Source organism: Methylobacterium sp. Leaf466 (assembly GCF_001425565.1).
Taxonomy (GTDB): Bacteria; Pseudomonadota; Alphaproteobacteria; order Rhizobiales; family Beijerinckiaceae; genus Methylobacterium.
Genome location: NZ_LMRC01000031.1, coordinates 112957 through 224903, shown reverse-complemented (window position 1 = coordinate 224903; position 111947 = coordinate 112957). Strand labels below are relative to the sequence as shown.

General features: G+C 69.2%; 107 protein-coding genes, 8 pseudogenes and 1 other annotated feature (2 of these 116 only partly in view). Of the genes and pseudogenes, 67 read left to right on the top strand and 48 right to left on the bottom strand.

Annotation, left to right across the window (positions count from 1 at the left end; translation table 11 throughout):
• A protein-coding gene (locus ASG59_RS12520) for a phosphoserine transaminase (RefSeq protein WP_055883065.1) crosses the window boundary here: on the bottom strand, positions 1-306 show its beginning. Its footprint begins 861 nt before the window's first position; only the first 306 of its 1167 coding nucleotides appear in the window; its start codon is at positions 304-306; its stop codon lies off the left edge, out of view.
• A gap of 240 nt (positions 307-546) precedes the next feature.
• On the opposite strand from ASG59_RS12520, the gene ASG59_RS20930 reads away from it, so the two are divergent.
• Positions 547-723: a hypothetical protein gene (locus ASG59_RS20930; RefSeq protein WP_200944214.1), complete on the top strand. Its 177-nt coding sequence runs from the start codon at positions 547-549 to the stop codon at positions 721-723.
• A 13-nt stretch (positions 724-736) separates the two neighbouring features.
• Here ASG59_RS20930 and flgH read toward each other — a convergent pair whose 3' ends face one another.
• The 4 genes from flgH to flgF are packed head-to-tail and all read right to left on the bottom strand — an operon-like array spanning position 737 to position 4139.
• Complete coding sequence (gene flgH, locus ASG59_RS12515) at positions 737-1486, bottom strand: flagellar basal body L-ring protein FlgH (protein ID WP_055883067.1); 750 nt, start codon at positions 1484-1486, stop codon at positions 737-739.
• Positions 1487-1527: 41 nt separating this feature from the next.
• The gene (gene flgA / locus ASG59_RS12510; RefSeq protein ID WP_056409175.1) at positions 1528-2568 is read right to left on the bottom strand and encodes a flagellar basal body P-ring formation chaperone FlgA; all 1041 of its coding nucleotides are present in this window, start codon (positions 2566-2568) and stop codon (positions 1528-1530) included.
• A 23-nt stretch (positions 2569-2591) separates the two neighbouring features.
• Positions 2592-3383: a flagellar basal-body rod protein FlgG gene (flgG, locus tag ASG59_RS12505; protein ID WP_055883072.1), complete on the bottom strand. Its 792-nt coding sequence runs from the start codon at positions 3381-3383 to the stop codon at positions 2592-2594.
• A gap of 15 nt (positions 3384-3398) precedes the next feature.
• Entirely contained in the window at positions 3399-4139 is a 741-nt protein-coding gene (flgF, locus tag ASG59_RS12500) for a flagellar basal-body rod protein FlgF (protein WP_056409173.1), read from the bottom strand.
• Between the two features lie 293 nt (positions 4140-4432).
• Between flgF and fliL the strand changes: the two genes are divergently transcribed.
• The 7 genes and pseudogenes from fliL to ASG59_RS19990 form a co-directional block, all read left to right on the top strand.
• Positions 4433-4936 (top strand): flagellar basal body-associated protein FliL, encoded by a 504-nt coding sequence (fliL, locus tag ASG59_RS12495; RefSeq protein ID WP_056409171.1) that lies wholly within the window; start codon positions 4433-4435, stop codon positions 4934-4936.
• A 96-nt stretch (positions 4937-5032) separates the two neighbouring features.
• Positions 5033-6250: a flagellar motor switch protein FliM gene (gene fliM / locus ASG59_RS12490; protein WP_055883078.1), complete on the top strand. Its 1218-nt coding sequence runs from the start codon at positions 5033-5035 to the stop codon at positions 6248-6250.
• A gap of 9 nt (positions 6251-6259) precedes the next feature.
• Positions 6260-6796 (top strand): DUF6468 domain-containing protein, encoded by a 537-nt coding sequence (locus tag ASG59_RS12485; RefSeq protein WP_056409169.1) that lies wholly within the window; start codon positions 6260-6262, stop codon positions 6794-6796.
• Positions 6793-7599: a hypothetical protein gene (locus ASG59_RS12480; RefSeq protein WP_056409167.1), complete on the top strand. Its 807-nt coding sequence runs from the start codon at positions 6793-6795 to the stop codon at positions 7597-7599. The genes ASG59_RS12485 and ASG59_RS12480 overlap by 4 nt, the downstream gene beginning before the upstream one ends.
• A 167-nt stretch (positions 7600-7766) precedes the next feature.
• Positions 7767-8024, top strand: coding sequence for a hypothetical protein (locus ASG59_RS12475; protein WP_156399229.1), 258 nt, complete (start codon positions 7767-7769; stop codon positions 8022-8024).
• A 259-nt stretch (positions 8025-8283) separates the two neighbouring features.
• Positions 8284-8868: an invasion associated locus B family protein gene (locus ASG59_RS12470; protein WP_244475711.1), complete on the top strand. Its 585-nt coding sequence runs from the start codon at positions 8284-8286 to the stop codon at positions 8866-8868.
• A gap of 276 nt (positions 8869-9144) precedes the next feature.
• Positions 9145-9834, top strand: a pseudogene (locus ASG59_RS19990) (transposase); the annotation flags it as partial.
• A 130-nt stretch (positions 9835-9964) separates the two neighbouring features.
• Here the strand turns inward: ASG59_RS19990 and ASG59_RS12455 are convergent.
• The 8 genes from ASG59_RS12455 to ASG59_RS12420 form a co-directional block, all read right to left on the bottom strand.
• Positions 9965-10450, bottom strand: a complete 486-nt coding sequence (locus ASG59_RS12455; RefSeq protein ID WP_200945960.1) for an ATP F0F1 synthase subunit B — start codon at positions 10448-10450, stop codon at positions 9965-9967.
• An 81-nt stretch (positions 10451-10531) separates the two neighbouring features.
• Positions 10532-11095: an ATP synthase subunit B gene (locus ASG59_RS12450; protein WP_055883087.1), complete on the bottom strand. Its 564-nt coding sequence runs from the start codon at positions 11093-11095 to the stop codon at positions 10532-10534.
• 140 nt (positions 11096-11235) lie between these two features.
• On the bottom strand, positions 11236-11463 hold the full coding sequence (locus ASG59_RS12445; RefSeq protein ID WP_018044493.1) for a F0F1 ATP synthase subunit C: 228 nt from the start codon (positions 11461-11463) through the stop codon (positions 11236-11238).
• 95 nt (positions 11464-11558) lie between these two features.
• Positions 11559-12314 (bottom strand): F0F1 ATP synthase subunit A, encoded by a 756-nt coding sequence (locus tag ASG59_RS12440; RefSeq protein WP_055883089.1) that lies wholly within the window; start codon positions 12312-12314, stop codon positions 11559-11561.
• A 110-nt stretch (positions 12315-12424) separates the two neighbouring features.
• Entirely contained in the window at positions 12425-12784 is a 360-nt protein-coding gene (locus ASG59_RS12435) for an AtpZ/AtpI family protein (protein WP_055883091.1), read from the bottom strand.
• A 287-nt stretch (positions 12785-13071) separates the two neighbouring features.
• A complete protein-coding gene (locus ASG59_RS12430) occupies positions 13072-13734 on the bottom strand; it encodes a DsbA family protein (RefSeq protein ID WP_056409155.1) in 663 nt (220 codons plus the stop codon).
• A gap of 89 nt (positions 13735-13823) precedes the next feature.
• The gene (locus ASG59_RS12425) at positions 13824-14309 is read right to left on the bottom strand and encodes a DciA family protein (RefSeq protein WP_056409153.1); all 486 of its coding nucleotides are present in this window, start codon (positions 14307-14309) and stop codon (positions 13824-13826) included.
• 69 nt (positions 14310-14378) lie between these two features.
• Positions 14379-14678: a TM2 domain-containing protein gene (locus tag ASG59_RS12420; RefSeq protein ID WP_056409151.1), complete on the bottom strand. Its 300-nt coding sequence runs from the start codon at positions 14676-14678 to the stop codon at positions 14379-14381.
• A gap of 151 nt (positions 14679-14829) precedes the next feature.
• Here ASG59_RS12420 and mutY point away from each other — a divergent pair, with 151 nt between their 5' ends.
• Complete coding sequence (mutY, locus tag ASG59_RS12415; protein WP_056409149.1) at positions 14830-16119, top strand: A/G-specific adenine glycosylase; 1290 nt, start codon at positions 14830-14832, stop codon at positions 16117-16119.
• A gap of 59 nt (positions 16120-16178) precedes the next feature.
• Here the strand turns inward: mutY and ASG59_RS12410 are convergent, their stop codons facing one another.
• Complete coding sequence (locus ASG59_RS12410) at positions 16179-17342, bottom strand: acetate kinase (protein ID WP_244475699.1); 1164 nt, start codon at positions 17340-17342, stop codon at positions 16179-16181.
• Between the two features lie 139 nt (positions 17343-17481).
• Between ASG59_RS12410 and ASG59_RS12405 the strand changes: the two genes are divergently transcribed.
• Entirely contained in the window at positions 17482-19986 is a 2505-nt protein-coding gene (locus ASG59_RS12405) for a phosphoketolase family protein (protein ID WP_056409145.1), read from the top strand.
• 103 nt (positions 19987-20089) lie between these two features.
• Positions 20090-20413 (top strand): cytochrome c, encoded by a 324-nt coding sequence (locus ASG59_RS12400; protein WP_056409143.1) that lies wholly within the window; start codon positions 20090-20092, stop codon positions 20411-20413.
• 204 nt (positions 20414-20617) lie between these two features.
• On the opposite strand, the gene ASG59_RS12395 is transcribed toward ASG59_RS12400, so the two are convergent.
• A complete protein-coding gene (locus ASG59_RS12395; protein ID WP_056409141.1) occupies positions 20618-21469 on the bottom strand; it encodes a universal stress protein in 852 nt (283 codons plus the stop codon).
• A 797-nt stretch (positions 21470-22266) separates the two neighbouring features.
• Between ASG59_RS12395 and ASG59_RS12390 the strand changes: the two genes are divergently transcribed.
• Both ASG59_RS12390 and ASG59_RS20585 read left to right on the top strand, forming a co-directional pair.
• Positions 22267-23457 (top strand): site-specific integrase, encoded by a 1191-nt coding sequence (locus tag ASG59_RS12390; protein ID WP_056409139.1) that lies wholly within the window; start codon positions 22267-22269, stop codon positions 23455-23457.
• Positions 23458-23546: 89 nt separating this feature from the next.
• Positions 23547-23990 carry a hypothetical protein gene (locus ASG59_RS20585; protein ID WP_156399227.1) on the top strand — a complete coding sequence of 148 codons (444 nt, stop codon included), beginning with the start codon at positions 23547-23549 and terminating at the stop codon, positions 23988-23990.
• A gap of 24 nt (positions 23991-24014) precedes the next feature.
• Here ASG59_RS20585 and ASG59_RS21290 read toward each other — a convergent pair whose 3' ends face one another.
• The gene (locus ASG59_RS21290; protein WP_244475698.1) at positions 24015-24746 is read right to left on the bottom strand and encodes a hypothetical protein; all 732 of its coding nucleotides are present in this window, start codon (positions 24744-24746) and stop codon (positions 24015-24017) included.
• A gap of 320 nt (positions 24747-25066) precedes the next feature.
• On the opposite strand from ASG59_RS21290, the pseudogene ASG59_RS19985 reads away from it, so the two are divergent.
• Both ASG59_RS19985 and ASG59_RS20580 read left to right on the top strand, forming a co-directional pair.
• A pseudogene (locus ASG59_RS19985) lies at positions 25067-26294 on the top strand (IS3 family transposase).
• Positions 25348-25464, top strand: a sequence feature (AL1L pseudoknot). It overlaps the preceding pseudogene by 117 nt.
• 333 nt (positions 26295-26627) lie before the next feature.
• Positions 26628-26864: a hypothetical protein gene (locus ASG59_RS20580; RefSeq protein WP_156399226.1), complete on the top strand. Its 237-nt coding sequence runs from the start codon at positions 26628-26630 to the stop codon at positions 26862-26864.
• Positions 26865-27499: 635 nt separating this feature from the next.
• Here ASG59_RS20580 and ASG59_RS12365 read toward each other — a convergent pair.
• From ASG59_RS12365 to ASG59_RS20570, 3 pseudogenes are all read right to left on the bottom strand, one after another.
• Positions 27500-28154 (bottom strand): annotated as a pseudogene (locus ASG59_RS12365) (integrase core domain-containing protein); the annotation flags it as partial.
• 1 nt (position 28155) lies between these two features.
• A pseudogene (locus ASG59_RS20925) lies at positions 28156-28564 on the bottom strand (IS3 family transposase); the annotation flags it as partial.
• Position 28565: 1 nt separating this feature from the next.
• A pseudogene (locus ASG59_RS20570) lies at positions 28566-28892 on the bottom strand (transposase); the annotation flags it as partial.
• A gap of 580 nt (positions 28893-29472) precedes the next feature.
• On the opposite strand from ASG59_RS20570, the gene ASG59_RS19975 reads away from it, so the two are divergent.
• The 4 genes and pseudogenes from ASG59_RS19975 to ASG59_RS12345 form a co-directional block, all read left to right on the top strand.
• Entirely contained in the window at positions 29473-30228 is a 756-nt protein-coding gene (locus ASG59_RS19975; RefSeq protein WP_082528742.1) for a methyltransferase domain-containing protein, read from the top strand.
• Between the two features lie 16 nt (positions 30229-30244).
• Positions 30245-30496, top strand: a complete 252-nt coding sequence (locus ASG59_RS20560; RefSeq protein ID WP_156399223.1) for a hypothetical protein — start codon at positions 30245-30247, stop codon at positions 30494-30496.
• Between the two features lie 71 nt (positions 30497-30567).
• Positions 30568-31098, top strand: coding sequence for a hypothetical protein (locus ASG59_RS12350; protein WP_156399222.1), 531 nt, complete (start codon positions 30568-30570; stop codon positions 31096-31098).
• A gap of 511 nt (positions 31099-31609) precedes the next feature.
• A pseudogene (locus ASG59_RS12345) lies at positions 31610-31891 on the top strand (transposase); the annotation flags it as partial.
• A gap of 35 nt (positions 31892-31926) precedes the next feature.
• Here ASG59_RS12345 and ASG59_RS21475 read toward each other — a convergent pair.
• Positions 31927-32337: pseudogene (locus ASG59_RS21475) on the bottom strand (IS5 family transposase).
• A 59-nt stretch (positions 32338-32396) separates the two neighbouring features.
• Between ASG59_RS21475 and ASG59_RS19970 the strand changes: the two are divergent.
• Positions 32397-33488: pseudogene (locus tag ASG59_RS19970) on the top strand (IS630 family transposase).
• A 343-nt stretch (positions 33489-33831) separates the two neighbouring features.
• The gene (locus ASG59_RS12320) at positions 33832-35163 is read left to right on the top strand and encodes a UDP-glucose/GDP-mannose dehydrogenase family protein (protein ID WP_055888283.1); all 1332 of its coding nucleotides are present in this window, start codon (positions 33832-33834) and stop codon (positions 35161-35163) included.
• Positions 35164-35237: 74 nt separating this feature from the next.
• On the opposite strand, the gene ASG59_RS12315 is transcribed toward ASG59_RS12320, so the two are convergent.
• Both ASG59_RS12315 and ASG59_RS12310 read right to left on the bottom strand, forming a co-directional pair.
• A complete protein-coding gene (locus ASG59_RS12315; RefSeq protein ID WP_055888285.1) occupies positions 35238-35690 on the bottom strand; it encodes a response regulator in 453 nt (150 codons plus the stop codon).
• Positions 35691-35763: 73 nt separating this feature from the next.
• Entirely contained in the window at positions 35764-36231 is a 468-nt protein-coding gene (locus tag ASG59_RS12310) for a BLUF domain-containing protein (protein ID WP_055888287.1), read from the bottom strand.
• A 254-nt stretch (positions 36232-36485) separates the two neighbouring features.
• Here ASG59_RS12310 and ASG59_RS12305 point away from each other — a divergent pair, with 254 nt between their 5' ends.
• The 3 genes from ASG59_RS12305 (at position 36486) to ASG59_RS12295 (ending at position 41834) form a co-directional block, all read left to right on the top strand.
• Positions 36486-37895, top strand: coding sequence for a flagellar hook-basal body complex protein (locus tag ASG59_RS12305; RefSeq protein ID WP_056286390.1), 1410 nt, complete (start codon positions 36486-36488; stop codon positions 37893-37895).
• Between the two features lie 148 nt (positions 37896-38043).
• Positions 38044-39927, top strand: a complete 1884-nt coding sequence (flgK, locus tag ASG59_RS12300; RefSeq protein WP_055888291.1) for a flagellar hook-associated protein FlgK — start codon at positions 38044-38046, stop codon at positions 39925-39927.
• Positions 39928-39992: 65 nt separating this feature from the next.
• Positions 39993-41834, top strand: a complete 1842-nt coding sequence (locus ASG59_RS12295; protein WP_056409119.1) for a hypothetical protein — start codon at positions 39993-39995, stop codon at positions 41832-41834.
• A 12-nt stretch (positions 41835-41846) separates the two neighbouring features.
• Here ASG59_RS12295 and ASG59_RS12290 read toward each other — a convergent pair whose 3' ends face one another.
• The 9 genes from ASG59_RS12290 to urtA all read right to left on the bottom strand — a co-directional run bounded on the left by ASG59_RS12290 (position 41847) and on the right by urtA (position 50936).
• Positions 41847-42875, bottom strand: a complete 1029-nt coding sequence (locus ASG59_RS12290; RefSeq protein ID WP_056409117.1) for an aliphatic amidase — start codon at positions 42873-42875, stop codon at positions 41847-41849.
• 170 nt (positions 42876-43045) lie between these two features.
• Positions 43046-43363, bottom strand: coding sequence for a zinc ribbon domain-containing protein (locus ASG59_RS12285; RefSeq protein WP_056409115.1), 318 nt, complete (start codon positions 43361-43363; stop codon positions 43046-43048).
• A gap of 62 nt (positions 43364-43425) precedes the next feature.
• Positions 43426-44655 (bottom strand): formamidase, encoded by a 1230-nt coding sequence (fmdA, locus tag ASG59_RS12280; RefSeq protein ID WP_055888298.1) that lies wholly within the window; start codon positions 44653-44655, stop codon positions 43426-43428.
• A 69-nt stretch (positions 44656-44724) separates the two neighbouring features.
• Complete coding sequence (locus ASG59_RS12275; RefSeq protein WP_056409113.1) at positions 44725-45741, bottom strand: alpha/beta fold hydrolase; 1017 nt, start codon at positions 45739-45741, stop codon at positions 44725-44727.
• 9 nt (positions 45742-45750) lie between these two features.
• Positions 45751-46512, bottom strand: a complete 762-nt coding sequence (gene urtE / locus ASG59_RS12270) for an urea ABC transporter ATP-binding subunit UrtE (RefSeq protein ID WP_056286372.1) — start codon at positions 46510-46512, stop codon at positions 45751-45753.
• A gap of 14 nt (positions 46513-46526) precedes the next feature.
• On the bottom strand, positions 46527-47312 hold the full coding sequence (gene urtD, locus ASG59_RS12265; protein ID WP_055888303.1) for an urea ABC transporter ATP-binding protein UrtD: 786 nt from the start codon (positions 47310-47312) through the stop codon (positions 46527-46529).
• Between the two features lie 12 nt (positions 47313-47324).
• On the bottom strand, positions 47325-48485 hold the full coding sequence (gene urtC, locus ASG59_RS12260; protein ID WP_056409111.1) for an urea ABC transporter permease subunit UrtC: 1161 nt from the start codon (positions 48483-48485) through the stop codon (positions 47325-47327).
• 25 nt (positions 48486-48510) lie between these two features.
• Positions 48511-49437 (bottom strand): urea ABC transporter permease subunit UrtB, encoded by a 927-nt coding sequence (gene urtB / locus ASG59_RS12255; protein ID WP_055888305.1) that lies wholly within the window; start codon positions 49435-49437, stop codon positions 48511-48513.
• Positions 49438-49676: 239 nt separating this feature from the next.
• Positions 49677-50936 carry an urea ABC transporter substrate-binding protein gene (urtA, locus tag ASG59_RS12250; RefSeq protein WP_056286365.1) on the bottom strand — a complete coding sequence of 420 codons (1260 nt, stop codon included), beginning with the start codon at positions 50934-50936 and terminating at the stop codon, positions 49677-49679.
• 178 nt (positions 50937-51114) lie between these two features.
• Between urtA and ASG59_RS12245 the strand changes: the two genes are divergently transcribed.
• The 6 genes from ASG59_RS12245 (at position 51115) to aat (ending at position 57602) form a co-directional block, all read left to right on the top strand.
• Positions 51115-51348 (top strand): AbrB/MazE/SpoVT family DNA-binding domain-containing protein, encoded by a 234-nt coding sequence (locus ASG59_RS12245; protein ID WP_055888309.1) that lies wholly within the window; start codon positions 51115-51117, stop codon positions 51346-51348.
• Positions 51345-51749, top strand: a complete 405-nt coding sequence (locus ASG59_RS12240) for a type II toxin-antitoxin system VapC family toxin (protein WP_056409109.1) — start codon at positions 51345-51347, stop codon at positions 51747-51749. Before ASG59_RS12245 ends, ASG59_RS12240 begins: the two co-directional genes overlap by 4 nt.
• 126 nt (positions 51750-51875) lie before the next feature.
• A complete protein-coding gene (locus tag ASG59_RS12235; protein ID WP_056409107.1) occupies positions 51876-55232 on the top strand; it encodes an ATP-binding protein in 3357 nt (1118 codons plus the stop codon).
• Complete coding sequence (locus ASG59_RS12230) at positions 55225-56133, top strand: DNA-binding response regulator (RefSeq protein ID WP_056409105.1); 909 nt, start codon at positions 55225-55227, stop codon at positions 56131-56133. Before ASG59_RS12235 ends, ASG59_RS12230 begins: the two co-directional genes overlap by 8 nt.
• Positions 56134-56471: 338 nt before the next feature.
• A complete protein-coding gene (locus tag ASG59_RS12225; RefSeq protein WP_156387784.1) occupies positions 56472-56810 on the top strand; it encodes a hypothetical protein in 339 nt (112 codons plus the stop codon).
• Positions 56811-56921: 111 nt separating this feature from the next.
• Positions 56922-57602, top strand: coding sequence for a leucyl/phenylalanyl-tRNA--protein transferase (aat, locus tag ASG59_RS12220; RefSeq protein WP_056409103.1), 681 nt, complete (start codon positions 56922-56924; stop codon positions 57600-57602).
• Between the two features lie 9 nt (positions 57603-57611).
• Here the strand turns inward: aat and ASG59_RS12215 are convergent, their stop codons facing one another.
• On the bottom strand, positions 57612-58244 hold the full coding sequence (locus tag ASG59_RS12215) for a LysE family translocator (RefSeq protein ID WP_056409101.1): 633 nt from the start codon (positions 58242-58244) through the stop codon (positions 57612-57614).
• A gap of 8 nt (positions 58245-58252) precedes the next feature.
• Positions 58253-58888 (bottom strand): DUF2155 domain-containing protein, encoded by a 636-nt coding sequence (locus ASG59_RS12210; RefSeq protein ID WP_200938245.1) that lies wholly within the window; start codon positions 58886-58888, stop codon positions 58253-58255.
• Positions 58889-59246: 358 nt separating this feature from the next.
• On the opposite strand from ASG59_RS12210, the gene ASG59_RS12205 reads away from it, so the two are divergent.
• The 8 genes from ASG59_RS12205 to ASG59_RS12175 all read left to right on the top strand — a co-directional run bounded on the left by ASG59_RS12205 (position 59247) and on the right by ASG59_RS12175 (position 64337).
• The gene (locus ASG59_RS12205) at positions 59247-59711 is read left to right on the top strand and encodes a hypothetical protein (RefSeq protein WP_056409099.1); all 465 of its coding nucleotides are present in this window, start codon (positions 59247-59249) and stop codon (positions 59709-59711) included.
• A gap of 235 nt (positions 59712-59946) precedes the next feature.
• Positions 59947-61950 carry an acetyl/propionyl/methylcrotonyl-CoA carboxylase subunit alpha gene (locus tag ASG59_RS12200; protein ID WP_055888325.1) on the top strand — a complete coding sequence of 668 codons (2004 nt, stop codon included), beginning with the start codon at positions 59947-59949 and terminating at the stop codon, positions 61948-61950.
• A 13-nt stretch (positions 61951-61963) separates the two neighbouring features.
• Positions 61964-62194, top strand: coding sequence for a hypothetical protein (locus tag ASG59_RS12195; RefSeq protein WP_056409097.1), 231 nt, complete (start codon positions 61964-61966; stop codon positions 62192-62194).
• On the top strand, positions 62191-62313 hold the full coding sequence (locus tag ASG59_RS21445; RefSeq protein WP_274533838.1) for a hypothetical protein: 123 nt from the start codon (positions 62191-62193) through the stop codon (positions 62311-62313). Before ASG59_RS12195 ends, ASG59_RS21445 begins: the two co-directional genes overlap by 4 nt.
• A 30-nt stretch (positions 62314-62343) precedes the next feature.
• Positions 62344-62772, top strand: coding sequence for a gamma-glutamylcyclotransferase family protein (locus tag ASG59_RS12190; RefSeq protein WP_056409095.1), 429 nt, complete (start codon positions 62344-62346; stop codon positions 62770-62772).
• Positions 62773-62800: 28 nt separating this feature from the next.
• Positions 62801-63085 carry an acylphosphatase gene (locus ASG59_RS12185; protein WP_056409093.1) on the top strand — a complete coding sequence of 95 codons (285 nt, stop codon included), beginning with the start codon at positions 62801-62803 and terminating at the stop codon, positions 63083-63085.
• A gap of 195 nt (positions 63086-63280) precedes the next feature.
• Entirely contained in the window at positions 63281-64015 is a 735-nt protein-coding gene (locus tag ASG59_RS12180; protein WP_055888333.1) for a DUF599 family protein, read from the top strand.
• Positions 64016-64025: 10 nt separating this feature from the next.
• Positions 64026-64337: a DUF3253 domain-containing protein gene (locus tag ASG59_RS12175; protein ID WP_056286343.1), complete on the top strand. Its 312-nt coding sequence runs from the start codon at positions 64026-64028 to the stop codon at positions 64335-64337.
• Here ASG59_RS12175 and ASG59_RS12170 read toward each other — a convergent pair.
• The 3 genes from ASG59_RS12170 to epmA are packed head-to-tail and all read right to left on the bottom strand — an operon-like array spanning position 64277 to position 67203.
• A complete protein-coding gene (locus ASG59_RS12170; protein WP_056409091.1) occupies positions 64277-65104 on the bottom strand; it encodes a YdcF family protein in 828 nt (275 codons plus the stop codon). The genes ASG59_RS12175 and ASG59_RS12170 overlap by 61 nt on opposite strands.
• Before the next feature lie 37 nt (positions 65105-65141).
• Positions 65142-66200, bottom strand: a complete 1059-nt coding sequence (locus tag ASG59_RS12165; RefSeq protein ID WP_056409089.1) for a lysine-2,3-aminomutase-like protein — start codon at positions 66198-66200, stop codon at positions 65142-65144.
• 10 nt (positions 66201-66210) lie between these two features.
• A complete protein-coding gene (gene epmA, locus ASG59_RS12160) occupies positions 66211-67203 on the bottom strand; it encodes an EF-P lysine aminoacylase EpmA (RefSeq protein ID WP_244475710.1) in 993 nt (330 codons plus the stop codon).
• 220 nt (positions 67204-67423) lie between these two features.
• Between epmA and efp the strand changes: the two genes are divergently transcribed.
• The gene (gene efp, locus ASG59_RS12155; RefSeq protein WP_055888343.1) at positions 67424-67990 is read left to right on the top strand and encodes an elongation factor P; all 567 of its coding nucleotides are present in this window, start codon (positions 67424-67426) and stop codon (positions 67988-67990) included.
• A gap of 66 nt (positions 67991-68056) precedes the next feature.
• Here efp and ASG59_RS12150 read toward each other — a convergent pair whose 3' ends face one another.
• Positions 68057-69079 carry a heparan-alpha-glucosaminide N-acetyltransferase gene (locus ASG59_RS12150; protein WP_056409087.1) on the bottom strand — a complete coding sequence of 341 codons (1023 nt, stop codon included), beginning with the start codon at positions 69077-69079 and terminating at the stop codon, positions 68057-68059.
• Between the two features lie 312 nt (positions 69080-69391).
• Between ASG59_RS12150 and ASG59_RS12145 the strand changes: the two genes are divergently transcribed.
• The 12 genes from ASG59_RS12145 to ASG59_RS12090 all read left to right on the top strand — a co-directional run bounded on the left by ASG59_RS12145 (position 69392) and on the right by ASG59_RS12090 (position 78035).
• Positions 69392-70009: a cold-shock protein gene (locus ASG59_RS12145; protein WP_055888347.1), complete on the top strand. Its 618-nt coding sequence runs from the start codon at positions 69392-69394 to the stop codon at positions 70007-70009.
• A gap of 24 nt (positions 70010-70033) precedes the next feature.
• Positions 70034-70504: a DUF192 domain-containing protein gene (locus ASG59_RS12140; RefSeq protein ID WP_056409085.1), complete on the top strand. Its 471-nt coding sequence runs from the start codon at positions 70034-70036 to the stop codon at positions 70502-70504.
• Between the two features lie 40 nt (positions 70505-70544).
• Positions 70545-71105 (top strand): hypothetical protein, encoded by a 561-nt coding sequence (locus tag ASG59_RS12135; RefSeq protein WP_210168510.1) that lies wholly within the window; start codon positions 70545-70547, stop codon positions 71103-71105.
• Between the two features lie 114 nt (positions 71106-71219).
• Complete coding sequence (locus ASG59_RS12130) at positions 71220-72113, top strand: dienelactone hydrolase family protein (protein WP_056409083.1); 894 nt, start codon at positions 71220-71222, stop codon at positions 72111-72113.
• Between the two features lie 146 nt (positions 72114-72259).
• The gene (locus ASG59_RS12125) at positions 72260-72697 is read left to right on the top strand and encodes a response regulator (protein ID WP_055888354.1); all 438 of its coding nucleotides are present in this window, start codon (positions 72260-72262) and stop codon (positions 72695-72697) included.
• A gap of 122 nt (positions 72698-72819) precedes the next feature.
• Positions 72820-73029 carry a hypothetical protein gene (locus tag ASG59_RS12120; protein WP_056409081.1) on the top strand — a complete coding sequence of 70 codons (210 nt, stop codon included), beginning with the start codon at positions 72820-72822 and terminating at the stop codon, positions 73027-73029.
• A gap of 159 nt (positions 73030-73188) precedes the next feature.
• Positions 73189-74361: an alpha/beta hydrolase fold domain-containing protein gene (locus ASG59_RS12115; protein WP_156399221.1), complete on the top strand. Its 1173-nt coding sequence runs from the start codon at positions 73189-73191 to the stop codon at positions 74359-74361.
• Positions 74362-74408: 47 nt separating this feature from the next.
• A complete protein-coding gene (locus ASG59_RS12110; protein WP_056286317.1) occupies positions 74409-75020 on the top strand; it encodes a glutathione S-transferase in 612 nt (203 codons plus the stop codon).
• Between the two features lie 94 nt (positions 75021-75114).
• Entirely contained in the window at positions 75115-75327 is a 213-nt protein-coding gene (locus ASG59_RS12105) for a hypothetical protein (protein ID WP_055888531.1), read from the top strand.
• 297 nt (positions 75328-75624) lie between these two features.
• Positions 75625-76311: a DUF6875 domain-containing protein gene (locus tag ASG59_RS12100; protein ID WP_056409077.1), complete on the top strand. Its 687-nt coding sequence runs from the start codon at positions 75625-75627 to the stop codon at positions 76309-76311.
• Between the two features lie 106 nt (positions 76312-76417).
• A complete protein-coding gene (locus tag ASG59_RS12095; protein WP_056409076.1) occupies positions 76418-77158 on the top strand; it encodes a methyltransferase domain-containing protein in 741 nt (246 codons plus the stop codon).
• Between the two features lie 79 nt (positions 77159-77237).
• A complete protein-coding gene (locus tag ASG59_RS12090; RefSeq protein WP_055888364.1) occupies positions 77238-78035 on the top strand; it encodes a DUF4239 domain-containing protein in 798 nt (265 codons plus the stop codon).
• Between the two features lie 9 nt (positions 78036-78044).
• On the opposite strand, the gene rimM is transcribed toward ASG59_RS12090, so the two are convergent.
• From rimM to ASG59_RS12065, 5 genes are all read right to left on the bottom strand, one after another.
• Positions 78045-78731, bottom strand: coding sequence for a ribosome maturation factor RimM (gene rimM, locus ASG59_RS12085; RefSeq protein ID WP_055888365.1), 687 nt, complete (start codon positions 78729-78731; stop codon positions 78045-78047).
• Between the two features lie 200 nt (positions 78732-78931).
• The gene (gene rpsP / locus ASG59_RS12080; RefSeq protein ID WP_018042769.1) at positions 78932-79294 is read right to left on the bottom strand and encodes a 30S ribosomal protein S16; all 363 of its coding nucleotides are present in this window, start codon (positions 79292-79294) and stop codon (positions 78932-78934) included.
• Positions 79295-79418: 124 nt separating this feature from the next.
• Positions 79419-80993, bottom strand: coding sequence for a signal recognition particle protein (gene ffh, locus ASG59_RS12075; protein ID WP_055888367.1), 1575 nt, complete (start codon positions 80991-80993; stop codon positions 79419-79421).
• Between the two features lie 24 nt (positions 80994-81017).
• Entirely contained in the window at positions 81018-81236 is a 219-nt protein-coding gene (locus ASG59_RS12070; protein ID WP_056286302.1) for a hypothetical protein, read from the bottom strand.
• A gap of 216 nt (positions 81237-81452) precedes the next feature.
• A complete protein-coding gene (locus ASG59_RS12065) occupies positions 81453-82466 on the bottom strand; it encodes a hypothetical protein (protein WP_056409074.1) in 1014 nt (337 codons plus the stop codon).
• 145 nt (positions 82467-82611) lie between these two features.
• On the opposite strand from ASG59_RS12065, the gene ASG59_RS12060 reads away from it, so the two are divergent.
• The 6 genes from ASG59_RS12060 (at position 82612) to ASG59_RS12035 (ending at position 88256) form a co-directional block, all read left to right on the top strand.
• Complete coding sequence (locus ASG59_RS12060) at positions 82612-83826, top strand: MFS transporter (RefSeq protein ID WP_056409369.1); 1215 nt, start codon at positions 82612-82614, stop codon at positions 83824-83826.
• A gap of 67 nt (positions 83827-83893) precedes the next feature.
• On the top strand, positions 83894-85039 hold the full coding sequence (locus ASG59_RS12055; RefSeq protein ID WP_055888372.1) for an MlaE family lipid ABC transporter permease subunit: 1146 nt from the start codon (positions 83894-83896) through the stop codon (positions 85037-85039).
• A gap of 197 nt (positions 85040-85236) precedes the next feature.
• Positions 85237-85956 (top strand): ABC transporter ATP-binding protein, encoded by a 720-nt coding sequence (locus ASG59_RS12050; protein ID WP_244472460.1) that lies wholly within the window; start codon positions 85237-85239, stop codon positions 85954-85956.
• A gap of 74 nt (positions 85957-86030) precedes the next feature.
• Complete coding sequence (locus ASG59_RS12045; protein WP_055888374.1) at positions 86031-87113, top strand: MlaD family protein; 1083 nt, start codon at positions 86031-86033, stop codon at positions 87111-87113.
• A 111-nt stretch (positions 87114-87224) separates the two neighbouring features.
• Positions 87225-87803, top strand: coding sequence for an ABC-type transport auxiliary lipoprotein family protein (locus ASG59_RS12040; RefSeq protein WP_055888376.1), 579 nt, complete (start codon positions 87225-87227; stop codon positions 87801-87803).
• Positions 87804-87815: 12 nt separating this feature from the next.
• Positions 87816-88256 carry a DUF1489 domain-containing protein gene (locus ASG59_RS12035; protein WP_056409073.1) on the top strand — a complete coding sequence of 147 codons (441 nt, stop codon included), beginning with the start codon at positions 87816-87818 and terminating at the stop codon, positions 88254-88256.
• 261 nt (positions 88257-88517) lie between these two features.
• On the opposite strand, the gene ASG59_RS12030 is transcribed toward ASG59_RS12035, so the two are convergent.
• A complete protein-coding gene (locus ASG59_RS12030; protein ID WP_056409071.1) occupies positions 88518-96200 on the bottom strand; it encodes a hypothetical protein in 7683 nt (2560 codons plus the stop codon).
• Positions 96201-96483: 283 nt separating this feature from the next.
• Here ASG59_RS12030 and ASG59_RS12025 point away from each other — a divergent pair, with 283 nt between their 5' ends.
• Together ASG59_RS12025 and ASG59_RS12020 are read left to right on the top strand one after the other, a co-directional pair.
• On the top strand, positions 96484-96825 hold the full coding sequence (locus tag ASG59_RS12025; RefSeq protein WP_056409068.1) for an Hpt domain-containing protein: 342 nt from the start codon (positions 96484-96486) through the stop codon (positions 96823-96825).
• Between the two features lie 179 nt (positions 96826-97004).
• Positions 97005-97325 (top strand): 2Fe-2S iron-sulfur cluster-binding protein, encoded by a 321-nt coding sequence (locus ASG59_RS12020; protein WP_055888384.1) that lies wholly within the window; start codon positions 97005-97007, stop codon positions 97323-97325.
• 7 nt (positions 97326-97332) lie between these two features.
• Here ASG59_RS12020 and ASG59_RS12015 read toward each other — a convergent pair whose 3' ends face one another.
• Complete coding sequence (locus ASG59_RS12015) at positions 97333-98508, bottom strand: VWA domain-containing protein (protein WP_056286288.1); 1176 nt, start codon at positions 98506-98508, stop codon at positions 97333-97335.
• 326 nt (positions 98509-98834) lie between these two features.
• Here ASG59_RS12015 and ASG59_RS12010 point away from each other — a divergent pair, with 326 nt between their 5' ends.
• Positions 98835-99299 (top strand): hypothetical protein, encoded by a 465-nt coding sequence (locus tag ASG59_RS12010; protein WP_056409066.1) that lies wholly within the window; start codon positions 98835-98837, stop codon positions 99297-99299.
• Positions 99300-99345: 46 nt separating this feature from the next.
• Here the strand turns inward: ASG59_RS12010 and ASG59_RS12005 are convergent, their stop codons facing one another.
• Positions 99346-101166 carry a cation:proton antiporter gene (locus ASG59_RS12005; protein ID WP_055888392.1) on the bottom strand — a complete coding sequence of 607 codons (1821 nt, stop codon included), beginning with the start codon at positions 101164-101166 and terminating at the stop codon, positions 99346-99348.
• A gap of 276 nt (positions 101167-101442) precedes the next feature.
• Here ASG59_RS12005 and ASG59_RS12000 point away from each other — a divergent pair, with 276 nt between their 5' ends.
• The 6 genes from ASG59_RS12000 to bchO all read left to right on the top strand — a co-directional run bounded on the left by ASG59_RS12000 (position 101443) and on the right by bchO (position 109080).
• A complete protein-coding gene (locus tag ASG59_RS12000) occupies positions 101443-102669 on the top strand; it encodes a hypothetical protein (protein WP_056409064.1) in 1227 nt (408 codons plus the stop codon).
• Complete coding sequence (locus ASG59_RS11995) at positions 102666-103316, top strand: hypothetical protein (RefSeq protein ID WP_055888396.1); 651 nt, start codon at positions 102666-102668, stop codon at positions 103314-103316. Before ASG59_RS12000 ends, ASG59_RS11995 begins: the two co-directional genes overlap by 4 nt.
• A gap of 507 nt (positions 103317-103823) precedes the next feature.
• On the top strand, positions 103824-105041 hold the full coding sequence (hemA, locus tag ASG59_RS11990; protein ID WP_056409062.1) for a 5-aminolevulinate synthase: 1218 nt from the start codon (positions 103824-103826) through the stop codon (positions 105039-105041).
• A 321-nt stretch (positions 105042-105362) separates the two neighbouring features.
• Positions 105363-106379, top strand: coding sequence for a magnesium chelatase ATPase subunit I (bchI, locus tag ASG59_RS21285; RefSeq protein WP_244472459.1), 1017 nt, complete (start codon positions 105363-105365; stop codon positions 106377-106379).
• Between the two features lie 5 nt (positions 106380-106384).
• The gene (locus ASG59_RS11980; RefSeq protein ID WP_056409367.1) at positions 106385-108169 is read left to right on the top strand and encodes a magnesium chelatase subunit D; all 1785 of its coding nucleotides are present in this window, start codon (positions 106385-106387) and stop codon (positions 108167-108169) included.
• Entirely contained in the window at positions 108166-109080 is a 915-nt protein-coding gene (gene bchO / locus ASG59_RS11975) for an alpha/beta fold hydrolase BchO (protein WP_056409060.1), read from the top strand. Before ASG59_RS11980 ends, bchO begins: the two co-directional genes overlap by 4 nt.
• A 9-nt stretch (positions 109081-109089) precedes the next feature.
• On the opposite strand, the gene ASG59_RS11970 is transcribed toward bchO, so the two are convergent.
• Genes ASG59_RS11970 through folE form a run of 3 tightly spaced genes read right to left on the bottom strand, consistent with a single transcriptional unit; the run spans position 109090 to position 111354 of the window.
• Positions 109090-110103 (bottom strand): patatin-like phospholipase family protein, encoded by a 1014-nt coding sequence (locus tag ASG59_RS11970; protein ID WP_055888538.1) that lies wholly within the window; start codon positions 110101-110103, stop codon positions 109090-109092.
• Positions 110104-110114: 11 nt separating this feature from the next.
• Positions 110115-110537 (bottom strand): phosphoribosyl-AMP cyclohydrolase, encoded by a 423-nt coding sequence (hisI, locus tag ASG59_RS11965; RefSeq protein ID WP_055888404.1) that lies wholly within the window; start codon positions 110535-110537, stop codon positions 110115-110117.
• A gap of 19 nt (positions 110538-110556) precedes the next feature.
• Complete coding sequence (gene folE / locus ASG59_RS11960) at positions 110557-111354, bottom strand: GTP cyclohydrolase I FolE (RefSeq protein WP_055888406.1); 798 nt, start codon at positions 111352-111354, stop codon at positions 110557-110559.
• Between the two features lie 248 nt (positions 111355-111602).
• On the opposite strand from folE, the gene ASG59_RS11955 reads away from it, so the two are divergent.
• On the top strand, positions 111603-111947 hold the 5' portion of the coding sequence (locus tag ASG59_RS11955) for an iron-sulfur cluster assembly scaffold protein (protein ID WP_056286256.1). It continues 102 nt past the right edge of the window; only the first 345 of its 447 coding nucleotides appear in the window; its start codon is at positions 111603-111605; the stop codon falls past the right edge of the window.

Here is a 111947-nt window from a genome sequence, read left to right as displayed (position 1 = left end):
CCACTCGGAACCGAAGGCTTCCCAGGCCGCGACCTCGACGGTCCGGGGGCCCAGCATCGACCACATCGCCATCTCGACGGCGCCGGTGTCGGAGGCCGGAACGATACCGATCCGGTAGTCGGCCGGCACGCGCAGCACCGTGCGGGTGAGGTCGATCGCCTGCTTGAGCTTGGCCTTGCCCACGGCGGAGCGGTGCGAGCGCCCGAGGGCGGCGTTCTCCAGGGCCTGCACCGTCCATCCGGGACGCTTGGTGCAGGGGCCGGAGGAGAAGTTCGGCACGCGGGGACGCTGATCGGGTCGGTTCATGATGCGTCATCCTTGCAGATGAAAGCTCCTCGTTGGGGAGGAGTGGCCCGTCGTCGCCAATGAACCCGCCCCGTCGAATAAGCAAGATGCGCATCGCCTCGCACCGTAGGGCGGCTCGTGCCTGCGCCAGTGGGCCGCCGCACGATCTCGGCCCAACCACGGCGTCACAAGCTCGGCCGGAGGAACATTGATTCCTCGTTCCGGCTTGCCCGTAGAGACAGTCTTTACAGGAAGCCCATCATGAACAGCGACGTCCTCATTCCAGTCCTGGCCATCGCGACATTGGCCATCGTCATCGCGGTCGCCCTGTGGCAGCGGGCCCGTGTCGCGCAATCCAAGAACGATCCCAAGCGGTCGGCCTTCACGCAAGCCCATGGCGAGGCCCCGCGTCCGAACCGTCCGGGCACCGAGCACTGAGCGCGGGCGTCGATCAGAACGGCAGCAGCACGTCCACGAGCTGCTGACCGTAGCGCGGCTGCTGCACGTCGGTGATCTGGCCGCGGCCGCCGTAGGCGATGCGTGCCTGGGCGATCTTGGTCGATTCGACCGTGTTGTCCGACTCGATGTCCTCGGGTCGGACGACGCCGGCCACCACGAGCTCGCGGACCTCGAAGTTGATCCGGATCTCCTGCTTGCCCTCCACCACGAGATTGCCGTTGGGGAGGATCTGCGTGACGATCGCCGCGATACTGGTGGTGACGGTCTCGTTGCGCTGGACCGATCCGGCGCCTTCGCTCGTCGTGTCGGAGGTGCCTCTCACGAGCGACGACGGGTCGATGCCGGCAGCGAGGACGGCCTTGTTGCTCTCCAGGCCGAAGGCGTTGGGAAGTCCGACGTTCTCGGAGTTGGTGCGCGACCGCTTGGTCTCGTTGTTGAGGTTGGCCCTGTCGGTGACGTTGACCTTGACGGTCACGAGGTCGCCGATCCGCGCCGCACGCTGGTCCTTGAAGAACGCCCTCGAGCCGGTGCGCCACAACGAGTTCGGCGCATAGGACACCGGCTGCACGTCCGGCATCGGCAGCCGCACCGGCTTGTAGCCGGCCTGGGCGGTGGGGTCCTCGATGGCGGAGAGCGGCGGCGTCGCCCCGATCTGCGACAGGCGGTCGACGGTGTTGCAGGCACCGAGGGCGGCGCAGGCGACGAGGATCGCGGCGGCGCGGATCGAACGGGATGCGGTCATCGGACTACCGGATGGGAGGACAGCGAAGGGCATCGGGACCGTCAGCGCGCCGGATCGAGGGCGGCACTGGCCTGGCGCACGGGGGCGGCCGACCCCACGGAGACACGGCCGGGACCGATCACGGTGCCCGTCACCACCTTCTTCGAGATCGGGTTGGTGACGCCGACCATGCCGCCGAGCTTGCCGCTCTCGTTGGCGAGGCCGCGCAGGGACAGGTTGAGGCCCGGGCTGTCGAAGACCAGGGTCACCGCCTCGCCGCGGGTGACGAGATCGGGCGGGGCCACGTCGCCCGAGCGCAGAACGGCACCGGCGCTGAGGGTCCGTAGCGCCACTTGCCCGAAGAGGTTCGCCGTTCCAGCCTGGGCGTCGGCGGGCGTCGCCTCGCGCGGACGCCGCTCGATGGCGACGTCGGCCGCGGTCACGGCTTCGCCCCGGTTGAGCGCGCGGCCGAGCACCACGACCTCGCGGATCTCCACGATCTGCCCGGACACCCGCAACGAGGCCTGGCGGTCGCCGAGCGTGATCAGCGCCGCCACCCGCTTCAGGCGTGGGTCGTAGGTGAGGTCCATGGCGGTCGCCTGCCCGTCGAGGTCGAGCGGCGCGAGCAGGACCGGCGATTCCCCGTCGAGGCGCAGGGCCAGGCTGCGGCTCTCCAGGCCGTAGCCGGATTCGAGGGCGCGCTTGATCGCGGCCTCGATCTCGGTGGCGCCGACGCGGCGGGCGGCCCTCTGGACCGCCACCTGGACGCGGCCGCCGGTCTCGATCTCGCCGAGCCCGAGCCGGGCCACGGCCTCGGCGATGCGCCGGGCCTGGATGGTGCCGAATGCGCCGAGCGCCGGTGCCCGGAACAGGGGGTGGCGCGCCGCCTCGGCACCCGCCCCCTCGAGGAGGTCGCCGAGCATCAACACGTCGCCCTTGGCGGTGACGTCGCCGCGCAGCCGCAGCCGGGCCGGCTCGGCCAGGACCGGCAGCGCGATGAACCCGAGGATCGCCAGCGCCAGCAAGGTGCGCAGCACGACGCCCGCCCCCAGGGGGATGACGCGGGGACGACGGACCTGCCGGACGGGCTTTAGGACGTACATGGCGGCAACCCTCAACAAAGCGATCAGCTACGGAACATCTGCGAGGTGGTGGAGAGCATCTGGTCGGCGGCGGTGACGACCTTGGAGTTCATCTCGTAGGCGCGCTGGGCCGCGATCAGCGACGAGATCTCGGTCACCGCGTTGACGTTGGCCTCTTCGAGGTAGCTCTGCTGCAGGTTGCCGAAGCCCTCCGCCCCGGGCAGGCCGGTGATGGCGGGGCCCGAGGCCGCGCTCTCGACGAACAGGTTGTCGCCGATGGATTCGAGGCCGACCTTGTTGACGAAGCGCGAGAGCTGGAACTGTCCGAGCGCCTGAGGCGCGGTCTGGCCCGGCACAGTCGCCTGGACCGCGCCCTGCGCGCTGATGGTCACGCTGGTGGCGTTGTTGGGCACCTGGATGCCGGGATCGACCAGATAGCCGTCGCGGGTGACGAGCTGCCCCTGCGCGGAGAGGTCGAACGAACCGTCGCGGCTGTAGGCGAGGCGGCCGTCCGGCATCGTCACGCGGAAGTAGCCCTCGCCGCGGATGGCGACGTCGTAGTCCTTCTCGGTGCTCGACAGCGTGCCCTGCGACATCACCCGGGCGGTCGAGGTCGTCTTGACGCCCGAGCCGATGGCGAGGCCGGCGGGAAGCTGGGTGTTCTGGTCGGAGGTCGAGGAGCCGGCCCGGCGCAGGTTCTGATAGAGCAGATCCTGGAAATGCGGCTGCTGGCGCTTATACCCGGTGGTGCGCAGGTTGGCGATGTTGTTGGAGATGACCTGGACGTTGAGTTCCTGGGCCGCCATGCCGGTGGCGGCGGCGTAGAGGGCGCGCATCGCTCAAAGCTCCTTTTAAGCGACGTCGGCGAGGCGGCGGATCGCCGTGCCGCGCAGCTCGTCGAGGCGGGACACGATGCCCGAGACCATCGTGTAGGTGCGGTTGACATCCATGAGGCGGGTCATCTCGATGACCGCCTTGACGTTGGAGCGCTCGAGCGCCCCGGACTCGAGGCGCCCCGCGAGGCCGGCCGGCCGGGGCGGTGAGTCGGCGGCATAGAGGTTGGTGCCCTCGTTGCGCAGTGCCTGCGGGTTGGCGAAGGTGACGAGGCGCACCCGGCCGCGGATGCCGAGGTTGGTCGAGACCGTCCCGTCCGGGCCGATGGCGATTCCCGTCTCCTGCGGACCGATCTGGATCGGGCCGCCGTCGCCCTGCACCGGATAGCCGTCGCTGGTGACGAGGGTGCCCTGCGCGTTGGTCTCGAAGGCGCCGTTGCGGGTGAAGCGGTCTCCGGCGGGGGTCCGCACCACCAGGAAGGCCTCGCCGCGCACCGCCACGTGGAGCGGGTTGCCGGTCTGCTCGATCGGCCCCTGGGCGAGGTCGAGGGCGGTGCCCTGGTCGATGACGTAGGAGAGGCGCCGGTCCGGCCGCTGGAACGAATCCGCGCTCGCCACCGGCATCAGGTACTCCTGGAAGCGGCTGTTGCGCGACTTGAAGCCGTTGGTGGAGACGTTGGCCATGTTGTTGGCGATTACCTCCAGCTCGCGCTGGAGCGCCATCTGGCTCGAGACTCCCACGAAGAGGGCGTTTTGCATCGGTCGACCAAGCCTCAAGCCGCAGCGGCACCAACCATCAGCGCATGGGCCGTGCCACGATCGGCCGATCCAATTTCCTTCGCTTTATGAATGGTTTGATGGACGTCCGAGGTGAAACGGAGGGTAGACACCCCGGTGCCTACGGCAGATCCGACCCGGCAGCTTTTGCCGCCTTAACGACACGTTAACCGTCACGATCGATATCTTGAGCCTCGGAGCGGGCGCGGTGTGCCTCGCACAAGCCGGCCTCCTTAATCGGTCGGCATCGTTCGTTTCGTCCGGAGGCGCGTCAGATGGCCAAGAAGCCGAAGAAGGCCCCCGCCGAGGGCGATGCCGGTGAGGGCGAGGGCCCGGTCAAGTCGAAGAAGAAGCTCATCGTCATCGCGGCTGCGGTACTGCTGCTTGCGGGCGGCGGCGGCGGTTTCTTCCTCATGAAGAAGAAGTCCGCCGAGGCGCATCCCGACCCGGCCGCGGTCGTCAAGGTTCCGGTCGTCTTCCTCGACGTGCGCGAGATGCTGGTGAACCTCAGCAGCGAGCCCGGCCAGGACAAGGCCCGCTTCGCCAAGCTCAGGATCGCCCTCGAACTGAAGGATGCGAAGGTCGAGGGGGAGGTAAAGCCCCTGATGCCGCGCATCGAGGACACCTTCCAGGTCTACCTGCGCGAACTGCGCGCCACCGACCTCACCGGGTCGGCGGGCATCTATCGCCTGCGCGAGGAGCTGCTGCGCCGGGTCAACGTCGCGATCCATCCGGCCCGCGCAGAGGCCGTTCTGTTCAAGGAAGTGGTGGTCCAGTGACGACCCTCGCCATGGCCCGTGCCGATCTCCATCCCCTCGGACCGATCCGGTCCGAGCCCGTGACCTGAGGCCCGTCGGAGCGCAGTCGAGACAGCCATGGCCGGACCCGGAGACGAGATCGAAGAGGACGATTGGGCCGCTGCCTTGATCGAACAGAACAACGAGGGCGGGGGCGACTCCCTCGCCGACGAATGGGGTGCGGCTCTCGCCGAGCAGGGCACCACCAACACCTCGGGCGACGTCGCGGCCGAATGGGCGACGATGATCGAGGACGGGGAGACCGACAATCTCCCCGAGCTGGCCGGCAACGACCGCATCCTGAACCAGGACGAGATCGACGGCGTCCTCGGCTTCTCCCTGCGCGAGCTGTCGGCCTCGGGTGCCGGCGGCGTGCGTGCCATCGTCGATTCGGGCGTCGTCCAGTACGAACGCCTGCCGATGCTGGAAATCGTCTTCGACCGGATGATCCGGTTGTTGTCGACGAGCCTGCGCAACTTCTTCCAGGACAACGTCGAGGTGACGCTGGACAACATCACCTCGGTGCGGTTCGGCGACTACCTCAACGCGATCCCGCTGCCGACCCTGCTCGGCGTGTTCCGGGCCGACGCCTGGGAGAACTCCGGCCTCGTCACGGTGGAATCGAACCTCGCCTATTCGACCCTCGACCTGCTCCTTGGCGGCAAGCGCGGCGGCACCTCCACCCGCCTCGACGGGCGCCCCTTCACGACGATCGAGATGCAGCTCGTCCGTCGGCTCGTGGAGATCATCCTCACCGACCTCGAACTCTCGTTCCAGCCGCTCTCGCCGGTGCGCTTCGCCATCGACCGGATCGAAACCAACCCGCGCTTCGCCACCATCACCCGGCCAGGCAACGCCGCGATCCTGATCAGCCTCAAGCTCGACATGGACGGGCGCGGCGGACAGCTCCAGATCCTGTTTCCCTACGCCACCATCGAGCCGATCCGTGAACTGCTCATGCAGAGCTTCATGGGCGAGAAGCTCGGCCGCGACCACGTCTGGGAAAGCCACCTCGCCACCGAGATCTGGCAGGCCGATGCCCAGATGGACGCGGTGCTGCACGAGATGATGCTGCCCCTCAAGAAGGTGCTCTCGCTCAAGGTCGGCGACACCATCATGTTCGATACCAAGCCCTCCGACCTCATCACCGTGCGCTGCGGCGACTGGGCCCTGACGCAGGGGCGGATCGGACGGATCGACGACAACATCGCGGTCCAGTTGACGCGCCCCCTCCGGCGCTCGCGGACCACGCTCCAGGCCTTCGAGGCCTCCATGAACAACCGCAACGACGGGTGAGCCTGCGCCATGAGCCTCCTCGTCACCCTCACCGCCGACATCCTCGTGGCGATCCTCCTCGTGGCGACCATCGTCTCCTCGATGCGGCTCAGCCGGCGCATCACCAAGCTGAAGGGCGACGAGGCCGCCCTGCGCCAGACCATCGGCGACCTCGTGACCGCGAGCGCCACCGCCGAGCGCGCCATCGCCGGCCTGCGCGCCACCCTCGACGAATGCGACCGCACCCTGGCCGAGCGCCTCGGCACCGCCGAACGCTACGCCGCCGACCTCTCGGCGCATGTGGAGGCGGGGCACGGCGTCATCGCGCGGATCGCGGCCATCGTTTCCAACGCGCAGCCGGGCCGCCCCGTCGATGTGCCCGCGCGCGCGCGGGAACCGGAGATCGCGGTCGCACCCCGCGCCGTCCCGCGCTCCGTCCCCGCGGTCGTGGACGCGCCGGCCCTCCCTCCCGCCAGCCCGAACGGCGAGCGGATCGGCGTCGCCGCGGCGGCGGCCCTGGCCATGTCCGAGCGTGCCCTCGGGCGCCTGCGCAGCCGCGCCGCATGACCTCGCCGGTCCGCCTGTCGGCGCTCAAGCCGCCGCGCCCCTTCCGGCTCCGGCTCATCGACGCGGTGACCCTCGCCGCCGCCGGGCTGCTCGTCCTGAAGCTGTCGGCCATCGCCGTCGAGGATGCGCCCCCGCCGGGACCGCCGCCGGCCGGGACGCCGCTGCCGGATTTCGCCCGCGTCCTCGCCAAGGCCCGCACCGGCTACGAACCCATCGACCCGACCACCACCGGTTCGGTGACGCCCAAGGAGGAGCCGCCCGCCATCCTCGAGGTCAAGCAGGAGCCGCCGGGCAAGGCACCCCCGTCGCCGCCGCCCGAGGCGATCCCGGCGAGCGAGCGCGCCATCCTCGAGCGTCTGGGGACCCGCCGCGACGCCCTCAAGCAGCGCAGCGAATCCCTCGACCTGCGCGAGCAGATGCTCGGCGGCGTCGAGAAGAAGCTCGAGGACAGCGTCCCCGTGCTCCAACGCGGCGAGGAGACGGGGGAGGGCGGACCGGCCCAGCGGGCCGAGGCCGAGCGCGCCGCCTTGAAGAACATCGTGACGATGTACGAGACCATGAAGCCCAAGGATGCGGCGCGGGTGTTCGACCGGCTCGGCCTCGACGTCCTCGTCCCGATCGTCGTCGCCATGAACCCGCGCAAGATGGCCGAGGTGCTGGCGCTGATGCAGTCCGAACCGGCCGAGAAACTCACCGTCGCCCTGTCGGCGCGCGCGCGCGGCGAACGGCCCGCAGCCGTCGCCCAGCCCGCGGCGGGTCTGCCGGCCAACGAACTCCAGGCGATCGAACCGCCCGCCCGGTAGAGCCTTCCGGCTCAAACTGTTGCGCGAAGACAACAAGGATGCGTCCTGCGGGAACCCGACCGTCGCCTGCGTAGCCGGCCGCCGTGCTGCCGGCTTGCGATCCGCCGCCGAAGGGCGCTTATTCGACCGACCGCGGTACTCGGCCGCGGGCGGACGGGGGCGTCGGCGTGTCGGTCTTCCACCTGCGGATTCGTTCGCCGGACACCACCATCTGGTGCGACGGCAACGCCCTCGAAACGACGGATCTCGCCGTGGCCGTGACCATCGCGGACCGCCTCGCCCTGGCCTGCCGGCGTTGCTCGGACGCCTGTCGCGACGTCACCGCCGGATGGAGCATCGACATCATCAGCGAGTGTGGCCAGATCTTCTACACCGCGCGGGTGGCGTGGGCCTCCTCGCTGACCAGGGGCTGCGCCGTCCACTAGCCTGGTCGCGCTTGCGGCCACCGCCGTGGGGCCTGTGTTGCGAAGGCCGGGTCGCCCGGCTAGAGCGGGCGAGGATTTTCGTCGTACGGCCGGCACCGGATCGACGCCGCCACCCGGGACCGGCGCAGGCGCCGCCCTCGCTCGCAAGGCCGGTCCGACGATCGATATGGCCGCCTTGTCCCGCCTTCGGATCAAGGATTCCATGACGTCGTCTCGCTGCCTCGCCCACGGCCTCGTATCGGTCATCCTTGCCGTCTGGATGGTACCCGGCGCCCTCGCGCAGGAGATCCAGGAGGCGCCCGAGGCACCTGCCGCGGCCGCCCCCAAGCCGCGGCCGCGCAAACCCCCGCCGAAGGCTGCGGCGCCCGAAAAGCCCGCGTCCGTCAAATCCGTCTGGCCGGAAGGGGCCAGCGCGATCAGCGAAAGCTACGGCGACTGGACGATGACCTGCGCCCGTCCCGAGGGAAAGCCCACCTGCCTCGTGACCCAGGCCCAGGGCAACGCTCGCACCGGCAAGCGCGAATTCGTCATCGAACTGAAGCCGCCGGTGGAGGGCCGCGCCGAGGGCACCATCCTGATGCCGTTCGGCTATGCGATCGAGCCGGGCATCGGCTTCAAGCTCGACGAAACGGTGCTCGGCAAGGGCGCCCCCTACGCCCTCTGCACGCTCGACGGCTGCCTCGTGCCGATCAGCCTGCCGACGCTCGCCACCGACACCATGAAGACGGCCAAGACGCTCAGCGTCAGCGGGATGAAGCAGGACGCCAAGGAGCCGACCGTGATCGCCGTGCCGTTGGCCGGTTTCGGGGCGGCGTTCGCCAGGGCCATCGCCTTCTCGGGGTGATCGTCTTTCTTCTCCATCCGCCCCCCGAACGAAAAAAGCCGCCCGGAGGCGGCTTTCGATCGATCATATCATTTCCTGTACCTGAGGGCTGGCCGTGGTTTGATGCGGCTTGGGCGTCCGGCGATCTGACGGTTTCCAGGTCTGTCGGGATGAGATGTGCTTTGCCATCGTGGCGCGACCGTCGATCGGCGCGATCCCGGACGCCCTGTGTGCGTACTCCGAACAGTCGGGTGGGCTCCGCTCCGGCGGGTGCCCGCGTACAGGACAGGATCCGCCATGCTCAGCCTCGTACCGGTGGCCGGCGTCGATGTCGGCAAGCATTTCCTCGATCTCGGGTTCCACCCSGCCGGYATCGAAAGCCTGATCGACGCCTTGCGCCAGCGTGGCGTGCTGCGCGTCGCCCTGGAGGCGATCGGTCCCTATGCCCAGCCCCTGGTGACGGCGCTGGTGGAGGCCGGCTTCACGGTCGCCCTGGTCGATCCGCGCCGGGTCCGAGCGTTCCGCACGGCCGAAGGACTGATCGCCAAGACCGACCGGCTGGACGCCGCGCCGGCTCAAGGCGCTCTCGACCCGCCGCCGCCAGATCACCGAACTGATCGCCATGGAGAAGACGCGTCTCGCCCAGGCCCTCGATCCTCTGGTGGCCGACAGYCACCGGGCGGTGATCGAGGCCCTGGAGGGCGCCTGCGCCGCCATCGAGGCGGAGCTCGATCAGCGCATCGGCGMCGATCCGGTCCTCGCCCGCAAGCGCGCCATCCTCACCTCGATCCCCGGCATCGGCCGGCGCATCGCCACCGTGCTGATCACCGACATGCCCGAACTCGGCAGGCTCGACCGCAAGGCGGCGGCCAGCCTGGCCGGCATGGCCCCGCCAAGGTCGCCATCGTCGCCACCGGCCGACGCCTCGTCGTCCTCGCCAACGCCCTGGTCAAGGACGACAAAACCTTCGCCGAAAGCGACCTCATGGCTTGACCAACAATACAGTCGCCGGTTGATCACGTCGTGATGCGGAAATGGGCTTCGCTCAGGCGCCGCGCGGGCTCGGTGATACGGTTCACGCTTCATTGAAGCAGAAACCGTATCACCCGTCGCCCGATCAGGCGCGAAGGCGGTTGCGGACCTCCCCGAGACTGAGGCGCACCAGATCCTGGGCGACGTCGCCCTGCATCCGCTCCTTGAGGATCACCTCGGAGACCCGCACGGCCGTATCGGCGGCCGCGGCACGGACCTGGGCGGTGGCCTGAGCCTCGGCCTGGGCGATCTTGGATTCGGCGGACTTGGTGCGCCGGGCGATGAAATCGTTCAGGCGCTCGTGGCTCTCGGCAGCGATGCGCTCGGCTTCCGCCTTGGCGCCGGCAACGATGGCCTCCGCCTCGCGCTCGGCCTCGGAGCGGCGGCGCTTGTAGTCGGCGAGCACGCCGGCGGCCTCCTCACGCAGGCGGCGGGCTTCGTCGAGCTCGGCCCGGACGCGCTTGGCGCGACCGTCGAGGCCCTTGGTCAGCTGGTCGAAGCCGCCGACCTTCCAGACCACGACCATGAACAGCACGAAGGCGGCCGCAACCCAGAATTCCGCTTCCATCAACATGCGTGTCGTCCCAGTTTCCCGGCATCCGGCGCCTCGGGCGCGGACGCGATTGTCCGTTGTAAGGCCGACCCGTTCGGGTCAGTGGGCGCCAGCGGCCCTGTCAAGGGCGCGGTCCAGGGCGGCCTGGTCGGGCGTCTGACCGGTCAGGCGCTCGACGATGGCTGCAGCGGTCTCGCTGGCAATGCCACGCACGCTGCCCATGGCCTCGGTGGTGCGGGCCTTGATGGTGGCTTCGGAGGCCGCCAGCCGCTCATTCAACTCGCCTTCGAGGGCCTTGCGCTTGGCATCGGTCTCCTGGGCGAGGGCGGTGCGGGTCTCCTGGGCGATGGCGCGGGCCTTGGCCTGCGCATCCTGCAGGGATTTCTCGTAGGCCGCTCCGGCGGCCTCGGCCTCCGTCTTCATGCGGTGGGCCTCGTCGAGATCCTTGGAAAGACGGGTGGCGCGGTCGTGCAGGATGCCCTGGATCCGGGGCAGCGCGACCTTGTCCATCAGGTAGTAGAGAAGCCCGAAGGCGAGGGCGAGCCAGATGAGCTGCGAGAGGAAGGTATGGCTCTCGAACGGCGGAAAGCCGCCGCCATGCTCGGACGCGGGCACCACGACGGTGGCCTGGTGGGTGTCGGTCGAGGGGGCCGGCTGAGCCATGTCGTCCTTCGCTTAAACGTCGCGAGCGCGAGGTGTCGTCTGTCGGGAGACGTGTCGTCTGTCGAGAAATGCGTGGAGACGGCCGGGGAAGGTGACCCGAAGGTCGCTCCACCCGGCCGTGAGAGGGTCGCTGGCCTGGATCAGACCGCGAACAGCAGCAGCAGCGCCACGAGCAGCGAGAAGATGCCGAGCGCTTCCGTCAGGGCGAACCCGAGGAGCAGGTTGCCGCGCTGGCCGTCGGCGGCCGAGGGGTTGCGCAGGGCGCCGGCGTAGAACTGGCCGAAGAGATTGCCGAGGCCGATGGCGGCACCCGCCATGCCGAGACAGGCCAGGCCGGCGCCGATGTACTTGGCGGCTAAGGGATCCATCAAAGTGCTCCTAAGGGTCGCTTGCGTGCGTTGCGTGGAGAGAAATCCGGCCTGCGACCGCGGGCCGGGGACGAAAGGGATATCCGGGCCGCGCCTCAGTGGCCGGGATGCAGGGCGTCGCTCAGGTAGATCGAGGCCAGCGTCGCGAAGACGTAGGCCTGCAGACCGGCGACGAGGAACTCAAGGGCGGTGACCGCGATGCTCAAAGCGAGCGGCAGGGGCGAAATGATGCCCCAGGCGCCAGCCGCCAGCAGCGCCGGCACGAAGCCCGCGAAGATCTTGAGCGCGATGTGCCCGGCGAGCACGTTGGCGAACAGACGGACGGCGAGGCTGATCGGCCGCGAGATGAACGACACGATCTCGATGGCGACGATCATCGGCATCAGCCAGCCGGGCACGCCCGACGGCACGAACACCTTCAGGAAGCCGGTGCCATGCGCCATGAACCCGTAGACGATGACGGTGCCGATCACCAGCAGGGCCAGAGCGAAGGTGACGATGATGTGGCTCGTCACCGCGAAGGCGTAGGGGATCATGCCGAGCATGTTCAGGACGAGGACGAACATGAACAGCGAGAAGATCAGCGGCATGAACCGCTCGCTGCCGTGGCCGGCCGACTGGCGCAAGGTCGAGCCGATGAAGTCGTAGAAGATCTCGGCGACCGACTGCATCCGCCCCGGGACCACCGACCGCTGCGCTGTCGCGACGATCGTGAGCAACGCGATGATGCCGACGGCGGCGAACATGTAGAGGGACGATTGCGTGAACGCGATCTCCTGGTTCCCGATATGGCCGAAGGAAACCAATGGCTTCAGTTCGAACTGGTGGATCGGATCCATCTTTACGGCCATTGCCGCTCCCGTCCTTCTGAAACCCGGCGCGACGCGCGCCTTAGCCATTCTCATGTGCCGCCATCGCGGGCGGCGGTGGTCCGCCCGGCTCCCCTCGGGAAGCCCGGCCTTCAGCTCGGCGGCTTCGAGAGCGATCCCGACGCACGCATGACGTTGTAGACGCCGGTTGCGAAGCCCAGCATCAACAGGACGATCAGCCCCCAGGGTTTCGTCCCCAGGAAATGATCGGCCATCCAGCCCAGGATGCCTCCTGCCAGGACACCGGCCATGAACTCGGTCGAGAGCCGCATCGCCTGACCGAGGGGAGAAGGCCCGGTGGAAGAACCGGAACGCTGCGATGGAGAGGAACCAGCATCGCGCTGCGTCCGCTCGATCCGCGTTTCGAGCCGCCGGAGCCTCGCAGCGAGGTCGCCGTCCCGTGCCTCATCCGGCGATGCCCTACGCCCGTCGCTAGGTTCGTTGCCGCTCACGGCGTAAACTCACATTGGCGAGAGCGAGGGGAACCGACCTGACGGCCCCCTGAAGCGCGGCGCACCATAGTTTCGCCTATCTTGGGTGTCAAGGCGCCGCACGGTTGATCTAAGTTGTTGACCCAGATTGTGAATTCGCTGTTTTTCCGAGGTTTTCGGAAGATCGGTCGAGGTCGCCGGCAAGGCCATGCGCCGGGCGCAGGGAGCCACCGAGACCCGTATGTCGAAACCGGCCGACGAACGCTCCGATCCCGACGGACCGGAGCCACGACGGCCGATGACGAACCTCAGGCGCCGAGAATCGGCTTGATCACCTTCTCCATTCCCTCGATCGACATCTCGCCCTTGTAGCGCTCGCCGTTGATGAAGAACGTCGGCGTCGAATCGACTTTGTAGACGTCCATTCCCCGCTGCTTGACCGCGTTCACCGCGCTGTAGACCTTCTGGTCCTTGAGGCAGGCCTCGAACTTCTCCTTCGAGTAGCCGGCCTGACGCAGCATCTGCTCCATGGCATCCACCGGCGATTGCGGCTTCTGGACGTAGGCCCAGTTCGCCTGCTGGTCGAATAGGAGGTCGGTGATCGGGTAGTATTTCGCGTCGCCCTCGCAGCGCGCCAGCATGAAGGCGGCGGTGGCCAGCGGATCCAGGGGGAACTCACGCAGGGTGAAGCGGACCTTGCCGGTGTCGATGTAGCGTTCCTTCAGGGTCGGCCAGGTCTGGCGGTGGAAGGCCGCGCAATGCGAGCAAGTCATCGAGGCGTACTCGATGATCGTGACCTTGGCGTCCTTGGAACCGAGCCAGACGTCGCCCAGCGGGCCTGGCTCCATCAGCGTCGAAAGGTTGGCCGCAGGGGATTCCTGCGCCAGGGCCTCCAGGGACAAGCGCGGCAGGAGGACGGCGGCGCCGATGGCGAAGCCGGTGAAGGTGAGGGCGTCGCGCCGGGTGATCATGGGTCAGGCTCCGCTGGCGTGCTCGTGAGCGAACTGTCGGTGCCTGCGGTAGAATCCTCTCGCCCGCCTGACAAGGCATGGGCGTCGCTTCAACGCCGTGGCGTGTCCGAGACGATGGCGATCCCGAGGCGGTCGAGGGCGTCGCGCAGGCCGTCGTCCTCGATCCGGGAGACCGCGAGCGCCACTTCGCCGCGGCGGGCGGGATCGAGGGGAATGGGGGGCTGGCGACGGGCGGGGCGTTCGATCCGGCCCTGCCGCAGCACGATCCGGCCGATGCAGGCCCAGCCGTAGTGGGCGTTGACCCGCTGGATCACCACCGGGGCGAGGTGCTGCAGTTCGAGGGCGAACGCACCTTCGACGCGCACGATCAGGGCGCCCGGGTCGGGCCGGCCGTTCTCGTTGCCGCGCTTGCCCCGCGGCCATTCGATCCTGGAGGGCTGGCAGAAGCGGGCGAGGCGCTCGCCGACGATCTCGGGCCAGGCCGCGATGATGTCGGTGGAGGCGAAGCCCTGCGCGGCAAAGGCCTTGCCGACGCAGGAATCGAGCAGTTCCGCCAGCGGCTTGATCCGTGCCATCGCTTCAGCTCCGCACCCTGTGCCCGGCGGAGGCGACCACGACGGCCGATCGGCCCGAGGCGCCGCGCATCACAGCCTGGCCAGGGCCTGGGCGACGAGACGGTCGCGGATCTCAGCCTGCTTGGCGCGGACCATGCCGGGGATCAGGAAGGCGTCCACCAGGAGCCAGACGAACCCGATGAGCACCACGAACAACACGATCTGGCAGATCGCCGAGATCGGTCGGCCGAGGTAGAAACGGTGCCCCGACAGGAAACCGAGGACAAACCACAGGCCGTAGGCGAGGCCGACGTTCGGCCCCTCGTTGGTGACCCGCGCTTCGATGAGAATGAGGTCCTGGGTCGTGAGGAGGTCCTGGGTCGTGAGCATGACGGCCTGTTCTCGAAGGCGGTGGCCAAGCGTGGCGATCGAGCGTGGCTATCACGGCGCGTCCGCTCCGGTCGAGGCGCCGGGCTTCCCTCGGCCGCATTCGGACGGAGGCTTGGACCCACGGCGAGCTTGCGCGTAAGGACCGTGCCGCATGCCAGCGTCCGACGCGTCGATCCTCCGGCCCCAGGCCACAGATCTCCTGACCTGGTACGACCGGCATCGTCGCGTCCTGCCCTGGCGGGCGCTCCCCGGCGAGTCGCCCGACCCCTACCGTGTCTGGCTCTCGGAAGTGATGCTGCAGCAGACGACGATCGCGGCGGTCAAGCCGTATTTCGCGGCGTTCCTGGCGCGGTTTCCCGACGTGGCGGCGTTGGCGCAGGCGCCCGAGGAGGCGGTGATGTCGGCCTGGGCCGGGCTCGGCTACTACTCGCGCGCCCGCAACCTACACGCCTGCGCCAAGGCGGTGGCGGCGGCCGGCGCCTTTCCAGACACCCTCGACGGCTTGCGCAGGCTTCCCGGGGTCGGCGCCTACACGGCCGGGGCCATCGCGGCGATCGCCTTCGGGCGCCAGGAGGCGGCGGTCGACGGCAACGTCGAGCGGGTGGTGACCCGGCTCTTCGCCATCGAGACCCCGATTCCCGCCGCGCGCCCGGCGATCCGCACCCTCACGCAGGAGCTCGTGCCTCCGGACCGTCCGGGCGACTTCGCCCAGGCCGTCATGGACCTGGGCGCCACCCTGTGCACGCCCAAGCGCCCGGCCTGCGCGCTGTGTCCGTGGATGGCGCCCTGCCGCGCCAGGTCGCTGGGCACCCAGGAGACGTTTCCGCGCAAGCTCAAGAAGGTGCCCGGCGTGCCGCGCCGGGGCGCCGCCTTCGTGGCGATCCGCAGCGGCGACGAGGCGGTGCTTTTGCGAACCCGCCCCCCCGAGGGGCTGCTCGGCGCCATGGCGGAGCCACCGACCAGCGCATGGCAGCCGGATTACGACGTCGCCCGGGCGCTCCTCGACGCGCCGCTGGACGCCCGCTGGAAGCGCCTGCCGGGTGTCGTCCGCCACGTCTTCACGCATTTTCCGCTGGAACTGACGGTGTTCGTCGCCAGGGTCGGCCTGGGCGGCGCGGCACCCGCCGGCATGCGCTTTACCCCGCGCCGGGACCTGGAGGGTGAACCTTTGCCCGGCGTGATGCGCAAGGTGATCGCGCACGCCTTCGATCCCAAGGCCGAGCCGGAGAGGAAGCCTCGGGGCCGGCCGAGGAAGGACCCCGGCCCGGCGCCCCTGCTGGCGGTGACGGACCCCGACGAGGGCCCGCGTTTCCGGCCGGCGCCGAAGCCGACGCCGCGTCAGGCGCCCGTCGCGACCGATCAGGATTCGGCCGGCGAGGACACCCCGCCGCCGCCGGCACCGGCGAGGAAACGCGCCAAGCCCAAAGGCCGACGGCCCTGACGGGACGACGGGGTCGCGGCGACCCGCCGCGCCGGATACGGGCGGTCGACCCACCTTTCTCATCGCGGTTGCGCGCCCCCACCGATCAATCCCCACGTCTCGTCGGCGATCTGGCGCTCTTCGTCGGCGGCAATGACGAGGATGGGGATGGCCGAGCCGGTCCGGTCGATGCGCGGACGGCCCCCGGCATTGCGCTGCGGGTCGAGGTCGAGGCCGAGGAACGTGAGCCTCGCGCAGACGGCGGCCCGGATGGAGGCTGCGTTCTCGCCGATGCCGCCGGTGAACACGAAGGCGTCGAGACCGCCGAGGGCAACGGCCAGCGAGCCGGTCTCGCGCGCGATCCGGTAGGCGAACAGGTCGAGGGCCTCGCGCGCCTCGGGCGCGTCGCTGGCCTCCAGGACCCGGACATCGTCGCTGATGCCCGAGACGCCGAGCAGGCCCGAGCGCCGGCCGAGGAGGTCGGCGACCTCGGACGCGCCGAGGCCGCGCGAGCGGATCAGGTGGAGCACGAGGCCCGGATCGACGGTACCGGAGCGGGTGCCCATCATCAGGCCGCCCAGCGTCGTCAGGCCCATGGTGGTGGCGACGCTGCGCCCCTCGGCGATGGCGCAGAGGCTGGCGCCGTGCCCGAGATGGGCGACGACGACCCGTTTCCTGGCCCGCGCGCCGACGAGCCGGGGCAGGACCCCCGCGATGTGGGCGTAGGACAGGCCGTGGAAGCCGAAGCGCAGGAGTCCGTCCTCGGTCAGGCCGCGCGGGATCGCCTCGATCTGCGCGAGGCGGTCCTGGGTGCGGTGGAAGGCGGTGTCGAAACAGGCGACCTGCGCCATGCCCGGCCATGCCTCGTCGACGGCGGCGATGCAGGCGAGCCCCTGCGGCTGGTGGCCCGGGGCGAACGGCACCAGCGTCTCCAGTTCCGCGATGAGGCCTGCATCGATGCGGGCGGGGCCGTCCCGGCGGGCGCCGCCGTGGACGATCCGGTGAGCGACCGCCCGGAGGCGGAGGTCCGGCCGGCGGCGCAGGCGCGAGAGGACCCAGCCGGCGACCGCCACGAGGTCGGCCCCGACCGGCGGCTCGCCGTCGAAATCGAGGTCGCCCGTGACCGTCGGCGTATCGGCACCGCCGATCCCGGCGACGTGGACGCGCAGGAGGGCGGCCTCCGCGCCGCCCCGGAACAAAGCGCAGCGCAGGCTGGACGAACCGGCATTGAGGACGAGGATCACGCGCATCTCCGGGCAAGCCCCCGAGTGGCACGGCCCGGCCGAGCCCGGCATGATCCAGATCAAAGAACCGGCCGGAACGGAATGCGAGGAAAGCCGCCGATGGGGTGGAGCGTCACCCTCCAGCGCGCGGGAATCCTAGATGCCATTTGCGAGCGATCCGAAGCTTCCCGCCCTCGGCGATCTCGGCGACGCGCCGGTCCATCTCGATGTCGTGCCCGGCCCCCTCGGGCCGGACGACCTTGCGGCCATCGACGCCTATTGGCGGGCGGCGAACTACCTCTCGGTCGGCCAGATCTACCTCCTCGACAACCCGCTGCTGCGCGAGCCCCTGATCCTCGGGCACGTCAAGCCGCGGCTCCTCGGCCACTGGGGCACGACGCCGGGCCTGAACTTCATCTCCGCGCACCTGAACCGGGCCATCGTCCTGCGCGACCTCGACATGATGGCCGTGTGGGGACCGGGCCACGGCGCGCCCGGTCTGGTGGCCAATGCCTGGCTCGAACGGACCTACAGCGAGGTCTACCCGGATGTCGGCGACGACACCGACGGCATGCGCCGCCTGTTCCGACAGTTCTCGTTCCCCGGCGGCATCCCGAGCCACGCCTCGCCGGAACTGCCCGGCTCCATCCACGAGGGCGGCGAACTCGGGTACTCGCTGATCCACGCCTTCGGGGCGGCGCTGGACAACCCGGGCCTGATCGTCGCCTGCGTGGTCGGAGACGGCGAGGCCGAGACCGGACCGCTCGCCGCCTCCTGGCACGCGTCGAAGTTCCTCGATCCCGTCGGCGACGGCACCGTCCTGCCGATCCTCCACCTCAACGGCTACAAGATCGCGAATCCGACCCTGCTGGCGCGGATGCCGGCGGCGGAGCTGCGCAGCCTTCTCGTCGGCTACGGCTACGAGCCGCTGTTCGTCGAGGGCGACGAGCCCGGCCCGATGCACCAGGCCATGGCGACGGCCCTGGACGACGCCCTCGACCGTATCGCCGAGATCCGTGAGGCGGCCCAGCACCGCGACGTCGGCCGGCCGACCTGGCCGATGATCGTGCTGCGCAGCCCGAAGGGATGGACCGGGCCGAAGGTCGTCGACGGCAAGCCGGTGGAGGGGACCTGGCGGTCGCATCAGGTCCCGGTGGCGGCGCTGCGCGAGACCCCGGAGCATCTGGCGATCCTGGAGCGCTGGATGCGCTCCTACCGGCCCGAGGAACTCTTCGACGAGGCCGGCCGTCTCGTGCCGGCGCTGGCCGCCCTGCATCCCCGCGGCGACCGTCGGCTCAGCGCCAATCCGCACGCCAACGGCGGGCGSGATCCGCGGCCGCTGCGCCTGCCCGACCTCGCCGCCTACGCCGTCGCGATGCCGTCCCACGGCAGGGCGGTCGCCGAGGGCACGCGGGTCCTCGGCCGCTACTTGCGCGACGTGCTCGCCCTCAACGCCGAGGCCCGCAACTTCCGGGTCATGGGTCCGGACGAGACCCTGTCCAACCGCCTCGACGCCGTCTTCGACGTCACCGACCGTGTGTGGCGCGACGCCATCCTGCCCACCGACGAGCACATGGCCCGGCAGGGGCGGGTGATGGAGGTCCTGTCCGAGCATCTCTGCGAGGGCTGGCTCGAAGGCTACCTGCTCACCGGACGCCACGGCGTCTTCGCCTGCTACGAGGCTTTCATCCACATCGTCGATTCGATGGTGAACCAGCACGCCAAGTGGCTCAAGGCCTCCCGCGCGCTGGCCTGGCGCAAGCCCGTGCCCTCGCTCAACATCCTGCTGACCTCGCACGTCTGGCGCCAGGACCAGAACGGCTTCAGCCACCAGGACCCCGGCTTCATCGACTTCATCGCCAACAAGAAGGGCGATACGGCGCGGGTCTACCTGCCGCCGGACGCCAACTGCCTGCTCTGGGTGATGGACCATTGCCTGCGTACGCACGACCGCATCAACGTCGTCGTCGCCGGCAAGCAGCCGGCCCCGCAGTGGCTGGGCGTGGACGAGGCGGCCCGGCATTGCACGGCGGGCATCGGCGTGTGGGAATGGGCTTCGAACGACGGCGGGGCCGAGCCCGACGTGGTCATGGCCTGCGCCGGGGACGTGCCCACCATGGAGACCCTGGCGGCCGTCGAATGGCTGCGCCGGCGCATCCCGACGATCCGGATCCGGGTGGTGAACGTCGTCGACCTGATGACGCTGCCGTCGCCCGGCATGCATCCGCACGGGCTCGACGACGCCACCTTCGACAGCCTGTTCACCCGCGACCGGCCGGTGGTGTTCGCCTACCACGGCTATCCGTGGCTGATCCATCGCCTGACCTACCGGCGCACCAACCACGCGGGCATCCACGTCCACGGCTTCGTCGAGGAGGGCACGACCACGACCCCCTTCGACATGGCGGTGCTGAACGGGCTCGACCGCTATCACCTGGCGCTCGCCGCCCTCGAGTGGTCGACCGGGCTCGGGCCGCGCGTCGAGCACGTCGAGGAGGAATTGCGCGACCTCCTGGCGCTGCACCGCGAGCACGTCTGCGCCACCGGGGAGGACCTGCCGCAGGTGCGCGACTGGGCCTGGGGTGAGGATGCCGCTCCCGCGGACATGCGGGTCGCCATCGACGTCGTCGCCTACGAGACCGGCCCCGGCACCCGGCCGACCTGAGCGGGTGTTGCGAATGCCATCCCCGACTGTGCGTCAGTCGACCGCGAGCCGACGAATTCGGCCCGTCGTGGGCTTTGCCGATCATCGAACCCGGAGCCGTCCCATGTCCAAGCGTCTCGCCTGCCTCTCGCTTCTGCTCGCCGGGCTCCTGCCGTCCGGGGCGTCCGCGACAGACGGGCAGGTCCAGCGTGGAAAGACCTTCGTCGGGGCGAACTGCGCGCGATGCCACGCCGTCGGGCGCGCCGACGCGAGCCCGCTCGCGGGCGCGCCCGCGTTCCGGACCCTCCACACGAAGTATCCGGTGGAGGATCTCGGCGAGGCCCTGGCGGAGGGCATCACCACCGGGCACCCGACCATGCCGGAGTTTCGCCTCGATCCCGATCAGGTCGCGGACGTGATCGCCTACCTGAAGTCGCTCGAACGCTGAATTCTCGGATCCCCCCAGCTCCGTCCGGTCGACCCCGAGGATCGGCTGCAGCCGCCGGGAGCCCCTCGCCCGCCGGTGAGGAAGTCACCGTTGGGCAGCGCTTGGTCGCCCCTCGATCCACCGCGCGGTTCCCACATGGGATGCTGCGGGCTCGTGAAGGGGCCGTGTCACGAGCGGCCGTCCGATGGTGGGTGAGGCGACCGCTCAATGAGCGAGGAACAGCGGCACCGGGCAGGCCTCCATGAGCGACTGCGTCAGTCCGCCGAAGATCCATTGGCGCACCGGGCCGTGCCGGTAGGCGCCCATCACCATCATGTCCGCCCCGTAGCGAGCGATCTCGCCGCGGAGGGTCTCGGCGATATCGCCGTCCGGCCTCAGTGCCAGGTCGTTCACCGTGGCGGCAATGCCGTGGCGGGCGAGGTGCGGCGCCAGTTCGGCCCCGGCGACCGACGTCGGCAGCTCCTTTTCGCCGACGACCGAGACGATCTCGACGGCCTCGGCCGCCCGCAGGAACGGGAGCGCGTCGTTGACGGTTCTGGCGGCATGCGCGCCGCCATCCCAGGCGATGACGATGCGCCGCCCGGCAAAGGTGTCGTGGCCGGCCGGCACGACGATGACGGGCCGGCCGCTGCGGAACAGCGTCGCCTCGATCAGCTCGCGGTCGAGGTCGATGGTGTGCGTCTCCGAATCCAGGATCGTGAGGTCGTGCAGCCGGGCCCTGGCGGCGAAGGCGGCCAGGACGTCCTGATGCCTCAACTGCGGGCTGGCCACGGTGCAAGCGACGCCGGCCAAGGCCGCGTCGTGGAGGACCCGGTCCGCAACGGCCCGGCTCAGGCCGTCGAGACGCCGGTTCTCCTCGGCGACGAGGCCACGGACCAGACCTCCCCCGAGGGCGCTGGTGACGACCAGACGCGGCGAGGCCGCCTGCACGGTCAGATGCGCTCGCGCCGCCACCGCGAGCGACAGGCCGTAGCCGATGGCGTCGGAGGGCTCGTTCTCCTGGCCCTCCTCGGTCAGTCCGACGATGACGTTCTTGATGTTCTGAAGTGCCGACATGGAAGCGTCCGTTGTTGCCCGACGACGCAGCCTAATCCCGGCCGGGGACGTGTCCTTGATCCAGCGCAAATCCGGATGCGACGCAGCGTGGCCGCACCGCGATCCCGCCCGCCCGTGGGCCGATGTCTGCCGGTGGGAAGTGGGTCGGCCCGCCGACACTCCCTCTCCTGCGACGGTCGCGGATGGCTCGGCCCCCCTGGGACGTCAGACACACGATGGATCGCCCGCGGACCCGATTGGCCGGAAGCGGCCCCCGATGGAGACGTGCCGAATGGCGGCGACCCTTCCGCCAACCGACCATCGTCCCGGACGACCGGAAAACGGAGGCGGTCGCTTCCGAGCGCTGGGATAGCGTCGTCGGACACCCTCGACGCAGAAGGGCACAAGCCCGTCTTGGAGCGCAGCCGCAAGGTCCGGCACGGCATCGCTCGGCCTCGGGAGCGCGCAGTCTCGTTTCGCGACGGGGGACAATCGCCACACTCGGGCCGTCCTCTCTCTGCGCCTCGATACGACCGTGTCGTTCGGGTACCCGACCCCGTTGCGAGGAATGGGAAACGCCCGCGTGTCGCACGCAAACGAAAACCGTTTCGCTGCAGGGAGTTGTGAAGGAGACATCGTGAATGGCGGAGACGGAGACCGCCCTACTAAGCTTCGACAATGTCCGAAGTGGTCCAATCTGCAATACATAGCAGCGACTTAGCTGGTAATGGCAGTCCGAAGCGGTCCAGCCGAAACCCACCACATCCGAGCCGTGATGTGGTAAGGAATGTGGGGTACCCCAGTTCGGCGGAGGATTTGTGAAAAGTAGGGGCAAGCACCCGGAAAAGGCGCTCACTGCAGTGCAAGTGCGGCAGTTCAAAAAGCCAGGCCGCTACGCTGATGGCAACGGCCTCTACCTCGTCGTTGATCCATCTGGCGCAAAACGCTGGCTGCTGCGCCTCGTCGTGCAGGGCCGCCGTCGGGACATCGGTTTGGGCGGTGCAGGCCTCGTGACGCTGGCCGAAGCGCGTGAGCGTGCATTGGCCTATCGGAAGCTCGCACGGGAAGGCGGTGATCCGCTCGTTGAGCGCAGAAAGGCGCAGGTGATCGTCCCAACGTTCGCCGAAGCGGTTGAGCTCGTCCACTCCGAGCATCGTACATCCTGGGCCAACGCCAAGCACGCCCAGCAATGGCGTAATACCCTGCAGCAGTACGCCTGCCCGCAACTCGGGGTGCGCCGCGTCGATCAGATCGACACCCCCGACGTGCTGCGCGTCCTCGCGCCGATTTGGTTGACCAAGCCCGAGACCGCCCGTCGCGTGCGCCAGCGCATCGGCACCGTGCTCGACTGGGCCAAAGCCGCCGGTCATCGAAGTGGTGAAAATCCCGTCGAAGGTGTCGCCAAAGGGCTGCCGAAGCAGGGTGACCGGGACGAGCACCATGCCGCCCTGCCGTATGCGTCCGTGCCCAACTTCGTCAGCCAGTTGCGACACTCCGAGACTGGCGAAATCGCCCGCCTCGCCTTCAAGTTTTTGATCCTCACGGCGTCACGCACGAGCGAGGTGCTGGGTGCGCGTTGGGACGAGATCAACGTGGTGGAGAGGCTGTGGACAGTCCCGGCCATGCGCATGAAGGCCAAGCGCGAGCACCGCGTACCGCTCAGCACCCGCAGCATCGAGATTCTCGCGAGAGCTCGCGAGCTCGCGGGGGGCAGCGCCCTCGTCTTCCCGGGCCGCTCGGGCGAGAAGCCACTTTCAAACATGGTGTTCCTAATGGCCCTGCGTCGTATGAAGCTCCCAATCACGGCGCACGGATTCCGCTCGTCTTTTCGCGATTGGGCGGCCGAGCGTACGAGCCTGCCGCGGGAGGTTGCCGAGATGGCGTTGGCGCACGCTGTCGAGAACCGGGTCGAAGCGGCCTACGCCCGCAGCGATTTGCTCGACCGTCGTCGTGACCTGATGGAGCAGTGGGCGACGTTCGTCTCGCCGGGGGGATCGTCTGCCACCTGACGCATATGCGGGTGTTCCACCGTAGATCAAAAAGCGGAGGCAACGCTGGCGGGCAATATGGCAACGGGCGCAGGGCGGAGATCAGTTGGATGACGGATTATAGCGACTCACGGACCGTTGAGGATGTGCTGCTCCGGTTCCATGCCGATCAGGCGGCGCAGCGCAAGGCGGCCGGTGCGGTCACAAAACGCCGATTCGCTCAGTACGCCTGGAAAACCTTCGACACGAGAGAGGTGATCGCGGTCCTGGCCTCACCGAAGGCGTCCTTTTCCGGCCACAAGCCGGTACTGTTCGCGGGCTTGTGCGCCTGGATTATGAACCCCGTCTCAAAAGGCGGTCTGTCGCGAGCTGCCATGACACTGAACGCTGCCAAGCTCTTACACAGAGCCGAAGTCAAGGGTCGACAGAACCATAAGGTGCCTATTGTAGGGGAAATGTACGCCATGGAAGCCTCGCGGGACTGTATGGGGATGGGGCGGGGTACGGCGGACACGCAGGGTCGCCGCGGGGGTGCCCGGGCCGGCGGTGCCTGACCCGGGCGGAATGGTCGCCGGCGGCTAGGCCTCGCCGGGGGGCATCAGGGCGAGCTCACCCCGCTTGCGCAAAAAGGTGCCCTGGTGGGGATAGTCCCGCCAGCGGCAGGAGAAGACCCGGCCGTTCATGCCGATGATCTCGGCTTCCCACCAACCCTCGTCGGCGCCCTCATGGGCGAGGACGACACTACCAAGCCCGATCTCGTCGCGCTCGCGGGGCACGGGGCTGCCGACGAAGTTGTGGTCGCGGAACTTTGGTTTGGCCGGGCCGTTTGATGCATCGGTCGCCGTCACCGGCTCGAGCGCCGCCGCGGTGCACCGATAAGGCTCGCTCGGCGCGGGCCGCTCCGCCTGCTCGATGTCGCCGACGGCATCAGCCCCGGCCGCGGCCGCCACGGCGACCGGCTCGCATCGATCATCGGGACGTTCGGTGATGCTGAGCCCGGCGCTTTCGCCGGCCAGCGCCACGAGGCGGCTGTAGAGGTCGCGGCGGAGGCCGGGCACATGCGCCTTGCCGCTCGGCAGAATGCGGCCGTGTGCGAGCTGCGCTGCGAGCGCACGCTGGTCGTCATCGGCGAGCGGCAGGGCTCGTAGCTTCATCGGATCGGCCGCGGCTCTCGCGGCCTCGGCCTGATGGCCATCGAACCAGGCGGCGCGGGGCTTGCCGCCGCGATCACGGCCAAACAGCACGAGTGCGGGCGGCTGGGGCGTGAGCGGGGTCTCGGTGACGGGTGCGGGAATGAACTGGATCGCCATTTTCGGGCTCCTGAAACGACGAAGGCCCCCGTGATGGGGGCCTTCTGTGGAGGTGCTGGTGAGAAGCGGGCGCTGGCTGGCGCACGATGGCGGTCGATGCCGCTGCGGTCGTGATCGCCGATGCATGATGCCTCTCCTGGTTCAGCGTTGGCCGGCACCGAAGCGGTGCCCCGGTTTACCAGCCAACAACGTCAGCATAGCAAAAACCGCATTAATGTCAAGATTTAAATCCTATATGAAGCTTTAGCATATAAATTAGCAAGCGTTTACTGAACCGCGCCGGGATTTTCGGAGGCTCCAACTCTTGCGAGGATGGAGCCATGACGAAGCGAACAGCACCCTTTTCCACTGAGGTCCGTGCATGCGCTGTGCGGATGGTATTGGATCACCAGGGCGAGCACGGCTCTCAATACGGTGCGATCCGCTCGATCGCCGCCAAGATCGGCTGCTCGGGTGAGACGCTGCGGAATTGGGTCCGCCAAGCCGAGCAGGAACAGGGCCAACGAGCCGGCCCGACGACGGACGAGCGCGAGCGGATCAAGGCGCTGGAGCGAGAGGTTGGCGAACTCCGGCAGGCCAACGAGATCCTGAGAAAAGCATCGGCGTATTTTGCCCAGGCGGAGCTCGACCGCCCGTTCAAGCGATGATCGCGTTCATCGACGATCACCGTGTGGCCTACGGGGTCGAGCCGATCTGCCGCGTGCTGCCGATCGCTCCGTCGACGTATCACGCCCATGCCGCGCGGCGGACCGATCCCGGTAGTCTGTCAGCACGATCCAAGCGGGATGCGGTGCTGATGACCGAGATCCGGCGCGTGTACGAGGCGAACTTCTGCGTCTACGGCGTGCGCAAGATCTGGCGGCAACTCGCCCGTGAGGGGATCACGGCGGCTCGTTGCACCGTTGCACGGCTGATGCGAGCGATGGGTCTGTAGGGCATTGTACGGGGCAAGACAGTCCGGACGACGATCCCTGATCCAGGCGCGGCGTGCCCACTCGACCGGGTCAACCGGCAGTTCAAGGCCGCCCACCCGAACAGGCTGTGGGTCGCCGACTTCACCTACGTCGCGACCCGAGCGGCTTCGTCTACGCGGCCTTTGTCGTCGACGTTTTTGCCCGCCGGATCGTCCGCTGGCGCGTATCACGTTGGGCGCGGGCGGACTTCGTGCTCGATGCCCTGGAGTCGGCCCTGCACGAGCGCCTCCCCTTCGCCGGCGGCGGTCTTGTCTGTCATTCCAACCGCGGGTCGCAATACGTCAGCATCCGCTACACCGAGCGTCTCGCCGAGGCAGGTGTCGAACCCTCCGTCGGAAGCGTCGGGGACAGCTACGATAATGCTCTCGCCGAGACGATCATCGGCCTGTTCAAGACCGAGGTGATCCACCGGCGCGGCCCCTGGCGATCGTTCGAAGCCGTCGAGTTCGCCACCCTTGAATGGGTCGATTCGTTCAACACCCGTCGTCTGCTCGAAGCGATCGGGAATATCCCTCCCGCCGAGGCCGAAGCGCGTTACTATACCCAGACCGAGGTGCAAGCCTTGGCGGCCTGATCCAAACCAAATGGCCTCCGAGAAACCCGGGCCGGTTCAGGGGCAAGTCGCCAGAAACAGAACCTCCCCCAGCTGGTACTTGACCTTGCAAGCTTCGGGCGGATCGCCGATCCGAGCAAAGTCCTCCAACATCAGCCGTAGCCGTTCCTTCGCAAAAATCTGATCCCCCATGCCGATCCTCTCATCGGCATCCTTGAATCAGATCGCACCAAGCGGCGCCGCGCAGACGTTGACCTGACAACGTTGCAGTGGGATGAACCAACTGCCCCTTGATTCGACAATGCAAAATATTGTATCCCACTACATCAGCTTAGCGCACAGCGAATAATCCATATGAAAAACTTATATCAAGAAATAATGAAAGCTACTAATGAAATTTATCCTGAACTATTTGATGGCAACCCAGATAGGATCGGAGAAGCTACAGGGCATATCGCCGATGCGCTTGGCAGTATGTTCACAATAATTGGATTAACGGCCCCAAATCAAGCCACTGCCCAGGAGGCGATAAATAAGACAATCGAAAGGGCCCTGCTATTTTCCCACGACGTGAAACAAAAACAGCAATGATTTTATTTTAAACGTTAACTTTATAATATTTTTCACCCGATAGAAAATGACCTCTATGATTGTTTCGTGGATACTGTAATGGTCTTCGCGTCAGTTAATAGGTTGATCCAACGTCAGCACCTGCGGGACAGATTGCGAGTCTTCACGAACGGAGGATGGCTGATTTGGTTCTACCCCGGCTGCACGGACACGGGTTCCGCTCGGCCTGCTCTGGCGTGAGGACACCTCGAAGAACCGCACAATTGCAGGGTTTGGCCGTCGATTTGACGTCGCCCGCCGCTTTTTGACGTGATCGGACTGGGCTTCTGGCAATCTGGCGGCGAGCGTGAGCGGGCTCGGTGGTCATCCCGCGATTGCCTAAGGCCGCCATCGGCCGGCAATCGATCCAGAGGAAGCGCTTGAGGTTGTAGTCGAGGTTGGCGAGCCCGATCTTAGAGTGATCGGCCCCCACGCGGTGGTCCAAGGTTAAAGTTAGTGCGCGGTTGGCCGCTCCGCTACGGGTAGCTTGGCCGGTGGAGCTGGTCGGGCGAGCGCAGCCGGCCAAGCGGAGAAGAGGGCAGCGAGAACCGGATCGTGGCCGGCAACCCGGCGGTCACCGCGCTGATCGGCCCCCACGCGGTGGTCCAAGGTTAAAGTTAGTGCGCGGTTGGCCGCTCCGCTACGGGTAGCTTGGCCGGTGGAGCTGGTCGGGCGAGCGCAGCCGGCCAAGCGGAGAAGGCTGGCATGAACACTTCCGGTGCCGGGGGCCGGTATCCCAGAGAGGCATGCGGGAGCACGGTGCTGTAGTGACGTCGCCAGCTTTCGATGACAACCTGCGCTTCCCTGAGTGTGTAGAATATCTCGCCGTTGAGGAGTTCGTCGCGCAGACGAGCGTTGAAGCTCTCGACGTACCCATTCTCCCACGGTGAGCCTGGCGTGATGTAGGCTGTCTTTGCTCCGACGCCGGTAATCCAAGCTTGAACGGCCTTCGCAACGAACTCCGGTCCGTTATCCGAACGAATATGGCCCGGCACGCCACGCAGGATGAACAAGTCCGAGAGCACATCGATGACGTCGATCGCTTTCAGCTTACGGGCGACCCGAATCGCCAGGCATTCATGGGTGAACTCATCGACCACGTTGAGCATCCGGATCTTGCGTCCGTCATGCGTGCGCGCCTCGACAAAGTCATACGACCACACGTGATTGCGGTGTTCCGGGCGAAGACGAACACAGGAGCCGTCGTTGTCCCAGATCCGCCCTCGCTTGGGCTGCTTGGCCGGCACTTTCAGCCCCTCACGCCGCCAAATGNACGTGATTGCGGTGTTCCGGGCGAAGACGAACACAGGAGCCGTCGTTGTCCCAGATCCGCCCTCGCTTGGGCTGCTTGGCCGGCACTTTCAGCCCCTCACGCCGCCAAATGCGTTCGACGCGCTTGTCGTTGACGAACCACCCGGCCGCCTTCAACAACGCACTGATCTTGCGGTAGCCGTAGCGCCCGTACTTCTCGGCCAACGCCACGAGATCAGCCGTCAGCGCCTCTTCGTCGTCGCGGCCCCGCGGTACCTTGCGCTGTGTCGAGCGATGCTGTCCGAGCGCCCGACAGGCGCGGCGCTCGGAGACGGTCATCGTCAGCATGATGTGCTCGACACAGGCGCGTCGGCGCGCGGGGCTCAGAAGTTTCCCCGGGACGCCTCCTGCAAGATCAGCTTGTCGAGGGTNCGGTCATCGTCAGCATGATGTGCTCGACACAGGCGCGTCGGCGCGCGGGGCTCAGAAGTTTCCCCGGGACGCCTCCTGCAAGATCAGCTTGTCGAGGGTAAGATCCGCAATTGCCTTTCGCAGCCGAGCGTTCTCGGTCTCCAGATCCTTCATCCGTCGAACCTGATCCGACTTCAGGCCGCCAAACTCACGCCGCCACCGGTAGTATGTCACTGAACTCACGCCGAGCGCGCGGATTGTATCGGCCACGCTCTGGCCCTGTGAGATCAGCACATCCGCCTGCCGTAGCTTGGCGACGATCTCCTCGGGCTTCGGGTGCTTTGCCATCTCGTCCGTCCTCCAGGCTCAAAAGCCATACCAAAGGGCGGACCACTTCAATGGGGGCTGATCACACGCCCGGTTCGCCGGAGCAGGGCTTTTTGTTGCACCCATCACCAGCACTCGGCATCGAAACAGGCGCCTTTCGATGCCTGTCTTGACAGCCTCAGATGCAGGCAACAGCATGAACGCGGTTAAGAGATGCGCCTAGCCGCAAGCTGGCCGATCGACATTCCCCCTTGTGCCCGAGCGTGATTTCGCGTCAACCACTTACCCACGCGACTGTTCGCCTAACCGCCGGAGATCAGGATGGACGACACCATTGGGGGAAAGCTAGACTCGGTTCGAGCCGCAGTGATGTCCTCGGTCAACCTTGAGCGTATGCTTTTCTGGAGCAAATCTCAAGACCACATCGAAAGCCTGCTAAATATAGCTTCGACAAAGCGTGGGACGACCTTTCAGGCGGAAGAGGTGGCTAATCCTGCCTGAGCGGCATGTCACGGCCCACAACCAGCTTTGAGCCGTGACTAACCGTTCTCTGGGCGCGGAAGCCAGCTTTGCGTCACTCCAATCAAATCTGAGTAGGCTTATGGTAGATCCAGACTACATCTCAAAAGCCACGCCATTATTTGAAAACCTTCGGACTTTCTTGGAGCCGGTTTATAAACTTACGCCTAAAGCTAATAAAGTTTACCTCGAATTTGGATGCGGGCAATTCGGGGGCTATATACACTTTTGGAAAAACTACTTCAAACATGCGTATGGCTTGGATATTTTTGATTACTCAAAAAACTTTGAAAGCGACGTCAAATTTCTGCACTCGGCTGACGCCCTTACCATTCCACTTCCTGATCGTAGCGTCGATTTCATCGCATCACATTCGGTCCTTGAGCATGTCATTGATCTCCCGCACACACTCTCCGAAATGCAGCGGGTTCTAAAAGTTGGCGGCGTCGCGTATCTCACCGTCAGCCCTCTGTTCTACGCCCGCCGTGGCGGCCACATCGCCGGACACACGACATGGGAACATCTGGACCCTGAATCCAAATGGTTCATGGGCTCTCGCACCCTTGATGAGAGGCCCACGGTGGATCATCTCAACGGGCTGACGAACTCTCGATTTTTAGAGGCGATCGGTCATCACCCCTGGCGCCTGCTCAAATACGATGTGCGCGTCGAAACGGGTCTTGAATTGCCGGATTTCGTGAAAGATGGTCCCATTTCCAAGATGGACCTCTTCACACGAGAGTTTCGGTGCGTTGCGCAGAAAGTTGCCGATTTTGACGGAGATGACGTCCTAGTCAAACACAACGCCAAAAATTTCATTATCTCAGAACCTTCGTAAGGTGTCGGAGGAAGCCTTGGCAGATCAAGCACGCAGCGGCGTCTTGATGATCGCATGGTATACGCGGAAAGACTTCAACCGCATCCGCAAGCTTGCTTCAAATGGGGGTGGGCTACAAGCTAATTACGACGAATGGTGTGAGCGTGCTGATCACGCCATTCAAATAGCTGAGACCGCTGGGAAGCGAGGTGAGAAAGTCATTGTTGACGCCGGCGATCTCGAAAAATGGCTCAAGAACAAGGGCCTTGAAAGTACATCGGATAATTGAGCGCAGTTTGTATATGAAACAACTCGCGCTCATTTCAATAACTGAGCTAACTGAAATTGGCAGGAGACACCATGTCTGAAGAAAATAAGGTTGAGGCGGAATTACTGAAGCTTGAGATCGGCGCGGGAAATAAGCCTCAGCCTGGGTATATCCACCATGACATCAGACCACTTCCAGATATTGAGGTGGTTTGCGATGCTCGCAGTTTTCCAAAAGAGGAAAAAGACAAATACGATGAGGTGTACGCCGCAAACATCTTGGAGCACTTCAATCGATTTGAAGTGAACAAGGTTTTGCGTGAGTGGGTCACGCTTCTTAAGATTGGCGGGAAGGCCACGATTATTGTCCCCGACATTAAAGAGATTACCCGCCAGTATGTAAACGGATGGATTGATCACCAGTTTTTTGTCTATCTGACGTATGGCGGGAATGATTACGAGTTCAACAAGCACTACTACGGCTTCAGCCCCGAGCATATCGAAGAGGTTTTCGCAGCCAATGGGCTCAAGATGGTGAAGTGCAAGCCGGGCAAGTCGTGGGAGAACCGCTCATCTGATAAGTACTGTCCAATGATCACCGCTGTCGGTGAGAGGGTGACCTAAGGATTGTTGCCTAAAAACTTGCCAACTTCACGACTGACACCCTATCATTTTACTCCGCATATCGTGAGGTTGGCAAGTCTTAATGACCAATAATTAGATCGGCTTATGATAGGGATCGTTGTTGCGTGGTTCGGGACTACGATAGCGGGGTCTATCTGCTGATCTGGCGAATGGCCGGCCAACCGCCGTGGATGGTCAACAACGACCTCAACGGCTGGTGGCTGTGGTGGCAGATCGTCGGCGGCATCCTGCACCTGACGGCGCCGCGGTCGATCGAGAATGAGGTGCCGCGTCCGAACTTCTCGCGCCTAGGGGGCGCTCTCATGGCTGGCGTCGCGCTCGGTTACACGGTCGCCGTGCTGCGGCCGGACGTGGCCGGCTTCGTCGAGGAGTTGCGGCCCTACCTCAGCGAGGGCTTCTGGCGGCCGCCGTTTGACCCTGACCCAGCAAACTGGTCCGCGTTGTGCGCAAGTTTTTCGGGCATCCTGATCCCTGAAGGAGGGTGGATGCCATGCCTCGCAAGCGCTTCACCAATGAACAGATCGCCATCGCCCTGCGGCAGGCGGAGAATGGCGCCACGGTGGACGAGGTCTGCCGGAAGATGGGCGTCTCTGAGCCGACATTCTACCGCTGGAAGAAGCAGTTCGTCGGCATGGGCGTGCCGGAGATTCGACGGCTCAAGCAACTGGAGGACGAGAACAGCAAGCTCAAGCGGCTGGTCGCCGATCTGACACTGGACTTCTCCATTCTGACACTGGACTTCTCCATGCTGCAGGATGTCCTGAAGCAAAAGTGGTAAGAGACCTTCCGGGAAGTCTACCTGTCTGATCAGGGGTTTGCTGCGAGACGTCGGAGCATGAGGCGGATCATGGCGAGGCGGACGAAGGCAGCGGCCTTTCTCGCGTGGCGTTCATAGTCTCGGGCGAGACGCCGGCAACGGCTGATCCAGGCGAGGGTGCGTTCCACGATCCAGCGCTTGGGCAGCACGACGAAGCGATGCTTGTCGCATCGGCGGACGATCTGGAGCGTCCATGTGCCGGTACGGGCGACGGCGGCTTCCATCTTTGGGCCTTGGTAGCCGGCGTCTCCGATGATGCGTTCGACGAAGGGAAAGCTCCGTCGCGCCTCCTAGAGCAGCGCCTCGGCGCCGTCGCGGTCCTGGATGCTGGCTGGATGCACGTTGACGGCGAGCAGGAGGCCCAGCGTGTCGGTCAGGACATGGCGCTTGCGGCCGACCACCTTCTTATACTAAGCCTCGCTGAGCAGGACTCACGCGGGGTAGCGTCGGCATCTCGGTCGTGATTCCTTCCTTGGGTTTGGAGCCTGAGGAGGATGCGATGGCTGCGAGCACCGCAACGGCCGCTGGGCCGATTCGCGCCGGCGCTACGACGCAAGGGTTCGCGTGATCCGGCGCAGACCCGCCGCCTGTTGGCGCTGTCGGTGATCGCCGCGGGTGKTCTGCGCTCGGAGGCGGCCGAGATCGGCGGGGTCGGGCTGCAGACGGTGCGCGACTGGGTCGTGGCCTTCAACGCCGATGGACCGGACGGGCTGATCGACGGCAAGGCCCCCGGGGCCCGTCCGCGCCTGAACGCCGACCAGCGCGATGTCCTCAAGGCGCTGGTCGACCACGGACCGACGCCGGCCGCACACGGTGTGGTGCGGTGGCGATTGTGCGATCTGGCCCAGATCCTGTCCGAGGATCACGGCGTGTCGGTCTCCGAGCAGACCTTGAGCCGAGTTTTACGGGCCATGGGCTACCGCAAGCTCTCAGCCCGCCCGCGCCATCACGCCCAGGATCCGGACGCCGCGGCTGTTTTTAAAAAGACTTCCCCGACCGTCTGGCGGACATCGCGCAGGCTGTCGGCGGCAAGCCGGTAGAAGTCTGGTTCTGCGACGAGGCCCGTGTCGGCCAGAAGAMCACCCTGACCCGACGCTGGGCCAAGCGCGGAACGCGACCCTCGGCCCCCAAGGACCAGCGCACGGCCTCGGCCTACATCTTCGGGGCGATCTGCCCGGCCAGAGGCGTGGGCGCGGGCCTGATCATGCCCCGTTGCACCACGTCGGCCATGGCCCGTCACCKCSAAGAGATTTCGGCGACCGTGGCTTCTGGCGCCCACGCCGTCCTCCTGCTCGATCAAGCCGGCTGGCACACCACCAGGAAGCTGCCAATTCCCGACAACATCACCCTGTTGCCCCTGCCGGCGCGCTCACCCGAACTCAACCCGGTCGAGAACCTCTGGCAGTTCCTTCGCGACAACTGGCTCGGAAACCGGATCTTCCAATCCTACGACGACATCCTCGATCACTGCTGCGACGCCTGGAACAAGCTCATCGCCCAACCCTGGCGCATCATGTCCATCGGACTGCGCCGATGGGCCCATGGGTGCTGATCAATGAGAATTGGTATTTTGCCCGCGATGTAGGGGGGCAGCGGCAGGGTTGCGACGCCTGGAACAAGCTCATCGCCCAACCCTGGCGCATCATGTCCATCGGACTGCGCCGATGGGCCCATGGGTGCTGATCAATGAGAATTGGTATAAGTCCTTGCCATGACGTGGGTGCTGGTGACAGGTCCGATGGCGCGGCCTATCAAGGCGCGAAGCGGCATGCCCGAGTCGTCGGGGAACGGCCCTGCCGTCCCGTGGCAGTCCGCGCCCATCGGCGGACCACGCGCCGGACCGGTGCACGCGTCGACGAGGCCGGCCTCGAACAGGAACCAGAGGGTCACAACGGATGCGCATCGCTATCGTAGGGTCCGGCTACGTCGGCCTCGTCTCGGGAACCTGCTTTGCCGATTTCGGACACGACGTGATCTGCGTCGACAAGGACCCGGCCAAGATCGAGGCCCTGAAGGCCGGCCGCATGCCGATCTACGAGCCCGGGCTGGAGGCGCTGGTGGCCGACAACGTGCGCCAGGGCCGCCTCAGCTTCACCACGGACTTCGCGCCGGCGGTGGAGCAGGCCGATGCGGTCTTCATCGCGGTGGGCACGCCCTCGCGCCGCGGCGACGGTTTCGCCGACCTCACCTACGTCTTCGCGGCCGCCCGCGAGATCGCGGCATCGCTCACCGGCTACACGGTGGTGGTCACCAAATCGACGGTACCGGTGGGCACCGGCGACGAGGTCGAGCGCATCATCCGCGAGGCGCGGCCCGAGGCGGACGTCTCCGTTGTCTCCAACCCTGAGTTCCTGCGCGAGGGCGCGGCGATCGAGGACTTCAAGCGCCCAGACCGCATCGTCATCGGCAGCGAGGATCCGCGCGCCACCGAGCTCATGGCCAAGGTCTATCGGCCGCTCTACCTCAATCAGGCGCCGATCCTGGTCACCGGCCGCCGCACCGCCGAACTGACGAAATACGCCGCCAACGCCTTCCTCGCCACCAAGATCACCTTCATCAACGAGATCGCGGACCTGTGCGAGCAGGTCGGCGCCAACGTCCAGGAGGTCGCCCGCGGCATCGGCCTCGACAACCGCATCGGGGGCAAGTTCCTCCATGCCGGCCCGGGGTACGGCGGCTCGTGCTTTCCCAAGGACACCCTGGCCCTCGTCAAGACCGCGCAGGACGCCGGCACCCCCGTGCGCCTCGTGGAGACGGTGGTCTCGGTCAACGACCAGCGCAAGCGGGCAATGGCCCGGCGCGTGGTGGCGGCCTGTGGCGGCTCGGTGCGGGGCAAGACGATCGCCATCCTCGGCCTCACCTTCAAGCCCAACACCGACGACATGCGCGATGCGCCGTCCCTGTCGATCATCACCGCCCTCCAGGACGGCGGCGCGCGCATCGTCGCCTACGATCCGGAGGGCATGGAGCAGGCCGGCCTGATGCTGTCGAACGTCACCTACGCGCAGGATGCCTATACCTGTGCCGAGGGTGCGGACGCCGTGGTCATCGTGACGGAATGGAACGCCTTCCGGGCGCTGGATCTCGCCCGCCTGCGCGAGATCATGGCCGCCCCGGTGCTCGTGGACCTGCGCAACGTCTACACGCCGGCCGAGGCGATGCAGCAGGGCTTCCGCTACACCGGCATCGGCATCACGTCGGATACGACGGTCGACGCCGCCGGGTGATGCGGCCGCCGCCCGCGGCGCAGGTGCCGGTAACCGCCGACCTCTGAATTGGCCGGCCTCAGAACTCGCCGGCCTCAGAACTTGCCGAGCATCGGAAAGTCGACGCTGAGGGTCGATTCGGCCGCGAGCGGCGCCTCGCGCTTGCGCGGCTTGCGGTTGATCACCTGCTTGAGCTTGGACTTGAGCACCGACATGTCGAACGGCTTGAGGATGAAGGCGTCCGCGCCGGCCTGGTGAGCGAGGTTGATGTCCTCGAACTCGAACGAGGCCTCGGTGAGGATGAAGGGGGTGTTCATCAGGGCGTCGTCCCCCCGGATCTCGCGCAGGAGCGAGAGACCGTCCATCGGCTCCATGTCGAGGTCGGCGATGACGAGGGCGTACTTGCGCTGCCGAAGCCGCTCGAGGGCCTCCAATCCGTCGGTCACCCCCTCGACGTCCGGAAACCCGAGGCGGTTCATGAGCAGGATGACCAGGCGGAGAAGCTTCTCCTGGTCGTCGACGATGAGAATCGGGGGCGTCTCGCTCATGGCGTCTTGGACTCGAGGTGGTCACGGCCCCGAAGATCGGAGTCAGGATATCGGATGACGGCGGTGTTTGTGGTCATACGAAGAGGTGATCGATGCCCTGCTTCGACATCGACTCGGTCTGGAGCGCGAGGGCGAGGGACTGGATCGAGATCGCGCGCGGCGTGCCGCGCTGGAACATCGGCAGGAGGTTGGCCTTCTGGAACAGGGCGTCGTTGGCGGGATTGCGCACGCAGGTGGAAAAGGAGTTCACGAACTCCCGCTTCACGATCTCCCGCCATTCGACGATCTGGACGTCGCGGTGGCGCGTATCGACGTTGATGCGCCCGAAGGTGTCGTTGACCGACATCCGCTCGCCTTCGATGATCTGGGCAGCGAAGTTCTGCTCGACGATCAGAAAGCTCGTGATGACAGAGAACTCGTTCTTCTTCTGCGCCTGACGGGTGATCTCGCCGAGTTCGCGAGAGCGCGTCAGTGCATCGGCGGCCAGGTTCAGCCGCGAGAAGTAGATGAGGTGGACGAGGGTCGTCCGCTTGTTTTTCATCGAACCTGGTCCAGTGGTCACCGCCGGGAACGCTACAGCCATCGGCCATAACGCCGCGTAAACGCGCTCAAAGACCGGCAAATCCTGCCGGGACCGGGCCGCGGACCGGCGTTTTCTGCCGCCCCGCCAGCCGCGATCGTGAATCATATCAATGGCTTGGTCTCGGCACGGGGCTTGCGCCGGCTGGTCCCGGGATCGGTCCGCGCTTCGGCCGCTCCCCGACGAACGGTCATGCGCGAGAGGTTTTGCCGGCCATGGATGTCTTCACCGCCCTGCAGACGGCCGTATCCGGCCTGAAAGCCCAATCGTTCTCGCTCAACAACATTTCGGGCAACATCGCGAACTCGCAGACGACCGGCTACAAGCGGATCGACACGAACTTCGTCGATCTCATCGCCGAACAGCAGCCCGGCCGCCAGGTGGCGGGCTCGGTCCTGGCCGATTCGCGCCTGACCACCACGATCCAGGGCGGCCTCAACGCCACCAACGTCGGCACCAACATCGCCCTCAACGGCGACGGCTTCTTCACGGTCCAATCCAAGACCAGCGACGCCAACGGGCAGCCGACCTTCTCGACCGCCGAGAAATTCACCCGGCGCGGCGACTTCGCCCCCGACAAGGACGGCTACCTCGTCAACGGCGCGGGCTCCTACCTCAAGGGCTCGACCCTCGACCCCGCCACCGGCCAGGCCTCCTCCGAGGGGCCGATCAAGATCTCGAACGCCCTCCTGGCGGCACAGCCGACCAGCACGATCACCTATTCGGCCAACCTGCCGAAGGTGCCGGCGACCACCAACGCCTCGGCCGCCTTGCCCGGTTCGGAGCTCCTGGCGCCGTTCGGGACCGCCCCCAACCAGCGCGACCCGCGCATCCTCAGCGGCACCGGGACCGCGAGCGTGGCCGCGGGCGACGCGCAGAGCCTCGTCAACAACAGCGTGGTCGGCCCGACCATGACCCTGTACTCGGCCAGCGGCGGCCCGGTGAGCCTGGCGACGCGCTGGGCCAAGGTGCAGACGGGCGAGCCCGCCACCGGGACCGCGGCCGCCACCGACGACGTCTGGAACCTGTTCTACGCCAACAACAGCACAGCGGGCCTCAACCAGTCGCCCTGGACCAACGCCGGCACCGCCTTCGGCTTCAACGCCAGCGGCCAGCTCACCGCACCGGCCGCAACCTCGATCACGGTTCCCGACGTGACCATCGACGGGATCAACCTCAACGACCTCACCCTGCGCTTCGGCAGCGGCGGGCTGACCCAGTACAACACGTCCGACGGGCGGGTGACGACCAACACCCAGCAGCAGGACGGCTATGCCTCGGGCTCGCTCATCAGCACCGAAGTGACCGAGGACGGCACGATCGCGGGCACCTACAGCAACGGCAGCACCCTGTCCCTGGCCAAGATCAACGTCGTGCAGTTCACCAACTCCGACGGGCTGAAGTCGGATTCCGGCGGCAACTACGAGCAGACCATCGACTCGGGCCCGCCCCTGGTGGGCCTGAAGGGATCGACGGTCATCGGCGGCACCATCGAGCAGTCGAATACGGACATTGCGAGCGAATTTTCGAAGATGATCGTAACCCAACAGGCGTATTCGGCCAACACCAAGGTCATGTCCACCGCTCAGGACATGATGTCGGCGCTGATCAATATCATTCGCTGATCGCCGAAAAGGGTCTGCCGGCCCGAGCACCGGGCCGGAACACGGATCGGATTTTCGGCAGATGCCCGGTGCGAGGGCAATTTCTTAGAGACTCGGGCCGGATATCCTATCCGGTCAAGGCCTCGACGACCGAGAACGGAGGGACGAGATGGCCACCAACGCCCTGAACACGGCCACCGCCGGCCTGCGGGTGACCCAGGCCGCCATCGGCGTCGTCTCCCAGAACATCGCCAACGTCGGGACCGCCGGCTACGTCAAGCGGACGTTGTCCACGGTCAGCGACGGCGTCGGCAATTCGGGCGTCGCCACCGGCCTGATCAACCGCACCCTCGACGAGGCGGCCCAGACACAGCTGCGCCTGGAGACCTCGGGCTCCGCCTACACCGGCCGGATCGCCGACGTGCGCGGCCAGCTCGACAAGCTCTACGGACAGCCGGGTAGCGCCACCGCCCTCGACGGCGTCGTCAACGGCTTCGCCCAGGCGCTCCAGGGGCTGGCCGCCGATCCGACCTCACCGCCGGCCCGTTCGACGGTGGTCGACCGGGCATCGAGTCTCGCCGCGAAGATCGGCGGCATCGCGCAGGGCGTGCAGAACCTCCGCGGCGCCGCCGAGTCCCAGCTCGCCACCGAGGTTCGCGACGTCAACGACCTCCTCAGCGCGATCGCAAACCTCAACACCAAGATCGTCGCCTCGGGCGACGATTCCGCCAAGGCCGACCTCCTCGACCAGCGCGACCAGAAGGTCACGACCCTCGCGAGCTTCCTCGACGTCAAGACGGTTCCCCAGCGCGACGGCTCGGCCACCATCGTCACCGGCTCCGGGCTGACCCTGGTGGAACGGGCGGTGGCCACCACCCTGAGCTTCGACCAGCGCCCGGCGATGACCCCGGAGGCGAGCTATTCCACCGATCCGGCCAAGCGCGGGGTCGGCACCATCATCGCCCGCCAGCCGGGGGGGGCGGGCATCGACCTCATCGCCGACGGCGGCATCGGCTCGGGCTCCCTGGCGGCGGGGATCGAGCTGCGCGACACCATCCTGCCCCAGGCACAGCGCCAGCTCGACGATCTCGCCGCCGGGCTCTCGCGCAGCTTCTCCGACCGGCAGGCCACCGGGACGGCCGTCACCGCGGGCACCGCCTCGGGCTTCGACATCGACCTGACCGGCCTGAGCGCCGGCAACGCGATCACCCTGAGCGTCCGGGACGCGGCGGGCACGCAGCGCAACCTGATCCTGGTGCCCTCGAACCTGCGGCCGGCGCCCGCCGTGAGCGCGTCCGACACCAGCGACCCGTCCGCGACGGTGATCGGCTTCAGCCTGCCCACCAGACCGGGCGACCCGAGCGTCGCCGACACGCTCGCGGGCCTCTTGAGCCCGACCTATTCCGTCACCGCCCAGCCCGGCGCCGGGGCCGGGGCCTTGCGCATCCTGAGCGATCCGGCCGCGAACGCGCCGACCCTGCTCGCCACGAGCGCCAGCGTGACGGTGCCGCGCAGCGGCGCAGACACCCAGACCGGCCAGCCGCAGTTCGCGCTGTTCGTCGACGGCGCCAAATCGGGCAAGCTCTTCACCGGATCGATCGACGGGGGCAGCCAGCTCACCGGCTTCGCCCAGCGCATCGCCATCAACCCGTCGGTGGCGCAATCCACCGCCACCCTCGTCAACACCAGCCCCACCACCCAGAACGGCGACACCACCCGCCCCGATTTCCTCTACGACGCCCTGACACGCACCAACCGCACCTTCTCGGCAGCCAGCGGCATCGGCGGCATCAATGCGCCCTTCGTCGACAGCGTCCAGGGGTTCGCGCAGCGCATCGTCGACGCGCAAGGGGCGGGGGCGGCCAATGCCAAGGACCTCGACGAGGGCCAGACCATCGCGCTCTCCACCGCCCAGAGCCGCTTCGCGTCGAAATCCGGCGTCAAGATCGACGACGAGATGTCGACCCTCATCCAGCTCCAGACCGCCTACACCGCCAACGCCCGGGTGCTCACCGCCGCCCGGGACATGCTCGACACCCTGATGCGGATCTAGCGCGCTGCGGGGCCTGCCCCCGTTCCGCCGGCTCATCCCATCCGTGACCGCATCCGAGGCCCGCCATGTCCATCTCGCCCTTCACCGCCGGCACCTACGTCTCGGACCGGAACGCCGCCAACCTGGTGTCGATCAAGAACCGCCTCGACGGCCTCTCGACGCAGCTCGCCACCCAGCAGACCGCCGACAGCTACGGCGGCCTCGGGTCCGCCCGCACCACCAGCCTCTCGGCCCATGCCACCCTCTCGGCGCTGGACGGCTACGACGCGGCCATCGCCGGCGCCACCACGCGCGTCAACCTCGCCACCACCAGCGTCACCCAGGTCGCGACGCTGGGGGACGGCGTGCGCGCCTCCCTCGCCGCGGCGGGCACCTTCGGCACCGGCCCGTCGGTGGACACCGCCACCAAGATCGCCCGCAGCAATCTCGACGCGGCCCTCGACGCGCTCAACCAGCAGGCGGCCGGCCGCTACCTGTTCGGCGGCCGCGAGACCGATCGGCCGCCGGTGGCCGCCAGCGCCGCGATCCTCGACGGCGACCCCGTGCTCGGCCGCGACGGCCTCCGGGACGTCATCGCCGAGCGCAAGGCCGCCGACGGCGCCCTCAGCCCCGGCCGTGGCGGCCTCGCCGTGGGCAGCGCCGGCCCGGGCAGCGTGACGCTGTCGGAAGCCGCCACCGTCGCCGGCGACGGCGGCAAGGCCGCCGCCGACCGCGCCAACTTCGGCTTCTTCATCGGGTCAGTGACGAGTTCGCGCCCGGCCGCGATCCAGGCGACGCGCACCGCGGCGGTGGCCCCCACCGTGACCCCGAGCTTTTCGAGCCAGCCCAACGACGGCGACCTGGTGCGCGTGAGCGTCAACCAGCCCGACGGCAGCCAGCTGTTGGTGGATTACACCGCGCGCACCACCCCGACGCCGGGCACCAACGAGTTCGCCATCGGCACTTCCGCGGGCGAGGCCGCCGCCAACCTCTCGGCGAGCCTGTCGGGCAAGGCCGTGGCCGCGGCCCAGAGCGGGACCCCTCCCGGCGTGGACCTCGCCTTCTCCGGCGGTGCGCCCGCCAGCGTCGCGCTCTCCGTCTCCGGCACGACGCGCCCGGTCGACGGGGACACGGTGACGGTGGCGCTGGGCATGCGCGACGGCACCACCACCACCATCACGCTGACCGCCAAGTCGACCACCGCGACCGGCGGCAGCGGGCAGTTCCGGATCGATGCCGACCCGGCGGTGACCGCGCAGAACATGCAGGCGGCGCTCGCGAACGCCCTGGAGACCAGCGCGGCCACCACCCTGGCCGCATCCTCCTCGACGATCGCGGCCCAGGACTTCTTCGCCGGCTCGAAGCAGACGGCCTTCGCCCCGCGCCGGGTCGACACCGCCAACGGCGGCTTCGTCTCGGAACCCGCGACGGCGGCGGCCAAGACCGTGATCTGGTACACCGGCGACGACACTGCCGCCGACCCGCGCACCACCGCCGCGGTCCAGGTCGACGCCAGCCGCAAGGTCGGCATCGGCGCCCAGGCCAACGAGGCGCCGATCCGGGCCGTCCTGGCGGGGATCGCCGCCCTGGCGGCCGAACGCTTCACCGACACCTCCGCCGGCACGCCCGACAATGCCCGCTACCAAGCCCTGGCCGAGCGCTCGCGCACGGTCCTGGCGTCCGACCGGGCGGCGGGCAGCATCGAGAGCATCGCGAGCGACCTCAGCCTCGCCGCCCGCAACATGCAGGACGCCAAGGCCGAGAACGGCGCCACCCGCGCCGTCCTGCAGGACACCCTCGACGGCCTCGACACCGTCGACGTCAACGAGGTGACGGCCAAGCTCCTGGCGCTCCAGACCCAGCTGCAGGCGAGCTACCAGGTCACCTCGACCCTCTCGAAACTCACCCTGGTCAACTACATGAGCTGACGCCGCAGCGGGTCAGCGCGGCGTCGTCGGGATACCCGCGATCGGGCATTCCTCGGTCCCGACGCCGGGCCGGGTGATGGCGTGGACCGCCTCGCGGGTGCCCTCCGGGTCCTCGATCCAGCGACGGTAGAAGTCGTAGGGGCATTCGGCCTTGCCGTGCTCGTTCTCCTTCGAGTTGATCATGCCCGTGTAGCCGCGGTGCAGGAGCTTGAAGAGGTGGTTCTCGGACTGCATGTGCGTGCGCGCATCGCGGATCAGGAACTTCGAGAGCGAGGCATATTGGATGCCCATCTCCTCCGTGCCGCATTCGCCGAGCGTGCGGCCGTCGAAGCCGATGATCGCGGAGTGGCCGAAGTAGGTGTAGACGCCGTCGAAACCCGCCGCGTTGGCCACGGCGACGTAGCAGTTGTTGGCGAAGGCCATCGCCTTCGACATCAGGATCTGCTGCTCCTTGGCCGGATACATGTAGCCCTGGCAGCGGATGATGAGCTCGGCCCCGCGCATGGCGCAGTCGCGCCAGATCTCCGGGTAGTTGCCGTCGTCGCAGATGATGAGGCTGATCTTGAGACCCTTCGGCCCGTCCGAGACATAGGTACGATCGCCCGGATACCAGCCCTCGATCGGTGTCCAGGGCATGATCTTGCGATACTTCTGCACGATCTCGCCCTGGTCGTTCATCAGGATGAGGGTGTTGTAGGGCGCCTTGTTGGGATGCTCCTCGTGGCGCTCGCCGGTGAGCGAGAACACGCCCCAGACGCGCGCCTTGCGACAGGCCTCGGCGAAGATCGCCGTCTCCTCGCCGGGCACGGCCGAGGCGGTCTCGTACATCTCGGCGCCGTCGTACATGATGCCGTGGGTCGAGTATTCGGGGAAGATCACGAGGTCCATGCCCGGCAGGCCGGACTTCATGCCGACAACCATGTCGGCGATCTTCTTCGCGTTCTCGAGGACCTCCGCCTTCGTGTGGAGACGGGGCATCTTGTAGTTGACGACGGCCACGCCGACGCCGTCGTTGCTCGAGGAAATGTCGCCGTGCATCATGACGGTGCTCCTTCTGTCATCGCGCGTTTCGCAAAGCCCGACGCATTCCCCATCCCCTGGCGGGGAGAGGGCAGGGGTGGGGGCGGTTCCGCTTTCAGTGCGGCAGGGTCAGCCCGCCACCCCCACCTCCATCGTCTCCCCGCAGAGGTAGGAGGGGGGCCACTTTCGCGTCAGTGGCTGATCATCCACGGCCGCGCGTTGGGGAAGCTTTTCGCGGCCGCCGGTTGCTTGGTCCTGGCAGCGCCGCCGCAACAGCCGCAGCCGGCCCCGTGGCCCGACGAGCGGCGGGGCGCGTGGGCGCTCCGCTCGTTGGTCGCGTGCGCCTTGCGCTTGCCCGCATCCATGGAGGCGAGGTTGGGCGCGGTGAGGAAGGCGCGTCCGCACGACGACCCGCAGTCGGGGCAATCGTGCGGATCGCGGAACTGCGCCATCGGGCGCAGCACCGTGAACGGGCCGCAGCTATCGCAAGCGTAATCGTAGACGGGCATATCCGTGCTTTCAGGCAAAGTGGTCACGGTTTGCCGCGCGGAAAGAACGGCAAGCCAGGAGACTACAAATCCGGCGAGAGCGGCATCTGGATCGATCCGTCGATGTGCTTGATCGGCCCGTCCGCACCGGGGTTGATGTCGAAGTCGAAGATGCCCGTGGGAATCCACAGGGTGGCGCAGGCGTTGGGGATGTCGACGACGCCGGAGATGTGGCCCTGGACCGGGGCGGTGCCGAGGATCGAATAGGCCTGGGCGCCCGAGTAGCCGAACTTCTTCAGGTATTCGATCGCGTTGAGGCAGGCCTGGCGGTAGGCCACCGTGACGTCGAGGTAATGCTGCTTGCCGTATTCGTCGACCGAGACACCCTCGAAGATGAGGTGGTCGTCGAATTTCGGGGTGATCGGCGAGGGCTTGAAGATCGGGTTCTTGATCCCGTACTTCGCCATGCCGTCCTTGATCAGGCTGACCTTGAGGTGGACCCAGCCGGCCATCTCGATGGCGCCGCAGAAGGTGATCTCGCCGTCGCCCTGGCTGAAGTGCAGGTCGCCCATGGAGAGGCCCGCGCCCGGCACGTAGACGGGGAAGTAGATCTTCGAGCCGCGCGACAGATCCTTGATGTCGCAATTGCCGCCGTGCTCGCGCCCCGGGACCGTGCGGGCGCCCGTCGCGGCGGCCTTGTCCTTCGCCTCGCCCTTGAGCCGGCCCATGTGGGCGGTGGGACCGAAGGGGAGGGTGGCCAGCGCGGGAACGCGGGTGGGATTGGTGTCGAACAGCGCCTTCTCGCGGGTGTTCCAGGTCTCGAGCATCTTGGGGTCGGGCAGGCAGCCGATCAGGCCCGGATGGATCAGGCCGGGGAAGCGCACGCCGGGGATGTGGCGCGACTTCGTGAACATGCCCTCGAAGTCCCAGATCGACTTCTGGGCCTGCGGAAAATGCTCGTCGAGGAAGCCGCCGCCGTTGTTCTTGGAGAAGAACCCGTTGAAGCCCCACTGGCTCTCGGGCTTGGCGCCAATGTCCAACAGGTCGACCACCAGGAGGTCGCCGGGCTCGGCGCCCTCGACGCCGATGGGGCCGGAGAGGAAGTGCACGATCGACAGGTCGATGTCGCGCACGTCGTCGGCCGAATCGTTGTTCTTGATGAAGCCGCCGGTCCAATCGTAGGTCTCGACGATGAAGTCGTCGCCGGGCTTGACCATCGCCACCATGGGGATGTCGGGGTGCCAGCGGTTGTGCACCATGTCGTTGTCGTAGGCGGATTGGGTCAGATCGACCTTGATGAGCGTCTCGGCCATGCGCGTTCGTCTCCCTGGTGATCCCTGGATCCAGGCCGCTCGGCGGCCTTGGACGGCGTGTGTCCGGCGTCAGCGCGCAAGCAGTTCCTTCAGCGCGTCGTTCAGGACCTTGATGTCGTCGGGGCTCGTCCCGGGGCCGCCGGCGAAATGGCCCCACCACGTCTCGACCACGCGCAACTCCGCCTTCGGCATCAGCGCGGCTTCGATTTCGTTGTCGGCGGGTGGGAAGTAGAGGTCGGTGGAGGCCGGCATCAGGATCGCGTCCGCCGTGATCGCCCCGAAAGCGGCCTTGAGATCCCCATTGAAGATCTCGTTGGCGCTGATGTCGCCGTTCTGCCATGTCCACAGCATGGCAAGCAGGTTGTTGGCGTCCCGCGTGTAAAACAGGCCCTCCCAGAACCCGACGAGGAAGTCCTCCAGCGAGGCGTAACCCATGTGGGTCCGGTCGGTCTCGATCCGGTAGAAGGTCTGCGACAGGCCCCAGCCGGCATAGACCCGGCCGAAGGCGCGCAGGCCCCGCGTCGGCGGCGTCTCGTACCATCCGTCCTTGAAGGCGGCATCGGCCTGGAGCGCGGCCTTGGCCCCCTCCAGGAACACGAAGTTATGCCGCGAGCACTTGGCCGAACCCTGAAACGGCAGGATGCGCGGCACCATGTCGGGATACATCGCCGCCCAATGATAGGTCTGGAGCGCGCCCATCGACCAGCCGGTGACGAGGACCAGCTTTTCGATGCCGAACACCTCGGTCACCAGCCGGTGCTGCGCACGCACGTTGTCGTAGGCCGTGACGTTGGGAAAGCGCGGCCCGTTCCAGGGCGGCGGCGTGTTGCTCGGCGACGAGGACAAGCCGTTGCCGAACATGTTCGGGACGATGATGAAATACTTTTCCGGGTCCAGGGCCTTGCCCGGCCCGATCAGCCATTCGTTCTCGTAGTGCTGACCGGAGTACCATGTCGGGTAGACGATGGCGTTGTCCTTGGCGGCGTTGAGCGTACCGAAGGTCTTGTAGGCGAGCTTGGCTCCGCGAAGGGTCTTCTGGCACTGGAGAACGAAGTCGCCGAGGTCGAAGATCGCGTAATCGCTCATGGATTCCCCTCAGACCGACAGGAAGCGCGCCACCTTGGCTTCGTCGACGTCGGCCCGCATCGCCTCGTGGACGATGGCGCCGTTCTCCACGACGAGCACCCGGTCGGCGACGTCGAGGGCGAAGCTCAGCACCTGCTCCGAGACGACGATGGACAGCCCGCGGTCGTCGCGGATCTTGCGCAACGTCCGCCCCATCTCGCGGATGATCGAGGGTTGGATACCCTCGGTCGGCTCGTCGAGGAGCAGCACCTTGGGCCGGCTCGCCAGGGCGCGGGCGATGGCGAGTTGCTGCTGCTGGCCGCCCGAGAGGTTGCCGCCGCGCCGGCCCTTCATCTCCAGCAGCACCGGGAACATCGTGTAGAGGTCCTGCGGCACCTTGCGCTCGTTGGTGACGGTGAGCCCGGTCTCGATGTTCTCCTGCACCGTCATGGTCGAGAAGATCATCCGCCCCTGCGGCACGTAGGCGAGGCCCTTGGCCACCCGCTGGTGGCTCTTGAGGGTGGAGACGTCCTCGCCCGCGACCCGGATCGCACCGGACTTCACCGGCACGATGCCCATCAACGTCTTCATGAGCGTGGTCTTGCCCATGCCGTTGCGGCCCATCACGGCGACGATCTCGCCGGGCGCCACCGAGAAATCGAGCCCGTGCAGGACCTCGCTCTGGCCGTAGGCCGAGTGGAGGTTTTCCACCGACAGCATCGGCGTGACGCCGGCGGCGAGGGACGGCGGCACCGGAGCGGCCTGCGCGGGTCGGGGAGCGGTCTGAAGCATCGCGAAAAAATCCTTCAGTGGCCGAGATAGACTTCGATGACCTTGGGGTCGTTCTTGACCCGCTCCATCGACCCCTCCGACAGCACCTTGCCCTGGTGGAGCACGGTGACCCGATGGGCGATGTCCTCGACGAACTTCATGTCATGCTCGATCACCAGCACCGAGCGGCCGACGATGATCTGGTTGAGGAGTTCGGCGGTCTTGATGCGCTCGCCGACGCTCATGCCGGCCACCGGCTCGTCGAGCATCAGGAGCTCGGGGTCCTGGATCAACAGCATGCCGATCTCGAGCCATTGCTTCTGGCCGTGGCTGAGGAACTCGGCCCGCTCGGTGAGCTGGTCCTTGAGGAAGATCATGCTCGCGACCTCCTCGATGCGGTCGCGGACCTCGGCGTCGCGCTTGAAGGTGAGCGCCCCGAACACCGAGCGCCCGCGCGGGAACGAGATCTCCAGGTTCTCGAACACCGAGAGGTCGTCGTAGATCGACGGGGTCTGGAACTTGCGGCCGACCCCGGCCTGGACGATGGCGCTCTCGGAGAGCTTGGTGAGCTCCTGGCCCTTGTACTTGATCGAGCCGGTGCTGGCCTTGGTGCGCCCGCAGATCAGGTCGAGCACCGTGGTCTTGCCGGCACCGTTGGGACCGATGATCACCCGGATCTCGTTGGGATCGACGTAGAACGAGACGTCGTTGACCGCCTTGAACCCGTCGAAGGACACGGTGAGGGATTCCACCGCGAGCAGGAATTTCGGGGCGTCCGGGCTCTCGCCGATGAGGGGCGCATGCAGCATGGCGGCGTTCATGGACGGGGGCTCCTATTCGGCCGGGGTGCCGTGGGGCAGGGCACGGGCCTCGGCCGGCGCGAGGGCCTTCACCTTCCGGGTGAGGCGCGGTTCGACGTAGGTGCGGTAGATGCCCGCCAGACCGTTGGGGAAGGCCAGGACCACGGCGATGAACAGGGCGCCCAGGCCGAACAGCCAGAGTTCGGGGAAGCTCTCTGAGAAGCTGGTCTTGGCCCAGTTGACGAGCAGCGTGCCCCAGACCGCGCCGAACAGCGACAGGCGCCCGCCCACGGCGGCGTAGATGACCATCTCGATGGAGGGCACGATGCCCACGAAGGAGGGCGACATGAACCCGACCTGGAGGGTGAACATCGCCCCCCCGATGGCGGCGAACACGGCGGCCATGCAGAACGCGAAGGTCTTGAAGCTGGCGACCTGGTAGCCGGAGAACCGAACCCGGTCCTCCTTGTCGCGCATGGCGACGAGGATGCGCCCGAGCTTCGATTTCTTCACGTATTGCGCGAACAGGATGCAGCCGATCAGCAGCCCGCCGTTGACGAAGTAGAGGATGTTGTGGGCGCTGTCGGTGCGGATGTCCCAGCCGTTGAGGGTGCGCAGGTCGGTGATGCCGTTGATGCCGCCGGTGTAGCCCTGCTGGCCGACGATCATGATGGTGAGGATCGCCGCGATGGCCTGGGTGATGATGGCGAAATAGGTGCCGCCGACCCGGCGCCGGAACATCGCCGTGCCGATCACGAAGGCGAAGAACGCGGGCAGCGCCACCACCAGGAAGAGGGTGAGGGGCAGGCTCTGGAACGGCTTCCAGATCCAGGGGAGCTCGGTGATCTGGTTCCAGTCCATGAAGTCGGGGATGCCCGGCGTCGACTGGATCTTGGTGTTCTCGACGCTGGATGCCTCGAGCTTGAGGTACATGGCCATGCAGTAGCCGCCCAGACCGAAGAAGCAGCCCTGGCCGAGCGAGAGGATGCCGCCGAAGCCCCAGCAGATGACGAGGCCGAGCGCCACGAAGGCGTAGGTGAGGTACTTGCCAACGAGGTTGAGCCGGAAGGCGTCGAGCAGCATCGGCAGGACGACGAGGATCACCGCGGCGAGCAGTGCCAGGCTCACCCACTCCATCGGCTTCATGAACGGGTTGTCGTGGACGCTCTCGGCGGCGGCGGATCGGTGTGCCATCGGTGTGTGCTCCATCCTCGCCTCCTCAGCGCCGGACCTTGAGGGTGAAGAGGCCCTGCGGCCGCAGCATCAGGATGCCGACGACGGCGAGCAGCGTGATGACCTTGGCGGTGGAGCCGGACAGGAAGAACTCTAGCGTCGACTGGGTCTGCGAGATCGAGAACGCCGAGGCGATGGTGCCGAGCAGGCTCGCAGCCCCCCCGAACACGACGATGAGGAAGGTGTCGACGATGTAGAGCTGGCCCGATGTCGGCCCGGTGGACCCCACCATGGTGAAGGCGGAGCCGGCGATGCCGGCGATGCCGCAGCCCAGGCCGAAGGTGAGGCGATCGACCTTCTCGGTGTCGATGCCCACCGCGCCGGCCATGGCCCGGTTCTGCACCACGGCGCGGACCTGGGCGCCGAAGCGCGAGCGGTACATCAGGGCCGCGACGCCGAGCGTGATGAGGGTGGTGACGGCCATGACGAAGATGCCGTTGATCGGCACCTCGATGGTGTCGGTGACCTGCACCGAGCCGATCAGCCAGGACGGCAGTTCCACGCCGACCTCGCGGGCCCCGAACACCGTGCGGTAGGTCTGCTGCAGGATCAGCGACAGGCCCCAGGTGGCGAGCAGGGTATCGAGCGGACGCTTGTAGAGGTGGCGGATCAGGCTCCACTCCACCAGCATCCCCAGCGCCCCGGAGGCGAGGAAGGCGAGCGCCATCGCCACGAAGAAGTAGGCGGCGAACAGCCCGGGCAGGTAGGTCTGGAAGAAGGTCGAGCAGAGGTAGGTGACGTAGGCACCCAGAATCATGAACTCGCCGTGCGCCATGTTGATGACGCCCATCTGCCCGAAGATGATCGCGAGCCCGAGCGCCATCAGCAGGTAGACCGAGAACAGGATCAGGCCGGCAAAGCCCTGCATCGCGAAGATCGCGCTCAGGTCAGCGAGTGAGTAATCACCGAACATCGCCCGATCTCCGATTCATCTAGCCGGCGCGGATTGTCTTTTGTCGTCCGCCCCGACCGCTGCCCCAGCCCGAGGCGCCAGAGCGAAGCGGAGGCCTCGAGGGAGACATCCGGCACGCACGATCGTCTCTCGAACCCTCCTTCGAGCCCCGCTCCGCGGGGACTTCGGGATGAGGCCAAGGGCGGATCGAGGCCGGCGGGCCATGCGGGGCCCGCCGGCCGTTGCAAGTCGCGCGCCGACTACTGGTAGCCCTTGGGGAAGGGGTTGGGCTCGATGAGGTCGGGGCTTTCGTAGACGACCTCGAACTGGCCGCTGGGCAGGGCCCTGGCGACGCGGGTCTTCGACCACAGGTGATGGTTGGGGTGGATCTTGACGTAGCCTTCCGGCGCTTCCTTGAACTCGATGTCGGCCGAGGCCACGGCGAGCTTGTCGACGTCGAAGGAGTTGGCCTTCTCGCAGGTCATCTTCCACAGGTAGGGTCCGAGGTAGGCCGCCTGGGTGACGTCGCCGATCACGGTCTTCTCGCCCCACATCTTCTTGAAGGCGGCGACGAACTTCTCGTTGTTCGGGTTCTTGAGCGACTGGAAGTACTTCATGCACGAGTAGGCGCCGGCGATGTTCTCGCCGCCGATGCCGTCGATCTCGTCCTCGGTCACCGAAATGGTCAGCAGGGTCTGCTTCGAGAGGTCGATGCCGGCCGCCTTGAGCTGCTTGTAGAACGCCACGTTGGAGCCACCGACGACGTCGGTGAAGATCACGTCGGGCTTGGTCAGCTTGAGCTTGTTGATGACCGAATTGAACTGGGTATGACCGAGCGGGAAATATTCCTCGCCGACGACCTTGGTCTTGAGCACGTTCTCGATGTGCTTGCGGGCGATCTTGTTCGAGGTCCGCGGCCAGATGTAGTCCGAGCCGATGAAGAAGAACGTCTTGGCGCCCTTCTCCTTGGCGACCCAGTTGAGCGAGGCGAGGATCTGCTGCGTCGCCTCCTGGCCGGTGTAGATGACGTTCTTGGACTGCTCCAGGCCCTCGTAGAAGGTCGGATAGTACAGGAGGCCGTTGTACTGCTCGAACACCGGCAGCGCAGCCTTGCGCGAGGCCGAGGTCCAGCAACCCATCACGGCGGCGCAATGGTCGTTGACGAGGAGCTTCTTGGCCTTCTCGGCGAAGGTCGGCCAGTCGGAGGCGCCGTCCTCCTGGATGATCTTGATCTTGCGGCCGAGCACGCCGCCGGCGGCGTTGATCTCCTCGATGGCGAGCTTCTCGGCCTGGATCGAGCCGGTCTCGGAGATCGCCATGGTGCCGGTGGCCGAGTGCAGAATGCCCACCGTCACTTCCGTGTCGGTGACCGCGAGGCCGCTGGTGTTGACCATCGCGGTCGGCGGGCCGGCGGCGAACGCCTGTCGCGGCAGCAGGGCCAGGGCCGGAGCGCCGGCCAGACCCATCAGGAGCCTGCGCCGCAGCGCCGATTGCAAACCGGTGTTCGTCTCGTCTGCCATCGTGACCTCGACCCCTGTTCGTTCAGCGCGCGGCTCGTGACACTGGCCGCGACCCGACGAAGCAAAGGCTAGGCCGCATGACGCGCCGCAGCATATACGCTGTTTTGCGTAGGTCGCTTCCGCGAGCGGGGCCTGCGGGAGGTGACATAGGTCGCGGCATAGGCCATATGCTCCGACCATGGAACGTATCGTCAGCCTTTTCCGCAACGGCCGGAGTCAGGCCCTTCGCATCCCGCGCGAATTCGAGCTTCCCGGTAAGCGGGCCATGCTGCGTCGGGAAGGAGGACGGCTCTTCATCGAGCCTTTCGACGACGTCTCGTTGTCCGCCGCTTTGTCCGGCCTCGCTCCGCTCGATGCCGAGGATCGGCTCGATGTCATCGCGGATCTCGAGGTCGATCGGGTCGATCTGTGAGCCGGTTCCTGCTGGACACCAACATCATGTCCAGCCTGATCAACGATCGTGGACAGAGCCCCGTCCTGAGGCGGATCGCACAGGCCGGTGACGATCGGGTGTGCACGAGCGTCATCGTGGCGGCGGAGATTCGCTATGGGGTCGCCAAACGCGCATCCATCAAGCTCGCCGAATCGGCCGAGCGCATCCTCGGGGCGCTACCGGTTCTCGCTTTCGAGCCGCCGGCCGCGAAGACCTATGGCGACATCCGGTCGGATCTCGAACGGCGAGGCCTGATGATCGGCGCGAACGATCTCCTGATCGCAGCGCAATGCCTATCGCTGGACCTCGTGCTCGTCACCAACAACAGGCGCGAATTCGAGCGTGTCCGAGATCTGAAGATCGAGGATTGGTTGACCTGACCGGATCGACGGCTGCGATAGGCCGCGTGCACGATCCTTGCTCCGGAGGGGACATCACGTGAACCGATCAGGCTCGAGTTCTATCGCGGCGCTGGATTTCTTTCCCGGCGCAATGAAGCCGACCCCATGACCGCCCGGCAGCGCATCGTCCCCATCCGCCGCGACTACAACCGCTTCGTCGCCGACGAGACGCTGGAGGACTATGCGCTCCGCTTCACCGCCAAGTCGGCGCGGCGCTGGTCGGGGTTCCAGGTGGCGCAGACGGCGTTGGGCTCGCTCTCGTTCCTGGCGCTGGAGGCGATCGGCGGCACCCTGGTGCTGGCCACGGGCTTCACCAACACCGTGGCGGCCGTCCTCGTCGCCGGCCTCGTCATCTTCGCCACGGCCGCCCCCATCAGCGTCTATGCCGCCCGCTTCGGAGTCGACATCGACCTGCTGACCCGCGGGGCGGGCTTCGGCTACATCGGCTCCACCATCACCTCGCTGATCTACGCGAGCTTCACGTTCCTGTTCTTCGCCATCGAGGCGTCGATCATGGCGCTGGCGCTCAATCTCGCTTTCGGCCTGCCGCTGTCGATCGGCTACGTCGTCAGCGCGCTCGCCGCGATCCCGCTGGTGATCTACGGGATCAGCCTGATCAGCCGCTTCCAGATCTGGACGCAGCCGATCTGGATCGTCCTCAACCTGCTGCCCCTCGCCTTCATCGCGGCCAAGGGCGGGGGCTCGTTCGAGGCCTGGACCGGCTATGCCGGCACCTCCGGCCGGGCCGACGGTTTCGATCCGGCCGCCTTCGGCTTTGCCGTGGGCATCCTCCTCGCCCTGCTGGCGCAGGTGGGCGAACAGGTCGACTTCCTGCGGTTCGTGCCCGAACGGACGGCGGCGCATCGCGGGCGCTGGTGGGCGGCGGTGCTCGGCGCCGGGGCCGGCTGGATCCTGCCCGGCATGCTCAAGATCCTGCTCGGGTCGTTCCTCGCCGTGCTCGCCCTCGGCCACGGCGTGCCGGCCGAGCAGGCGAGCGACCCGACCCGGATGTACGCCATCGCCTTCGGCTACGTGGTGCCCTCGCGCGAGGCGGCGGTGGCGCTGATGGCGCTGTTCGTCGTCATCTCGCAGCTCAAGATCAACGTGACCAACGCCTACGCCGGCTCCATCGCGTGGTCGAACTTCTTCTCCCGGCTCACCCATTCGCATCCGGGGCGGGTGGTGTGGCTGATCTTCAACGTCGCCATCGCGCTCCTCCTGATGGAGCTCGGCATCGACAAGACCATCGCCAGCACGCTCTCGCTCTACGCCGTCGTCGTCTCGGCCTGGGTCGGCGCGCTCTCGGCGGATCTCGCCGTCAACAAGCCGCTCGGCCTGTCGCCGCCGGGCATCGAGTTCAAGCGCGCCCACCTCTACGCGATCAACCCGGTCGGGACCGGGGCGATGGCCGCCGCGATCCTCGCCGGTTGCGCGGCCTATGCCGGGTGGATGGGGGAGGGGCCGCAGCCGTTCGCGCCGGTCCTGGCGCTCGCCACCGCCTTCGCCGGCGCGCCGCTGATCGCCTACGCCACGGGCGGGCGCTACTACCTGGCGCGCAGCGCGAAGACCGACTGGGGCGGCGCCTCGACCATCACCTGCCAGGTCTGCGACCATCCCTTCGACACCGAGGACATGGCCCATTGCCCGGCCTACGGCGGAGCGATCTGCTCGCTGTGCTGTTCGCTGGACGCGCGCTGCGGCGACCTGTGCAAGCCGCACGGACGCCTCGACGCCCAGGCCCAGGCGGCCCTGGCGACGGTGCTGCCGAGCCGCACCGCGGCCTGGATCGGGGCGCCGCTCGGGCGCTACCTCGCGCTGATGGCGACCCTGGTGGCGGTGATCGCGCTGATCCTCGGCATCGTCCACGCCGGGGCGGCGGCCGAGAACCCCCAGCACCGCGAGGCCCTGGCGACGGCCCTGACCAGCGTATTCCTGATCCTCGTCGTCATCCTCGGGGTGGTGGCCTGGCTGTTCGTGCTGGCCCAGGAGAGCCGCCGGGTGGCGCAGGGCGAGACCGCCCGCCAGACCGCCCTGTACGAATCCGAGATCGAGGCCCACAAGGTCACCGACGCCAAGCTGCAGGAGGCCAAGGAGATCGCCGAGGCCGCCAATCTCGCGAAGAGCCGCTACGTGGTCGGCATCAGCCACGAGTTGCGCACGCCGCTCAACGCCGTGCTCGGCTATGCCCAGCTCATCGAGGGCGACCCCGAGATCCCGGCCTCGCGCCAGAACGGCATCCGCGTCATCTGCCGCAGCGCGCAGCATCTCTCGGGGCTCATCGACGGCCTCCTCGACATCTCGCGGATGGAGGCAGGGCGGCTCCAGGTCCACCGCAACGAGATCCGGCTGTCCGATTTCCTCGACCAGATCGTCGACATGATCAGCCTCCAGGCGAGCGAAGCCGGCCTCGCCTTCCGCTTCACGCGACCCGCCAACCTGCCCGCGGTGGTGGCCACCGACGAAAAGCGCCTGCGCCAGATCCTGCTCAACCTCCTCTCCAACGCCATCAAGTTCACGGCCACCGGCGAGGTCGTCCTCGATCTGAGCTACCGCAACGAGGTCGCGGTGTTCACGATCCGCGACACCGGGCTCGGCATCCCCGAGGCGGACCTGCAGCGGATCTTCGAGCCGTTCGAGCGCGGCTCGACCCCGGCGGCACGGGCGACGCCGGGGACCGGCCTCGGGCTCACCATCGCGCATCTGCTGGCGCAGGTGATGGGCGGCGAGATCACCATCGCGAGCACGGTCGGGCAGGGCACCCAGGCGCGGGTGCGCCTGATGCTCGGCTCGGTCTCGCGTCCCGCCGTGGTGCCGGTCCAGGCCACCCGCGCGCGCGGCTCGGTGGGCGGCGGGCGCATGGTGATGGTGGTGGACGACGATGCCGCCCATCGCGGGCTCATGCACGAGATCCTCGAACCCTTGGGCCTCACCGTGATCGACGCCGCCGACGGCCCGGCCTGCCTGCGCCTTTCCGCCTCGCACCGGCCCGACCTGTTCCTCCTCGACATCGCGATGCCGGGCATGAGCGGCTGGGCGCTGGCGCGCACCCTGCGCGAGACGGGCCACACCGCCCGCATCGCGATGATGTCGGCCAACGTCCACGAGATCGCCCCGAACCGGGGCGACGACGCCCCCCACGACGACATCATCGCCAAACCCTTCGACCTGCGGGACTTCGTCGAGCGGGTCTGCGTCCTGCTCGGCCTCGACCGGCCCCAGGCGCCCGAGACGCCGGCCGCGGCCGTCCCGCTTTCCGAAGCGGCGCCCCGGCGCGAGCACGTCGCCGACCTCCTTCGGCTCGGGCGCATCGGGCATATTCGCGGCATCGAGGCCAAGCTCGACCAGATCGCGGCCGAGGAGGCGGCGCCGACCGCCTTCGTGGCGCGGATGCGCGGCCTCGTCGCCGCTTACGACCTGCGCCGCTACATGAGCGTGCTCGAAGGGCTCGCCCGCGATGGCTGAGCCACAGCGCGACATCGTCCTCGTGGTCGACGACTCGCCCGAGACCCTGAGCTTCCTCACCGAGGCGATCGAGCGGTCGGGCGCCACCGTGCTGGTGGCGGTGGCCGGCGACCTCGCCCTGGCCCTCGTCGACGAGATCACCCCCGACGTCATCCTGCTCGATGCGGTGATGCCCGGCATGGACGGGTTCGAGACCTGCCGCCGGCTCAAGGCCAAGCGCCACCTCGCCCATGTGCCGGTGATCTTCATGACCGGCCTGTCGGAGACCGAACACATCGTGAAGGGGCTCGACGCCGGCGGCGTCGACTACGTGACCAAGCCGATCGCCCCCGACGAGATCCTGGCCCGCATCCGGGTGCATCTGGCCGGTGCCCGCTCCGCCCAATCGGCGCGGGCCGCCCTCGACACCACCGGCCGGACGCTGTTCGCCGTCGACCCGGCCGGAGCCGTGCTGTGGTCGACCCCCCAGGCGGCCCGGCTGCTCGCCGAGATCGCGCCCGAAGCCGGGCCCCTCGGCCTTTCCGCCGCCGCCCGGGCCTGGCTCACCGGCTGCCTGTCGGGGGGCAAGGCCGGCTCGTTCGCGCTCCACGACCGGGCCGGCGCCACCCATTCCTTGAGCTTCATCGGCAGCACCGGGGCCGAGATCCTGCTGCGGCTGACGCGCGACGGCACCGCCGCCGGCCTGGAGCGCCTGAGCCGCCGCCTGCCGATCACCAGCCGGGAGGCGGAGGTGCTGCTCTGGCTCTCGCGCGGCAAGGCGAGCCGCGATATCGGCGAGATCCTGGGATTGAGCCCGCGCACCGTGACCAAGCACCTGGAAGGGATCTACGCCAAGCTCGGGGTGGAGAACCGCACCGCCGCTTCGCTGATCGCCGCACGGTGCCTTCAGGATCTCGAATAGGCCGCCGAAGCCCGGTGCAACGGCCGGCACCAGCCACGGTTGGTGCGCGAGCGCACATCAAGATTGTGCACCATCGATCGGTCGCGAAGCCCTCTTTGCACGTTTGCACGCCTCGCGAGGGCACGGGCAGCCGATTTGTCTCGGCATTTCGGCCTCGGCGCGATGGTGCACCGCACACCGGGTGACGATCCCGCGTTCGCAAGACCCGTCGGGTGCGACGGATTGCCGACGAAGGATCGACGGGAACGCGGCGGGAGGAGCCGACTTCTCACCCCATGCCGACGGCACCGATGCCGGTCGGACGGCACGATCATTTTCTAAAGGACGTCACACCCACCATGCGTACCATCACTCTCGCCCTCGTCGCCGCGACCCTGAGCGCCACCGCCGCCCTGGCGCAGTCGCCGTCCGGCAACGTCGGCCAGCCCGAGCGCGCTGTCCCGCAGGCCGGGCAGACCACGCGCGGCCCCATCGACAACCCCTCGACCTACGGCGTCTACCGCAACGCCGACCGCCCGGTCCTCGTCGATCCCGACGCCACCGGCACCGTGATCGACGGACCCTACCGCTCCAACAGCGAGGCGATCGTCGAGGATTCGGCCAAGGGCGGCAACGCAGAGCAGATCAACCGGGCCGTGCCGAACCTCGGAACCACTTCGGGCGGCCCCCAGTTCTAAGTCTTGCGAGAACGATGTGAAGCGGCGGCGGGGCGAGAGCCCCGCCGTTTTCGCATGTGGCGGCCAGTGCCGGCACTGGCCATCCGGCCGAGGCCGGGGCAGGATCGGACGATGCACGACCGACCTTCGGACGATGGCGACCGCGTGGAGATCACGCCCGAAATCCTGCTCAAGGCCTATGCGGCCGGCATCTTCCCGATGGCGGAGGACGCCGACGACCCGGCCATCTACTGGGTCGAGCCGCGTGCGCGGGGGGTCCTGCCCCTCGACGGTTTCCATGTGGGCCGGCGCCTCGCCCGCACGGTGCGCAGCGACGTGTTCGAGGTCCGGGTCGACCGCGACTTCGAGGGTGTGATCGCGGGCTGCGCGGCACCCCGGCGCGATGCGGAGCGCACCTGGATCAACGGCCGCATCCGCGACCTCTACGGCGCGCTGTTCGATCAGGGCCATGCCCACACCGTCGAGGTCTATGCCGAGGGTCGCCTCGTCGGCGGGCTCTACGGCGTGTCGCTGGGCGCCGCCTTCTTCGGGGAGAGCATGTTCCACGTGGAGCGCGACGCCTCGAAGGTCGCCCTCGTCCACCTCGTGGCCCGCCTCAGGGCCGGGGGCTACCGCCTCGCCGACACCCAGTTCGTCACCGACCACCTGCTGCAGTTCGGCGTGACGGCGGTGCCGCGCCACGTCTACAAGCGTCGTCTCGCCGAGGCGATCGCCATGCCGGCCGCCTGGGGCGTATGGCCGGTCGCCGAGCCGAGCCGCGGCGCGCAGGTGCTCGCGGCCCTCGAAGGATGACAGGCCCGCTCAGCGACCGGTGTCGAACGCCATCCGCAGGCCGAGGCCTCCGAGGACCCCGCCCATCAGCCAGCGTTGGACGTTCAGCCATCCCGGCCGGGTGGCGAGGAAACCGGCGATCGACCCCGCCGCCAGCGCGATCATCGCGTTCACGCCGACGCTGACGACGATCTGCACCGTACCCAGCACGAGCGTCTGCGACAGGATATGGCCGTGCTCCGATGTCACGAACTGCGGCAGCAGCGCGAGATAGAGCATGGCGATCTTGGGGTTGAGCAGGTTCGTGACGAAGCCCATCGTGAAGAGCTTCGTCCTGCTGTCGGCGGGCAGGTCCCTGATCGCGAAGGGCGAGCGCCCGCCGGGGCGAAGGGCCGACCAGGCCAGCCAGCCGAGGTAGAGCGCGCCCGCCAGGCGCAGGCCGTCGTAGGCATAGGGGACCGCCAGGACGAGGGCGGTGATCCCGAAGGCCGCGCACAGCATGTAGACCACGAAACCGCAGGCGACGCCGGCCAGGGAGACCAACCCCGCGAGGCGGCCCTGGCAGATCGAACGCGAGACGAGGTAGGCCATGTTCGGTCCCGGCGTCAGGACCATGCCGAGGGAGACCGCCGCGAAGGCGAGGATCGTCGCCGCCTCGGGCATGGGAGCTCCTACCGGAACAGGGAATCGAAGATCGACTGGGGCTGCTGCGGCGGCGGCGCCGGGGCGGGCCCCTCGTTGTTGGGGAAGAATTTTCGCGATGGCTTCTGGCGCGGCTGTACCGGCACGCCGCGGGGGCCCTCGACGTCGACCTGGCCCCGCGGGTTGACCTGCTGGGCGGTGCGGGTCGGGTCGTCGCGGCGGGTCGGCCGCTTGGTCTTTTCGGACTTGGCGGCCAGGACCGGCACGTCCTCCTGCTCGCGCGCCTCGGCGATGATGTCGGTGCCGCCCTTACAATCGACGAGCCAGACGTCGTAGATCGGGTGCTCGATGGCATGCAGGCCCGGGCTCGCGGCGAACTGCCAGCCCGTGAAGATGCGCCGGTACTTGTTGTCGAGGGTCACCTCGTCGACCTCGAGGAAGGCCGTGGTCTTGGGGCTCTCGGTGGGCGGCCGGCTGTAGCAGACCCGCGGGGTCAGCTGCAGGGCGCCGAACTGCACGGTCTCGTCCACCGCCACTTCGAAGGAGACGATCCGGCCGGTGACCTTGTCGAGGCCCGAGAACACCGCCGTCGGGTTCTTGATCTTGTCCGCGAACGCGGATCCGAGCGGCGCGGCAGCGAGGAGGCCCGGAAGGACGGCACGCATGAGGACGGTGCGCAGGCGGGATGCAGGGGGCATTCGGCACGGTCTCGCGGGCGCGGTCTACTGGAACGAAGCGGGTGGGCCGGAGCACTCCGACCCGGCGAAACACCCCATATCCCGCCGCGATAGACAGGCAAACGATGTTGAAAAAGCGGCGGCGCCGGCGAGTCGCCCGCCGCCACGGCGACGGCGGCTCCGCCCGTTCGCGGTCACATCTTCGAAAGGCTGCTTCGTGAGCACGCTTTAACCTGAACGCGCGTTCAGATCTCGATGTTAACCGATGAAACGATGCCGTCCTGCATAGTCGAAAACAGACGGAAACATCGAGCGGCCCCAAGTAGAGCCGCAGGAGCATCAACCAATGATCAACGCTTCTCTTCAGCTTTTCTGTAACCGTATCGTCGCCGAGGGTCGCCTCGACGCCGGCGACGTCCGCCTCCTGGCCGGGGAGATCCTCGTCGACGGCATCGCCTGCCGCGACGAGGCCGACATGCTCATCGCCCTCGACCGCGCCTCCGTCGACGCCGATCCCGCCTTCGGCGACCTCCTCACCGCCCTCGTCGTCGACTTCGCCGTCTGGGGCGAGCGCCCGACCGGCTACATCGATGCCGGCATCGCCCGTTGGCTCGCCGCCTCCCTCGGCGCCGGTTCCGGCCCGACCCCCCTGGCGGCGCGGATCGCCCTGAGCGTCGTCCAGGAGGCGCAGGCCAGCGACGAGCACTTCATCGCCTTCGCGCTGGCCGCCAAAGCACTCGCCGCCAAAGCCCTCGCGGGCGGGACCCGCCAGGCCGACGAGGCGACCGCCCCGCAGGCCCTCGCCGCCTGAACCGGAACGGATGCGGCGCCCGACGCGAAGGCGCCCCCGACAGGCCCCGACCCCCGGCGTCGACGAACGACATTGCGCACGCGAGGTGACACGACCCGAGGCCCGGACGGCCCTCAGGAAACACGCAGCGGATGCGACCATCAGCTTCCCGAAGCAGCACAACTGCTTTAACGGAGGCAAGCTTGGGCGGCTCGTCCCGTCCCGTGATCCCGACCGACCCAGAGTGCCCGGACCGATGTTCGAGAAGATCCTGATCGCCAATCGCGGCGAGATCGCGTGTCGCATCATCAAGACCGCCCGGCGGATGGGCATCAAGACGGTGGCCGTCTATTCCGACGCCGACCGCGACGCGGTCCACGTCGCCATGGCCGACGAGGCCGTGAACATCGGCCCGGCCGCGGCGGCGCAATCCTACCTCGTGATCGACAAGATCGTCGACGCCTGCAAGCGGACCGGGGCGCAGGCGGTCCACCCCGGCTACGGCTTCCTGTCCGAGCGCGAGGCGTTTCCGCGGGCGCTCGAGGCGGCCGGCATCGTCTTCATCGGACCCAACCCCGGCGCCATCGCCGCCATGGGCGACAAGATCGAGTCGAAGAAGGCGGCCTCGGCCGCCAACGTCTCCACGGTGCCGGGCTTCCTCGGCGTGATCGAGAGCCCGGAGCACGCCGTCACCATCGCCGACGAGATCGGCTACCCCGTCATGATCAAGGCCTCGGCCGGCGGCGGCGGCAAGGGCATGCGCATCGCCCACTCCTCGGGCGAGGTCGCCGAGGGGTTCGCCCGCGCCAAGTCGGAGGCCGCGTCCTCCTTCGGCGACGACCGGGTGTTCGTCGAGAAGTTCATCACCGATCCGCGCCACATCGAGATCCAGGTGATCGGCGACAAGCACGGCAACGTGATCTATCTCGGCGAGCGCGAGTGTTCGATCCAGCGCCGCAACCAGAAGGTGATCGAGGAGGCGCCCTCGCCGCTCCTCGACGAGGAGACCCGCAGGAAGATGGGCGAGCAGGCCGTGGCCCTGGCGCGTGCGGTCGCCTACGATTCGGCCGGCACGGTCGAATTCGTCGCCGGCCAGGACAAGTCCTTCTACTTCCTCGAGATGAACACCCGCCTGCAGGTGGAGCATCCCGTCACCGAGATGATCACCGGCGTCGACCTCGTCGAGATGATGATCCGCTCGGCCTACGGCGAGGCGCTGCCCCTGACGCAGGACCAGGTCAAGCTCGACGGCTGGGCCGTGGAGAGCCGGGTCTACGCTGAGGACCCGACCCGCAACTTCCTGCCCTCGATCGGGCGCCTGACCACCTACCGCCCGCCGGCGGAAGGGCGGTTCGGCGAGGCGATCGTGCGCAACGACACCGGCGTCGAGGAGGGCGGCGAGATCGCGATCCACTACGATCCGATGATCGCCAAGCTGGTGACCTGGGCGCCGACCCGCGAGCAGGCGATCGACGCGCAGGCCCAGGCGCTGGATGCCTTCGCCATCGACGGCATCCGCCACAACATCCCGTTCCTCGCCGCCCTGATGGCGCATCCGCGCTGGCGTTCGGGCAACCTCTCCACCGGCTTCATCGCCGAGGAGTTCCCCGAGGGCTTCGTCGCCCCGGAGCCCGCGGGCGAGATCGCGCAGCGGATGGCGGCGGCGGCGGCGGCCATCGACCACAAGCTCAACCAGCGCAAGCGCGGCATCTCCGGCCAGATGCGCGATCCGAGCCTGCTGCACTTCGAGCGCGACCGCGTCGTGATCCTGGCGGGCCAGGCCTACCCGGTGACCGTCGACACCATCGGCGAGGCGCTGGCGGTGACGGCCGAGGACGGCAGCATCCTGAACGTGGTCAGCGACTGGCGCCCGGGCGAGCCGGTCTGGTCCGGCGAGATCGGCGGCCACGCGGTGGCGATCCAGGTGCGCGGCCTTCTCAACGGCGTCTCGCTCCAGCACGCGGGCGCGGCGGCCGAGGCCCGCGTCTACACCCGCCGCGAGGCCGAACTCGCCGCCCTGATGCCGGTCAAGGAGAACGCCGGCTCCGGCAAGCAGGTGCTCTGCCCGATGCCGGGGCTCGTGAAGGCGATCCTGGTGACGGAAGGCCAGGAGGTGAAGAACGGCGAGGCGCTGGCCATCGTCGAGGCCATGAAGATGGAGAACGTGCTGCGCGCCGAGCGCGACGCCACCGTCTCGAAGATCTCGGCGAAGGAAGGCGACAGCCTGGCGGTGGACGCGGTGATCCTCGAGTTCGCGTGAGATCGCGCGAGGCGTGAACACGACGCACAACGGGCAGACCAAACTGCTGGCCACGGGGATCAACAACATCGCCGTGGCCTTCATCGTGATCGGCGTCGTCACGCCGGTCACGGCGGTCAGCTTCGGCATCGCCGTGGCCCCGGCTCCGAGCCTCGCCACGGCGTTCTTCGCCGGCGTTTGGTTTTGTGCCGGTGCGGGCCTACATATTCTCGCGAGACGCGCGTTGCGGAGCCTGAAGTCATGAACACCGGCGAGATCTTCGTCACCTTCGTGATCCCGGCGGTGGTCCTAGCCGCGGCCTATCTGGCCGTGCTCGCCAATGAGCGGGCGATACGCCGCTCGGACGAGCAGGGCGGCAAGTAGAAACTCCGGCGCTCCATCCGCCGGCACGCAATGCCCCTCTATTTCGCCTACGGCGCCAACATGGACGCCGGCGCCATGGCCCTGCGCTGCCCGGGCTCGATCCTGATCGGACAGGGCCGGCTCCACCGGCACCGCTTCATCATCATGCGCGAGGGCTACGCCTCGGTGGTGCGCGACCCCGCCGCCACGGTGTGGGGCGTGCTGTGGGACCTCAAGCTCGCCGACATGCCGGCGCTGGACCGCTACGAGGGCGTGTCGGGCGGGCTCTACGTCAAGGCGTCCCAGCCGGTGGTGACGACGGGAGGCATCAAGCGGGCGCTGATCTACCTCGGCGGCAACGCGGTGGCGGGGATCCCGCGGCCCGGCTATCTCGAAGCGGTCCTGGCGGCGGCGGTCGCCGCGCAACTGCCGGCGGCCTACCTCCGGGAGATGCGCGGATGGCAGCGCCGGGCGCGCTGACGCGATCGGCCGGGAAAATCGAGGGACGATGACGCAGACGAGAACGGTGCAGGTCGTGATCCGGGGTCGGGTGCAGGGCGTCGGATACCGGTATTGGACCAGGGACGAAGCGCTGCGCCGCGCCCTGTCGGGCCATGTGCGCAACCGCGTGGACGGCGCGGTGGAGGCCCTGTTCTCCGGTCCGGCCGAGGGCGTATCGACCATGATCGAGGCCTGCCGGCGCGGCCCGCCGGGCGCGCGGGTCGACGACATCGTCGTCGCCGAAGTCGAGTCCATGCCGTCCGCAGAGGGATTTGCGATCCTGTCCGACTGACGTCGGCGAACACGACGTCGGGTGGAGGGGTTCGTATCGGACACACGGCTGGCATGCGCGACGGAGCACGCCCCGGACCTGGACCTCGGCCGAATCCGCACGCAGAACAGCCCGGCATTGTCGCGGCACCCGTCCGGCGCATCGTCCCACGGCGTCTCGAGCCACCCGCCGCGGACGCGGACAGACGAGGAGACCATGGCGTCCCAGACCCTCTCCACCGTGTCGCTCCCGGCGGACTTCTCGCACCTCGATCTGGCCGCCCTGATCGTCTTCGTCGCGATGTGGCTCGGCTATGGCCTGGCCGTCGGCCGGATGCGTGGGCGGCGCACCAGCCTCAGCCAGTTCATGAACGGCCAGCGCGAGGTCTGGTCCCGGCAGATCGTCACCCGCGACAACCGGGTGGTGGACACCACCATCAACGCCTCGCTGCAGAACGGCACCGCCTTCTTCGCGTCCACCTCGCTGATCGCGCTGGGCGGCGTCCTCACCCTGTCGCGCTCGAGCGACGACGTGCTCACCCTGTTCGGGGCGCTGCCGTTCGGCGCGGTGGCCAGCCGCGTCACCTGGGAGATCAAGGTGGCGGGGCTGGCGGTCGTCTTCGTCTACGCCTTCTTCAAGTTCGCCTGGGCCTATCGCCTCTTCAACTACGGCGCGATCCTCATCGGCGCGATCCCGACGAAGGGTTCGGGCGCCGGGGAGGCCGAGATGGAGCGGGCGGCCCGCCGGGCGGCGGCGATGAACATCGCCGCGGGCGGGCACTTCGCCCGCGGGCAGCGCGCCTTCCTGTTCGCGCTGGCCTACCTCGGCTGGTTCGTGGGGCCCTGGGTGCTCATGGCGACGACCGCCGGGGCGGTCTATGTGATGTGGCGGCGGCAGTTCGCCTCCGATATCCGTGCCGCCCTCCTGGCGGACGAGGACATGCCCTTATGACCATGCCCCTATGACGAAGCCGGTCCGTCCGAGCGACGCGCTCATCACCGAGACGATCCTGGCCATGGTCGAGACGCGCGGGGCCGACAAGACCGTCTGTCCCTCGGAGGTGGCGCGTGCCCTCGGCGGTCCGCATCCGGAGGGCTGGAGCCCCTTGATGCAGCCGGTGCGCCGGGCGGCGGTGGCCCTCGTCAAGCAAGGCCGCATCGCGATCCTGCGCAAGGGCAGGCCCGTGGACGATCCGGACGATTTTCGCGGAATCTACCGGCTCGGGCTGCCCGTCGCGGACGGGGAGGGGGCCGGGAACCAGTCGTCGGTGTAGCCGGCCAGGCGGTAGGCGAGGAGGCCGACCCACTCCTTGGCCATGAGGTCGAGGACGAGGAGCCCGGTGGAGGCGAAGCTGTTGAAGCGGGCCGCATCCCCCCGCGCGCCGGTGCGGTAGTCGACCGGATAGGCCACGACGTCGAAACCGGCCTTGCGGAAGCACCCCATCGCCCGCGGCATGTGCCAGGCGGAGGTGACGAGCAGCCAGCGCTCGCCGGGTTTCGGCTGGACCTTGTCGGCGGTGAAGGCGGCGTTCTCGCGGGTGTTGCGCGAGCGGTCCTCCTGGATCAGGCGAGTGCGGGGCAGGGAAAGGGTATCGGCGAAGCGCCCGACCACCTCGGCCTCGGAGGTGGTCTCCCCCGCCAGACTGCCGCTGCCGCCGGAGAACACGAGCCGGGCGCCCGGGTATCGCCTGGCGAGGTCGGCCATCGCGACCTGCCGCTCGCCGGCGTCGTTCGTCATCATCTGCCCACGGCCCATGGTCAGACCCGTCTCGACGGCACCGCCGAGCACCACGATCCCGGCGACCGGGCCGCCGTCGTCGGCGAAGGCCGGGAAACGGTCCTCGAGGGGCAGGGCGATCCAGGTGGCGAGCGGCGAGAACCCCGCGACCGCGAGGCCGACGAGGCCCGCCATCGCGAGCCCCAGCCCGATCCGGCGCAGGCGTGTCGCCAGCGCCAGCAGCACCCCGAGGCAACCGAGGAGAATCAGGAAGTTCGAGGGCGTGATCAGGAAGAAGACGAGCTTCGAGAGCGGGAAGAACATCGCGCGGGCCGGTCCGATGGTGGGAAGGAGTGCGCCGTCAGGCGGGATCGCCTGGGCGGGGCGGGTAGGCGTGCTCGACCCCTTGCGGATCCCGGACACGCCATCCGGCGCCGTCCGCGCCGAGATAGGCCGGACCCACCGGCACCTTGCCGTGGCCGCCGGGAATGTCGAGGACGTAGGTGGGCTGCGCCAAGCCCGAGAGGCGTCCGCGCAGGGCCTCCATCAGCGCCCGGCCCTGCGTGAGATCGGTGCGCAGGTGCGCCGTGCCCGGCGCGAGGTCGCCGTGATGCAGGTAGTAGGGCTTGATGCGGTTCTCGACGAACGTCCGCATCAGCGCCTCCAGCGTGGCGGCATCGTCGTTGACGCCGCGCAGCAGCACGCTCTGGCTCACCAGCGGGATGCCGGCGTCGACGAGCCGGTCACAGGCGGCGCGGGCCGCCTGCGTGAACTCGCGCGGATGGTTGGCGTGCAGGGCCACGAACACCGCACGCCCGAAACGCTTCAGCGCTGCCACGAGGTCGGCATCGACCGCAGCCGGATCGACCACCGGCACGCGGGTATGGAAGCGCAGGACACGGACGTGCCCGATCGCGCGAAGGCCGGCGGCGATCCGCTCCAGGCGGCGGGGCGACAGGGCGAAGGGATCGCCGCCGGTGACGATCACCTCCCAGATCTCGGGCCGGGCGGCGATATAGGCGAAGGCCGCGATCAGCTCCGCCTCCGTCAGGCTGCCGAGGCCGCCGGGGCCGACCATCTCGCGGCGGAAGCAGAACCGGCAATAGACCGGGCAGACGTGGAGCGGCTTCAGCAGCACCCGGTCGGGATAGCGATGGACGAGGCCGGGCAGCGGGCTGTGGGCGGCATCGGCGATCGGGTCGGCCCGCTCCTCGGCCCGCGTCTCCAATTCGGGGCCCTGCGGCAGGAACTGCAGGCCGATCGGGTCGGCGGGGTCGAAGGGCGCGATCAACTCGGCCATGTCGGGCGTCACGCCGATGGCATAGCGCGCGGCCACGGATTCGAGGGCGGCCATGTCGGTCGCGGCGGCGAGGCCGGCCGCGACGAGATCGGCCGGGCTGCGCAAGGTGCGGGTCAGCATGGGGCGCCCATCATGGGACACCCATGGCGACCGGCGTCCAGACCACGTCCTCGATGCGCGGGGCACCGGCGAGCAGCATCACCAGCCGGTCGAGGCCGAGGGCGATCCCGCTCGCCTCCGGCATCAGGGCGAGTGCGGCCAGGAAATCCTCGTCGATGGGATAGGTCCGCCCGTAAAGGCGCGCCTTCTCGGCCATCTCGCCCTCGAAGCGGCGGCGCTGCTCTGCCGGATCGGTGAGTTCGCCGAACCCGTTGGCGAGTTCGACTCCGCAGGCATAGAGTTCGAACCGTTCCGCCACGCGCGGGTCGTCCGGGCTACGGCGCGCCAGCGCCGCCTCGCTGGCCGGATAGGCGTGCAGGACCGTCGGCCGGCCGATGCCGAGGTGCGGCTCGATTGTCGCGACGAGGACGCGGCCGAAGAGGTCCGACCAGGTATCGTCGGGCGCGACCCGCAGTCCCGCACCGGCCACCGCCTCGGCCATGGCGGCGCGGTCGGTGGCGCCATCCCGGTCCATCGTCGCCAGGAGGTCGATGTCCGCAAACCGCGAGAAGGCCTCGGCGAGGGTCAGCCGCTCGAAGGGAGCGAACGGATCGGACCGGCGCCCGCGAAACTCGAGGTGTCGCGTGCCGGCGGCATGCGCGGCCTCAGCGAGGAGGGCGGCGCAATCCTCCATCAGCACGGTGTAGCCGGCCTCGGCACGATACCATTCGAGCATCGTGAACTCGGGATGGTGGAGGGCGCTGCGTTCGCCGTTGCGGAACACCCGCGCGAGGGTGAAGAGCCGCGTCTCGCCGGCCGCGAGCAGCTTCTTGCAGGCGAACTCGGGCGAGGTGTGGAGATGGAGTGGGGCAAGGGAGCCGTCCGGCGCCACGATCTGCGTCGAGAAGGCGTGCAGATGCGTCTCGTTGCCGGGCGAAACCTGCAGGGCCGCCGTCTCGACCTCCACGAAATCATGCGCCGACAGATGCGCACGCATGGCCGCGACCACGCGGTTGCGCATCATCAGGACCGGGCGACGGTCGGCGTGGACCTGGGGCGTCCACCAGGGCGAGGGCGCGCTCACGGCGTCGCGCGCCGTGGATCGACGTCGCCGGGACGCGCTGACACAGCGGCGACTGGCAACCACGGCGCGGATGGAGTAGTGGCGAACCACAGATGCCGTTCCCGCGGGCCGGACCCGACGGGGCGTGCGCAGCATTTTCGTACAGACAGGACCAGACCCCGTGAAGGTGATCGCCTCTTCGCTCCGCAAGGGCAACGTCGTCGACAAGGACGGCAAGCTCTACGTCATCCTGACGATCGAGAACATCCACCCCGGCAAGGGCACGCCGGTGACGCAGCTCGACATGCGCCGCATCACCGACGGCGTGAAGATCTCGGAGCGCTACCGCACCACCGAGTCGGTGGAGCGGGCCTTCGTGGAGGATCGCGACCACACCTTCATGTACGAGGACGGCGAGGGCTACCACTTCATGAACCCGGAGACCTACGAGCAGGTCGCGGTGCCCAAGGACGTGGTCGGCGATGCCGCCCCCTACCTCCAGGAGAACATGACGGTGAAGCTCTCCTCCCACAACGGGGTGCCGCTCACCATCGAGTTGCCCCAGCGCGTGGTGCTGGAAATCGCCGAGACCGAGCCGGCCATGAAGGGCCAGACCGCCTCCTCGTCCTACAAGCCGGCGATCCTGTCGAACGGCGTGCGCACGGCCGTGCCGCCGCATATCGCGGCCGGCACCCGGGTGGTCATCATGACCGAAGACGGCTCCTACGTGGAACGCGCCAAGGACTGACGTCCCCGCACGGCCCTTCCCGGATCAGGCACGGCCCTTCCCGGATCAGGCACGGCCCTTCCCGGATCAGGGAGGGGATGCCGCCGCCTCGTAGCAGGCCTGCGACAGGGCCTGCGCGCGGGCGCGGTCGGCCGGCGTGAACGAGCGGCCCGCCTCGGCCCACAACCCCTCCCGGCGAAAGCCGACGACGACGCAGCGTGCCGCGATCCGGCACGGCCCGGCCTCGCCGCCGGTCTCCGTGCAGTTGCGTGCGTAGACCCGGCGGAACTCCGCTTCCCCGGCGCGCGGGTGCTGGCCGCTCAGCGCGACGACGCCGGTGAGGAGGCCGAGCAGCACCGGTTGGTGGACGAGGTAGATCGACAGACTGTGGCGCCCGGCCATCGCCAGGCCCCGCATCGCGCGACCCGTCGCGGCCCACTCCGCAAGTGAGGAACGCGCAGCGGCGGGGCCGGCGAGGCGGGCGGCGGCGATCCCGGCCAGCACCAGCCCGAACCAGGGAAACAGCGGCACGTAGTCGTTGGTCTGCGGAACGCCGCGACCCAGCCCGAGGAAGGCGAGGACGGGATCGTCGAAGACCCTTACCGGCGGAAAGACCTCGGCCTGCACCAGGTGGGGGGCCGCCAGGACCGCGACCGCCCCCAGTGCGGACACGAGCGCCGGCGCGCGCAGGAACGGCACCGCCAGCACGCTCGACAGGGCGATGCAGTGCAGGATTCCGAAGAAGATGTAACTGTCGGGGAAGGCGATCCGCGTGGCCGCGGTGATCGCCAGGGCCGCTCCGCCGATCCGCAGGAGCCGCATCAGGAAACGCCGCCGGCGGATGGCCTCCGTCGCGGCCTCGCCCCGTCCCCGCATCAGGACGAGCCCGATGCCCACGAGGAACAGGAACGTGCCGGCGATGCCGTGCGCGGCCGCCTTGCCGGGCGGGGTGAGCGCATAGTTCTCCGGCGTGAGGCCGAGATGGCCGAGGTCCCAGGTAAGGTGATAGGCGGCCATGGCGACGAGGGCCGCACCCCGGGCGGCGTCGAGGGCAGCGAATCGCCGCCCCGGCGGAACGGCGGCGGGCGGGGTGGTCTCGGCGCTCTGCATGGCCGCGGCCCCTAGCATCGATCGGCGCTTCGGGCGACCTGTCACGGCCGCCGGCAGCCACGGCGTCGCAGGCGGCCGTCGACCCTTTCCGGCCCCGCAGGAGCGCGGGTTAAGATTTCCCGAGTCCGATCAGCGGCTTCCCCCGGGCAGGGCAGGGGCATGTGCGATCGCCACCTGTTGCGCCTTTGCCGGGTCGGCGGAGATTGCGCGATCGAGAGGCAGCGCTGGCGGGCAAACGGGCTTCCGCCGAGTCACGACTTTGTTAATCTTGATTGCGGATCGCGCAGCGTGATTCGGTGTGGGTTGCTTACAATGTCGGACGTCTTCGGATCAGGCCTCCACGGGTCGCACCCAGCCGCATCGTCCGACGACGCCCGAATCGCCGACGGCCTGTCGTCCGAGGAGCTTCGCCCCCTCGATCTCATCGAGGTCGCCGGCCGCATCAAGTGGTTCGACGTCGCCAAGGGCTTCGGCTTCATCGTGCCCGACGACGGGACCCCGGACGTGCTGCTGCATATCACCTGCCTGCGCCGGGACGGGCACCAGGGCGCGAGCGAGGGTGCGCGCGTCGTCGTCGAGGCGACCCGGCGCGCCCGCGGCTGGCAGGCCTTCCGCGTGATGTCCCTCGATCAGTCGACGGCGACCCACCCCTCCGAACTGCCGATGCCGCGCACCCATGTGAGCGTGACGCCCACCAGCGGCCTCGAGACGGCGGTGGTGAAGTGGTTCAACCGCCTGCGCGGGTTCGGCTTCCTCAGCCGCGGCGACGGCACCCCGGACATCTTCGTGCACATGGAGACCCTGCGCCGCTACGGGATCGCCGAACTCAAACCCGGCGAGACCGTTCTCGTCCGGTACGGCGACGGATCGAAGGGTGTGATGGCGGCCGAAGTCCGCCTTCTCGACGGTGCGTTGCCCGCCTCCCACTGAAGCGGCAGAACCGTAGCGATGCACATGTCCGTTTTCCGCTCCCGCCCCTGGCAGCGGTTCGCCGCGGCCTTCCTCGCCCTGGTTCTCCTTCAGGTGTCGGCGGCGGCACAGACCCAGACCGAGCCGCTCACCATCGCGGCCCACGGCGCCAGCCACGGCTTTGCCGTCGAGGTCATGCGCGACGACGAGGCCCGCTCGCGCGGGCTGATGTTCCGCCGCACGATGGCGGCGGACCACGGCATGCTGTTCGACTTCGAGAAGGTCGCCCCGGTCGCCATGTGGATGAAGAACACCTACCTGTCCCTCGACATGCTGTTCATCCGGGCGGACGGCACCATCGCGCGAATCGCCGCCGATACCGAACCGCAGTCGACCCGCGTGATCCCCTCCGGGGAACCGGTCCTCGCCGTCCTCGAACTGAACGCCGGCACAGCCGCCCGCCTCGGCATCAAGGCCGGCGACCGGGTGCAGCATCCGCTGTTCAAGCCGCGCTGATCGCCGCGCATGACGACGAACGAAAAGTGAACGACGCCGGTTGACGGGAGTCCCCTTTGCGATCATCGTTCCCGTAATGTTCCGGTCCCGCCGAGACGGCGGCCCGGTCTCGCGGCGGGAGGCCACCATGGTCGATTGTGATGTCGAGCCGGCTTGCGATGCCGTGCCGTGCACGGAGGTGCTCTACGCCAACGGGGAGTGGCGCGTGACCGCCGAGGGGATCGAGCATCCGCGCACCGGATACGTCATCGACCGGGCGGGTATCGATCGGCGCCGGGACGGCGAGCTCTGGGAGTGGCCGTTGCATCTGGCGGAGAAGAGCTGGTGCGAGCCGGGACCGTTGCGGGACGCCTTCATGGTGGCCCTCGGCCGCTACGGGGTCGCCGCAGATCCTGATCTGATGCGGTCGTTCGCAATCGGCTTCGGTCCGAGGTTCGGGAGCGGACGCGACATCGTCGACCTGGGGTTCACGTCGCTGGGCGAGATCGTGTCGCGTCGGCGCCATGGCGGGCGCAAGCCGCCCGGCCCTCTGCCGAGCGACGTGGCATGGCGTCGCGACGAGACCGGCGACAGACGCAGGGTCGCGGTCGCGGGCCGCTGACCGGCGGCAGGGACCGCGCCCGTGCCGCCCCGACCGGTGGTTGACGGGGCCGGTGCCCGATGGTCCTTCGCGTCGGGCAAGTCCGGTGAGGATTGCGAGACTGGCGAGGATCTCATGCAGCACGACGAGACGGCTCACCGAAGCGACGCCCCCGAAGGTCACGAGGGCCTGCTGACCCCTCCGTTCTCGCGGCGCGGGTTCGTCATGACGAGCCTGATGACGGGGCTGACCCTGGCGACGACCTCGGTGGAGGCTCAGGTCGTCACCACCGATTCGGTGGGGATCGAAGCCGGCGAGGTGGCCATTCCGACCGTGGACGGGCCGATGCCCGGATACCGCGCGGTGCCGGAGGGGAGCGGTCCGTTCCCGGTGGTCCTCGTCATCGAGGAGATCTTCGGGGTCCACGCCTACATCAAGGACATCTGCCGCCGTCTCGCCAAGGCCGGCTATTGCGCCGTGGCGCCGGAACTCTACGCCCGTCAGGGCGATCTCGCGTCGATGACGGATGCCCAGACGATCATCCGCGAGGTGATCTCGAAGACGCCGGACGCCCAGTGGATCGCCGATCTCGACGCCACGGCCGCCTGGGCGACCTCCGCCGCCAAGGGCGATCCGGAGCGGCTCTCGGCCATGGGCTGGTGCCGGGGCGGGCGCGCCATCTGGCTCTATGCCGCCCACCGTCGCGACCTCAAGGCGGCCGTGGCCTGGTACGGGCAGCTCGGGGGCGAGCGCACGTCGATCCAGCCCAGGACCGCCGGCGACGTCGTCACCGAGATCCAGTCCCCCATCCTCGCCCTCTACGGCAGCGCCGATACCGGTATTCCCGTCGCGAGCATCGAGGAGGCCCGTGACAAGGCCAAGGCGGCCGGCAAGTCGGTGGAGCTGGTGGTCTATCCCGACGCACCGCACGGGTTCCACGCGGACTATCGGCCGAGCTACCGCAAGGCCGCAGCCGAGGATGGCTGGGCGCGCGCACTGGCCTTCCTCAAGGCGAACGGTGCGGGCTGACCGCGCTGGATAATCGGCCGACCCAGCTTCCATACAAACCCTGCGCGACCGATGGTCCGCAGGATTGACATAATGAAGCCTTAACGGGTCTCGAGAGTTACGAAAGGATCGGCCGATCTTTTCGCCGTCGGGGGCGTTCGACGCAGATGAGTGCTGTAAGTTCGACGGCCCGTAAGCCGATGATCCTGGTCGTGGAGGACGAACCCGACGAGCGCTTCCTGGCCGCGACCCTCCTCGAGGAGACCGGCTTCGACGTGATCGAGGCCGAGACGGCGGAACACGCCCTCGCCATCCTGAACGATCGTGCCGACGAAGTCAGCGTCGTCTTCTCGGACGTGCGCACGCCCGGTCCGATTGGCGGCTTCGAACTGGCACGGATCATCGGCGTGACCTGGCCGCGGGTCCGCGTCCTGCTGACCTCCGGCGATGCCGGCGACCAGCCCAGCGACCTCCGGGTCTCGGCCACCTTCATCCCCAAGCCCTGGCGTGCGGCCGACATTCTGTCGTGGGTCGAGGAGAACGCGCCGCCGCGCCCCGGCACGCCGGACCGACCGGCGCTGGTGGGAGATTCCCGACCGGCCTGACGTCATCGTGGGCGATAAAATTCAGGATCTTAGGGGAAACTTGGCTCGACGGATGCGTTGACCGAGTCATTGCGCGTCATGTCTCGCGCGGTGACGAAGCCTGAACGTGAACAGATCACACCATGATCACCGTCGATTATCAACGCCCGGCTATATCCCAAGACAGTGATTCGTTTCACACCGGCTTTTCGTCGACAAAGCTCGTCGCGAAGCTCGGCGAGGAATTACAGGGTCTCTACGGCGACGTGACCGGGGCAGGGCAACCCAGCGATTTGCTTGCGCTGGCGAGACGGATCGACGAGCAGCGAAACATTCACGAGGGTGAGGGTTGAGGGCAACAGGCAGCCGGAATTCGTTATTCCTGGCATCGGCCGGCCCTCCTTGTTGTCCGGTGGTGACGGTGCGGCTGCCTTGCCGCCGCCGAATCTCTGATATGAGAACGAGATCGTTTCGCCCGATCCGCCGTCACCGCCGAGTTCCGGATGCCCCTGATGAAAAGCCTCGGCACGGTCGCCGCCGTATGTGCCGTGACGCTGTCGCTCGTGGTTGCGGCGAAGGCCGCAGCGCCTCCGGTCCAGCCGATCGAAGGCCCCGGCGCAAACGGTGACCGGAGCGCCACCGTCGTGAAACGTGCGGTCGGCCGCATCGGGTCGGCCAGCTACGTCTTTCACAAGGCCGGACCGGCGCCGGCCGAGGGCCGCCCCGTGGCGATCGTCCTGCATGCCTGGGGGGCACCGAACCCGCAGGTCTACGGCGCCTGGATCGACCATCTCGCCCGCAAGGGCTTCCTCGTGGTGTTCCCGCGCTTCCAGGAGGTCAATCGCACCCGGCCTGCCGATGCCACCGCCAACGCCATCAAGGCCGCCAAGGCCGCCTTCGCCGAGATCGCTCAGGACGGCGACGCCAAGCCCGACCTGAACCGCGTCGCGGTCCTCGGCCATCTCGCGGGCGCGCCCATCGCCGCCACCCTGGCGGCCGAAGCGGCGGCGGAAGGCCTGCCCGTGCCCAAGCTGGTCTTCGTCGTCATGCCCGGCGGCATCGCCAGCGACGCCCGCTCCCGCGGCGTGCCGCTGAAGGATCTCGCCGCGCTGCCGGCCCAGACGCTGATAGTCACGATGATCGGGGACCGCGACGCCCGCGCGGCCGATCTCGCGGCCCGGCGCATCCTGCGCGAGGCGACCTCCGTTCCCCCCGAGCGCAAGCTGTTCGTGCGCGTCCTGTCGGACGACCACGGTTTTCCGGCCCTCACCGCGACCCTGGCGTCCCCGGCCGGGGTCGATGCCGCCTTCGACGGCGGCGCCATCAAGGCACCGCCGGAGCCGCCGCGCGACCCCAAGCAGCCCCCTCCGCCCTTCCGCTGGTCGGCGGACATGGCACTGACCGGCGAACAGACCACGCTGGTGGCCCAGCTCAACAACGCGCGCTCCGACAGCCTCGATTATCTCGCGTACTGGAAGACGTTCGATCTGGCCGCCACCGCAGCCTTCGCGGGCACGGACGCCGCCACCCTCAAGAACAATCCCCGCCTCAGCGACATGGATCGCTGGGCCGACGGGTGGCCGGTCAAGCGCCTTGTGGTGGAGATCCCCCGCCTCGGCCCCGCACCCAAACCCGCCCCTACGCCGGAGACGGTCGCCGCACCGCGGCCCGCCGGACGCCGATGATCGGGTGATCGACCGCCCGGTCCGATTTCATCGCCACGGATACCCCGATGCAGCTGTTCCATTCGCATTTCTCGCCCTTCGCGCGGAAGGTCATGGTGGTCGCCCATGAGCTCGGCCTCACCGATCGGATCGCGCTGTTGCCGACCGCCGCCCATCCGGTCACGCGCGATGCCGCCATCCTGCGCCATCATCCCCTCGCCCAGGTGCCGACCCTGATCGACGACGACGGATTCGTACTCGCCGACAGCCGGGTGATCTGCGAGTACCTGGATACCCTCTCCGAGGGCGGCATCTTCCCCTCCGCCGGCCCGGCCCGCTGGGACGCCCTCGCGCTTCAGTCCACCGCCGACGGCCTCCTCGATGCCGCGCTGCTGATCCGCTACGAACTCACCGCCCGGGCCGAGGCCGAGCGCTCGGCCGCCTGGATCGCGGGACAGGAGGCCAAGATCGCCACGGTGCTGGCAGACGTCGAGGCGCAGGCCGATGGCTTGGGCGAACGAGTCGACATCGGCGTGATCACGCTGGGCTGCGCCATCGGCTACCTGGACCTGCGCTTTCCCGACCCGACCCGGGCCGCCCGGCTGCCGAAGACGGCGCTCTGGTACGAGGGCTTCGCCCAGCGGCCCTCGATGGTCGCCACCCGCCCGCCCGCGGCGTGACGGGCAACGCTGCGGTGGCGTGGAGTTTGCTCCGTCGGCAACCGGCCAGCCGGATGCCGCACCCATGTCCTATACACCCATGCCCGATACGCCCCTGCCGAACTTCGTCGCCGTCCTGATCTCGGTCCTCGCGTTCACCCTCGGCGTCGTCGTCCTCAACGGTCTGACGCGCCTCGCTATGGCTGCGGGCATGGCGCCGGCCGATCTGGCCGAGAACGGGTTCCTGCAGTACGGCGGCGCGCTCCTCGCCGCTCATGCGATCCGGCGGCTCACGGCCCGTCGCGGCCTCGCGCGATCGAAGTCTTGATGGCCTCCCGTATTGGGTTGGCCGAGCGCCGAACGGCGAAGTGGACATCCGATCCACTCCGAATACTCTACTCACGCAGCCCAATAACATAGATCAACATTCGATAGGGCGACCGGTACCGAATCAACATTGTTAAGCACATTGCCGATCTCTCGGTTGCTCAGCGCGAGGTTTCGTTGTGCGGCGATCTGGTTTTGCTATCGTGCACCCACCGGCTCGCCAATCGGCCCGGCGATCGAAGACCACGATCGACCGGGACCAGGACGGCGCCGTTCACGATGCGCTCGCGAGGGCACGATGGGCGAACACCAGACGGAGACGCCCGGTGGCGTGACGGATGCGGCCTGGGAAGACTGGGCGACGTTCCGGACCCGGACCGACGACCCCACGGCGTCCGGCATCGCGGCCTGGTTCGAGGACTACGTCATGCAGCCGCATCGCGATGTCGGACGCAGCGGCCACGTCTGCCCCTACATGGCGCCTGCGGTCCGGCAGAACCTGGCGCGCCTGAGCGTCTACGCGGCGGATCCCGGCGACGCCGGAGGGATGCGCGCCACCCTCCTGAGGGGTATCGACCTCTTCCAGGCGATCCCGTGCTCGCCCAGGACCAGCCTGTTCCGGACCGTGGTCGTCGCCTTTCCCGCCCACGCCGACCGGGACGGCGTCGCCCGGCTGCAGGTGCTGCAGCGGTCGGTGCGGTACCGCGCGGCCTGGCACGGCCTGATGGTGGGGCTGTTCGAGCCGGACTCGTCGCAGCCGGGCGTGGTCAACCGGACGTTCCATTCGTTCCGCTCGCCGATCCCGCTGATCGCCATCCGCACGATGGTGGAAGGGGACGCCCCGTTCGTCCTGCGCAACCCGTTGATGATCCCGCTCTACCTGTCGCGTTTCGGCGCGAGCGGGCGCAGACGCCTCCTGCGCGCCCTCAAGCAGAGGCTCAAGGACAGGTTCGGCGCTGCCCACGGCACCCCCGAGGCGGTCTGAGGCGAGACCGGGCGCGGACGCCGCAGGACCCGGTCCATATGTCTCGCCGACGCCCCGGAATCGCGTTGGCGCCACGGGCCCTCGACCGGCTACCATCGCCGGCGACATGATCCGTTCCTTCGCGCTCCTCGCCCTCCTCGTTCTGCCCGTCCACGCCGCCGAGCCGCTGGGGCCGGCCGGACTGCCGGCCTCGGCCTTCCCCCGGCCGGACCGACCGGTGGCGGAGATCATCACCTCGGTCTGGGCGCCGGAGGCGAGCCGCGACAAGCGCGACGAGGTCGGACAGGTCGCCCGCCTGATGGGGATCGGGCCCGGCCAGACCGTGGCGGACATCGGCGCGGGCAGCGGCTACTACGTGGCGCGGCTCAGCCGGATCGTCGGGCCGCAGGGCCGCGTCTTCGGCGAGGACGTGATCCCATCCTACCTCGACGACCTGTCGCGCCGGGTCCGCGACGAGAAACTCGGCAACGTCACGGTGGTGCGCGGCCAGTCGCACGACCCGCGGCTGCCGCCCGGCTCCGTCGATGCGGCAGTGCTCGTCCACATGTACCACGAGATCGACCAGCCCTACGGGCTGCTCCACAATCTCGCCGCCGCCATGAAGCCCGGCGGCCGCATCGGGATCGTCGACGACGACGATATCCCCGCCCGCCACGGCACGCCGCCGGACCTGCTGCGCTGCGAACTCGCGGCGGCCGGCTACCGCGAGGCCGGCTTCTCGAAGCTGGAGGGCGGCAGCGACTATCTCGCGGTCTTCGAGGCGCCAGCAGTGGACGCGCGTCCCGACCCGGCCGGCATCGTGCCCTGCAAGGACACCACGACCCGCAGCCGCACCAGGGCTCCGTGAGCGGATGGCGGGATTCACCCTTCGCTAGCGGCCATCGCCTAAGGCTGGTGCCCGCAACGGATCGTCGCGGAGGTGGGGTGTGGTTCTCGCGTATTGGCTCGATCAGCCAGTCTGGCTGATCTTCGTCTGGATCGCGGCCGTGTTCGGCTTCGCCAGCGCGCTCATCGTCGGCCTCACGGTACTGCCGATGACGCGGCCGGCGATGGCCAGGATCGGCGGCGGCATGGTCCCGACCTATTTCACCGCGATCTCGGTGCTCCTGGCGCTCCTCACCGGGTTCGTCGCCAATGATGCCTGGGAGCGTCAGCGCACCGCCACGCGGATCGTGCAATCGGAACGCAGCGGCCTCCTGGCGATCCACGATCTCAGCATCGCTGCGGTGTCGGACATGAAGGACCTGCGGGCCGAGCTCGTCGCCTACGCCGATGCCCTCATCACCGACGAATGGCCCAAGATGGCCGACGCCACCTCGTCGGCGAAGGCCGGGGAGACCCTCGGCCGCCTGATGCAGGGGGCCGCGGACCCGCGGCACGGCACCGAGGCCGGGGCGGCCGCGCACTCGGCCCTCCTCGACGCGGTGATGGGGCTGCGCACCGCCAGGGGCGAGCGGCTGTCGCTGAGCGATGCCACGGCCGACCAGTCGAAATGGCTGACGCTGATGGTGCTAGCCGGCCTGACCATGCTGTCCATCGGCTTCGTGCACATGGACCGGCCGGTGACGCAGTTGACGGCCCTGATGCTGTTCTCGACCGCCATGGTCACGACGCTGGGCGTCGTCGCCCTGCACGAGCGGCCCTTCGACGGCCCCCTGGCCCTGAGTTCGGCGCCGCTCCAGGCGGCGCGGGCGGTGATGGAGGCGGCCAGGCCGGGCGGCTAGCGCTTCAGATCAATCCGGCTCGTCGGCGGGTTTGGGCCCGGGCGGCGCGAACAGGTCGTCCGGCGGGTCGATCACCACCCGCCCACCCGGGACGTCGAGGACGGGCACGAAGGCCTTCGTGAAGGGCAGGAGCGCCGTGGCGCCGCCGGCTGCCGGCTTGATCTCGAGGAGGTCGCCGCCGCCATAGTTGGGTACGTCGGTGACCGTGCCGAGTACGGTGCCCTCGCCATCGACCACGTCGAGGCCGACGAGATCGGCCGTGAAGACCTCGTCCTCGTCCTCGACGTCGCCCAGGCGCTCACGGGGGAGGTAGAGCGCAAGGCGGTTCAGGGCCTCGGCACCGGTGCGGTCGGCCACGGATTTCACCCGGACCACGAGGAGGTCCGGGGAGGCGCCACCGGCCCGACGCACGTCGGTGAGTTCGATGCGGCGCCCGTCGGCACCGATCAGCGGCCCGTAGGAGCCGATCGCCAGCGGATCGCCGGTGTAGGATTTGAGCCGGACCTCGCCGTTGAGCCCGTGCGCCCGGCCGAATTCGCCCATCCGCACGAGGGTGGGATCGGTGAGGGGAGGGAGTGGCTCGGGGACGGGCTTCGGTGGGCGCGCAGAAGTGGGCGTGCCCGCGTCGAGCCGGCTCGTCCGGGCACGACGTCCGCCGTCACCGGACGCGTTCGATCCTGTGGGGCGGCGGGCCATCGTGCAAAACCGCGTTCGAGAGCGTCGGACCGAAAGGGGGTGCCGGCGTTCGGAAACATCCGATGCCGGACAGGCGTCTCGCGCCTCTCCTCCCCGCTGGCGCGAAGGAGGAGGGAGGTTGGGGGTGGCTGGGCGACCCTTCGTCGAGCCAAGCTAAACCACCCCCGATCCCTCCCCGCAGAGGGGGAGGGGACATACCCTTATGCCGCAGCGTCTTCGGCCGGGGCGGCGGCCTTCTCGGCGCGCTTGGCGGCGCGCTCCTTGGCCTTCTCGCCCGGCTCGGCCTTCTGCGGGTTGTTGCGCGCGGGGCGCTTGGCGAGGCCGGCGGCATCGAGGAAGCGCAGGACGCGGTCGGTGGGCTGGGCGCCCTTGGCGAGCCAGGCCTGGATCTTCTCGGACTCGAGCACGATGCGGGCCGGATCGTCCTTGGCCTTCATCGGATCGTAGACGCCGACCTTCTCGATGAAGCGACCGTCGCGCGGCGCGCGGGCGTCGGCGACGACGATGCGGTAGTACGGGCGCTTCTTGGCGCCGCCACGGGTGAGACGGATCTTGAGGGACATGGCTTGCTCCTGTGTGTGTCGGTATGCTGGAATTGGAATTTTAGCGAATAGCGAATAGCGAATAGTGAGTAGCGAATAGATCGTGGATTGGCCCTATTCGCTATTCGCCACTCCCTATTCGCCCCTATTTCTTTTTTCCGAATGGAAAGCCGCCGAGGCCCGGCAACCCGCCCTTCGCGCCGAGACCGGGCAGGCCCGGCATCTTTCCGCCGCCCCCGAGGCCCGGGGGCATCGGCGGCAGCTTGCCGCCCATCTGCTTCTGCATGTCGGCGATCATCTCCGGCGTCGGCTCGGGCATGCCCGGAGGCAGGCCGGGCATGCCGCCCGGCATCCCGCCGCCGCCCATCGCTCCTGCACCCATGCCGAACATCGAACCGAGCGCCTGGCCGATGCCGCGCTTGCCCGAGCCCATCGCCTTCATCATGTCGGCCATGGTCCGGTGCATCTTGAGGAGCTTGTTGAGCTCCTCGACCTTCGTCCCCGAACCCGCCGCGATGCGCTTCTTGCGGGAGTTCTTGAGGATGTCGGGATTCCTGCGCTCCTGGGCGGTCATCGAGGAGATGATCGCGCGCTGGCGCTTGAACATGGTCTCGTCGAGGTTGGCGCCCTCGACCTGTTTCTTGATCGCGCCCATGCCGGGCAGCATGCCCATCAGGCCGCCGATGCCGCCCATCTTCTCCATCTGGCCGAGCTGCATCGACAGGTCGTCGAGGTCGAACTTGCCCTTGCGCATCTTCTCGGCGGTGCGCAGGGCCTGCTCGTGGTCGATGGTCTCGGCCGCCTTCTCCACGAGCGAGACGATGTCGCCCATGCCGAGGATGCGGTTGGCCACCCGCGAGGGGTGGAACTCCTCGAGGGCGTCGACCTTCTCGCCGGTGCCGACGAGCTTGATCGGCTTGCCGGTGACGGCGCGCATGGAGAGCGCCGCACCGCCGCGCGAATCGCCGTCCATGCGGGTGAGCACGATGCCGGTGACGCCGAGGCGCTCGTCGAAGGCGCGGGCGGTGACCACCGCGTCCTGGCCGGTGAGCGCATCGGCCACCAGCAGCACCTCGTGCGGATTGGTGGCGGCCTTGACCTCGGCCGCCTCCGACATCAGCGATTCGTCCAGCGTGATGCGGCCGGCGGTGTCGAGCATCACCACGTCGAAGCCGCCCAAGCGCGCGGCATCCATGGCCCGCCGCGCGATCTGCACCGCCGACTGGCCGACCATGATCGGCAGGCTCTCGACGCCGACCTGCTTGGCGAGGATCGCCAGCTGTTCCATCGCCGCCGGGCGGCGGGTGTCGAGGGAAGCCAGCAGCACCTTGCGCTTGTCGCGTTGGACCAGGCGGCGGGCGATCTTGGCGGTCGTCGTGGTCTTGCCCGAGCCCTGCAGGCCGACCATCAGGATGGCGACCGGGGCGGGCGCGTTCAGGTCGATCAGGCCGGCGTCCGAGCCCAGCATCGCCACGAGTTCGTCGTTGACGATCTTGACAACCATCTGGCCGGGGGTGACCGACTTGACGACGACGGCGCCCACCGCCTTGGCGCGGACCTTCTCCGAGAAGTCGCGCACGACCTCGAGGGCGACGTCCGCCTCGAGCAGGGCCCGGCGCACCTCGCGCAGGGCGGCGGTGACGTCCGCCTCGGTGAGCGCACCGCGGCGGGTGAGACCGGACAGGATACCGGAGAGCCGGTCGGACAGGCCTTCGAACATGCGGGCTCCCTCAGGCGATCGACGTCACTGGTCGAGGCCCGCGTTGGTGACGCGGCGCGCCTGGAGCGCGGCCTCGAAGGCGTTCACGGCCCGCGCGAACTTGTCCCGGCACTCCGGGTCGCAGAAGCCGACCACCGCGCCGTTGTAGAGGGTGAGCGAATCCGCCGAGATCGGCTTGCCCGACCAGGGGCAGGCATCGTTCACCGCATCGGCGAGGCTCAAGGTGGGGACGGCGTCGGACATACGGCTCGCTGGCATCGCACGAAGGGGCCGGACGCTGCGGTTGCGCCAACGCAAATCCCGCCCGAGGGCGCATCGCGCTGTCGGGCGTTGACCTCCGGTCTCGATGGACCGGTCGGCGGCTTGCGAAGGCGGACGAACGTCCGACTACGAGTGGCGGGGGCTATGCGGGAAACCGCACGAAGTCAAGGGAATGCCACGAACTCGCGACGGCACGGATCAGGAAAACAGCGCCGCCTTCTCTTCGTCCGTGAGGCCGTCGATGTCGGCGAAGGCGGTCTCGATATCGGTCTTGCCGGGCGCCGTCCCGCCGGCGGGCGCCACCTCGGCATCCGGCTCCGGGGCGGGATCGTCCTGGATGGCGGCCTCGTCCCAAGCGCCGAGATCGTCCCGGCTCGGCGCGACGCCGACATCCGGTGCCGCCTCCTCGAAGGCCGCCCCGGCAACGGCCTCGACGACCGCCGGGGCCTCCTCGAAGGCGATCGCGTCGTCGAGGGCGTCGAACGCGGGACGCTCGGGCTTCCGGTCCGACGGCGGGGAGGCGGCGGCGAGCGACGCGGCGAAGGCGTCCGTATCGATGAAGCGGTCGACGTCGTTCTGGCAGAGCACCTCGGGTCCGAGCGCGTTCTCGGCGGCCGGCGGCGTCGCCTCGTCGCCCCAGATCGCCATCATCACGCCGAGGCGCTCCTCGAGGTAGCGCAGCGTGTGGACGATCCGCGCCGTACGCTGGGCGGTGAGGTCCTGGAACGAGCAGGCGGTGTAGATCTGCGTCGCCATGCGGTCGAGTTCGTCGCAGACCGCGGTCTCGGAGCCGGATTCCCGCAGGGTCCAGGCCACCTCCTGCACGTGCTCGGCCGCGGCGAGGATGTCGGAGGTCGCCCGCTCCGTGGCCAGCACGATGGCGTCGAGGGCGAGGCCGAGCCGGCCGTGGGCGGCATCGGGCGAATCGATGGCCGCGACCTCGAGCTTGGTGCGCGCGATGGCGTCGGCCATGTCCATCAGGTCGTGGCGGACGCGCTCGACCCGTTCGGTCTCGGGCGCCGCGGCGCGCTGCGCGACCACGACGCCCTCCAGGCGCTCGATCGCGCCGAGCAGCATCTCGGTGTCGGCGGTGCGGTTGCGGCGCGCGTATTCCTGCAGGAACCAGCGCCCGCGCGCACTCTCGGCCATCGTGGCTTCGATCAGTTCGTACTGCGAGGCGTCGATCGCCGTCAGTGATTGGGAACCCGACATGCCAACGCGTCCTCGGACCGACTCCCCGGACGGGCGACGGGAAGCGTCGTCCGGCGTCCAGGCCCGTCAGGTTGACACGATGACTTTAACGACGGCTTTACGCTGAAAACCCGGCCCGTCGCCGGGGCCCACGCCTCCGGTGCCCGTGCAAAGCCGTTCTCCCCGTCTCGCCGACCCCGGTTCGACCGAGCCCGGCGCGGCGCGGCTGTCGCTGCTCTACGCGGTGGTCTTCGTCGAGATCGGCATCGCGATGCCGTTCATGCCGGTCTGGCTGAATGCCCTGGGCCTCGACGCGCGGGTGATCGGCGCCCTGCTGGCCCTTCCCATCGCGATCAGGATCGTGGCGACGGCGCCGCTCATGGGCCTGATCGACCGGGGCCTCAGCGCCCGCAGGCTGATCGTGGCCGGGAGCCTCGCCCTGGCGGCGACCTATGCCCTGATGCCGGCCGGCGCGACCGTCGGCTGGTGGGTCCTCGCGGTCCTCATCGCGCTCAACGCGGTCGCCGGCGCCTCCCTGGTGCCGAGCATCGACTACCTGACCCTGGCCGCCGTGCGCGCGAGCCACCGCCTCGACTATGCCCGCATCCGCATGGCGGGGTCGATCGGCTTCCTGGCCGCGAGCCTCGCCGGCGGCCTGCTGCTCGACGCCTTCGGCGAGCGCCCGGCGATCCCGTGGCTGCTCACCGGGCTCGCCGTCATCGCCGCGCTCACCGCCATCGCCGCCCGCGTGCCGACGCCGGTCGCGGTGGCGGTGACGCGGGAGACCGGCCGCCCGCGGCTCCCGGCCGTCCTCTGGATCGCGGTGGCTGCCGCCGCGGCGATCCAGGCGAGCCACGGCGCCATCTACGCCTTCGCCAGCATCCACTGGGGCGCGCACGGCATCTCGGCGCCCTGGATCGGCGTGCTCTGGGCGATCGGGGTCGTGGCCGAGATCGTCCTGTTCTGGCTGATCGGCAGGGCGCCGGCGGCCTGGCGCACGCCGTTCCGGCTGATCGGGATCGGCGGGGCGGCCGCCGTCCTGCGCGCCGTCGGCATGGCCCTGTTCGGCGATCGCCTCGGGCCGGTCCTGGCCCTGCAGCTCCTGCACGGCTTCACCTTCGGCGCGACGCAGCTCGGCGCCATGGCCGCCGTCTCCCGCTTCGCCCCCGAGGGCGCCCGCGGCCGCGCGCAGGGCACCTTCAGTTCCTGCAACGCCCTGGCCTCGGCCGTCTCCACCCTCATGAGCGGACTGGCCTATGCGGCCGGCGGCGGAATCCTCGCCTTCCTGCTGATGGCGCCCCTGGCGCTGGCCGGACTGCTGCTGGCGGGCCTCGGCCAGCGCCGGGCCGGACGCGAAGCCTTCACAACGCCTCGTTTGTGAGTCAGCAGACCCCGGGCGGGGGCTAGGGACGGGGGCGCGTCGCGCCTCACCACGGGAGTGTCGATCTGTGCGAACCGCCGATGCCGTCCAGGAGCGCGACCGCGCCGGCGCCACCCTCCTCGAGGGCGGGACCGTCGCGCTGAGCGGTCGCTGGACCGCCGACGAGGCCCCGGCCGTGGAGGCCGCCGCCGCCCGCATCACGCAGGACGCGCGCGCCCAGCCGGTGCGGATCGACCTGTCCGGCGTGATGCGCCTCGATACCCTCGGGGCCTGGGTGCTGGAACGCACCCGCGGCGAGGTCGAGGCGGCGGGCGGCACGTTCGTCTATGCCGGCGCCTCTCCCGAGCACCGCATCCTCCTGCGCGAGGCGCGCATCCTCAGCCCCGTCCCGGTGCCGCCGGCCCGCCGCGGCCGGGTCTACAGCTTCCTCGAGGCCTTCGGCGTCCGGGTGGTCGGGGGCAAGACCGACCTCGTCACCGGCCTCGCGTTCCTCGGCGAGGTGGTGCTCGCCTGCCTGCGGGTCGCCTCCCGCCCCAGCACCTTCCGCGGCACGGCGCTCGTCAACCAGATCCAGCAGGTCGCCTTCAACGGCGTGCCGATCATCGTGCTGATCTCGTTCCTGGTCGGCGGCATCGTCGCGCAGCAAGGCATCTTCCAGCTGCAGCGGTTCGGCGCCCAGAGCTTCGTCGTCAACCTCATCGGCCTCCTGATCCTGCGCGAACTCGGGGTGCTGCTCACCTCGATCATGGTGGCGGGCCGCTCAGGCAGCGCCTTCACCGCCGAGATCGGCTCGATGCGCATGCGCGAGGAGGTCGACGCGCTGCGCGTCATGGGCCTCGACCCCATCGAGATCCTGATCGTCCCGCGCATCCTGGCGCTGGTGATCGGCCTGCCGATCCTCGCCTTCCTCGCCTCCCTGGCCGCCCTCGCGGGAGGCGGGCTGGTGGCCACCCTCTACGGCGGCATGACGATCGAGGCGTTCCTGTCGCGCCTGCAGGCCGCGGTCTCGATGCACCACGTCGCGGTGGGGCTGATCAAGGCGCCGTTCATGGCGCTGATCATCGGCATCATCGCCACCATCGAGGGGTTCGCGGTCGAAGGCTCGGCGGAATCCCTCGGCCGCCACGTCACCGCCTCAGTCGTCAAGTCAATCTTCATGGTGATCGTGCTTGATGGTCTCTTCGCCGTCTTCTTCGCGGCCATCGATTTCTAGGCAGGGTGGCGCGCCGACGCCTCACGCCGCTCAGGCCCTTGGTCCGTCGCAGGTTTTCGACGCAAGACCGGTGACGACATTTGCGAAACCCGCTGACGCCCGTGACAGACTCACCCCATCCCCCCGGCGCCACGCCGCCACGCGACGTGATCATCAGCGTGCGCGATCTCGTCGTCGGCTTCGGCGACAAGATCGTCATGAAGGGGCTCGATCTCGACATCTACCGCGGCGAGATCCTCGGTTTCGTCGGCCCGTCCGGCCAGGGCAAGTCGGTGCTCACCCGCACCATTCTCGGCCTGGTGCCGAAGCGCTCGGGCACCATCGAGGTCTTCGGCGAGAACGTCGACGGGCTCTCCATCGCCCAGCGCCGGCGCATCGAGCAGCGCTGGGGCGTGCTGTTCCAGCAGGGCGCCCTCTTCTCAGCGCTCACCGTCAAGCAGAACATCCAGATGCCGATGCGCGAGCACCTGAACCTGTCCGAGCGCCTGCTCGACGAGTTCGCGCGCCTCAAGATCGAAATGGTCGGCCTCAAGCCCGACGCCGCCGACAAATTACCCTCGGAGCTCTCCGGCGGCATGATCAAGCGTGCGGCGCTGGCCCGGTCGCTCGCCCTCGACCCGGAAGTGCTGTTCCTCGACGAGCCGACCTCCGGCCTCGACCCGATCGGGGCCGGCGAGTTCGACGAACTCGTGGCCACCCTCAAGCAGACCCTGGGACTGACCGTCTTCATGGTCACCCACGATCTCGACAGCCTCTATACCGCCTGCGACCGCATCGCGGCCCTGGGCGACGGGCAGATCATCGCGCAGGGCCCGATCGAGGCGATGCTGGCCAGCGACCATCCCTGGCTGCGCTCCTATTTCCACGGCAAGCGCGCCCGCAACATCGTCACCGACAAGGTCGGCGTGCATGCCTGACGCTTGCGCCCTCCGGCTGCGGCGTGCGTCGGCGCACAGCGCATCCGTCGCCGATCCCGGACAGGACTGACATCATGGAGACTCGTGCGAACTACGCCCTCATCGGCGCCTTCACCCTGGCGGTGATCGTGGCCGGCTTCGGCTTCGTGTTCTGGCTGCAGGGCGGATCGCGCAGCCAGCTGCGCGAAAGCGTGCGCATCGTCTTCTCCGGCAGCGTCGGCGGCCTCGCCAAGGGCTCCACGGTGACCTTCAACGGCATCAAGGTCGGCGAGGTGATGAGCGTGCGCCTGCTGCCGCAGGACCCGCGCCGGGTGGTGGCGATCGCCGAGGTCGACAGCACGACGCCGTTGCGCGCCGACACCCGCGCCCGGCTCGATTCGGCCCTGCTCACCGGCGTCTCCGTGGTGTCGCTGAGCGGCGGCAACGCCGATGCGGCGGCCCTGACCCCGGCCAGCGGCGACCAGATGCCCACCATCTTCGCCGACAGCTCCGACATCCAGGACATGATGACGGCGGCCAAGCAGATCGCCCAGCGCGCCGATGACGTGCTCCAGCGCCTCGACAAGATCGTGGCCGGCAACGAGGGCGCCATCACGCGCACGCTGGCCAACGTCGAGGCGTTTTCCAAGACCCTGGCCGAGAGCGGCCCGGCGGTGAGCACCCTCGTCAAGGCGATCGACGGCCAGAAGCTCAACCGGGTCATCGACAACGCCGAGCGATTCTCGACGGCGCTCAGCACCGCGAGCCCCGACATCGAGGGCGCGGTCAAGGACGCCCGTTCGCTGGCGGGCAAGCTCAACAGCTCCGCGGACCGGGTCGATGCCGTGCTGAAGGGTGCCCAGGGCTTCCTCGGATCCGCGTCCGGCGAGGCGGGATCGAGTACCTTCGCGGAAGTCCGCGATGCCGCCATCTCGGTGCGCGACGCCGGCCGCGCCTTCCGGGCGCTGTCCGAAAATCTCGACAAGCGCACCGCCAACATCGCCACCAGCTTCAACCGCCTGAGCGGCACCGGCCGGCGCGAGGTCGAGGCCCTGTCCACCGACGGCCAGCGCACCCTCAACACCCTCAACCGGACGGTGAAGAACCTCGAACGCGATCCCTCGCAGGTGATCTTCGGCGGCAAACCGTCGTTGCCGGAATACAACGGCGCCCGCTGATCGCAGCCGCGAGCATGCCGGTGTGTCCGCGCGCACGGCACCAAACGAGCGTTGCCGTAGTTTAGTGGTCGCAGCGTTTCGCGCTGCGATAGCGTCCAGGCCTCCCCGCGTATGATGTTCCAGCGACCCGCCCTTGCAGCGATCGTCCTCGCCACGGCCCTCGGCGGCTGCGGCGGCGCCGCGCCGTTGACCTTCGACCTGATGGCCCTGCCGGGCCAGGGCCGGGTCGCCGCCTCCGCCCGTTCGATCGTCGTGGCCGAGCCGGTGGGCCTGCAGCCCTTCGAGGCGGACCGCATCATCGTGCGCGAACCGGGGGGCGGGCTCTCGTTCCTCGGTGGCGGGCAATGGTCCGACCGGCTGCCGCGCCTGCTCCAGACCCGCATCATCCAGAGCCTCGAGAACTCCGGCCGCCTGCGCTCCGTCAGCCGGCCCGGCGACAAGATCGCGGCCCAGTACCAGCTCATCAGCGAGATCCGCGCCTTCGACATCGCGGCCGGATCGAGCGAGGCGGTCGTCGACCTCTCGGTCAAGCTCATCGCCGACGCCAGCGGCAGCGTGGTGGCGGCCAAGGTGTTCCAGGCGCGCGTGCCGATCGCGAAGGTCGACCCCGGCAGCGCCGCCGCCGGCCTCGACCGCGCCATGGCCGTGGTCCTGGCCGACATCGTGCGCTGGGTGAACGGCGGGCGCTGACACCGGCCCGCCATGGCGCTGCATCTCCTCAAGCTCTGCGTCGGTCCCGCCTCCCTCGACGACCTCGTGCGGCGGATAGAGGCCAACCGCACCCTCGCCCTGGCCGCGGGCCTCGATCCGGCCCCCGTCCATACGACGCGGATGGTGCCCAAGCGCGCGGCCGAGATCGCCGGCGGCGGATCGATCTACTGGGTGATCAAGGGCACGGTGAGCGGACGCCAGGCGATCCGCGAGATCGCACCCTTCACCGATGCCGACGGGATCGGACGCTGTCGCCTGGTCCTGGACGCAGCGGTGGTCCCGGTGAGTCCGCGGCCGTGCCGTCCGTTCCAGGGCTGGCGCTATCTGGAGGCCGGGAACGCTCCCCCGGACCTCGGCGACGCCGCGGCCGGAGACCTCGCCGAGATGCCCGAGGGCCTGCGCCGGGAACTGTCGGGCCTCGGCCTGATCTGAGGGAGCGGGCGCCGGAATGGCGTTCACGCCATGTCCGTTCGACCGACGCCGGTAGCCGCGCGCGTCTGCTCACACCAATTCCGGTTGATCACTTCGTGATGCGGACATGGGCTTCGCTCAGGCGCCGCGCGGGCTCGGTGAGACGGTTCCCGCTTGATCCAAGCGGAAATCGTCTCACTCCCCCCGATGACCCGACCGAAACGATCGAACCGGCCCGCGAGGGCGCGGGCCGGTCCAATCCGTCGAGCCCGGCGCCCGCTTCTATGCTCCGTCGAAGCGGCCGCTGGCGTGGGCGAGCATGGTGTAGACCTTGCCGGTCTCGGAGGTGAGATAGGCGTCGGCCCGGCGGCTGTCGCGGTCGTTCTTCGAGACGTCCCCGAGCAGCCGCTCGAACTCGGTCACGTACCGGTCCACCGTGCGGTGGAAGTCGGCATCCGCGCCGTAGCGGCGGCGGATCTCCTCGAAGGTCTGGCGACCCTGCGGCGTGTAGAGCCTAGCGTCGAACAGGTTCGGCTCGCCGCGGCGATAGCGCTCCCACAGGTCCACCGCCGTGCGGTGATCGATCATCTTGGCGATGTCGGTGGTCAGGCTGTCGAGGGTCGCGACCTTGCGCTCGGCGGCCGCCTTGGCGGCGGGGGGAGGGGCGAGGGACACCTGAGGCGAGACGGATGACTGGGGTGGGACGGATGCCTGGGACGAGCCTGAGCCCTGCGGAGCGGGCGCCGGGGCGAGCCCCGCCGTCCGGCCCGTCGGTCCACGACCGGAGGACGGAACCGGCACGGCGTTGCGGATCTCCTCCTCGCTGCCCTCGTCGAGCGAGGCGCGGGTGAGGAGGTCGGACAGCCAACCGCGATTGTCGCGGCTGCCGCGGACGTCCTCCTTGCGCGGGCCGGGGGCGGCCACGCGCAGGGGATCGCCCGGCCGCGGCGCGGCGGTCGCCGGGGTGGACACCGAGCGGGCGGGCCCGGCCTCGCCGGCCGGCGTCACCGCGATGACGGCGGGCGGTACGGGGGCCGGCGGCGGGGCCTGGACCGGCTCGGACCGCACCACCAGACCTTGAGCCGGCGACGGCGCAGCGACCTTGGGGGTGCCGGTCGCAGTGGCGACGGCGGCCGGATTGGCGGCGGGGGCCGGCTGGGCGACGTCGACCGAGCGGTTCGAGCGGGACACCAAAGCCGAGAGTTCGTTCAGCGCCTTGATCTGGTCGGAGACCACCCGGCGCATCTCGCCGGTGGCGTCCTGCGTCTCGCGCGGGATCTCCAGCACGCCGCGCTTGAGGTCGGCGCGGGTGGCGTCGAGTTCGCCGCGGATCTCGGCGGCCATGTCGCGCATGACCGTGACCGATTCGCCGAAGCGCGCGGAAGCGGCGGAGAACACCTCCATCATCTGCTCGGAGGCGCTGGCGATGGCCGCCTGAACGACCCGCGTGGTGCGCTCGCCCTCGCTGCTGGCGCCCTCGCGCAGGCGCTCGAAATCGCCGGTGACGGCGGCGCCGGCGCTCTTGGCCGATTCCGACAGGGCGGCACCGATCCCGCGAGCCCGTTCCTCGGCGGCGCGCAGGGTCTGCTCCACCGTCGCGTCGAAGCGGGCGGTCTGGGCCTCCAGCGTGCCGGAGCGCTCCTCGATGCGCGCCAGGACGCCCTCGATCGCGGTCGCCCGCTCGGCCAGGGCCTGGGAGACCCGGCCCTCGATGGTCTCGAGGGACCCGGCGACCTGCGTCAGGCCGCCGACCTGCTCGGCACTGCGCTCGGACAGGACCCGGGCGCGGGTGTCGAGGGTCTCGGCCAGCTCGCCGGCCTCGCGCAGGGCGCCTTCGGCGACCCCCTTGAGGGCGTCGACCTGCTCCGAGACGGCCTGGCTCGCCCGGCGCGTCTCCTCCGCGATCTGCGTGAGGGCGGCCTCGATCTGGTGGACGCGGCCGGCGAGTCCCTCCTCGATCGCCCCGAGGTTGGTGCCGGCACCGGACACGAGGTCGCGAAGGGCCTCGTTGGCGCCGTTGATGCGGCCGAGTACGCCGCCGAGATCGGTGCGCAGGCGGTCGCCGGCATCCGTCAGCGTCGCGATGGCACGCGATGCGCCGCCGTCGATGGCACTGAGCAGGGCATTGGCGGAGGCATCCGATTGCGCCACCAGCGCCTCGGTCCGCTCGCGGATCGCCTCCACCAGGGGCTGGCCGTGTTCGGCCAGGGCCCGCTCGATGGCCTGGCCGCTGTCGTTGAGCGAACCGACCAGGGTCGCGGCCGGGCCCTCGACGAGGTCGCGCAGGCGGTCGGCATGGTGGCCCAGGGCCTCGACCACCTCGGTGCCGCGGCCGTCCAGGGTGGTGACGAGGGCGCCGCCGCGCTCCTCGATGGCGCGGGTGATGACCTCGGCGCTCTCGGCGAGGCGTCGCGACAGGGCCTGGCCACGGCTCTCGATGAGCGTGGCCAGCGCCCCGGTGCGGCGCTCGAAGGCGGTCCCGAGCTCTTCGGTGCGTCCGTCGAGGAGAGTGCTGATCGCGGCGTTGCGCTGGTCGAGGGCGGCACCGAGCGCCGCCGCATGGGCCTCGGCGAGGGCGGCGTGGCGGCTGACGCGCTCGTCGAAGGCGGCGAGCATGGTGGCCGTGCCCTGATCCACCAGGGTGGAATAGGCGTCCTGGCGGTCGTCGAAGGCCGTGGCCAGGGCGTCGCCACGGGAGGCGACGAGGTTGGCGAACACCTTCATGCGGTTGTCGATGCGGCTGGTGAAGGCCTCGCTGCGGGCGTCGACCGTCTGGGTCAGGCTCGAGCCCTGCGCCTCGATCGTCCGCGCGAAGTCGGAGGCCCGCTCTTCCACCAGGGCGTCGAGGGCACGCATGCGCTCGTCGAACAGGGTGGCGAGGGTCTGCGTACGGGCGTCGAGGCGGTCGGCGAGGGCCTCGGCACGGCCGTCCACCAGTCCGTCGAGGGCCCGCAGGATCTCGTCGAACAGGCCGCGAATGCCGCTGGTGCGGTCGTCGATGGTCTTGGCGAAGCGCGCGCCGCCGCCCTGGACCACCTCGTCGAGACCGCCGATGCGCTCGTCGAACAGGGTGAGCAGCGCCTGGCTGCGCACGTCGATGGCGCCGGTGGCCCGGGTAAGGGCGGTCTCGATGGTCGAGACGAGTTGCTGGCTGCGTTCGGTCAGGCTGTCGCGCAGCGGATCGATGCGCTCGTCGAAGGTGACGGTCAGCGCCCCGGCGTGGCCGTCGAGGAGGGTCCGGATCGCGCCGGTCTGGTCGTCCAAGCTGGTCGCGACGGTGCCGGCATGCGTCTGGAGCAGGCCGCGGATTTCGGCGGTGCGCTCGTCGACGGTGGTGGTGAAGGCGCGGGCATGACCGTCGACGAGGTTGCGCAGGCGGCCGGTGCGGTCGTCGAGGGTCGCCGTCAGGGACTCGCCGTGCTGGTCGAGGAGGCCGCGCATCTGCTCGGTCCTCTCCTCCAGGGTGGCGGCCAGGACGCCGGACTGGCCGTCGACGAGGGTCCGCATGCCGCTCGCGCCCTGCGCGATCGTGGTGGCGAGGCCCTGCGCGTGATGGTCGAGCAGGTTGCGGATCTCGGCGGTGCCGTCGCCGAAGGTCGCGGCGATGGCGCCGGAATGGCCGCCCACGATGGCGCGCAGGCTCTCCGTCCGGCCGTCGAGGGTGGTGGCCAGCTCCTCGGCGTGGTGCTCCAGGGCGGACTTGATCTCGACGGCCTTGTCACCCAGCGCGGTGGCCACGACGGTGGCATGCGTATCGACGAGGTCGCGGATGAGGCCGGCGCCGCCGTCCATCGCCGCGGCGAGGTCCGTCCGGTGGGTCTCGATGAGCCCGCCGATCCGGGCGGTGCCGTCGCCCAGCGTGGCGGTCACGCCGTCGGCATGACGGTCGAGCAGGCCCCTGATCTGGTCGGTGCCTCCGTCGAAGGTCGCGGCCAGCGTTTCGGAATGGTCGTCCACGAGGGCGCGGATGCGGCCGGTGCGGTCGTCGAGGGTCGCGGTGATCGCCCCGGTGCGGTCGTCGAGGAGGGCCCGGATCTGGCTGGCCCGGTCGTCGAAGGTATGGGCGAGGGCGCCGGCATGCCCGTCGAGCAGGCCGCGGATCTCGCCGGTGCGGTCGTCGAGGAGGCCGTGGACCGTGCGGACCCCCTCGTCGAGGAGGGCGCTGATGTCGGCGGTGCGGGTGTCGAGGGTCTTGCCGAGACGGCCTTCGCCCTCGGCGAGGAGCCGGTCGGCTTCCGCCACGACCTCGCGCAGGCGGCCGAGCACGGCCTCACCGCGCTGGTCGAGGAGGGCGCCGAGCGAGGCGCTGCCGGTGTCAAAGAGACGGGCGATCTCGGTGATGCGGCCGCCCAGGGCGCCGAAGACCTGGCGCCCCTTCTCGTCGAGTTCGCTCGTCATGGCCGCGGTGCGGGCGTCGATGAGGGTGCCGAGGTCGTCGGCGCGCTCCGCGAAGGCGGCACGGACCGCCTCGACCTGGGCGGCGAGCGCCTCGTTGGCGCCGCCGCTGCGCTGCTCGACCAGGGCGACGAGTTCGCGGGTGCGGCCGGCGAGTTCGTCGTCGACGGCGCGGGTGCGGCTCTCGATGAGGCGGATCGCCTCGAAGGCCTGGGCGCCGAAGGTCTCGTCGATAAGGCGGCTGCGCTCCTCGAGGGCGGCACCGATGGCCTCCAGGCGCTGGAGGACGCCGGTGTCGAAGCGGCCGACCCCGTCGTCGAGGCGGCCGGCGAGGGCGACCGTCTGTACCTCGATCCGCTCGGCGATTTCGGCCGCACGGACGCCGAGGGTGTCGCCGAGGCTCTGGCTGCGGGCGGCGATGTCCTGGGCCATGCCGTCGGCACGGGCGTCCAGCGCCTGGACGAGGTCGCGGCTGCCCTCGGTCATGATGCGCGCCATCTCGCCGGTGCGCACGATCAGGGCTTCGTTGAGCGCGGTGGCGCGGGCGCCGAGATGTCCGTCGATGTGGGTCACCAGCGTCGTGAAGGTCTCGCCGATCTCGGCGGTGCGCTTGACGGAGCGGTCCTCGAGGGCGCCGAGCTGCGCCTCGACGACATCGCGCGCCTCCCGCGTGCGGTCGGCGATGGTCTCGGCCATGGCCTTGCCCTGCACGGTGATGACGCGGTCCATCTCGGCGAGCTGGCCGTCCACGACCTGCGTCAGGGACGCCGTATCCCGCGAAATCCGGTCCGCCAGGATGTCGCCGCGGGAGATCGTCTCCATGAGGGCGGAGAGGCGGTCGTTGAGCACCGCGTCGATGTCGCGGGCGCGGCCTTCGGTGGCTTCGGTGAAGGTGGTCCCGGTGCGCACGAGGGCGTCGTTGACGCGCGCGCCATGGGTCGTCACCGCCATCACCACGTCGCGGGCGACGCCGGCGATCTGCGCCTGCGCATCCTGGGCATGGGTGGCGATGAGGTCGGAGAGGCCGCGGCCCTGGCTTCCGAAGGCGGTTTCCACCTCCGAGATGCGCTGGGTGAGGTCGGCCCGCAGGCCTTCGGCCGCCTGCGCGAGGGCGCCGGTGACCTGCGCGGTCCGCTCCGTCACCTGGTCGCCGATGCCCAGCACAGCCCGGCGCAGGGCCTCGACGGAGGTCTCGGCGCTGCGCTCGAGCTCGCCGCCGACGCCCTGGACCGTTTCGAGCAGGGCGTTGGCCGCCGCCTGGGTCCTGGCGGAGAGGTCGTCCGCGGTGGCCGCCACGCGGCGGTCGAACACGGCGGCGACGTCCGCCGTGCGGGCCTCGAGCTCGCCGGTCGCCCCGGAGGCGGACAGGCGGATGGCTTCGGCGGCGCGGTCGGCGCTGGCGGCGGCGGCGGCCGTCATGTCCTCGGCCGAGCGGCGGAACGTCTGGACGGCCTCGCCGGTGCTGGCGCCGACCGCGCTGGTGGTCTCCTCGGCGGAGCGGCGCAGGGCCTCGACGGCCTCCGCCGTGCTGGCGCCGACGGTGGCGGCCGATGCTTCGGCGGAGTGACGCAGGGCCCTGACCGCCTCGTCCGTGCTGGCGACGACGGAGGTCGTGATCGCCTCGGCGCCGAGCCGGACGATCTCGGCGACCCTGGCGCCACGGCCGTCGATGTCCGCGCCGAGCGCGTCGACGGTGGAGCGCAGGCTGTCGACGGTGCCCGACGCGCGGGTCTCGAAGGTCTGGCCGAGGGAGGTGAAGGCGCCGTCGAGGGCGGTGGTCGCCTCCTGGGTCCGCAGGAGGACGAGGTTGCCGATCCGCTCGCCGGCCGCATCGAGCCGGGTCTCGAGGCCGCCGCCCTGGACGGTCACGGTCTCGTGCAGGCGGTCGGCCACGGCGGCGATCCGGTCCGCGATGGCATCGCCCCTGGCGCCGACGCTGGCGGCCAGACCCTCGGCGGAGGCGACGAGGTCGTCGCGCAGCCCGGCGGCGCTGGTGCTGAAGGTCTCGACGATGCCGGTGGCGGCCAGGACGAGGCCGGCGTGGGCGTCGCGGCTGCGCGTCTCGATGAGATCGGACACGCCGGTGCCGGCCGCCTCGATCTCGGCTCGCAGGGACGCCCCGCGGGTGGCGATGTCCTGGGTGAGGGCGGCGCCGGTCTCGGCGAACCGTGCGGTGATGGTGCCGCCGGTGGAGGCGAACCGCTCGGTGAGTTCGGTGCCGCGGGACAGGAAGGTGGTCTCGAGGGAGCGAGCGGATTCCTCGAAGCTCTCGCGCACGGCGCCGCCCTGGCGGTTGAGCGCCGAGATCACCTCGGCCCCGGTCTCGGCGAGGGTCCTGGCGACCTGGCCGGCGTTGTCGGCCAGCGTCGCGGTGAGGATGCCACCGGTGCGCTCGAAGGCCTGGGTGACCTCGCCGGCACGACTCTCCAGCGACTGCGCCAGGGCGTTGCCGACGTCGGCGAGGCTGCCGCGCACGCCCTCGCTGGTGGTGGTCAGGCGCTGGACGAGATCGTCGCCACGCTCCGAGACGAGGCCGACCACCTTGTCGCCGGCCACGCCCAGCGCCGCCGTGATGGCGTCGCCGCGGTCGCCGAGCGCCGTGGTGATGGCCTCGCCGCGCGCGTCGAGGGCGCCGGTGACCCGGTCGCCCGCACCGGTGACGGCGGCGACGATGCGCTCGGCCGCGCCGTCGAGTTCCGCCGTGAGGTTCTGGTGGGAGCCGGCGATGGCGCCGCGCACCCGCTCGGCGTTGGCGACGATGGACTCGCGCTGCGCCACGAGTTCGTCGACCAGCGACCGGATTCGGATCTCGTTCTCGGAATAGGCCCGCTCCAGGGTGGCGATCTCGCCGCGCACCAGGGTCTCGAGTTCGCCGGCCCGCGCCAGCGCCCGCTCGACGCCGTCGCCCACCGCGGCCACTTCGCGGCGCACGGTCTGCGACATGGTCAGGACCGCGTCGGTGGAGAAGTTCTCGGGCTCGGCCAGACGGATCGCGACCTCGCCGACGGCGCGGGCGACGAGGCGCATCTCCTGGGCGCGCACGGCCAGCATGGCCATGATCAGGAACAGCACGGTGGGGCCGACCACCACGGTGGCGGCGACGGCGGACTGGAGGGCGGTCATCCCGGCGAAGAAGGCGCGCAGGTCGCCACCCGACTGCTGCCAGGCCAGGCCGACGAGGGCCCCGATCCAGGCGAGCGCCGCGATCGCTGCCACGAGGTAGGGCTTCGAGGACGGGCGCACCCGCAGGGTCTGCTGCAGGATGCCGATGTTCTGGCGGTCGTCGTTGGCCACCAGCGAGCGGTCGGGGGGCAGGAGCCCGCCCTCGCGCCGGGGCCGCGAACGATCGGCCTGGGCGAGGTCGGACACCAGCGGGGGATCGAGGTCGAGGCGTGGGGGGGCGAGGCGTCCGTTGCGGTCGAGGAGGTCGTCGCCGTCGCCGACGTCGGGCAACCGCGGCTCGACGCGCTTGTCGTCCCGCTCGGGGGTCAGCATGTCCAGGTTCAGAGCTTGTTCGATCGCGGAAAGCGCCGCCTCGGCCGGATCCTTGAGCTTCTTTTCCGTGGCCATCCAACGCCTCGTCACGCGAGCCCCGACCCACCGCTGTCACCGGCGGCCGGAGTCATTTTTACCGATTTACCAAGGAAGTTTAGACTTCGCCGCCGGGCCGGGATACCCGAGCCGGGCGAACCACCCGAAAAACCTTAACGGAATGGTTACTAAACGAAAGCCCGAACTCCGGCAGCGGGCTATCCGCATGATGCCTCAATGCTTAAGCGCCTGCGAACCGCCGCCGCATGGCCTGTGGACAGCCGCCCCCCGGCTCGCCCGCGCAGGCCCAGGATCGCCCCACGTGTCGCCTCCCGCCCTGATCGACCGCGCCCATCTCGACGCCCAGACCTTCGGCGATGCCGATCTGGCGCGGGAGGTGCTGACGCTGTTCGCGCATCAATGCGCCGTGCTCCTGCCCCGCATTCGCGAGGACGGGCCGGCGTCGGCGCCGCGGGCCGACCTCGTCCATACCCTGCGCGGCTCGGCCCTGGGGGTCGGGGCCGCCGCGCTGGCCGCGCTCTGCGCCGAGGTGGAGGCGGGCCTGCGCGCCGGAGACCCCGCACCTCCCGGCCTCGCGGATATCGCGAGGGTCGTCGCCGACACGCTGGCGGCCATCGACCGCCTCGGGCCCGACGCAACCTGACCCGTGCGGCAAAAGCGGGCGCCGGCGCATTCCGGCGGAACCGCCCTGGCGCTCTCACGTCGGCGCAGGGAATAATGGCCGGACCCGCCGCGACGCTTGCTTTCAGGGGCCCGCCCCTTCAAGGCAGGCGCGCGCCACAAGACCGGCCACACATGCGGTGGACGAACCCGGAGCCAGCGATGCCCAAGATCACCTACGTCGACCATGCCGGCACGGCCAGGACAGTGGAGGCGGAGGTCGGTTCGACCGTGATGGAGGCGGCGATCCGCAACAACGTCCCGGGGATCGACGCGGAATGCGGCGGCGCCTGCGCCTGCGCCACCTGCCACGTCTACGTCGGCGCCGATTGGGCCGCCGTCGTCGGGCCGGCCGAGCCGATGGAACAGGACATGCTCGATTTCGCCTCCGACGTGCGCTCGACCTCGCGCCTCTCTTGTCAGATCCGCGTCAAGCCCGACCTCGACGGGCTTACCGTGACGACGCCGGCTCGCCAGGGGTGATCCGGCCTCACCGCATCAAAACCCTGGTGGCGCCCTCGATCCCCTCAGGGGTGAGGGGGAACATCCGGTCGTCCACGAGCCGCCGGACCATGGCGGTGGACTGGGTGTAGGCCCAGTGCTCGGGCGGCGTCGGGTTGAGCCAGGCGGCCTTCGGGAAGTGGTCGAGGAGCCGTTGCAGCCAGACCTGGCCCGCCTCTTCGTTCCAATGCTCCACCGAGCCGCCCGGCATCGCGATCTCGTAGGGGCTCATGGCGGCGTCGCCGACGAAGACGAGGCGGTAGTCGGACGGATAGGTGCGGACGAGGTCGAGGACAGGCATCCCCTCGTCGTGACGGCGGCGGTTGTCGGTCCAGACCCGCTCGTAAGGGCAATTGTGGAAATAGAAGTGCTGGAGGTGCTTGAACTCGGCCCGCGCCGCCGAGAACAGTTCCTCGGCCAGTTCCACGTGCCGGTCCATCGATCCGCCGACGTCGAGGAACAGCAGCACCTTCACGCCGTTGCGGCGCTCGGGCCGCAGTTTCAGGTCGAGGTAGCCCTTGGCGGCGCTCGCCCGGACGGTGCCGTCGAGATCGAGTTCCTCCGCCGCCCCGGTGCGGGCGAAGCTCCGTAGGCGGCGCAACGCCACGCGCAGGTTGCGGGTGCCGAGTTCGACGCCGTCGTCGAGGTCCTTGAAGTCGCGCCGGTCCCACACCTTCACCGCCCGGAAATGGCGGTTGCCGTCCTGGCCGATCCGGACGCCCTCCGGATTGTAGCCGTAGGCGCCGAAGGGCGAGGTGCCGCCGGTGCCGATCCACTTCGAACCGCCCTGGTGGCGCTCCTTCTGCTCGGCGAGGCGTTCTTTCAGCGTCTCGAACAGCTTGTCCCAGCCGAGCGCCTTGAGCTCTGCCTTCTCCTCGTCGGTCATGTAGCGTTCGGTGAGCTTGCGCAGCCATTCCTCGGGGATGGCGGACGCCTCCACCGCCGCGTCGAGGGACTGGACGCCCTTGAAGACGGTGCCGAAGACCCGGTCGAACCGGTCGAGATGCCGCTCGTCCTTCACGAGGGCGGTGCGGGCCAGGAGATAGAACGTCTCGACGCTGCGGTCGGCGAGATTGCGGTCGAGGGCGCCCAGAAGCGTCAGGTACTCGCGCAGGGTGACGGGCACCCGGGCGGCGCGCAGGGCTGTGAAGAACGGCAGCAGCATCGCCCGACAACGCGGCAAGGCGGGCGCCGCGTCAAGCCGGCACGGAACGGCGCCGCGGCGAGCCCCTCGGCACCCCGGCCCATGCCGGTCGTCGGCCGGGATTCCGAAGCTGAATAAGCAATTTATCGGCGTTCACGCGGGCTCGATGGGCAGGACGGTGTTGCGATGCCCGGCACGAAGCTGGGTATAACCCGGGAAACCTGTTGATATCCCGCGCCGTAGCGTTCTCCCCCCCTCCATCTGCGTCACGAGAATCAAACAGCTCGTCTGCACAGTCTCGTGCAAGTCAGGGCCGTGCTCGTACGGTCCTGGATAAGGGTGACGCCATGTCGGTCGTCTTGCGATCTTTGAGCGACTTCAAGCGGTTTCTTGGCAAACCGGGCGCCACGATTCAGATCGTGAAGAACACGTTCGTCGAGCGCCAGCCGCAGGCGTTCCAGGACGCCTATCGCGCCAAGGGCATGTACGACCCGCGCACCATCCAGGCGCTGGCCAAGAACGCCGCCGTCTTCGCGATCAAGGGCCATCCGACGATGATCTGGCTCTACTGGGACAAGGGCACCCGCAAGTGGCGCTACTCCGGCGACACGGTCACCGTGCCCCTCGATACCGCGCTCGGCCCCCCCGACGAGATCGTCTACCGCTGCAGCTTCGCCACCGGCAGCGAACCGCGCGCGCGCGTCGGCGTCCGTCGCGGACCGAGGTCGGTAAAGGAGCGCGCCGAGGCGGCGCCGGTGCCCACGCCCGGCGCGCCCACGTCGCCGAACCTGGGCCAGGGACGCCTGTTCTGATCGCAGCGTCGCCGGACCGGACCCTCGCCGCTCTCTGTCCGGCCCGTCACGGCGCCTCGGCGACCGGGGCCTCCTCGGGCGGCGTTCCCTTTCCGACGGTGCGGCGGGCGCGAAAGGCGGGGCGCACCTCGGTCTCCTTGCGCTTGAGCATGGCGCGGTACTCGTCGCGGCGCTCGTGGATCGAGGCGATCACGAGGCCCATCGGCACGCCGACATCCACGAGCACCGCCTCGGAGAGCTGGAGCGAGGCCTCGATGGTCTCGGGCACGGCGTCGTCGACCCCGAGTTCGTAGAGGGCGGCGGCATGGCGGGCGTCGCGCGCCCGCGCCACGATGGTGATGTCGCGCCGCTCGGCCCGGGCGGCCTCCACCACCGCCTCCACCGCCTGCGGGTTGTCGAGGGTGACGACCAGCGCCCGCGCCGAGGCGATGTCGCAGCGGCGCAGCAGCTCGGGATTGGCGGAATCGCCGAAGTAGACCGGGTTGCCCAGGCGCCGCTGTTCCGAGACCCGAGCGGCGTCGGCGTCGAGGGCGAGGTACGGGATCTTGTGGCGGGCCAGCATCTCGCCGACGAGGCGGCCGACCCGGCCGTAGCCGGCGATGATCACCCGGTTCTGCAGCTTGGCCGGCAGCGGTTCGGCCCGGGCCCGGCCAAGGCGGGCCGACGACAGCCGCCGCCCGAGCCGGCGCGCCACCACCGCGAGGCCGGGGATCGCGATCATCGTCACGGTGGTGACGATCAGCGCCGCCTGGCCGACCGGCTCGGGCACCAGGCCGCCGGCGATGGCGCCGCCGATCAGCACGAAGGCGAATTCGCCGCCCGGGCCGAGCAGAAGCGCCGCCTCCAGCGCCACCGCCCGCGTCACCCGGAAGAACGGCGCCGCCGCCACGATCACCGCCGCCTTGATCGCCAGGAGGCACAGGGCCAGCCCGATGATCGTCTTGGGCGCCGACACCAGCAGGGCGGGGTCGAGCCCCATGCCCACCGAGACGAAGAACACCCCGAGGAGGAGCCCCTTGAACGGGTCGATCGTCGCCTCGATCGCCCGGCGGTACTCGGTCTCGGCGAGCAGCAGCCCGGCGATGAAGGCGCCCAGCGTCATCGACAGGCCGCTCGCCGCCGCCGTGAGCGCGGTGGCGACGATGACCAGCAGGCAGGCCGCCATGAACAGTTCCGGCGAGCGCGTGCGCGCCACGAGCTGGAACAGCGGACGCAGGGCGAGGCGGCCGGCCACGACGATGACGAGGAGGGCGATCGCGGCCTGGCCCAGGGCGATGGCCAGGGCCGAGCCGACGTTGCCGCCCTCCTTCATGCCCAGCACCGCCACCGCGAACAGCATCGGCGCCACCGCGAGGTCCTGGAACAGCAGCACGGCGAAGCTGGCGCGGCCGGCCGGCGTGTTGAGGCGCTTCTGTTCGGCGAGAACCGGCAGCACCACCGCGGTGGAGGACAGGGCCAGCGCAAGGCCGACGATGAGGGCGGCGCCGAAGGGCACCTCGACCGCGCGCAGGCAGGCCGCGATCACCAGCGACGAGGCGATGACCTGCACCGAGCCGAGCCCGAACACCAGGCGGCGCAGGGTGCGCAGGCGCTCCCAGGACAGTTCCACCCCGATCATGAACATCAGGAAGATGACGCCGAACTCGGCCAGATGCGCGATCTGGTCCCGGTTGCCGATGGTGACGTAGCCGATCCAGGGCAGGCCGTCGGCCAGCCGCCCGAGGCCGAACGGCCCCAGCAGCGCCCCCGCCCCGATGAAACCGAGGACCGGGCTGATGCGCAGCCGGTGGAACAGGGGCACCACCACGCCGGCGGTGACGAGGAAGATGATGGCTTCCTTGTAGGAGCCGGCGTGGACGTCGGTCATCGCAGTCCGGCTCCGTTCTCGGCCGCGGCGAGCGTGGCGTCCTCGGGCCGCGAGCGGCCGGAGCGATGCCGGCCACGGCCGCGCCGCCCGAGCGCGGCTTTGCGCGAGGCGGATGCGGGACGCAAGCCTTCCGCGACGGCCATCCCGGCCCGTCGGGAACCGCAGGCCGACGATTGGACCGCGGGCTGGCCCAAAAACGGCACAATAGCCGCATAACGCGGCTGCTTAACCGGATGTTAAACCCGCCTCCGTCGCGTATCGAAACCAGAGTGCCCCATGCCGAGAACCCCCCCGAGCAGGGACGTCCAGCGCGAGCGCCGTGCCTGGATCCGCGAGACGGACCAGTGGCGGCACGAGCGCCACGTGGAGAAGGGCTACCGCATCAAGTGGGGCTATGTCGGCATCGCCTACCTCGTGGAGGCGATGGTGATCGGCGCCTCCCTGTGGGGCGCCTGGCTGTTCGCGGGCTACTACAGCGACGGTGATCCGCGCGCGTTCTACTTCATGCTGCTGGCGCCGCTGGTCTATGCGGCGGTGGAGCTGTGCCGCGTGCCGCTGGGCATCCTGGCGCGCACGCAGCGCTCGGTCGTGGTGCGGGTGCTGGCCATCATCGGCATCGTCTTCGCGGCGGGCGTGACGACGAAGTCGGTCTCGCAGCTCGGCGAGATGATGTTCCATCCCCGCCTCATGGATGCGGCCAAGGCCAAGACCGCCCTCAAGGACGCCCAGGCCGACCGCAGCACCATCGACGGCCGCATCGGTGCCGCCGACGCCCGGGTCGCCCAATACACCACCGAGCTCGACCAGATCGAGAAGCGGGCCACCGAGAACGCCACCCAGCTCGCCGGCCTTCCCGCCCAGCGGTGCGAGCGGATCTCCGGCACCAACAGCCGCGGCCAGCGCTACTCCAACCTGAAGTGCGTCACCGATCCGCGCACCGCCACGCTGAACGCCAGCGTCGCCAAGGCCGGCGCCGACCGCGGCCTCGTCGTGAAGTCCCTCGAGGACGCCCGCAAGGCGCGGGCCGAGCTCGACCGGGGTGCGGCCGACCGCAAGGTGGCGGACGCCGAGCAGGCCTATCGCAACGCGGTCAACCGCTCGCAGCTGCACTCCTTCACCGCCATGGTCTACGGCGTCGACCCCATCGACGTCACCGACGCGCAGGTCCACGCCTTCCTGCGCATCTTCGTGTTCGTGCCTGCGCTCTGCGCCGCCTTCGCCTCGACGATCCTCGCCCTGTGCTCGGTCTCGGTGCGCAAGACCTTCATGGACGAGGACGACCTCGGTGCCACCGTCGACCCGGCAGCCACGCCCTACATGCTCGATTCGATCACCGACGCGATCCGCGAGGAGATGGGGCTGCAGCAGCCCAAGCCCGCGGCGGCCCGTGATGCCGCCGCCGCCCGCGAGGCGGCGGCCGGCGGCGCGGTGATCCCGATCGACCGCAGGCCGGCGGCGAGCGCGCCGACGGCGGTCCCGGCCAGCGCGGGAGCGGGCGCATGAGCCTGCACGCGCAAGGGACGCCCGAGAACGTCGTCCTCGCCCAGAGCGTCAACGGCCGCCTCAGGGCGGAGGCGCGGATGACCGCCGCGCGCGCCTTCCTGTTCCGCTCCCTCGGGGCGGGCGCCTTCTGCCTGCTGGCGGGGGCGGGCCTGGGCGCCAGCTTCTACGGCTACGCGACGATGAACCAGTTCGATTCGGCCGCCGAGAAGATCGCCGCCGCGATGCAGACGGCGCTCTCCGACGTCACCATCAAGACCAAGGGCGAGGTCACGCTCACCGACAACACCCTGAAGCTCGAGGGCGGGCTCCCCAGGGCCGCCGCGACCCCGACGCCGACCAAGGCGCAGCTCGGCGCCGACGCCGCTCCGGCCTCGAAGGCCACGGTGAATACCAGCTTCACGGTGTTCAAGCAGGTGCCCTACATGGACGGGCAGATCGTCACCGGCTGGAACTTCAAGGCCAACGAGGACGCGCCCTTCCAGCAGTACTGCTACTTCTCGCGCCGGACCAACGAGCAGAAGGGCCAGGTCGAGATCAAGATCGACCTCGCCATGGACGGCAAGACCCTGCCGCAGCCGGCCAAGTCCGACGTGAACCTCGGCATCCTCGCCTCCAACTGCGTCTGGCACGACGGCAAGGCGCTGTAGGGCTCGAGGGGCGGCATCGTCGAGACGGCCCGTTCCGGCGAAGCCGGTTCGATTTGCGATCCGGTCCAAAGCTGACGCGGGGATCTCGACGGCGGCGGTCGCTCGGCGCACCGAGGTCGCGACACACAAGCGAGACGGCGATCCCCACGGTCACGGCCACCCTCGGTCATGCCGGGGCGCCGCAGGCGAACACGGAACCCGGAGCCGCCGACAGCTCTTCGGTCGTCGGCGGCACTCATGGATTCCCGGTTGTGCTGCACAGCCCCGGGATGACGGGGAGGTGGGTATCGACCGCACCCGACGACATGATCTTGCGTTCGGAGCCCACGGTGCGCAGGCGCGGCGTGCCCCCGCCATACCCCATCGTTCCCCCCTCCCGCGAAGAGTCGGCGAGAGCCGAAAAAAAGTGCTGGCAAATTTCGTGTCTAGAATTATTGTCACTTCGAGTGTCAAGCTAGGTTGTCACGAGCCGCACAGAACGTCGGATGACAGGGAAAGGGGACGCCCATGGATTACGAGGCATTCTTCGGTGACGCATTGGCCGGTCTCCATCGCGAGGGCCGCTACCGCGTCTTCACCGATCTCGAACGCCACAACGGCCGTTTCCCCCATGCCACCCACCACACGCCCGGCGGCCAGCGCCCGGTGACGGTGTGGTGCTCGAACGACTACCTCGGCATGGGCCAGAACCCGATCGTGCTCGACGCCATGCACGACGCCCTCGACCGCTGCGGCGCGGGTGCTGGCGGCACCCGCAACATCTCGGGCACCAACCACTACCACGTGCTCCTGGAGCAGGAACTGGCCGACCTCCACCAGAAGGAATCGGCCCTCCTCTTCACCTCCGGCTACGTCTCGAACTGGGCGGCGCTGGGCACGCTCGCCGGCAAGCTGCCGGGCTGCGTCGTGCTCTCCGACGAGGGCAACCACGCCTCCATGATCGAGGGCATCAAGGCGAGCCGCGCCGAGCGCCACATTTTCCGCCACAACGATCCCGAAGACCTCGACCGCAAGCTGCGGCTGATCGATCCCTCGCGCCCCAAGCTCGTGGCCTTCGAGTCGGTCTATTCCATGGACGGCGACATCGCCCCCATCGCCGAGATCTGCGACGTGGCGGAAGCCCACGGTGCGCTCACCTACCTCGACGAGGTCCATGCGGTCGGCCTCTACGGGAATCGCGGCGGCGGCATCTCCGAGCGCGAGGGCCTCGCCCACCGCCTCGACGTGATCGAGGGCACCCTCGGCAAGGCCTTCGCGGTGCACGGCGGCTACATCACCGGCTCCGAGAAACTGTGCGACTTCGTGCGCAGCTTCGCTTCCGGCTTCATCTTCACCACGTCGCTGCCGCCGGCCGTGGCGGCGGGTGCGGCCGCCAGCATCCGGCACCTCAAGGGCAGCAACGTCGAGCGCATCCGGCATCAGGAGCGGGTCGCACAGGTCCGCGCCCGCCTCGACGCGGCCGACATCCCCTACCTCCCCAACGACAGCCACATCGTGCCGGTGATGGTCGGCGATCCCGTCCTGTGCAAGGCGATCTCGGACACGCTGCTCGACGAGTTCGGCATCTACGTGCAGCCGATCAACTACCCCACCGTGCCGCGCGGCACCGAGCGCCTGCGGATCACGCCCTCGCCGCTGCATTCGGACGCCGACATCGACCACCTCGTCGGCGCGCTCACCTCGATCTGGGGCCGCATGGGCGTGGAGCGGGCGGCGGCAGAGTGAGACGCTCGCCGCGGCGGCACGTCGGGGAATTCGGCGCCACCGACTGAACGATCGCGGGATCCGCTTTCGTGTTCCCTCGCCGTCAGGGGAGGGAACCGCGCCGTCCGGGACCGGTCGGGTGCGCCATCGGCGGCCTGTGTGCATCCGCTCGCCTGCGCGCGTTTGGGCGCTTGCGGAGCATGGGGGAGTGAGGGCACCCTCCCGCGAGAGGAGCCACCCTCATCCGACCCGCTCCGCGGGCCACCTTCCCCAGCCGCGGGGAAGGGGAGTTCGCGCTTCGTGCGATTCCCTGTACCGACCATGACGAAAGCGTGCCCCCGCGTGACCACCTTTCCCTTCTCCGCCATCGTCGCCCAGGACGAGATGAAGCGGGCGCTGCTGATCGCCGCCGTGGACCCCTCCGTCGGCGGCGTCCTCGTGTTCGGGGACCGCGGCACCGGCAAGTCCACGGCGATCCGGGGGCTGGCCGCGCTGCTGCCCAAGATGAGGGCGGTGGTCGGTTGCCCCTACGGCTGCGATCCCGCCCAGAGCCCCGACCCATGCCCGCATTGCGCCGCGCGCCAGGGCGAGCGCCGGTCCCACCTCGTGCCGGTGCCGGTGGTGGACCTGCCGCTGGGCGCCACCGAGGACCGGGTGGTCGGCGCCCTCGATCTCGAACGCGCCCTGGCGCACGGCGAGAAGGCGTTCGAGCCGGGTCTGCTGGCGCGGGCCAACCGCGGCTTCCTCTACATCGACGAGGTCAACCTCCTCGACGACCACCTCGTCGACCTCCTCCTCGACGTCGCCGCCTCCGGCATCAACACCGTCGAGCGCGAGGGCCTGAGCGTGCGCCACCCGGCGCGGTTCGTGCTGGTCGGGAGCGGCAACCCGGAGGAGGGGGAACTGCGGCCCCAGCTCCTCGACCGGTTCGGCCTCGCCGTCGAGGTCACCACCCCCACCGACCTGCCCACCCGCATCGACGTGGTGCGCCGCCGCGACGCCTTCGAGCGCGATCCGGCCGGGTTCTGCGCGGCCTACGAGGCCGCCGACCGCGCCATCCAAGCCGACCTCACCGCCGCCCGCGCGCGCCTGCCGAGCCTCGAGGTGCCCGATGCGACCCTGGAGGATGCCGCCCGGCTCTGCCTCGCGCTCGGCACCGACGGCCTGCGCGGCGAGCTCACCCTGATGCGCACGGCCCGGGCTTTGGCCGCCTTCGAGGGGGCCCGGACGGTGGACCGCGACCATCTCGTCCGCATCGCCCCGGCCGCCCTGCGCCACCGCCTGCGCCGCAACCCGCTGGACGAATCCGGCTCGACCGCGCGCGTGGCGCGGGCGGTGGCCGAGGTCTTTTCGCTGTGAACACGGTGCCGGCGGACCCTCCACCCTCGGCGGGGGAGGGCGGGTTCCATGCGGCGGCCCTGTGGCGCGACGCCCTGCGCATCGCCCGTCTCGTGGCGAACGATCCCCACGGCTGCGGCGGTGTCCTGGTGCGCGCCGGCGCGGGACCGGTGCGCGACGCCTGGCTCGCCGCCCTCCACGCGGCCATGCCGAAGGCCGCGCCATGGCGAAAGATGCCGGGCACCATCGCCGACGATCGCCTGATCGGCGGCCTCGACCTCGCCGCGACCCTGGCCGCCGGGCGGCCGGTGGCGCAACGGGGCCTGCTCGCGGACGCCGACGGCGGCATCGTCGTCGTGCCCATGGCCGAGCGCCTCAGCCCCGGCACGGCGGCGCGCCTGGCCGCCGCCCTCGACACCGGACTCGTCCGGGTGGAGCGCGACGGGCTCGCCGAGAGCCGGCCGGCCCGGTTCGGACTGGTCCTCCTCGACGAGGGCATCGGCGAGGAGGAGCGGGCCTCCCCGGTGCTCGCCGAACGGCTCGCCTTCTGGATCGACCTCACCGATCTGTCGGTCAGGGACATCGAGGCTGACGCGGATCAGCTTCCCCGTCCCCCGATGGGCGCGGCGGTGCTGGGGGAGGACGCGGTGACGGCCCTGTGCCAGGCGTCGGCCGCGCTCGGCGTCCTGTCCCTGCGCGGTCCGCTGCTGGCCGCCCGCGTCGCCCGGATCGCCGCCGGCCTCGATGGACGCTCCACCGTGGACGAGGCCGACACGATCGAAGCGGCGCGGCTGGTGCTCGGCCCTCGCGCGACCCGGCTGCCGCCCACGGCGCCGGAGGAGGCCGAAGAATCCGACGCCCAGGAACCCGACGAGGAGGGCGCGGACGGCCCGCCGCAGGAGCCGCAGCCCGCGCCGGAGACCGACGCCGAGCGGACCGCATCCGAGCTCGAGGACCGCGTGGTCGAAGCGGCGCGGGCCGCGATCCCCCCGGGCCTGCTGGCGCAGCTCGCGGAGGGCGGGCTCAGGCCCAAGGTGCCGCGGGCCGGCCGGATCGGCGCGGCGGCGGCCTCCTCCCGCAGCGGCCGCCCGGCCGGCAGCCGGCCCGGCGACGCGCGCAGCGGCCGCCTCGACCTCATCGAGACCCTGCGCGCGGCCGCCCCCTGGCAGCGGATGCGCGGGCGCGAAGGGCGGCGCCTCGTGGTGCGCCCGCAGGACGTGCGCATCGCCCGCTTCAAGCAGCGCACCGAGACCACCACGATCTTCGCCGTGGACGCCTCCGGCTCGGCCGCCCTGGAGCGGCTGGCCGAGGCCAAGGGCGCCGTCGAGCTGCTCCTGGCCGAGGCCTACATCCGCCGCGACAAGGTCGCCCTGGTGGCGTTCCGCGGGCGCAGCGCCGAACTGGTCTTGCCGCCGACGCGCTCGCTGGTGCGGGCCAAGCGCGGCCTCTCGGCCCTGCCCGGCGGCGGCGGCACGCCGCTCGCCAGCGGCCTCGACATCGCCATGCAGGTGGCGCTGGGCGTGCGCCGCGGCGGGGGCACCCCGGTGGTGGTGATCCTCACCGACGGGCGCGCCAACATCGACCGCGTCGGCGAGGCCGGCCGGGCGCAGGCCGGCGCCGACGCGCTGAAGGCGGCCGCGGCGCTGCGGGCCACCGGCATCCGCGCGATCTTCATCGACACCGCCCCCCGACCCCAGGACGTGGCCCGGCGCCTGGCCGCGGCCATGGACGCCCGCTACCTCGCGCTGCCCTATGCCGACGCGAGCCAGGTGAGCGGCGCCGTCAAGGCGCTGTCGCAGGAGACGCGATGACGAGCCGCAGCGACCGTCCCCAGTGGGAGCGCGACGGGGGCGACTGGCCCAACCGCGCCGCGAGCCGCTTCGTCGAGGCCGCCGGCCTCGTGTGGCACATCCAGGAGATGGGCCGACCCGACGCGCCGGCCCTGCTCCTCGTCCACGGCACCGGCGCGGCCACCCATTCCTGGCGCGCGCTGGCGCCCCTCCTGGCCGCCGACTTCCGGGTGCTCGCCCTCGACCTGCCGGGCCACGGATTCACCGACCCGCTGCCGCCGGGCCGGCTGTCCCTGCCCGGCATGTCAGCGGCGCTCGCCGGGCTCCTGCGCCACCTCGATGTCGCGCCCCGGATCGCGGTGGGGCATTCGGCCGGCGCCGCGATCCTGGCGCGGATGAGCCTCGAGGGCGGCGCCAGGCCGGACCTCCTCGTCGCCCTCAACGGTGCGCTGATGCCCTTCCCCGGCCTCGCCTCGGTGCTGTTCCCGAGTCTCGCCAAGGTGCTGTTCCTCAACCCCGTCACCCCGAAGATCTTCGCCTGGAGCGCCGACACCGCGGCGGTGGAGCGCCTGATGCGCGGCACCGGCTCGAAGCTCGACGCCCACGGCCTCGCCCTCTACCGCCGCCTGCTGCGCTTTCCCGGTCATGTCGCCGGGGCGCTCGGGATGATGGCGAACTGGGATCTGGCCGCCCTCGACCGCGACCTGCCGCGGCTTGCCGTCCCGACCCTGCTGGTGGTGGGCGGCGACGACAGGGCGGTCTCGCCCGAGACCGCTTTCGCCGTGCAGCGGCGCATTCCCGGCGCCAGGGTCGAACTCCTGCGCAACCTCGGCCACCTCGCCCACGAGGAGGCGCCGGAGACCGTGGCGGCGGTCATCCTGCGGGCGGCCCGGGAGACGGCGCAAGTGGCGGGATCGATCGGTGTAGGCTGAGATCGAGGATCACACCCGCGACGCCGCGCAGACCATCATCGCGCGGATCTGGGGGAGGGCGGCCCTGGCCGCCTCGCGGCCGAGGGCGATGGCCTCCTCGGCCCGATGGAACTCGAACAGCCCCATCCCGCCGATGCGCGGCTGGACCGCGATGTCGGGCGGGTCGCTGGCCAGGCGCGCCCGCGAGATGCGGTCCTGGGTGATGTTGAAGGCGTCCAGCATCACCCGGGCCATGCCCGGGGCGCCGGGCTCCCGGGCCGGGCGTCGGCGCCGGCCGGCGATGCGGCGGCCCGCCCCGCGCATTCCGCGCAGGATCGCCCAGCCGCGATGGAGGGCGACGGTATCGCCGGCCTCGGACACGAGCGTCGCGGGCGGATCGACGGCGACGGGCTCGGGGCAGGCCTCGCCGTTGAGGTTCACGCAGATGACGAGATCGGCTCCCAGCGCGCGGGCGACCGTCACCGGCACCGGATTCACCAGGGTGCCGTCCATGAGGAGGCGCGCCTCGAGGCGCACGGGCGGAAAGATGCCGGGCAGGGCGTAGGAGGCGCGCATCGCCTCCACCAGGGAGCCGCGCCTCAGCCAGACCTCCTCGCCGCTACCGAGTTCGGTGGCGACGCTGGCGAAGCGAACCGGCAGCTGCTCGATGCGGCGCTCGCCGAGATCGCGCTGGAGCCGCCGTCTCAGGCGGTCCCCGGCGATCAGCCCGGAGCCGAAGCGCACGTCGATGAGCCCCATCACGCCGCGCCGCGTCAGCGACAGGGCGAAATCCTTCAGGACGGGGAGCTTGCCGGCGGCGTAGCACCCGCCCACCACCGCACCGATGGAGCAGCCGGCCACGACCTCCGGGTGGATGCCGGCCTCCTCCAGCGCCTCGATCACGCCGATGTGCGACCAGCCCCTGGCCGAGCCGCCGCCGAGGGCGAGCCCGATCCGGGGCCCGCGCGGCGCCCGCTCCGCCACCGGCTCGACGGCACCGTCCGGAAAACGGTCGCGGCCCCGGGCGAACGCGCTCTGGGACACGCCGTCCCAGCTCACCGCGCGGTCTCGAGGCTCGCGAGCCCGGTCCTGGGATCGACCGAAACCGTCCGGTAGAAGCAGTCGCGCCGCCCGGTGTGGCAGCAACCGCCGTCGCCCCCGACATTCACCGTGATCAGGAGGGTGTCTTGGTCGCAATCGACCCGCATCGACACCACCGTCTGGACCTGGCCGCTGGTGGCACCCTTGTGCCAGAGTTCGCCGCGCGAGCGCGACCAGTACCAGGCCTGCCCGGTCTTCAGGGTGAGGGCGAGGGACTCGGCGTTCATATGCGCCATCATCAGCACGCGGCCGTCGCCGGCATCCACGGCGATGCAGGCGATCAGGCCCTGCGCGTCGAAGCGCGGCGTGAAGGCCGCGCCTTCCTCGATCTCGGTGCGCGAACCGGGGGCGGAAAAGCCGCTGTCGGACACGGTCATCGCTTCGGCCGGTGCCGCCTCAGGACTTGTTGCGCACGAGGGTCAGGAAGCGGACCTGCTCGTTGGCATCGCCCTTGAACAGGCCGCGGAACTGGGTGGTGATGGTGGAGACGCCCGCCTTCTGGACGCCACGCATGGCCATGCACAGGTGCTCGGCCTCCACCATGATGGCGATGCCGCGGGGCTTGAGGATGCTCTCGATCACGTCGGCGATCTGGGCGGTCATGGTCTCCTGCGTCTGCAGGCGCTTGGCGAAGGTGTCGACGACGCGGGCGAGCTTGGAGAGGCCGACCACGCCCTTGCTCGGGTAGTAGGCGACGTGGGCCAGCCCCATGAACGGCACCATGTGGTGCTCGCAATGGGAGTAGAACGGGATGTCGCGCACGAGCACGATGTCGGAATAGCCCTCGACCTCCTCGAACACCCGCTCGAGCAGCACTTCCGCGTCCTGGCGGTAACCGGAGAAGATCTGCTCGTAGGCCTTCGCCACGCGCGCCGGCGTGTCTAGCAGGCCCTCGCGGGTCGGGTCGTCGCCGGCCCAGCGCAACAGCACCCGCACCGCCGCCTCGGCCTCCTCGCGGCTCGGCCGTACCATGGCGATCTCGGGGGGGACGCGCTCGGCCGAAGCCGGCAGCGGGGCCACCTCGACGGGGGCGGGCGCGTTGTCGTTGCGCCGGTCGTGGCCGTTGGTGGCGGGAGCGGGGGCGCCCTGCGTCTCGCTCAGGCGATACGAGAGAGACTTGAGCGCGGCATCCATGGCATCTCCCGCCCGCGCGATGCGGGACGTCATCGGTGTGGCGTCGGGCTTTGCGTACATCGGCGGGTCATCTCGGTCGAACTATCCCGACCGGTCTCGCGGTCGGCCGACGCCCGAACGGTGCGGTGGTTCATGGCGTTGAGCGCGACACTGGATCGGCGAACCGCATCCTCGCGAAACGGCACGCCCTCGACTATATCGACGTTCTCGGCGGATCGCGCAATGCGGTCGGTGCAGATACGGCCTCGCCCGGCACCGGGCCGGCGCGACGACGGGGCGCTCCGCCGCCAGGACACGGGTTCGAGGCCATGCTCGACGACATCTACAACCGCCGCATCCTCGAACTCGCCGCCGACATCCCCCGGCTCGGGCGGCTCGATGCGCCCGACGCCAGCGCCACCGCCCATTCGAAGCTGTGCGGCTCGACGGTGACCGTCGACCTCGCCGTCGATGCCGACGGCGTCGTCACCGATTTCGCCCACGACGTGAAGGCCTGCGCGCTGGGCCAGGCCTCGGCCTCGATCATGGCCCGCCACGTGGTCGGCGAACGGGCCGAGGCCCTGCGCGAGGTCCGCACCGCCATGCGGCGGATGCTCAAGGAGAACGGCCCGGCGCCCGAGGGCGCCTGGGCGGATCTGGCCGTCCTCGAGCCG

Bases quoted from the DNA above. Each gene is read 5' to 3' on its own strand.
- fliM (WP_055883078.1), top strand. From the start codon at position 5,033: ATGGCCGGACCCGGAGACGAGATCGAAGAGGACGATTGGGCCGCTGCC.
- ASG59_RS12015 (WP_056286288.1), bottom strand. From the start codon at position 98,508: ATGCTGCTGCCGTTCTTCACAGCCCTGCGCGCCGCCCGGGTGCCCGTC.
- ASG59_RS12100 (WP_056409077.1), top strand. From the start codon at position 75,625: ATGGGCGAACACCAGACGGAGACGCCCGGTGGCGTGACGGATGCGGCC.
- ASG59_RS12480 (WP_056409167.1), top strand. From the start codon at position 6,793: ATGACCTCGCCGGTCCGCCTGTCGGCGCTCAAGCCGCCGCGCCCCTTC.
- ASG59_RS12245 (WP_055888309.1), top strand. From the start codon at position 51,115: ATGGAACGTATCGTCAGCCTTTTCCGCAACGGCCGGAGTCAGGCCCTT.
- ASG59_RS12140 (WP_056409085.1), top strand. From the start codon at position 70,034: ATGTCCGTTTTCCGCTCCCGCCCCTGGCAGCGGTTCGCCGCGGCCTTC.
- ASG59_RS11995 (WP_055888396.1), top strand. From the start codon at position 102,666: ATGAGCCTGCACGCGCAAGGGACGCCCGAGAACGTCGTCCTCGCCCAG.
- ASG59_RS12290 (WP_056409117.1), bottom strand. From the start codon at position 42,875: ATGATGCACGGCGACATTTCCTCGAGCAACGACGGCGTCGGCGTGGCC.
- bchO (WP_056409060.1), top strand. From the start codon at position 108,166: ATGACGAGCCGCAGCGACCGTCCCCAGTGGGAGCGCGACGGGGGCGAC.
- ASG59_RS12400 (WP_056409143.1), top strand. From the start codon at position 20,090: ATGTCCAAGCGTCTCGCCTGCCTCTCGCTTCTGCTCGCCGGGCTCCTG.
- ffh (WP_055888367.1), bottom strand. From the start codon at position 80,993: ATGTTCGAAGGCCTGTCCGACCGGCTCTCCGGTATCCTGTCCGGTCTC.
- fliL (WP_056409171.1), top strand. From the start codon at position 4,433: ATGGCCAAGAAGCCGAAGAAGGCCCCCGCCGAGGGCGATGCCGGTGAG.
- flgG (WP_055883072.1), bottom strand. From the start codon at position 3,383: ATGCGCGCCCTCTACGCCGCCGCCACCGGCATGGCGGCCCAGGAACTC.
- ASG59_RS12175 (WP_056286343.1), top strand. From the start codon at position 64,026: ATGACGAAGCCGGTCCGTCCGAGCGACGCGCTCATCACCGAGACGATC.
- urtD (WP_055888303.1), bottom strand. From the start codon at position 47,312: ATGAACGCCGCCATGCTGCATGCGCCCCTCATCGGCGAGAGCCCGGAC.
- ASG59_RS12165 (WP_056409089.1), bottom strand. From the start codon at position 66,200: ATGCTGACCCGCACCTTGCGCAGCCCGGCCGATCTCGTCGCGGCCGGC.
- ASG59_RS12470 (WP_244475711.1), top strand. From the start codon at position 8,284: ATGGTACCCGGCGCCCTCGCGCAGGAGATCCAGGAGGCGCCCGAGGCA.
- ASG59_RS12095 (WP_056409076.1), top strand. From the start codon at position 76,418: ATGATCCGTTCCTTCGCGCTCCTCGCCCTCCTCGTTCTGCCCGTCCAC.
- ASG59_RS12485 (WP_056409169.1), top strand. From the start codon at position 6,260: ATGAGCCTCCTCGTCACCCTCACCGCCGACATCCTCGTGGCGATCCTC.
- ASG59_RS12320 (WP_055888283.1), top strand. From the start codon at position 33,832: ATGCGCATCGCTATCGTAGGGTCCGGCTACGTCGGCCTCGTCTCGGGA.
- flgH (WP_055883067.1), bottom strand. From the start codon at position 1,486: ATGACCGCATCCCGTTCGATCCGCGCCGCCGCGATCCTCGTCGCCTGC.
- ASG59_RS12050 (WP_244472460.1), top strand. From the start codon at position 85,237: ATGAAGGGGCTCGATCTCGACATCTACCGCGGCGAGATCCTCGGTTTC.
- ASG59_RS12115 (WP_156399221.1), top strand. From the start codon at position 73,189: ATGAAAAGCCTCGGCACGGTCGCCGCCGTATGTGCCGTGACGCTGTCG.
- ASG59_RS12180 (WP_055888333.1), top strand. From the start codon at position 63,281: ATGGCGTCCCAGACCCTCTCCACCGTGTCGCTCCCGGCGGACTTCTCG.
- urtA (WP_056286365.1), bottom strand. From the start codon at position 50,936: ATGGCAGACGAGACGAACACCGGTTTGCAATCGGCGCTGCGGCGCAGG.
- ASG59_RS12430 (WP_056409155.1), bottom strand. From the start codon at position 13,734: ATGATCACCCGGCGCGACGCCCTCACCTTCACCGGCTTCGCCATCGGC.
- ASG59_RS12200 (WP_055888325.1), top strand. From the start codon at position 59,947: ATGTTCGAGAAGATCCTGATCGCCAATCGCGGCGAGATCGCGTGTCGC.
- ASG59_RS12315 (WP_055888285.1), bottom strand. From the start codon at position 35,690: ATGAGCGAGACGCCCCCGATTCTCATCGTCGACGACCAGGAGAAGCTT.
- ASG59_RS12150 (WP_056409087.1), bottom strand. From the start codon at position 69,079: ATGCAGAGCGCCGAGACCACCCCGCCCGCCGCCGTTCCGCCGGGGCGG.
- ASG59_RS12125 (WP_055888354.1), top strand. From the start codon at position 72,260: ATGAGTGCTGTAAGTTCGACGGCCCGTAAGCCGATGATCCTGGTCGTG.
- mutY (WP_056409149.1), top strand. From the start codon at position 14,830: ATGCCAGCGTCCGACGCGTCGATCCTCCGGCCCCAGGCCACAGATCTC.
- ASG59_RS12205 (WP_056409099.1), top strand. From the start codon at position 59,247: ATGATCAACGCTTCTCTTCAGCTTTTCTGTAACCGTATCGTCGCCGAG.
- ASG59_RS12045 (WP_055888374.1), top strand. From the start codon at position 86,031: ATGGAGACTCGTGCGAACTACGCCCTCATCGGCGCCTTCACCCTGGCG.
- ASG59_RS12450 (WP_055883087.1), bottom strand. From the start codon at position 11,095: ATGGCTCAGCCGGCCCCCTCGACCGACACCCACCAGGCCACCGTCGTG.
- ASG59_RS12285 (WP_056409115.1), bottom strand. From the start codon at position 43,363: ATGCCCGTCTACGATTACGCTTGCGATAGCTGCGGCCCGTTCACGGTG.
- ASG59_RS12145 (WP_055888347.1), top strand. From the start codon at position 69,392: ATGTCGGACGTCTTCGGATCAGGCCTCCACGGGTCGCACCCAGCCGCA.
- ASG59_RS12010 (WP_056409066.1), top strand. From the start codon at position 98,835: ATGTCGGTCGTCTTGCGATCTTTGAGCGACTTCAAGCGGTTTCTTGGC.
- ASG59_RS12235 (WP_056409107.1), top strand. From the start codon at position 51,876: ATGACCGCCCGGCAGCGCATCGTCCCCATCCGCCGCGACTACAACCGC.
- hemA (WP_056409062.1), top strand. From the start codon at position 103,824: ATGGATTACGAGGCATTCTTCGGTGACGCATTGGCCGGTCTCCATCGC.
- ASG59_RS12215 (WP_056409101.1), bottom strand. From the start codon at position 58,244: ATGCCCGAGGCGGCGACGATCCTCGCCTTCGCGGCGGTCTCCCTCGGC.
- ASG59_RS12310 (WP_055888287.1), bottom strand. From the start codon at position 36,231: ATGAAAAACAAGCGGACGACCCTCGTCCACCTCATCTACTTCTCGCGG.
- ASG59_RS12350 (WP_156399222.1), top strand. From the start codon at position 30,568: ATGTCTGAAGAAAATAAGGTTGAGGCGGAATTACTGAAGCTTGAGATC.
- ASG59_RS12305 (WP_056286390.1), top strand. From the start codon at position 36,486: ATGGATGTCTTCACCGCCCTGCAGACGGCCGTATCCGGCCTGAAAGCC.
- ASG59_RS12000 (WP_056409064.1), top strand. From the start codon at position 101,443: ATGCCGAGAACCCCCCCGAGCAGGGACGTCCAGCGCGAGCGCCGTGCC.
- ASG59_RS12445 (WP_018044493.1), bottom strand. From the start codon at position 11,463: ATGGATCCCTTAGCCGCCAAGTACATCGGCGCCGGCCTGGCCTGTCTC.
- ASG59_RS12065 (WP_056409074.1), bottom strand. From the start codon at position 82,466: ATGTCGGGTTCCCAATCACTGACGGCGATCGACGCCTCGCAGTACGAA.
- urtB (WP_055888305.1), bottom strand. From the start codon at position 49,437: ATGTTCGGTGATTACTCACTCGCTGACCTGAGCGCGATCTTCGCGATG.
- ASG59_RS12040 (WP_055888376.1), top strand. From the start codon at position 87,225: ATGATGTTCCAGCGACCCGCCCTTGCAGCGATCGTCCTCGCCACGGCC.
- rimM (WP_055888365.1), bottom strand. From the start codon at position 78,731: ATGGCCCGCCGCCCCACAGGATCGAACGCGTCCGGTGACGGCGGACGT.
- ASG59_RS20585 (WP_156399227.1), top strand. From the start codon at position 23,547: ATGACGGATTATAGCGACTCACGGACCGTTGAGGATGTGCTGCTCCGG.
- flgA (WP_056409175.1), bottom strand. From the start codon at position 2,568: ATGTACGTCCTAAAGCCCGTCCGGCAGGTCCGTCGTCCCCGCGTCATC.
- ASG59_RS12020 (WP_055888384.1), top strand. From the start codon at position 97,005: ATGCCCAAGATCACCTACGTCGACCATGCCGGCACGGCCAGGACAGTG.
- ASG59_RS12425 (WP_056409153.1), bottom strand. From the start codon at position 14,309: ATGGCACGGATCAAGCCGCTGGCGGAACTGCTCGATTCCTGCGTCGGC.
- ASG59_RS12005 (WP_055888392.1), bottom strand. From the start codon at position 101,166: ATGACCGACGTCCACGCCGGCTCCTACAAGGAAGCCATCATCTTCCTC.
- ASG59_RS20580 (WP_156399226.1), top strand. From the start codon at position 26,628: ATGAAAAACTTATATCAAGAAATAATGAAAGCTACTAATGAAATTTAT.
- ASG59_RS12120 (WP_056409081.1), top strand. From the start codon at position 72,820: ATGATCACCGTCGATTATCAACGCCCGGCTATATCCCAAGACAGTGAT.
- ASG59_RS12295 (WP_056409119.1), top strand. From the start codon at position 39,993: ATGTCCATCTCGCCCTTCACCGCCGGCACCTACGTCTCGGACCGGAAC.
- ASG59_RS12395 (WP_056409141.1), bottom strand. From the start codon at position 21,469: ATGTCGGCACTTCAGAACATCAAGAACGTCATCGTCGGACTGACCGAG.
- ASG59_RS20930 (WP_200944214.1), top strand. From the start codon at position 547: ATGAACAGCGACGTCCTCATTCCAGTCCTGGCCATCGCGACATTGGCC.
- ASG59_RS12420 (WP_056409151.1), bottom strand. From the start codon at position 14,678: ATGCTCACGACCCAGGACCTCCTCACGACCCAGGACCTCATTCTCATC.
- epmA (WP_244475710.1), bottom strand. From the start codon at position 67,203: ATGATGCGCAACCGCGTGGTCGCGGCCATGCGTGCGCATCTGTCGGCG.
- flgK (WP_055888291.1), top strand. From the start codon at position 38,044: ATGGCCACCAACGCCCTGAACACGGCCACCGCCGGCCTGCGGGTGACC.
- ASG59_RS21445 (WP_274533838.1), top strand. From the start codon at position 62,191: ATGAACACCGGCGAGATCTTCGTCACCTTCGTGATCCCGGCGGTGGTC.
- ASG59_RS12030 (WP_056409071.1), bottom strand. From the start codon at position 96,200: ATGGCCACGGAAAAGAAGCTCAAGGATCCGGCCGAGGCGGCGCTTTCC.
- fmdA (WP_055888298.1), bottom strand. From the start codon at position 44,655: ATGGCCGAGACGCTCATCAAGGTCGATCTGACCCAATCCGCCTACGAC.
- ASG59_RS19975 (WP_082528742.1), top strand. From the start codon at position 29,473: ATGGTAGATCCAGACTACATCTCAAAAGCCACGCCATTATTTGAAAAC.
- hisI (WP_055888404.1), bottom strand. From the start codon at position 110,537: ATGACCGTGTCCGACAGCGGCTTTTCCGCCCCCGGTTCGCGCACCGAG.
- urtE (WP_056286372.1), bottom strand. From the start codon at position 46,512: ATGCTTCAGACCGCTCCCCGACCCGCGCAGGCCGCTCCGGTGCCGCCG.
- urtC (WP_056409111.1), bottom strand. From the start codon at position 48,485: ATGGCACACCGATCCGCCGCCGCCGAGAGCGTCCACGACAACCCGTTC.
- rpsP (WP_018042769.1), bottom strand. From the start codon at position 79,294: ATGTCCCTCAAGATCCGTCTCACCCGTGGCGGCGCCAAGAAGCGCCCG.
- ASG59_RS12035 (WP_056409073.1), top strand. From the start codon at position 87,816: ATGGCGCTGCATCTCCTCAAGCTCTGCGTCGGTCCCGCCTCCCTCGAC.
- ASG59_RS12110 (WP_056286317.1), top strand. From the start codon at position 74,409: ATGCAGCTGTTCCATTCGCATTTCTCGCCCTTCGCGCGGAAGGTCATG.
- folE (WP_055888406.1), bottom strand. From the start codon at position 111,354: ATGTACGCAAAGCCCGACGCCACACCGATGACGTCCCGCATCGCGCGG.
- ASG59_RS12230 (WP_056409105.1), top strand. From the start codon at position 55,225: ATGGCTGAGCCACAGCGCGACATCGTCCTCGTGGTCGACGACTCGCCC.
- ASG59_RS12225 (WP_156387784.1), top strand. From the start codon at position 56,472: ATGCGTACCATCACTCTCGCCCTCGTCGCCGCGACCCTGAGCGCCACC.
- ASG59_RS12275 (WP_056409113.1), bottom strand. From the start codon at position 45,741: ATGAGCGATTACGCGATCTTCGACCTCGGCGACTTCGTTCTCCAGTGC.
- ASG59_RS12070 (WP_056286302.1), bottom strand. From the start codon at position 81,236: ATGTCCGACGCCGTCCCCACCTTGAGCCTCGCCGATGCGGTGAACGAT.
- ASG59_RS12185 (WP_056409093.1), top strand. From the start codon at position 62,801: ATGACGCAGACGAGAACGGTGCAGGTCGTGATCCGGGGTCGGGTGCAG.
- ASG59_RS12130 (WP_056409083.1), top strand. From the start codon at position 71,220: ATGCAGCACGACGAGACGGCTCACCGAAGCGACGCCCCCGAAGGTCAC.
- flgF (WP_056409173.1), bottom strand. From the start codon at position 4,139: ATGCAAAACGCCCTCTTCGTGGGAGTCTCGAGCCAGATGGCGCTCCAG.
- aat (WP_056409103.1), top strand. From the start codon at position 56,922: ATGCACGACCGACCTTCGGACGATGGCGACCGCGTGGAGATCACGCCC.
- ASG59_RS12440 (WP_055883089.1), bottom strand. From the start codon at position 12,314: ATGGCCGTAAAGATGGATCCGATCCACCAGTTCGAACTGAAGCCATTG.
- ASG59_RS21290 (WP_244475698.1), bottom strand. From the start codon at position 24,746: ATGGCGATCCAGTTCATTCCCGCACCCGTCACCGAGACCCCGCTCACG.
- ASG59_RS12170 (WP_056409091.1), bottom strand. From the start codon at position 65,104: ATGTTCTTCCCGCTCTCGAAGCTCGTCTTCTTCCTGATCACGCCCTCG.
- ASG59_RS12190 (WP_056409095.1), top strand. From the start codon at position 62,344: ATGCCCCTCTATTTCGCCTACGGCGCCAACATGGACGCCGGCGCCATG.
- ASG59_RS12210 (WP_200938245.1), bottom strand. From the start codon at position 58,888: ATGCGTGCCGTCCTTCCGGGCCTCCTCGCTGCCGCGCCGCTCGGATCC.